Annotated in this window: 114 protein-coding genes and 2 tRNA genes (1 of these 116 only partly in view); 50 read left to right on the top strand and 66 right to left on the bottom strand. The window is 58.9% G+C overall.

Annotated elements, in window-relative coordinates; genetic code table 11:
- Both AC5SEO_RS20390 and AC5SEO_RS20385 read right to left on the bottom strand, forming a co-directional pair.
- On the bottom strand, positions 1-1,459 hold the 5' portion of the coding sequence (locus tag AC5SEO_RS20390) for a monovalent cation:proton antiporter-2 (CPA2) family protein (protein ID WP_003515571.1). The gene continues 353 nt to the left of window position 1, outside the view; 1,459 of the gene's 1,812 nt are visible here — the first part of the coding sequence; the start codon lies at positions 1,457-1,459; its stop codon lies off the left edge, out of view.
- Positions 1,460-1,681: 222 nt separating this feature from the next.
- Positions 1,682-2,050 (bottom strand): gamma-butyrobetaine hydroxylase family protein, encoded by a 369-nt coding sequence (locus AC5SEO_RS20385; protein WP_003515573.1) that lies wholly within the window; start codon positions 2,048-2,050, stop codon positions 1,682-1,684.
- Positions 2,051-2,135: 85 nt separating this feature from the next.
- Between AC5SEO_RS20385 and moaA the strand changes: the two genes are divergently transcribed.
- The 5 genes from moaA to mobB all read left to right on the top strand — a co-directional run bounded on the left by moaA (position 2,136) and on the right by mobB (position 6,691).
- Positions 2,136-3,233, top strand: coding sequence for a GTP 3',8-cyclase MoaA (gene moaA / locus AC5SEO_RS20380; RefSeq protein WP_162736195.1), 1,098 nt, complete (start codon positions 2,136-2,138; stop codon positions 3,231-3,233).
- 153 nt (positions 3,234-3,386) lie between these two features.
- Complete coding sequence (locus AC5SEO_RS20375) at positions 3,387-4,355, top strand: DMT family transporter (protein WP_113291773.1); 969 nt, start codon at positions 3,387-3,389, stop codon at positions 4,353-4,355.
- Position 4,356: 1 nt separating this feature from the next.
- Positions 4,357-5,556, top strand: coding sequence for a multidrug effflux MFS transporter (locus AC5SEO_RS20370; RefSeq protein WP_113291774.1), 1,200 nt, complete (start codon positions 4,357-4,359; stop codon positions 5,554-5,556).
- Positions 5,553-6,179: a molybdenum cofactor guanylyltransferase MobA gene (gene mobA, locus AC5SEO_RS20365; RefSeq protein ID WP_113291775.1), complete on the top strand. Its 627-nt coding sequence runs from the start codon at positions 5,553-5,555 to the stop codon at positions 6,177-6,179. Before AC5SEO_RS20370 ends, mobA begins: the two co-directional genes overlap by 4 nt.
- Entirely contained in the window at positions 6,176-6,691 is a 516-nt protein-coding gene (gene mobB / locus AC5SEO_RS20360) for a molybdopterin-guanine dinucleotide biosynthesis protein B (protein ID WP_113291776.1), read from the top strand. Before mobA ends, mobB begins: the two co-directional genes overlap by 4 nt.
- 190 nt (positions 6,692-6,881) lie before the next feature.
- Here the strand turns inward: mobB and AC5SEO_RS20355 are convergent, their stop codons facing one another.
- From AC5SEO_RS20355 to AC5SEO_RS20295, 13 genes are all read right to left on the bottom strand, one after another.
- The gene (locus AC5SEO_RS20355; protein WP_019566161.1) at positions 6,882-8,447 is read right to left on the bottom strand and encodes a LysM peptidoglycan-binding domain-containing M23 family metallopeptidase; all 1,566 of its coding nucleotides are present in this window, start codon (positions 8,445-8,447) and stop codon (positions 6,882-6,884) included.
- A gap of 345 nt (positions 8,448-8,792) precedes the next feature.
- A complete protein-coding gene (locus AC5SEO_RS20350; RefSeq protein WP_029658770.1) occupies positions 8,793-9,434 on the bottom strand; it encodes a protein-L-isoaspartate(D-aspartate) O-methyltransferase in 642 nt (213 codons plus the stop codon).
- Positions 9,435-9,442: 8 nt separating this feature from the next.
- Positions 9,443-10,213 carry a 5'/3'-nucleotidase SurE gene (surE, locus tag AC5SEO_RS20345; protein WP_003515592.1) on the bottom strand — a complete coding sequence of 257 codons (771 nt, stop codon included), beginning with the start codon at positions 10,211-10,213 and terminating at the stop codon, positions 9,443-9,445.
- Positions 10,214-10,369: 156 nt separating this feature from the next.
- Positions 10,370-11,653, bottom strand: a complete 1,284-nt coding sequence (gene serS / locus AC5SEO_RS20340) for a serine--tRNA ligase (RefSeq protein ID WP_003515594.1) — start codon at positions 11,651-11,653, stop codon at positions 10,370-10,372.
- Between the two features lie 104 nt (positions 11,654-11,757).
- On the bottom strand, positions 11,758-12,561 hold the full coding sequence (tatC, locus tag AC5SEO_RS20335; protein ID WP_003515595.1) for a twin-arginine translocase subunit TatC: 804 nt from the start codon (positions 12,559-12,561) through the stop codon (positions 11,758-11,760).
- Positions 12,558-13,277 carry a Sec-independent protein translocase protein TatB gene (gene tatB, locus AC5SEO_RS20330; RefSeq protein WP_038491224.1) on the bottom strand — a complete coding sequence of 240 codons (720 nt, stop codon included), beginning with the start codon at positions 13,275-13,277 and terminating at the stop codon, positions 12,558-12,560. The genes tatC and tatB overlap by 4 nt, the downstream gene beginning before the upstream one ends.
- Positions 13,278-13,331: 54 nt before the next feature.
- Positions 13,332-13,538 carry a twin-arginine translocase TatA/TatE family subunit gene (locus AC5SEO_RS20325; protein WP_003515599.1) on the bottom strand — a complete coding sequence of 69 codons (207 nt, stop codon included), beginning with the start codon at positions 13,536-13,538 and terminating at the stop codon, positions 13,332-13,334.
- 130 nt (positions 13,539-13,668) lie between these two features.
- Positions 13,669-14,415 (bottom strand): SMC-Scp complex subunit ScpB, encoded by a 747-nt coding sequence (gene scpB, locus AC5SEO_RS20320; protein WP_019566157.1) that lies wholly within the window; start codon positions 14,413-14,415, stop codon positions 13,669-13,671.
- The gene (locus tag AC5SEO_RS20315; protein WP_025593638.1) at positions 14,405-15,253 is read right to left on the bottom strand and encodes a segregation and condensation protein A; all 849 of its coding nucleotides are present in this window, start codon (positions 15,251-15,253) and stop codon (positions 14,405-14,407) included. Before AC5SEO_RS20315 ends, scpB begins: the two co-directional genes overlap by 11 nt.
- A gap of 58 nt (positions 15,254-15,311) precedes the next feature.
- Positions 15,312-16,328, bottom strand: a complete 1,017-nt coding sequence (gene nagZ, locus AC5SEO_RS20310; RefSeq protein WP_003515605.1) for a beta-N-acetylhexosaminidase — start codon at positions 16,326-16,328, stop codon at positions 15,312-15,314.
- A gap of 242 nt (positions 16,329-16,570) precedes the next feature.
- The gene (locus AC5SEO_RS20305) at positions 16,571-19,579 is read right to left on the bottom strand and encodes an SPOR domain-containing protein (RefSeq protein ID WP_174068391.1); all 3,009 of its coding nucleotides are present in this window, start codon (positions 19,577-19,579) and stop codon (positions 16,571-16,573) included.
- 66 nt (positions 19,580-19,645) lie between these two features.
- Positions 19,646-21,403 (bottom strand): arginine--tRNA ligase, encoded by a 1,758-nt coding sequence (gene argS / locus AC5SEO_RS20300; protein WP_174068392.1) that lies wholly within the window; start codon positions 21,401-21,403, stop codon positions 19,646-19,648.
- A 76-nt stretch (positions 21,404-21,479) separates the two neighbouring features.
- Positions 21,480-22,697, bottom strand: coding sequence for a deoxyguanosinetriphosphate triphosphohydrolase (locus AC5SEO_RS20295; RefSeq protein ID WP_174068393.1), 1,218 nt, complete (start codon positions 22,695-22,697; stop codon positions 21,480-21,482).
- Positions 22,698-22,926: 229 nt separating this feature from the next.
- Here AC5SEO_RS20295 and erpA point away from each other — a divergent pair, with 229 nt between their 5' ends.
- Positions 22,927-23,259 (top strand): iron-sulfur cluster insertion protein ErpA, encoded by a 333-nt coding sequence (gene erpA / locus AC5SEO_RS20290; RefSeq protein WP_003515615.1) that lies wholly within the window; start codon positions 22,927-22,929, stop codon positions 23,257-23,259.
- A gap of 219 nt (positions 23,260-23,478) precedes the next feature.
- Positions 23,479-24,276, top strand: a complete 798-nt coding sequence (xth, locus tag AC5SEO_RS20285) for an exodeoxyribonuclease III (protein WP_097172086.1) — start codon at positions 23,479-23,481, stop codon at positions 24,274-24,276.
- A gap of 129 nt (positions 24,277-24,405) precedes the next feature.
- On the opposite strand, the gene exoR is transcribed toward xth, so the two are convergent.
- From exoR to AC5SEO_RS20245, 8 genes are all read right to left on the bottom strand, one after another.
- Complete coding sequence (gene exoR, locus AC5SEO_RS20280) at positions 24,406-25,200, bottom strand: exopolysaccharide production regulator ExoR (RefSeq protein ID WP_003515620.1); 795 nt, start codon at positions 25,198-25,200, stop codon at positions 24,406-24,408.
- Positions 25,187-25,495: a hypothetical protein gene (locus AC5SEO_RS20275; protein ID WP_233283652.1), complete on the bottom strand. Its 309-nt coding sequence runs from the start codon at positions 25,493-25,495 to the stop codon at positions 25,187-25,189. Before AC5SEO_RS20275 ends, exoR begins: the two co-directional genes overlap by 14 nt.
- 269 nt (positions 25,496-25,764) lie before the next feature.
- Positions 25,765-27,054 (bottom strand): outer membrane protein transport protein, encoded by a 1,290-nt coding sequence (locus tag AC5SEO_RS20270; protein ID WP_003515621.1) that lies wholly within the window; start codon positions 27,052-27,054, stop codon positions 25,765-25,767.
- A gap of 449 nt (positions 27,055-27,503) precedes the next feature.
- Entirely contained in the window at positions 27,504-30,347 is a 2,844-nt protein-coding gene (locus AC5SEO_RS20265; protein ID WP_174049524.1) for a valine--tRNA ligase, read from the bottom strand.
- A 194-nt stretch (positions 30,348-30,541) separates the two neighbouring features.
- On the bottom strand, positions 30,542-31,501 hold the full coding sequence (gene popZ / locus AC5SEO_RS20260) for a cell division protein PopZ (RefSeq protein ID WP_013636287.1): 960 nt from the start codon (positions 31,499-31,501) through the stop codon (positions 30,542-30,544).
- A 355-nt stretch (positions 31,502-31,856) separates the two neighbouring features.
- A complete protein-coding gene (locus tag AC5SEO_RS20255) occupies positions 31,857-32,528 on the bottom strand; it encodes a protein-L-isoaspartate O-methyltransferase family protein (protein ID WP_495364010.1) in 672 nt (223 codons plus the stop codon).
- 245 nt (positions 32,529-32,773) lie between these two features.
- Positions 32,774-32,847: transfer RNA gene (locus AC5SEO_RS20250), tRNA-Cys, on the bottom strand.
- A 240-nt stretch (positions 32,848-33,087) separates the two neighbouring features.
- Positions 33,088-33,240: a DUF3309 family protein gene (locus AC5SEO_RS20245; RefSeq protein ID WP_003515628.1), complete on the bottom strand. Its 153-nt coding sequence runs from the start codon at positions 33,238-33,240 to the stop codon at positions 33,088-33,090.
- A gap of 697 nt (positions 33,241-33,937) precedes the next feature.
- Here AC5SEO_RS20245 and AC5SEO_RS20240 point away from each other — a divergent pair.
- A complete protein-coding gene (locus AC5SEO_RS20240; RefSeq protein WP_025593647.1) occupies positions 33,938-34,219 on the top strand; it encodes a hypothetical protein in 282 nt (93 codons plus the stop codon).
- An 83-nt stretch (positions 34,220-34,302) separates the two neighbouring features.
- Entirely contained in the window at positions 34,303-34,548 is a 246-nt protein-coding gene (locus tag AC5SEO_RS20235; RefSeq protein WP_174068394.1) for a DUF982 domain-containing protein, read from the top strand.
- A 525-nt stretch (positions 34,549-35,073) separates the two neighbouring features.
- Here the strand turns inward: AC5SEO_RS20235 and wrbA are convergent.
- Positions 35,074-35,673, bottom strand: a complete 600-nt coding sequence (gene wrbA / locus AC5SEO_RS20230; protein ID WP_174068395.1) for an NAD(P)H:quinone oxidoreductase type IV — start codon at positions 35,671-35,673, stop codon at positions 35,074-35,076.
- Between the two features lie 277 nt (positions 35,674-35,950).
- Between wrbA and AC5SEO_RS20225 the strand changes: the two genes are divergently transcribed.
- From AC5SEO_RS20225 to AC5SEO_RS20205, 5 genes are all read left to right on the top strand, one after another.
- Entirely contained in the window at positions 35,951-36,742 is a 792-nt protein-coding gene (locus AC5SEO_RS20225) for a competence/damage-inducible protein A (protein ID WP_065659320.1), read from the top strand.
- Positions 36,743-36,829: 87 nt separating this feature from the next.
- Positions 36,830-37,675, top strand: coding sequence for a universal stress protein (locus AC5SEO_RS20220; RefSeq protein ID WP_003515639.1), 846 nt, complete (start codon positions 36,830-36,832; stop codon positions 37,673-37,675).
- A gap of 113 nt (positions 37,676-37,788) precedes the next feature.
- Positions 37,789-38,286, top strand: coding sequence for a xanthine phosphoribosyltransferase (gpt, locus tag AC5SEO_RS20215; protein WP_003515641.1), 498 nt, complete (start codon positions 37,789-37,791; stop codon positions 38,284-38,286).
- Between the two features lie 676 nt (positions 38,287-38,962).
- Positions 38,963-42,781 (top strand): vitamin B12-dependent ribonucleotide reductase, encoded by a 3,819-nt coding sequence (locus AC5SEO_RS20210; RefSeq protein ID WP_174068396.1) that lies wholly within the window; start codon positions 38,963-38,965, stop codon positions 42,779-42,781.
- A gap of 213 nt (positions 42,782-42,994) precedes the next feature.
- Positions 42,995-43,372 (top strand): PH domain-containing protein, encoded by a 378-nt coding sequence (locus AC5SEO_RS20205; protein WP_065687293.1) that lies wholly within the window; start codon positions 42,995-42,997, stop codon positions 43,370-43,372.
- Between the two features lie 44 nt (positions 43,373-43,416).
- Here the strand turns inward: AC5SEO_RS20205 and AC5SEO_RS20200 are convergent, their stop codons facing one another.
- Positions 43,417-44,742, bottom strand: coding sequence for an Nramp family divalent metal transporter (locus tag AC5SEO_RS20200; protein WP_174068397.1), 1,326 nt, complete (start codon positions 44,740-44,742; stop codon positions 43,417-43,419).
- A 397-nt stretch (positions 44,743-45,139) separates the two neighbouring features.
- Between AC5SEO_RS20200 and AC5SEO_RS20195 the strand changes: the two genes are divergently transcribed.
- Positions 45,140-45,364, top strand: a complete 225-nt coding sequence (locus tag AC5SEO_RS20195) for a hypothetical protein (protein ID WP_013636298.1) — start codon at positions 45,140-45,142, stop codon at positions 45,362-45,364.
- Positions 45,365-45,386: 22 nt separating this feature from the next.
- Here the strand turns inward: AC5SEO_RS20195 and AC5SEO_RS20190 are convergent, their stop codons facing one another.
- Positions 45,387-47,120, bottom strand: coding sequence for an ABC transporter ATP-binding protein (locus AC5SEO_RS20190; RefSeq protein WP_019566142.1), 1,734 nt, complete (start codon positions 47,118-47,120; stop codon positions 45,387-45,389).
- Between the two features lie 229 nt (positions 47,121-47,349).
- On the opposite strand from AC5SEO_RS20190, the gene AC5SEO_RS20185 reads away from it, so the two are divergent.
- On the top strand, positions 47,350-48,588 hold the full coding sequence (locus AC5SEO_RS20185) for an AI-2E family transporter (RefSeq protein ID WP_013636300.1): 1,239 nt from the start codon (positions 47,350-47,352) through the stop codon (positions 48,586-48,588).
- Positions 48,589-48,742: 154 nt separating this feature from the next.
- Here AC5SEO_RS20185 and AC5SEO_RS20180 read toward each other — a convergent pair whose 3' ends face one another.
- Positions 48,743-49,198 (bottom strand): GNAT family N-acetyltransferase, encoded by a 456-nt coding sequence (locus tag AC5SEO_RS20180; protein WP_065659315.1) that lies wholly within the window; start codon positions 49,196-49,198, stop codon positions 48,743-48,745.
- Positions 49,199-49,305: 107 nt separating this feature from the next.
- Between AC5SEO_RS20180 and AC5SEO_RS20175 the strand changes: the two genes are divergently transcribed.
- Positions 49,306-49,740: a hypothetical protein gene (locus AC5SEO_RS20175; protein WP_174068398.1), complete on the top strand. Its 435-nt coding sequence runs from the start codon at positions 49,306-49,308 to the stop codon at positions 49,738-49,740.
- A gap of 3 nt (positions 49,741-49,743) precedes the next feature.
- Here the strand turns inward: AC5SEO_RS20175 and AC5SEO_RS20170 are convergent, their stop codons facing one another.
- The 3 genes from AC5SEO_RS20170 to AC5SEO_RS20160 form a co-directional block, all read right to left on the bottom strand.
- A complete protein-coding gene (locus tag AC5SEO_RS20170) occupies positions 49,744-50,898 on the bottom strand; it encodes a DUF2336 domain-containing protein (protein ID WP_115063056.1) in 1,155 nt (384 codons plus the stop codon).
- 109 nt (positions 50,899-51,007) lie between these two features.
- Positions 51,008-51,619, bottom strand: coding sequence for a flavin reductase family protein (locus tag AC5SEO_RS20165; protein WP_025593667.1), 612 nt, complete (start codon positions 51,617-51,619; stop codon positions 51,008-51,010).
- A complete protein-coding gene (locus tag AC5SEO_RS20160) occupies positions 51,619-52,200 on the bottom strand; it encodes a nitroreductase family protein (RefSeq protein ID WP_174068399.1) in 582 nt (193 codons plus the stop codon). The genes AC5SEO_RS20165 and AC5SEO_RS20160 overlap by 1 nt, the downstream gene beginning before the upstream one ends.
- Before the next feature lie 110 nt (positions 52,201-52,310).
- Between AC5SEO_RS20160 and AC5SEO_RS20155 the strand changes: the two genes are divergently transcribed.
- Positions 52,311-53,291 (top strand): RgsD C-terminal domain-containing protein, encoded by a 981-nt coding sequence (locus AC5SEO_RS20155; protein WP_003515664.1) that lies wholly within the window; start codon positions 52,311-52,313, stop codon positions 53,289-53,291.
- 57 nt (positions 53,292-53,348) lie between these two features.
- On the opposite strand, the gene thrS is transcribed toward AC5SEO_RS20155, so the two are convergent.
- The 4 genes from thrS to AC5SEO_RS20135 all read right to left on the bottom strand — a co-directional run bounded on the left by thrS (position 53,349) and on the right by AC5SEO_RS20135 (position 56,811).
- Complete coding sequence (gene thrS, locus AC5SEO_RS20150) at positions 53,349-55,352, bottom strand: threonine--tRNA ligase (RefSeq protein ID WP_065659311.1); 2,004 nt, start codon at positions 55,350-55,352, stop codon at positions 53,349-53,351.
- 131 nt (positions 55,353-55,483) lie between these two features.
- On the bottom strand, positions 55,484-56,005 hold the full coding sequence (locus AC5SEO_RS20145; RefSeq protein WP_112674260.1) for a DUF1697 domain-containing protein: 522 nt from the start codon (positions 56,003-56,005) through the stop codon (positions 55,484-55,486).
- On the bottom strand, positions 56,002-56,361 hold the full coding sequence (yidD, locus tag AC5SEO_RS20140; RefSeq protein ID WP_111799539.1) for a membrane protein insertion efficiency factor YidD: 360 nt from the start codon (positions 56,359-56,361) through the stop codon (positions 56,002-56,004). Before yidD ends, AC5SEO_RS20145 begins: the two co-directional genes overlap by 4 nt.
- Positions 56,362-56,364: 3 nt before the next feature.
- Entirely contained in the window at positions 56,365-56,811 is a 447-nt protein-coding gene (locus AC5SEO_RS20135; RefSeq protein WP_025593674.1) for an iron-sulfur cluster assembly scaffold protein, read from the bottom strand.
- 283 nt (positions 56,812-57,094) lie between these two features.
- Here AC5SEO_RS20135 and folE point away from each other — a divergent pair, with 283 nt between their 5' ends.
- The 3 genes from folE (at position 57,095) to AC5SEO_RS20120 (ending at position 59,226) form a co-directional block, all read left to right on the top strand.
- Entirely contained in the window at positions 57,095-57,721 is a 627-nt protein-coding gene (gene folE, locus AC5SEO_RS20130; protein ID WP_003515674.1) for a GTP cyclohydrolase I FolE, read from the top strand.
- Positions 57,722-57,748: 27 nt separating this feature from the next.
- Positions 57,749-58,201, top strand: coding sequence for a phosphoribosyl-AMP cyclohydrolase (hisI, locus tag AC5SEO_RS20125; protein ID WP_013636306.1), 453 nt, complete (start codon positions 57,749-57,751; stop codon positions 58,199-58,201).
- 98 nt (positions 58,202-58,299) lie between these two features.
- Positions 58,300-59,226, top strand: a complete 927-nt coding sequence (locus tag AC5SEO_RS20120; RefSeq protein WP_174068400.1) for a patatin-like phospholipase family protein — start codon at positions 58,300-58,302, stop codon at positions 59,224-59,226.
- Between the two features lie 136 nt (positions 59,227-59,362).
- On the opposite strand, the gene AC5SEO_RS20115 is transcribed toward AC5SEO_RS20120, so the two are convergent.
- Positions 59,363-59,797 carry a CBS domain-containing protein gene (locus AC5SEO_RS20115; RefSeq protein WP_174068401.1) on the bottom strand — a complete coding sequence of 145 codons (435 nt, stop codon included), beginning with the start codon at positions 59,795-59,797 and terminating at the stop codon, positions 59,363-59,365.
- Between the two features lie 154 nt (positions 59,798-59,951).
- The gene (locus AC5SEO_RS20110; RefSeq protein WP_013636308.1) at positions 59,952-60,725 is read right to left on the bottom strand and encodes a rhomboid family intramembrane serine protease; all 774 of its coding nucleotides are present in this window, start codon (positions 60,723-60,725) and stop codon (positions 59,952-59,954) included.
- A gap of 359 nt (positions 60,726-61,084) precedes the next feature.
- Between AC5SEO_RS20110 and AC5SEO_RS20105 the strand changes: the two genes are divergently transcribed.
- From AC5SEO_RS20105 to AC5SEO_RS20095, 3 genes are all read left to right on the top strand, one after another.
- A complete protein-coding gene (locus tag AC5SEO_RS20105; RefSeq protein ID WP_025593679.1) occupies positions 61,085-61,642 on the top strand; it encodes a PAS domain-containing protein in 558 nt (185 codons plus the stop codon).
- 183 nt (positions 61,643-61,825) lie between these two features.
- Positions 61,826-62,443: a PilZ domain-containing protein gene (locus tag AC5SEO_RS20100; RefSeq protein WP_097102862.1), complete on the top strand. Its 618-nt coding sequence runs from the start codon at positions 61,826-61,828 to the stop codon at positions 62,441-62,443.
- Between the two features lie 754 nt (positions 62,444-63,197).
- The gene (locus AC5SEO_RS20095) at positions 63,198-63,806 is read left to right on the top strand and encodes a transglutaminase-like cysteine peptidase (protein ID WP_019566128.1); all 609 of its coding nucleotides are present in this window, start codon (positions 63,198-63,200) and stop codon (positions 63,804-63,806) included.
- A gap of 94 nt (positions 63,807-63,900) precedes the next feature.
- Here AC5SEO_RS20095 and AC5SEO_RS20090 read toward each other — a convergent pair whose 3' ends face one another.
- Both AC5SEO_RS20090 and AC5SEO_RS20085 read right to left on the bottom strand, forming a co-directional pair.
- The gene (locus AC5SEO_RS20090; RefSeq protein ID WP_013636312.1) at positions 63,901-64,338 is read right to left on the bottom strand and encodes a DUF1489 family protein; all 438 of its coding nucleotides are present in this window, start codon (positions 64,336-64,338) and stop codon (positions 63,901-63,903) included.
- 65 nt (positions 64,339-64,403) lie between these two features.
- Positions 64,404-65,807, bottom strand: a complete 1,404-nt coding sequence (locus AC5SEO_RS20085; protein WP_013636313.1) for an L-serine ammonia-lyase — start codon at positions 65,805-65,807, stop codon at positions 64,404-64,406.
- Between AC5SEO_RS20085 and AC5SEO_RS20080 the strand changes: the two genes are divergently transcribed.
- Positions 65,806-66,072, top strand: coding sequence for a hypothetical protein (locus AC5SEO_RS20080; protein WP_019566127.1), 267 nt, complete (start codon positions 65,806-65,808; stop codon positions 66,070-66,072). The genes AC5SEO_RS20085 and AC5SEO_RS20080 overlap by 2 nt on opposite strands.
- 390 nt (positions 66,073-66,462) lie before the next feature.
- Positions 66,463-66,813 (top strand): hypothetical protein, encoded by a 351-nt coding sequence (locus AC5SEO_RS20075; protein ID WP_003515702.1) that lies wholly within the window; start codon positions 66,463-66,465, stop codon positions 66,811-66,813.
- A gap of 1 nt (position 66,814) precedes the next feature.
- On the opposite strand, the gene AC5SEO_RS20070 is transcribed toward AC5SEO_RS20075, so the two are convergent.
- Both AC5SEO_RS20070 and AC5SEO_RS20065 read right to left on the bottom strand, forming a co-directional pair.
- Positions 66,815-67,597 (bottom strand): phosphodiester glycosidase family protein, encoded by a 783-nt coding sequence (locus AC5SEO_RS20070; RefSeq protein ID WP_065687285.1) that lies wholly within the window; start codon positions 67,595-67,597, stop codon positions 66,815-66,817.
- Between the two features lie 134 nt (positions 67,598-67,731).
- The gene (locus tag AC5SEO_RS20065) at positions 67,732-67,893 is read right to left on the bottom strand and encodes an entericidin domain-containing protein (RefSeq protein WP_003515706.1); all 162 of its coding nucleotides are present in this window, start codon (positions 67,891-67,893) and stop codon (positions 67,732-67,734) included.
- Positions 67,894-68,085: 192 nt separating this feature from the next.
- Here AC5SEO_RS20065 and AC5SEO_RS20060 point away from each other — a divergent pair, with 192 nt between their 5' ends.
- Together AC5SEO_RS20060 and AC5SEO_RS20055 are read left to right on the top strand one after the other, a co-directional pair.
- Positions 68,086-68,862 (top strand): formyl transferase, encoded by a 777-nt coding sequence (locus AC5SEO_RS20060; RefSeq protein WP_065687284.1) that lies wholly within the window; start codon positions 68,086-68,088, stop codon positions 68,860-68,862.
- Positions 68,863-68,967: 105 nt separating this feature from the next.
- Complete coding sequence (locus tag AC5SEO_RS20055; RefSeq protein ID WP_174068402.1) at positions 68,968-69,888, top strand: methylenetetrahydrofolate reductase; 921 nt, start codon at positions 68,968-68,970, stop codon at positions 69,886-69,888.
- A 64-nt stretch (positions 69,889-69,952) separates the two neighbouring features.
- Here the strand turns inward: AC5SEO_RS20055 and AC5SEO_RS20050 are convergent, their stop codons facing one another.
- Entirely contained in the window at positions 69,953-70,891 is a 939-nt protein-coding gene (locus AC5SEO_RS20050) for a LysR family transcriptional regulator (RefSeq protein WP_003515711.1), read from the bottom strand.
- A gap of 239 nt (positions 70,892-71,130) precedes the next feature.
- On the opposite strand from AC5SEO_RS20050, the gene AC5SEO_RS20045 reads away from it, so the two are divergent.
- Both AC5SEO_RS20045 and AC5SEO_RS20040 read left to right on the top strand, forming a co-directional pair.
- Complete coding sequence (locus AC5SEO_RS20045; protein ID WP_025593690.1) at positions 71,131-71,349, top strand: DUF1127 domain-containing protein; 219 nt, start codon at positions 71,131-71,133, stop codon at positions 71,347-71,349.
- Positions 71,350-71,621: 272 nt separating this feature from the next.
- Positions 71,622-72,659 carry a GlxA family transcriptional regulator gene (locus AC5SEO_RS20040; protein ID WP_003515714.1) on the top strand — a complete coding sequence of 346 codons (1,038 nt, stop codon included), beginning with the start codon at positions 71,622-71,624 and terminating at the stop codon, positions 72,657-72,659.
- Between the two features lie 160 nt (positions 72,660-72,819).
- Here AC5SEO_RS20040 and AC5SEO_RS20035 read toward each other — a convergent pair whose 3' ends face one another.
- Entirely contained in the window at positions 72,820-74,295 is a 1,476-nt protein-coding gene (locus AC5SEO_RS20035; RefSeq protein ID WP_174068403.1) for an NAD(P)H-hydrate dehydratase, read from the bottom strand.
- 113 nt (positions 74,296-74,408) lie between these two features.
- Positions 74,409-74,564 carry a hypothetical protein gene (locus AC5SEO_RS20030; protein ID WP_003515718.1) on the bottom strand — a complete coding sequence of 52 codons (156 nt, stop codon included), beginning with the start codon at positions 74,562-74,564 and terminating at the stop codon, positions 74,409-74,411.
- An 89-nt stretch (positions 74,565-74,653) separates the two neighbouring features.
- Here AC5SEO_RS20030 and AC5SEO_RS20025 point away from each other — a divergent pair, with 89 nt between their 5' ends.
- From AC5SEO_RS20025 to hspQ, 4 genes are all read left to right on the top strand, one after another.
- Positions 74,654-74,992, top strand: a complete 339-nt coding sequence (locus AC5SEO_RS20025) for a P-II family nitrogen regulator (protein ID WP_003515720.1) — start codon at positions 74,654-74,656, stop codon at positions 74,990-74,992.
- Positions 74,993-75,066: 74 nt separating this feature from the next.
- Entirely contained in the window at positions 75,067-76,476 is a 1,410-nt protein-coding gene (glnA, locus tag AC5SEO_RS20020; protein WP_003515722.1) for a type I glutamate--ammonia ligase, read from the top strand.
- A gap of 98 nt (positions 76,477-76,574) precedes the next feature.
- A complete protein-coding gene (locus AC5SEO_RS20015; protein ID WP_075807527.1) occupies positions 76,575-77,498 on the top strand; it encodes a DMT family transporter in 924 nt (307 codons plus the stop codon).
- A gap of 89 nt (positions 77,499-77,587) precedes the next feature.
- Complete coding sequence (gene hspQ / locus AC5SEO_RS20010; RefSeq protein WP_003515726.1) at positions 77,588-77,917, top strand: heat shock protein HspQ; 330 nt, start codon at positions 77,588-77,590, stop codon at positions 77,915-77,917.
- A gap of 127 nt (positions 77,918-78,044) precedes the next feature.
- Here the strand turns inward: hspQ and AC5SEO_RS20005 are convergent, their stop codons facing one another.
- Positions 78,045-78,698: an invasion associated locus B family protein gene (locus AC5SEO_RS20005; RefSeq protein ID WP_013636323.1), complete on the bottom strand. Its 654-nt coding sequence runs from the start codon at positions 78,696-78,698 to the stop codon at positions 78,045-78,047.
- Between the two features lie 322 nt (positions 78,699-79,020).
- On the opposite strand from AC5SEO_RS20005, the gene AC5SEO_RS20000 reads away from it, so the two are divergent.
- From AC5SEO_RS20000 to AC5SEO_RS19990, 3 genes are read left to right on the top strand one after another with little or no spacing between them, the layout of a single operon-like run.
- Complete coding sequence (locus AC5SEO_RS20000) at positions 79,021-80,868, top strand: extracellular solute-binding protein (RefSeq protein WP_112497448.1); 1,848 nt, start codon at positions 79,021-79,023, stop codon at positions 80,866-80,868.
- Positions 80,869-80,908: 40 nt separating this feature from the next.
- On the top strand, positions 80,909-81,577 hold the full coding sequence (locus tag AC5SEO_RS19995) for a DsbA family oxidoreductase (RefSeq protein WP_003515731.1): 669 nt from the start codon (positions 80,909-80,911) through the stop codon (positions 81,575-81,577).
- Positions 81,578-81,628: 51 nt separating this feature from the next.
- Positions 81,629-82,561, top strand: coding sequence for a DMT family transporter (locus AC5SEO_RS19990; protein WP_003515734.1), 933 nt, complete (start codon positions 81,629-81,631; stop codon positions 82,559-82,561).
- A gap of 57 nt (positions 82,562-82,618) precedes the next feature.
- Here AC5SEO_RS19990 and AC5SEO_RS19985 read toward each other — a convergent pair whose 3' ends face one another.
- The 3 genes from AC5SEO_RS19985 to AC5SEO_RS19975 all read right to left on the bottom strand — a co-directional run bounded on the left by AC5SEO_RS19985 (position 82,619) and on the right by AC5SEO_RS19975 (position 87,145).
- A complete protein-coding gene (locus AC5SEO_RS19985) occupies positions 82,619-82,963 on the bottom strand; it encodes a hypothetical protein (RefSeq protein ID WP_013636325.1) in 345 nt (114 codons plus the stop codon).
- 369 nt (positions 82,964-83,332) lie between these two features.
- Positions 83,333-86,830, bottom strand: coding sequence for a transcription-repair coupling factor (gene mfd / locus AC5SEO_RS19980; protein WP_003515737.1), 3,498 nt, complete (start codon positions 86,828-86,830; stop codon positions 83,333-83,335).
- A 3-nt stretch (positions 86,831-86,833) separates the two neighbouring features.
- A complete protein-coding gene (locus AC5SEO_RS19975) occupies positions 86,834-87,145 on the bottom strand; it encodes an FAD assembly factor SdhE (protein WP_003515739.1) in 312 nt (103 codons plus the stop codon).
- A gap of 187 nt (positions 87,146-87,332) precedes the next feature.
- Between AC5SEO_RS19975 and recG the strand changes: the two genes are divergently transcribed.
- The 4 genes from recG to AC5SEO_RS19955 are packed head-to-tail and all read left to right on the top strand — an operon-like array spanning position 87,333 to position 90,415.
- Positions 87,333-89,438: an ATP-dependent DNA helicase RecG gene (gene recG / locus AC5SEO_RS19970; protein ID WP_174068404.1), complete on the top strand. Its 2,106-nt coding sequence runs from the start codon at positions 87,333-87,335 to the stop codon at positions 89,436-89,438.
- A 12-nt stretch (positions 89,439-89,450) separates the two neighbouring features.
- Positions 89,451-89,723: a hypothetical protein gene (locus AC5SEO_RS19965; RefSeq protein WP_003515743.1), complete on the top strand. Its 273-nt coding sequence runs from the start codon at positions 89,451-89,453 to the stop codon at positions 89,721-89,723.
- Between the two features lie 54 nt (positions 89,724-89,777).
- Positions 89,778-90,035: a type II toxin-antitoxin system Phd/YefM family antitoxin gene (locus tag AC5SEO_RS19960; protein ID WP_003515745.1), complete on the top strand. Its 258-nt coding sequence runs from the start codon at positions 89,778-89,780 to the stop codon at positions 90,033-90,035.
- Entirely contained in the window at positions 90,032-90,415 is a 384-nt protein-coding gene (locus AC5SEO_RS19955) for a type II toxin-antitoxin system VapC family toxin (RefSeq protein WP_112674246.1), read from the top strand. Before AC5SEO_RS19960 ends, AC5SEO_RS19955 begins: the two co-directional genes overlap by 4 nt.
- 3 nt (positions 90,416-90,418) lie before the next feature.
- Here the strand turns inward: AC5SEO_RS19955 and AC5SEO_RS19950 are convergent, their stop codons facing one another.
- The 10 genes from AC5SEO_RS19950 to pcsA form a co-directional block, all read right to left on the bottom strand.
- Positions 90,419-91,087 carry a DUF502 domain-containing protein gene (locus tag AC5SEO_RS19950; protein WP_003515749.1) on the bottom strand — a complete coding sequence of 223 codons (669 nt, stop codon included), beginning with the start codon at positions 91,085-91,087 and terminating at the stop codon, positions 90,419-90,421.
- A 13-nt stretch (positions 91,088-91,100) separates the two neighbouring features.
- A complete protein-coding gene (locus tag AC5SEO_RS19945; RefSeq protein WP_174068405.1) occupies positions 91,101-91,604 on the bottom strand; it encodes a GNAT family N-acetyltransferase in 504 nt (167 codons plus the stop codon).
- Positions 91,601-93,427, bottom strand: a complete 1,827-nt coding sequence (gene glmS, locus AC5SEO_RS19940) for a glutamine--fructose-6-phosphate transaminase (isomerizing) (RefSeq protein WP_003515753.1) — start codon at positions 93,425-93,427, stop codon at positions 91,601-91,603. The genes AC5SEO_RS19945 and glmS overlap by 4 nt, the downstream gene beginning before the upstream one ends.
- 202 nt (positions 93,428-93,629) lie before the next feature.
- The gene (gene glmU, locus AC5SEO_RS19935) at positions 93,630-94,991 is read right to left on the bottom strand and encodes a bifunctional UDP-N-acetylglucosamine diphosphorylase/glucosamine-1-phosphate N-acetyltransferase GlmU (protein ID WP_174068406.1); all 1,362 of its coding nucleotides are present in this window, start codon (positions 94,989-94,991) and stop codon (positions 93,630-93,632) included.
- 206 nt (positions 94,992-95,197) lie between these two features.
- Positions 95,198-95,935 (bottom strand): FadR/GntR family transcriptional regulator, encoded by a 738-nt coding sequence (locus AC5SEO_RS19930; protein ID WP_174068626.1) that lies wholly within the window; start codon positions 95,933-95,935, stop codon positions 95,198-95,200.
- A gap of 232 nt (positions 95,936-96,167) precedes the next feature.
- Positions 96,168-97,241, bottom strand: a complete 1,074-nt coding sequence (locus tag AC5SEO_RS19925) for a BMP family ABC transporter substrate-binding protein (RefSeq protein WP_003515759.1) — start codon at positions 97,239-97,241, stop codon at positions 96,168-96,170.
- Positions 97,242-97,278: 37 nt separating this feature from the next.
- Positions 97,279-98,199: an ABC transporter permease gene (locus AC5SEO_RS19920; RefSeq protein ID WP_019566110.1), complete on the bottom strand. Its 921-nt coding sequence runs from the start codon at positions 98,197-98,199 to the stop codon at positions 97,279-97,281.
- Entirely contained in the window at positions 98,199-99,290 is a 1,092-nt protein-coding gene (locus AC5SEO_RS19915; RefSeq protein WP_065687273.1) for an ABC transporter permease, read from the bottom strand. Before AC5SEO_RS19915 ends, AC5SEO_RS19920 begins: the two co-directional genes overlap by 1 nt.
- A complete protein-coding gene (locus AC5SEO_RS19910) occupies positions 99,280-100,836 on the bottom strand; it encodes an ABC transporter ATP-binding protein (protein WP_174068627.1) in 1,557 nt (518 codons plus the stop codon). Before AC5SEO_RS19910 ends, AC5SEO_RS19915 begins: the two co-directional genes overlap by 11 nt.
- Before the next feature lie 212 nt (positions 100,837-101,048).
- The gene (gene pcsA, locus AC5SEO_RS19905; protein ID WP_065661540.1) at positions 101,049-101,774 is read right to left on the bottom strand and encodes a phosphatidylcholine synthase; all 726 of its coding nucleotides are present in this window, start codon (positions 101,772-101,774) and stop codon (positions 101,049-101,051) included.
- A 209-nt stretch (positions 101,775-101,983) separates the two neighbouring features.
- Here pcsA and AC5SEO_RS19900 point away from each other — a divergent pair, with 209 nt between their 5' ends.
- Positions 101,984-103,192: a UbiH/UbiF family hydroxylase gene (locus AC5SEO_RS19900; RefSeq protein WP_111799526.1), complete on the top strand. Its 1,209-nt coding sequence runs from the start codon at positions 101,984-101,986 to the stop codon at positions 103,190-103,192.
- On the opposite strand, the gene AC5SEO_RS19895 is transcribed toward AC5SEO_RS19900, so the two are convergent.
- Both AC5SEO_RS19895 and AC5SEO_RS19890 read right to left on the bottom strand, forming a co-directional pair.
- Positions 103,176-104,114 carry an AEC family transporter gene (locus tag AC5SEO_RS19895; protein WP_013636340.1) on the bottom strand — a complete coding sequence of 313 codons (939 nt, stop codon included), beginning with the start codon at positions 104,112-104,114 and terminating at the stop codon, positions 103,176-103,178. The two genes, AC5SEO_RS19900 and AC5SEO_RS19895, sit on opposite strands and share 17 nt — an antisense overlap.
- Before the next feature lie 35 nt (positions 104,115-104,149).
- Positions 104,150-104,896 carry a cytochrome c biogenesis CcdA family protein gene (locus tag AC5SEO_RS19890; RefSeq protein WP_025593718.1) on the bottom strand — a complete coding sequence of 249 codons (747 nt, stop codon included), beginning with the start codon at positions 104,894-104,896 and terminating at the stop codon, positions 104,150-104,152.
- A 341-nt stretch (positions 104,897-105,237) separates the two neighbouring features.
- On the opposite strand from AC5SEO_RS19890, the gene AC5SEO_RS19885 reads away from it, so the two are divergent.
- Positions 105,238-105,313 (top strand) — tRNA-Lys (locus AC5SEO_RS19885).
- A gap of 481 nt (positions 105,314-105,794) precedes the next feature.
- Here the strand turns inward: AC5SEO_RS19885 and AC5SEO_RS19880 are convergent.
- From AC5SEO_RS19880 to AC5SEO_RS19860, 5 genes are all read right to left on the bottom strand, one after another.
- The gene (locus tag AC5SEO_RS19880; protein WP_495364009.1) at positions 105,795-106,262 is read right to left on the bottom strand and encodes a dATP/dGTP diphosphohydrolase domain-containing protein; all 468 of its coding nucleotides are present in this window, start codon (positions 106,260-106,262) and stop codon (positions 105,795-105,797) included.
- On the bottom strand, positions 106,259-106,477 hold the full coding sequence (locus AC5SEO_RS19875) for a hypothetical protein (protein ID WP_495364008.1): 219 nt from the start codon (positions 106,475-106,477) through the stop codon (positions 106,259-106,261). The genes AC5SEO_RS19880 and AC5SEO_RS19875 overlap by 4 nt, the downstream gene beginning before the upstream one ends.
- Positions 106,474-106,755 carry a hypothetical protein gene (locus AC5SEO_RS19870; protein ID WP_495364007.1) on the bottom strand — a complete coding sequence of 94 codons (282 nt, stop codon included), beginning with the start codon at positions 106,753-106,755 and terminating at the stop codon, positions 106,474-106,476. Before AC5SEO_RS19870 ends, AC5SEO_RS19875 begins: the two co-directional genes overlap by 4 nt.
- Before the next feature lie 190 nt (positions 106,756-106,945).
- Positions 106,946-107,620: a hypothetical protein gene (locus tag AC5SEO_RS19865; RefSeq protein ID WP_495364006.1), complete on the bottom strand. Its 675-nt coding sequence runs from the start codon at positions 107,618-107,620 to the stop codon at positions 106,946-106,948.
- Positions 107,620-108,048 carry a nucleoside triphosphate pyrophosphohydrolase family protein gene (locus tag AC5SEO_RS19860; protein ID WP_495364005.1) on the bottom strand — a complete coding sequence of 143 codons (429 nt, stop codon included), beginning with the start codon at positions 108,046-108,048 and terminating at the stop codon, positions 107,620-107,622. The genes AC5SEO_RS19865 and AC5SEO_RS19860 overlap by 1 nt, the downstream gene beginning before the upstream one ends.
- A gap of 462 nt (positions 108,049-108,510) precedes the next feature.
- On the opposite strand from AC5SEO_RS19860, the gene AC5SEO_RS19855 reads away from it, so the two are divergent.
- Positions 108,511-108,759 (top strand): hypothetical protein, encoded by a 249-nt coding sequence (locus tag AC5SEO_RS19855; protein WP_495364004.1) that lies wholly within the window; start codon positions 108,511-108,513, stop codon positions 108,757-108,759.
- Here the strand turns inward: AC5SEO_RS19855 and AC5SEO_RS19850 are convergent.
- The gene (locus AC5SEO_RS19850) at positions 108,756-110,051 is read right to left on the bottom strand and encodes a metallophosphoesterase family protein (protein ID WP_495364003.1); all 1,296 of its coding nucleotides are present in this window, start codon (positions 110,049-110,051) and stop codon (positions 108,756-108,758) included. The genes AC5SEO_RS19855 and AC5SEO_RS19850 overlap by 4 nt on opposite strands.
- A gap of 96 nt (positions 110,052-110,147) precedes the next feature.
- On the opposite strand from AC5SEO_RS19850, the gene AC5SEO_RS19845 reads away from it, so the two are divergent.
- The 6 genes from AC5SEO_RS19845 (at position 110,148) to AC5SEO_RS19820 (ending at position 112,587) form a co-directional block, all read left to right on the top strand.
- Entirely contained in the window at positions 110,148-110,387 is a 240-nt protein-coding gene (locus AC5SEO_RS19845; protein WP_025593734.1) for a hypothetical protein, read from the top strand.
- A gap of 30 nt (positions 110,388-110,417) precedes the next feature.
- A complete protein-coding gene (locus AC5SEO_RS19840) occupies positions 110,418-110,663 on the top strand; it encodes a dehydrogenase (RefSeq protein ID WP_495364002.1) in 246 nt (81 codons plus the stop codon).
- 10 nt (positions 110,664-110,673) lie between these two features.
- The gene (locus AC5SEO_RS19835) at positions 110,674-111,129 is read left to right on the top strand and encodes a hypothetical protein (protein WP_421476757.1); all 456 of its coding nucleotides are present in this window, start codon (positions 110,674-110,676) and stop codon (positions 111,127-111,129) included.
- A gap of 2 nt (positions 111,130-111,131) precedes the next feature.
- Entirely contained in the window at positions 111,132-111,794 is a 663-nt protein-coding gene (locus AC5SEO_RS19830) for an SOS response-associated peptidase (protein ID WP_495364001.1), read from the top strand.
- Between the two features lie 9 nt (positions 111,795-111,803).
- Positions 111,804-112,217 carry a hypothetical protein gene (locus AC5SEO_RS19825; protein WP_495364000.1) on the top strand — a complete coding sequence of 138 codons (414 nt, stop codon included), beginning with the start codon at positions 111,804-111,806 and terminating at the stop codon, positions 112,215-112,217.
- A gap of 154 nt (positions 112,218-112,371) precedes the next feature.
- A complete protein-coding gene (locus AC5SEO_RS19820) occupies positions 112,372-112,587 on the top strand; it encodes a hypothetical protein (RefSeq protein WP_013636118.1) in 216 nt (71 codons plus the stop codon).
- Positions 112,588-112,674: 87 nt separating this feature from the next.
- Here the strand turns inward: AC5SEO_RS19820 and AC5SEO_RS19815 are convergent.
- Positions 112,675-112,887 (bottom strand): hypothetical protein (locus tag AC5SEO_RS19815; RefSeq protein ID WP_495363999.1); only part of this gene is annotated, 213 nt, incomplete at its 5' end.

Here is a 112,887-nt window from a genome sequence, read left to right as displayed (position 1 = left end):
TCTCCGCGATCCGCACAGCGGCTTCCTTGTCATCGACGCAGATCAGCACCGCACGCGCGGTGCTTGCCCCGGCGGCATGCAGGATTTCCGCGCGTGAGCCGTCGCCATAATAGACCTTGAAACCGAATTCCGCGGCATCGCGCACAAAGTCGGCATCCTTGTCGATCAGCGACAGCGTGTAGCCACGCGCGAGAAGCGGCTGGCTGACAATCTGGCCGAAACGCCCGAAACCGATCAGCAGAATGCTGCCCTCGACATTTTCCGGCACATCGAGATCATCGGTCTTGGGAACGGCCGCCGGCACCAGCCGGTCGTGCAGAATGACCATCAGCGGCGTCAGCACCATCGAGATGATGATGGTCGCCGTCAGGATGGCGTTGGCTTCGCGGTCGAGGATGCCGGCGCTGACAGCGGCGGAATAGAGCACGAAGGCGAATTCGCCACCCTGAGCCATCAACACAGCCCGCTCCAGGCTTTCGCGCCTGGTGGTGCCGAGCGCCCGCGCCACGCCGTAGATCAGCAATGCCTTGAGCAGCATGTAACCTGCGACGCTGACGACCACGAGCTGCCAGTTCGATGCGATGACGGCAAGATCGATCGCCATGCCGACGCCAAGAAAGAATAGGCCGAGCAGAATGCCGCGAAACGGCTCGATATCCGCTTCCAGCTGATGGCGGAACGACGATTCGGACAGCAGCACACCAGCCAGAAACGCGCCCATCGCCATGGAAAGACCGCTGACCTGCATCAACAGCGCCGAACCGAGCACCACCAGCAGGGCCGCGGCCGTCATTACCTCGCGCGCACCGGACGCCGCCAGCAGGCGGAAGAACGGGTTGAGAAGATAACGCCCGGCCAGAATGAGCGCGCCGACGGCGGCGAGCGCGATGCCGACGGAAATCCAGCGCTCCGAGGGTGTGACGTGCTCGCCACCAGCACCGAGGAAGGCAACGAGCGCCAGAAGCGGCACGATGGCGAGATCCTCAAACAGCAGGATGGCGATGATGCGCTGGCCCTTGAGGCTGGACATGCTGTTGCGTTCCTGCAGCATCTGCATGACGATTGCCGTGGAAGTCAGCACGAAGCCGGTACCGGCGACAAATGACATGATGAGCGGAAAGCCGAGACTGACGCCAACCATCGTCAGACCCGCCATACAGACCAGCACCTGCAGCGCGCCAAGCCCGAAAATATCCTGCCGCATGGACCACAGCCGTGACGGCTGCATTTCAAGGCCGATGATGAACAGGAACATCACCACGCCGAGTTCGGCGATATGAAGGATCGCCTGCGAATCGGAGAAGAAACCGAAGCCATATGGCCCGATCACCAGGCCGGCGGCCAGATAACCCAGCACCGAACCGAGGCCTATGCGCTTGAAAATCGGCGCGGCCACCACGCCCGCCGCCAAAAGCACGACCACCTGGGCCAGATCATTTCCGTTCGCTTCGACCGCCACACATCACCCCGTTTAAATTGATAGAACGAGGGTGTTCCCTCCCTCACTTCCTAGCGCATCAGTATGAAAATCGAAAATGATTTTACAGAAGGACGATACGCAGATTCAACGGGTTATTTGTCCATAAGGCATGCGGGCTTCAGATGCCGCTGCTCTCCTCCCCTCATTTCTGTGCTTGTCACAGGAATGAGGGTGGGGAGTATCCGCAGGCCTTGCGCCCGCCTACCGGGATAGCGGTTCCCTGCTCAAGCCCTTTTCGGCGAGCTGTCGCTCATAATCGGCAAACGATGCGTCGCCGGTCTCTCCCAGTTCCTTCAGATATCTCCAGGTAAAGATGCCGCTGTCATGGCCGTCGTCGAAGACGATGCGCACGGCATAATTGCCCGTCGCCATCATGGAGCGGATCGTCACGTTGCGCTTGCCGGGAACAGTGACCTTCTGGCCCGGCCCGTGGCCCTGCACTTCCGCGGAGGGTGAAAGCACGCGCAGCATCTCGGCACCAAGGCGATAGACGCTTCCATCATCGAAGGAAACGGTCAGTTGCCGCCGGTCTTTCGACACAAGCAGTTCAGTCGGCCAGGCATCACTCATTTTTCACTTCCGCAAGCTCGTCTTATGCGTCAGAATTACGGACTTGCCTCGCGATAGGCAAGTCACTACATCACCTGTAAAGCACATGCCCGGCAATCTTGTGCCCGGCGCATCGCGCAGTGAGGACGGAGACGTGAACAGTTTCCCCGGATCGCTCGAAAGAGCGCAGTCCCTGACGGAAAACAATGCACCGATGGTGGACCCTTTCGGCCGGTCCATAACCTATCTGCGCGTTTCCGTGACAGACCGCTGCGATTTCCGCTGTACCTACTGCATGTCCGAACACATGACCTTCCTGCCGAAGAAGGACCTTCTGACGCTGGAGGAACTCGACCGGCTCTGTTCCGTCTTCATTCAACGGGGCGTGCGCAAGCTGAGGCTGACCGGCGGCGAGCCGCTGGTGCGCAAGAACATCATGATGCTGGTGAGGAACCTCGGCCGCCATATTGGCACCGGCGCGCTGGATGAGCTGACGCTGACCACCAACGGTTCGCAGCTTGCGAAATTCGCCGCCGAACTCGCCGATTGCGGCGTGCGGCGTATCAACGTCTCGCTCGATACGCTGGACCCGCAGAAATTCCGCGAGATCACCCGCTGGGGCGATATCGACCGTGTGATGGAAGGGCTGGATGCCGCACAGGCCGCCGGCATCAAGGTCAAGCTCAATGCCGTCGCGCTGAAGGACTTCAACGAGACTGAAATTCCCGAGCTGATGCGTTTCGCCCATGGTCGCGGTATGGACCTGACTGTCATCGAGACCATGCCGATGGGCGAGATCGAGGAAGATCGTACCGATCGCTACCTGCCGCTTTCCAGGCTGCGCGCCGATCTGGAACAAAGCTTCACGCTTGTTGACAACGACTACCAGACCGGCGGCCCTGCCCGCTACGTGACGGTGAAGGAAACCGGTGGCAGGCTCGGTTTCATCACACCCATGACCCATAATTTCTGCGAAAGCTGCAACCGCGTCCGCCTCACCTGCACCGGTACGCTCTATATGTGTCTCGGGCAGGACGATGCCGCCGACCTTCGCACGGCGCTGCGCGCTTCCGACAGCGACGCCTATCTCTCGGGCGCCATAGACGAGGCCATTCTGCGTAAGCCGAAAGGGCATGATTTCATCATTGACCGCACCCACAAGCGCCCCGCTGTCGCCCGCCATATGAGTGTGACCGGCGGCTGAACCTGTTTCTCGTCCACCCACCCATTTAAGCGGTTGAAATGCCGGCTTGGCCGTGTCAGGTCTCTTGGCATGGAGGAATGCGCGGTCCCGCCCGGCGGGCGACCCCTTAGAGGAATTTGGGGTTAGGCTGCGCATGGTCTGGGACAGTATGAAATGGCATTGACGGACAATACGCGCGGCGCCCTTCTGATGGCGCTCGCCATGGCAAGCTTTACGGCCAACGACGCCCTGACGAAATCCGTCACCCCCTACATCAATACCGGCCAGATCATGTTCGTGCGCGGCATCATGACGGTGGTGCTGATCTATATTGCCGCCCGGCACTTCGGCGCGCTCCGGCCGCTGAAAACCCTGATGCGCCCCATCATCATCCTGCGCTGTCTCTGCGAAGTGACAGCCGCCGTTCTCTATCTGACGGCGCTCGGACTCATAGAATTTTCCAACGCCTCGGCCATATTGCAGTCCCTGCCGCTGATCGTCACGCTGGGTGCCGCACTGTTCCTGCGCGAGCCCGTCGGCTGGCGGCGCTGGGCGGCGATCATCGTCGGCTTCATTGGGGTGCTCGTCATCATCCGGCCCGGCCCGGAAGGCTTTACCTCAGGCGCGCTGCTGGTCGTCGCCTCGCTGGCGGTCACCGCCGCGCGTGATCTTCTGACCCGCAAGATGTATGCGGATGTCCCCTCGCTTGCCATCACCTTCGTTACCGCCTCCGTCAACATGGCGGTGGGTGGCCTGCTGATCCAGCCCTTCGGCGGCTGGCAGCCCATGAACTTCATGATCCTGTCGCATCTGGCCGGTTCTGCCGTTCTGGTGCTGGTCGGTTACCAGGCAATCATTCTGGCAATGCGAACCGGTGAAATCTCCTTCGTCGCGCCATTCCGTTACACCAGCCTGCTCTGGGGTTTCATGATCGGCGTGTTCTTCTTCAACGAAAAGATCGACAGTTTCACGATCGTCGGCGCCGTGATCGTCATCGGCTCGGGCCTCTACACCTTCTACCGTGAAAGCCTGCGCAAGCGCTCGCAGATGGCCAAGCGCTCCGCCGCAACGCCCACTGCCGCGACCACCGTGCGGCCAGCGTCCGTAACGAAAGCTGCCTTTACGGAAAAAGCGGGAGAATGACATGAAAAACACCCGCTTTCTGGATCGCACCACCCCGCCCCACATCATCACGCTCGTCGTTATCGCCGGCGTCGCGGCGCTTTGCATGAACCTGTTCCTGCCCTCGCTTGCAGCGATGGCGCTCCATTTCGAGACCGATTACGCCGTGATGCAATTTGCCGTGTCCGGCTATCTTGCCGCCACCGCCTGCCTGCAACTCCTCATCGGCCCGCTATCCGATCTTTTCGGACGCCGGCCCGTCATGCTTGCCAGCATCGCGATGATGATCGTCGCCACGCTCGTCTGCATGCTGGCGCCAGATATCACCGTCTTCATGTTCGGGCGTGTGGCGCAGGCGGCCGTCGTTTCCGGCTTCGTGCTGGCGCGCGCCATCGTGCGCGACATGGTCCCTATGGAACAGGCCGCTTCGATGATCGGCTATGTGACCATGGGCATGTCGGTGGTGCCGATGGTCGGCCCCACGGTTGGCGGTCTGCTCAACGATATCTCCGGCTGGCAATCCAGCTTTGCGCTTCTTGCCCTGCTCGGGGTCGGCATTCTGGTGCTCGCCTGGTTTGATCTCGGCGAAACCAATCACAACAGATCGGCAAGCTTCTCGCAGCAGTTCCACGCCTGGCCGGAACTTCTGCGCTCGCCGCTCTTCTGGGGATATGCGCTGACCTCGACCTTCTCGTCGGGCATGTTCTTTTCGTTTCTAGGCGGCGCACCCTTCGTCGGCAGCGTGCTTTATGGCCTTGCCCCGGCCATGCTCGGCCTGCAATTCTTCTTCATGGCCAGCGGCTACATGCTCGGCAACTTCGTCTCCGGCCGTTATGCGAGCCAGATCGGCATCACCCGCATGATGCTGTCGGGCAATGTCGTCGCCATCGCCGGCATTGTCGCAGCCATAGCGCTGATCTTCACCGGGGCGGAAAGCCCCTATGCGTTTTTCGTGCCGCTTGCGCTCATTGGTGTCGGAAACGGTGTGACCCTGCCAAGTGCCAATGCAGGCATGGTCAGCGTCCAGCCGCATCTGGCAGGCTCCGCCTCCGGTCTCGGCGGCGCCATGACCATCGGCGGCGGCGCGGCACTTTCCGTGCTTGCCTCCTCGGTTCTGTCCAAAGAGGACGGAACCTGGCCGCTTCTTCTCGTGATGCTGGCGACCGGCCTTGTCGCCCTCCTCACTACCTATATCGTAAGGCTGCAGGAAAAGCGGCAATGACGGCGCGATTTGAAATACCCGGTCTTGTGCTTGCCGGTGGCCTGTCGCGACGGATGGGCACCAACAAGGCGACCGTGATGCTGGGCGACGAACCGCTGCTTTCCCATGTCGTGCGCCGCATCGCGCCACAGGTGTCGGATGTCACCATCAATGCCGCGAATGGCTGGGCCGAAAGCTATGGCCTGCCGTTGCTGCCTGACACCGTGAACGGCCATGCCGGGCCGCTAGCCGGAGTTCTCGCCGGCATGCGGCATTTCCAGAACCATCACGTCCGGAAAAGCCACTTCCTGACAGTGCCCGCCGACAGCCCGTTCTTTCCCGAAGATCTCGTCGACCGCCTCTGCGAACACATGGCCGAAGATGCAATCGTCATCGCCGCCTCCAGCGGCCAGTTGCACCCGGTTTTCGCGCTATGGCCCGTGGCGCTCGCGGACGATCTGGAGGAATGGCTGAAGAACGATGCAAACCGGCGCATCCGCGCCTATCTTGCACGACACGTCACGATCGGTATCGCCTTCCCGCCGCTGGAAACGGCCAAGGGCAGCCTCGATCCGTTCTTCAACATCAACACGCCGGATGAACTGGCGCTCGCTCGAAGCTATCTGGAGAGCATGGAACCATGATGAGCCAAAAGGTCTTCGGTATTGCCGGCTGGAAAAACTCGGGCAAGACCGGCCTTGCGGTCCGCATCGTCACCGAGCTGACGGCGCGCGGCTATCGGATCTCGACCATCAAGCATGCCCATCATGATTTCGATATCGACAAGGTCGGCGCCGACAGCTGGCGTCACCGTCAGGCGGGCGCGCACGAGGTCACCATCGTCTCCGGCACCCGCTTTGCCATCATGCATGAATTGCGCGGCGAAGCCGAACCGTCTTTCGAGGAAATCCTCGCCCGCCTCGCCCCTTGCGATCTCGTACTGATCGAGGGTTACAAATACGAGCCGGTGCCGAAGATCGAGGCGCGACGGCTGGAAGCTGCCAAGACCGAACCGCTTGCCGGAAGCGATCCGCACATCATCGCAATTGCCGCCGATCACGCGGTGACCGACACCACTCTTCCCGTCTTCGACCTCGACGATACCGCCACGATTGCGGACTTCATCGAGAAGACGGTTGGGTTGGTGAGGGCGTAACTGCCGTTTCGGCAACCTCCTCTCCTCCGTCATCCTCGGGCTTGACCCGAGGGCCCGCAAACCGACCGCACCATGGATCCTCGGGTCAAGCCCGAGGATGACGTCTGATGTTTGAGGACGCTTGGCCTACCCCCAAAAATGAAAAAGCCGGGCGTTCGGCCCGGCTTCATCATTCCTTGAGACGCAATACCTATTCAAGGAAACCGGAGGGGTTCACCGGCGTCGCATCCTTGCGAACTTCGAAGTGAACCTGAGGACGTTTGGCGCTGCCGGTCATGCCTGACGTGGCAATGGTCTGGCCGCGCTGAACCTTCTGGCCGCGCTGCACGTCAAGATTGGCGGCGTTGCCGTAAACGGTGACCTTACCGTCGTCATGACGGACGAGAACCGTATTGCCGAGCTGCTTAAGGCCATTGCCCGCATAGATGACCACACCATTTTCGGCGGCCTTGATTGGCGTGCCTTCCGGAACGGAGATGTTGATGCCATCGTTGCGGCTGCCTTCGACGTTGTCGCCGAAATTGTTGATGACGGCGCCACGAACCGGCCAGCGATATTTGCCGATGCCCGTGGATTCCGGAGCGAGCGAGGCCATATCGGACTTCTTCTCGATATCGCCGACGCTTGCCGTTGCGGCAGGAGCGGACGGTACGGTCGCAGCTGCGGCAGGAGCCTTGTAGGGTTCCGGCTTGGCGGATGCGGTTTCCACTGCCTTGGCCGCTTCCTTTGCGGGTACGGAGGCTGTCTTGATGGCGTCGGTCGAAGCACCCGGCATGGCGAGTGTCTGGCCGACACGGATGCTTTCGGTGGAAATGCCGTTCGCGGCCTTGAGGGCTGCAACCGAAACGCCGTTTTCACGGGCGATCTTTGCCAGGCTGTCGCCCGGCTGAACCTTGTAACCACCGGCTGGCGGCATAGGCTTGCCACCGGGAGGTGTGAGCTTGCCGTTTTCAGCCGAAACCTTGTCGCGGGCAACACTCTGCGAGGGCAGCACGGCTACCTTCTGGTCTGGACCGCGCAGCGGGTTCGGCTCGTCGCCGTTGCGGTTGAGCGCAATGTCACCAGCCGCAGCCTTGGCGGCATTGCGGACCTGACCGAATTTCGGAATAAGGATCGACTGGCCAGCCTGCGCGGACGCCGCGGTTTTCAGACCGTTGACCCGCAGCAGTTCCTTTTCGGGAACGCCGTAGCGGTTGGAGATCGTCGCGATGCTTTCACCCGGACGCAGCGTTACCGAAGAGGCGCCATCCGTATGCCATCCGTTCTTGTCGGAACGGACGGTTGCGGTGGTGAGATTGTCGGCGACGGGAGCGGCAGCCTGCTGTGCAGGTGCTGCGAGAGACGGAGCGGCTGGTCGTTGTGCGGACGGGAAAGGCTGGGCCATGGCTTCGTTGCGGGTCGACGGGTCGCGGCTTGCCACCGCCGGCGGAGCCGACAGCTCGGAGCGCTGCACCGGAGAGGCCGAAGCCGAACGGGCCGTCGAAGGCTGAACGCCACCGCCGTAACCGCCGGAAGACGGATAGGAGTTGGCCGCCATGTTCTGATTGGCGTAGCCGCCCTGGGGTGCCGCAGAGGCATAACCACCGTTCATGTCGCCTTGCGGGACCGGGGCCTGCCCATAAGCACCGCCGCCCTGGCGGGCTGGAATTGACGCTGTCGTCATCCGATCCGGTCCACTGGAAAAGAGGCCGCTGAACCGCGTTGCATCCGAGCTACAGCCCGTTGCGACGCTTGCCAGCAATGCCGCTGCGAACATTTTTGCGACTGATTTTCCGATTTTAGACGAATGTCTCATACGCATAACTCGATCTACACTGACGCCAACCCGCCGCATCGAGGTCGATCCGGCACAAATTTCACTTCTTGCAAGGCCCATTTCCCGATCCCGGGAAAACCATGCGTCGATGTTTATGATTAAAGCGCGTTAGTGTTACCACGCCGTTAAAACGTTAAGCCGCTCGGCGCTTTTTTGACACTTCGATAACCATGACGAAAACGGCATGCGTCATGTCTGAACAATATTATTATGGAAAATCAGTTGGTTGTGATGATTTAGAACATTCTAAGACGAAAATTAATCGCCTTCGATATTTTCATTTTGTCACAAATGCCGGGCAATATGGCTGCCAAGCGGCAGATAGGGCGTCTCGAACAGCTCTTCCTTCTCGAAGCGGCTGCCGGTCTTGGAGAAGCGCGTCATCACGCAGCGCCCGTCTTCCAGAATGATCGGCGCGATCATCATGCCGCCGGAGACGATCTGCTCGGCGAAAAAGCGGGGCATGGTGGTAAAGGCGGCGGTGGCGACGATTCGGTCGAAGGTGCCCTCGCCCACCAGACCGTTGCTACCATCCGCCTGGCGGATGACGACATTGCGGATGGAAAGATCGTCCAGACAGTTCTGCGCCTGCTGCACCAGTGTCTTGTATCGCTCCAGCGAAAAGACCCGCTCCACCCGGCGCGCGATGATCGCCGTCATGAAACCGCTGCCGGTGCCGATTTCCAGCACGCGCTGGCCCGGCTTCAATTGCAGGCGAGCCAGGATTTTCACCGCCATGTCAGCGCCTTCCATGAAGGCGCCGCAGTCGATCGGGATTGTACGGCTGGAATAGGCATCAGCGGCGAATTGCGGCGGCACGAATCTGGAGCGCGGCGTCTGTTCCACCGCCGTCAAAAGGTCGAGATCGGAAATCCCCTCGCCCCGCAAGCGGAGAACGAGAGCGGCAAAACCTTCCTTTTCAACCATTGCGGATTTCAATCGGCGACTCCGAATCCAAGTGCTTGCGCAACCCGATCCTTGACCGTGTAATCCGTAAGGTCAAGCTTTAGCGGCGTGACCGAAATCTTGCCGTGCTTCAAAGCGTGGATATCCGTGCCCTCGCGGAAGGTGCCGAGGCGTTCGCCAAAGCGCAGCCAGTAATAAGGAAGACCACGGCCATCCTGGCGTTCTTCTACCGTCAGGCCGAAATCGAGCTTGCCCTGCCCGGTGACGGATACACCCTGCACATCATCAGGTGCACAATTGGGGAAATTGAGATTGAGGAAGGTGCCATCAGGCAATTCCACATTCATCAGCTTGCGCAGCAGATCCGGCGCATGGGTCTCGGTCACCTCCCACGGCACGACGCGGCCTTCGGAATGGCTGAAAGCCTGGCTGAGTGCGAAGGAGCGTACCCCTTGCAGCGTACCTTCAATGGCGCCGGCAATCGTGCCGGAATAGGTGACATCGTCAGCCATATTGGCACCGGCATTGACACCTGAGAGTACGAGATCGGGCTTTTCCGGCAGAACTTCACGGATGCCCATGATGACGCAATCGGTCGGCGTACCGCGCAGCGCGAAATGCTTGTCGGAAACCTTGCGCAGCCGCAGCGGCTCGGAGAGAGTAAGGGAGTGAGCAAGACCGCTCTGGTCGGTCTCGGGCGCCACGATCCAGACGTCATCGGACAGCGTGCGGGCGATACGTTCCAGCACCGCCAGCCCTTCGGCATGGATACCGTCGTCATTGGTCAGCAAAATCCGCATGTTTCTCTCTCCGCTTTTCATATCTTCCGGGACGGAGCATCCTCCCCACCGGCAGTGAGGTGTGCAGTTCTCTCAACGTCATCCTCGGGCCTGTCCCGAGGATGACGTCGGCGTAATTGGAAGATTCTCCCTCCAATAGCGCGACGCTGCGCTCCCTCAGACCGCCTTCTCGATCCGTGTCAGACCGCCCATATAGGGCAGCAGCACGTCTGGAATTGTGACGGAACCATCGTCATTCAGGTAATTTTCGAGAACCGCGATCAGGCAGCGGCCGACGGCGGTGCCGGAGCCGTTCAGCGTGTGCACGAACTTCGTCGCCTTGTCGTCCTTGCCGCGATAACGCGCATTCATGCGCCGCGCCTGGAAATCGCCGCAGACGGAGCAGGACGAAATTTCGCGGTAGGTGTTCTGGCCGGGCAACCACACTTCCAGATCGTAGGTCTTGCGCGCGCTGAAACCCATATCGCCGGTGCACAGCGTCATGGTGCGGAAATGCAGGCCAAGACGCTTCAGCACTTCTTCGGCGCAGGCCGTCATGCGCTCATGCTCGGCAACAGCACTTTCCGCGTCGGTGATGGAGACGAGTTCGCATTTCCAGAACTGGTGCTGGCGCAGCATGCCGCGTGTGTCACGGCCGGCAGAGCCAGCTTCCGAACGGAAGGACGGCGTAAGTGCCGTGAAGCGTAGCGGCAGCTTTTCCTGCTCGAGAATTTCGCCGGAGACCAGGTTGGTCAGCGTCACTTCCGCCGTCGGGATCAACCAGCGGCCATCAGTGGTCTTGAACAGATCCTCGGAAAACTTCGGCAATTGCCCGGTGCCGAACATCGCCTCATCACGCACCATCAGCGGCGAAGAGACTTCCGTGTAGCCATGTTCCGAGGTGTGCAGGTCGATCATGAACTGGCCGAGCGCCCGTTCCAGACGCGCCAGCTGGCTGGTCAGCACGGTGAAGCGCGAGCCGGAAAGCTTGGCAGCCCGCTCGAAATCCATGTAGCCGAGCGCTTCGCCAATCTCGAAGTGCTCCTTTGCTTCATGGTTCCAGCCTGGCTTCTGGCCGACCACGCGGGTCACCACATTGTCGTGTTCGTCCTTGCCGTCAGGAACATCGTCGAAAGGTATATTTGGCAGGCGCGACAGGGCGTCGTTAAGCTCGGCGGTGACCTGGCGGTCCTCCTCCTCGGCGCGCGGCATGTTCTCCTTGATGTCGGCGACTTCCGCTTTCAGCTTTTCCGCCAGCTCCATGTTCTTCTGCGCCATGGCGGCGCCGATGTCCTTGGAAGCGGCATTGCGACGCGACTGCATGTCCTGCAGGGACTGGATGACGGACCGGCGCTTTTCGTCGAGAGCGATCAGGCTGCTTGCGGCAGGCTCTGCGCCGCGCCGTGCAAGTGCTGCATCAAAGGCTTCGGGGTTTTCGCGTATCCATTTAATGTCGTGCATCGTCGTTCCAGACTATTGTTGGTCGCTCGCGTTTTATCAGCAAAACGCCGGGCGAAAGGCCCGGCGCGAGGAGATTTGATGAGCAGGAAGACCGTGGCGAAGCGTCAGGTCTCTTCCAGCTCCGTGCTTTTGGATTCCGCAGCACGTTTCCTCTCCACGAGTCGAGCCATGTAGATGGAAATCTCGTAGAGAATGATCGCAGGTAGCGCAAGACCGATCTGGGACATGGGGTCTGGCGGCGTCAGCACGGCCGCAACCACGAAGGCCATGACAATGGCGAACTTGCGCTTTTCCCGCAGCCAGTCGCTGGTCAGAATCCCGACCCGCGCCAGAAGCGTGGTGACGACAGGCAGCTGGAATACCAGGCCGAAGGACAAAACCAGCGTCATGATGAGGCTGAGATATTCCGACACCTTCGGCATCAGGGAAATCGCCACCTCACCATCTACTGGCAATTGCTGCATGGCGAGGAAGAACCACATGACCATGGGCGTGAAGAAGAAATAGACGAGCGCCGCGCCGATGAGGAAAAGGATCGGCGACGCGATCAGGAACGGCAGGAAGGCCGCGCGCTCGTTCTTGTAGAGGCCCGGCGCCACGAATTTATAGAGCTGCGAGGCAATCACCGGAAAGGAGATCACCATGGCTCCGAACATGGCAACCTTGATCTGCGTGAAGAAGAATTCCTGGGGCGCCGTATAGATCAGCGATGATTTCGCCACATCCAGCCCCGCCCAGATGACCGCCCACTTATAGGGAATGACGAGCAGGTTGAAGAGATGCTTGGCAACGGCGAAACAGGCGATGAAGGCGACGAAGAACGCGCCGAGCGACCAGATCAGCCGCGTGCGCAACTCCATGAGATGTTCGATAAGCGGCTGCGGCTTGTCCTCGATGTCCCCGCTCATGCTTCATCCTTTTTGGGCTTTGCAGCCTTGGTTCTTGCCGGTTTGGCATCCGCAACGGCAACCGCCTTCTCCGCTGCCGCTTTCCTGACAGCAACCTTTTTGGCGACAGCCTTCACGGTCGGCTTCAAGACAGCAGCTTCCTCAACAGGCGCTGCGGCAGGCTTGCTGCGGGTGGTGCGCTTCGGCTTGGCGGCAACCGCTTCGGCTTCAACGGTCGCAACAGATTTCGCACGCGTACGCTTCGGCTTTTCTTCCGCAGCAGCAACCGCAGTAACCGGCCCAGATGCAGAAGGCGTGGGAACCACCGCAGGCGCCACATCCGGAAGCTTCATCTCGGGCTCCGGCACGCTGACAAGAGGAGCCACCGGCTCACTTGTTGCAGGTGCTGCTGTCGACGACATCGCATCGGGAGCGGCTGTCGCCTTCTGGAGATCGGACTTGATTTCGTTGCCGAGCTGGCGAAGCGGGTTCATAGCATCGCGCAGCGAGTTGGTCGGGTTGAGATTGCGCACATCGGAGATCGTCTGCCGCACATCGTCCATGTCTGCCTCTTTCAAGGCCTCGTCGAACTGCGTGCGGAAATCCCCCGCCATCTTGCGAAGGCCGGCCATCGTCTTACCGAAGGCACGGATCATGGGCGGCAAGTCCTTGGGACCGACGACCACGATCAAAACGACCGCGATCACCAGAAGCTCGCTCCAACCGATATCAAACATCAAAACGCTCCCGAGACCCTAGCGCCAGTCTCAAAACAAGCAGGTTCAAGCCGCTTACTTGATCTCGTCAGCCTTGTGGTCAACAGTCTTCGCGTTGACATCGGCTGGCGGCGGAGTCTGATCTTCGTCAGCCATGCCCTTCTTGAAGCTCTTGATGCCCTTGGCGACATCGCCCATCAGTTCCGGGATCTTTCCGCGTCCGAAGAGAACGAGAACGATCACCAGCACGATCAGCCAATGCCACACACTAAAAGAACCCATAACTGAAACTCCTGAATTTCGCTTTCAGACGATGTAAGACGTTTGAAAGGCTTTTTCAAACAACAAATCGTTGCTTCAACAGGCTGTGGGCATAAAGTTTTCGTGCCTTGTCATTCGCATGAAGACGATATCAATCGTCGCCATCGCCGCCACCAGGTGCAAGCAGGCCCAACTCTTCCAGATCGAGCTGCGTGATCGGGTCTTCGTCTTCGCGCAATTCGTCGCTCATCATCGGCAAAGGCACGCCGAAATTGGAAGGAATACGGCCCGAAAGCAGGCCCGCACCCTTCAGTTCCTCAAGGCCCGGCAAGTCCCGCAATTCCTCAAGGCCGAAATGGTCGAGAAACTCCACCGTGGTGCCGATCGTCACCGGCCTGCCCGGCGTGCGCCTGCGGCCCCTGAAACGCACCCAACCCGCTTCCATCAGCACATCGAGGGTACCGCGTGAGGTTTGCACGCCACGGATTTCCTCGATTTCGGCGCGTGTCACCGGTTGATGATACGCCACAATCGCCAGAACCTCCAGCGCCGCACGCGAAAGCTTCTTAGGTTCCTTTTCCTCAGAATGGACGACGAAGGAGAGATCGCCGGCCGTGCGGAACGCCCATTGCCCGCCCACCTGCACCAGATTGACACCCCGCTCGCCATAAGCGGCCTTCAGCCCGTGGAGTATGGCAACGACATCCATGCCGCGCGGCAGCCGCTCGGCAATGAAGGCAACTGAAACCGGTTCGGCCGAGGCAAAGACCAGCGCCTCGGCAATGCGCTCGGCTTCCTTCAGCTGACGCTCGGAAAATACCGCGGGCTCGGCCCCAACCACATCCGCCGCCCCATCTGCCACGATGGCGGCTTCGCCGGTCTCGTCGTCATGCGTCATTATCAGTCCTTTCCGCATTCGGCGCGCGGTCATCTCGCTCGCTCCTGCGCATATAGATGGGCTGGAACGCGCCCTCCTGCCGGATTTGCAGCGATCCCTCGCGCACCAGCTCCAGCGAGGCGGCGAAAGCGCTGGCGATTGCCGTCACGCGCATCGCGGGGTCAGGCACATATTGCAGCAGATATTGGTCGAGCACCGTCCACTCGCCGACATCCCCGAGTAGACTGTTCAGGAGTTCCCGGGCTTCCACAAGCGACCAGACCTGCCGCTTTTCAATTGTGACCTGGGTGATGGCCTGCCTTTGCCGCAGATTGGCATACGCACTCAGGAGATCGTAGAGGTTCGCCTCGTAAGCCGAGCGGTTGATATGCGGAATATGCTCCGGCGCGCCACGGGCGAAGATATCGCGGCCAAGCTGGGCGCGGTTGACGAGGCGTTCAGCCGCCTCCCGCATCGCCTCCAGACGTTTCAGCCGAAAGGCCAGCGTCGCGGCCATTTCTTCGCCGGAGGGGCCGTCATCCTTCGCCTGCTGCGGAATGAGAAGCTTGGACTTGAGGAAGGCAAGCCAGGCCGCCATCACCAGATAGTCGGCAGCAAGCTCGATGCGCACGCGGCGGGCTGTTTCCACGAATTGCAGATATTGCTCGGCAAGCGCCAGGACCGAAATGCGCGACAGATCGACCTTCTGCGTGCGGGCAAGGTGTAGCAACAGATCGAGCGGGCCTTCGAAACCCGCGACATCGATCACCAGCCCGGCCTCGCCCGTCAGCCGCTCCGGCGTCACATCCTGCCAGAGCTTGTCCATAGGCGTTGAAGTACGAGACTTGTCTGCTGCCATTGTTCCATCCGCCGGGCGTCCGGCCTGTCGTCCCGAGTACCGGGCCGCCGCCCGATTGTCAGGAAACGGCCCACATGGCGTTGAATTCGGCTCTCAGTTCAGCTTCGTCGGAGGCATCAGTGGCGGGAAAACCCGCTTCCACGGCCCGCACCCGCTCCAGCGAACGGCCGGAAAGAACGGGAACCTCCTTCACGACCTCAAGCATTTCACCCATCACGCCGTTGCAATGCAAGACTATATCGCAGCCACCCGCAACAATATTCGCGGCACGCTGGCCAAGCGTGCCCTTCAGCGCATTCATGGAACTGTCGTCGGACATCAACAGACCGTCAAAGCCGATTCGCCCACGAATGATCTCCTCGATCACCTTTGGCGAGGTCGTTGCCGGACGCTCCCGATCGACGGCGTTGAACACCAGATGCGCGCTCATCGCCATCAATTCACGGTTCAGCGCGCGGAATGGCACAAAATCATGGGCGTCCAGCTCGTCCAGCGGCACATCGACAACAGGCAATTCATGGTGCGAATCCACCATGCCGCGACCGTGGCCCGGCATGTGTTTCATGACAGGCAACATGCCGCCCGCCTTGAGACCGTCAGCCGCCGCCTGCCCCATCTCCGCCACCATGGTCGGGCTGTAGCCATAGGCCCGGTTGCCAATGACGTTGCTGGCGCCTTCCACAGGCACGTCGAGCACCGGCAGGCAATCGATATTGATGCCGAATTTCATGAGATCGAAGGCATGCAGACGCGACATCAACCACGCCGCGCGCAGGCCTTCCTCCCGGTCACGCTCGTATATCTCGCCAAGAATGCGGGCATTCGGATAGGCTTGCAAAAGCGGCGGCTTGATGCGCTGAACGCGCCCGCCTTCCTGATCGATCAGAACCGGGGCATCCGGCCGCGCGACGGCATCGCGCATTGAGGCGACGAGATCGGTAATCTGTTGCGCATCACCGATATTGCGCCCGAACAGGATGAAACCCCAGGGCCGCTCATTGCGGTAAAGGGCAATCTCGTCAGCGGAAAGCGTAAGCCCGCCGCATCCGAGGATCATAGCTTTGCAATCGGTCATGATGTCACGCTCACAGAATGGGGAAATGGCCTTATACCGCAAGGCGTCGGGGATAAGTCGACAACCCCTCCGCCGTCATGCTCGGGCCTTTCCCGAGCATCTGCAACCGACCGGTTGGCGAAACGTTGGCAGATCCTCGGCACGGGGCCGAGGATGACGTCGAATGTGAGGAAAGCCTTTCCCCACTGCGAGGGCTGCCTTAGACGGCAGCCCCAATCTTCACTCAACCGGATCAGCCGCTATCAGCGCGCCACCAGGCAGCTGCCGCCAGCTGCGCGGAACTTTTCGCACAGCGCCACGGCTTCGTTCTTGTCGCCTGCCGGGATGCGGACTCGGTAGAACGTGCCCTTGCCGGCGATCTCAGCGGCCTTGATGTCGACGCCCCGACCAGAAATGACCGAACCGAACTTGGCCGACATGTTATGGTAGGACTTCTGTGCCTCCGCCTGGCTCGGCAGGGACGCGATCTGGATGTAATAACCACCCGAAGACGGCGCGCTCGTTGCTGCAGGCATGGCGGCGGCTGTCTGCTGCTGTGCAGCCTGCGGCTGGGCCGGAGCAGTTGCAGCAGGACGGACGTTGCCCTGATTGGTCACCGTTGCCACCACATTGGAAGGCTGTGCGGACGGACGCGCCGAAGGAACGGGCGCAGCCGACTGCGAGGCCGGTGTGGAGGACGCGGCTGGCGTATTGGCCTGCGGGTGTTCAGGCGCAACCGGAACACGCGAAGCGGCGATGACGGCGGGAGCGCCCTCACCCGGCTTGGCTGCCTGCGGTGCAGCAAGCTCCGCGACCTTGTCTGCCTTCGGTGGCTGGGCAGCAGGCGCATCGACTTCCTGTGCAACCAGCGTACCATCAGGCTTGACGATCATGGTGCGGACCTTGCGCGGCGAAACGCCCGTCGCACCGGCACCTTCGTTCTGGCTGGCCTTTTCTTCCGGCGAAAGCAGGCGCGGATCTTCAGTCTCGCCAACCGGCGTGCCGGTGGCTTCCATGTCCGCGTCGTTTTCACCTTCCAGCGGCAGCTGTTCGGGTATCAGCGTACGCTGGACCACATCGACAGGCTTTTCGTTGCTGGAGATCAGCGCCGGTTGCTTCGGATCGGCAGCGCTACCACCGGCCACGCGGTCGTAAACCGCCTTGTCCTGGTTGGGCACGACGCGGCCACCCGGATTTTCCGGCACCACCTTCATCGGGTCGTTATCGGCGGAAATGATGACCGGCGCGCCATTGGAGCCCGCACCGGACGAACCGTCCGACATCAGCGCGTAAACACCACCACCAACAAGCACCAGACCGATTGCTGCGGCAACCGGCATGATCCAGCGGCGACCGCCGCGTTCTTCTTCTTCGCGATAGGCCGGCTGATGGTCGACGTAGGTATTCTCGGTATCGCGCGGCGCATTGCCGCGCGAGGCAGCAGCCTCCTGCATGGAGCGGCGGAAATCTTCTTCCAGCGCCCGCTCAAATTCGTCGACCTCCTCCGGACCCTGCGCCTGAGGACGCGCCTGCGGGGCAGCAGCCCGGTTTTCCGCATGTTTGTGACGGTCAAGACCACCGGCAACCGCCGGGGCAAACAGCGTTGCGAGCTCGGTGTCGATATCGAGGTCTTCTTCGTGACGACGGGCGACAGGCTTGGGTTCGAAAACGCCGACCGGCAATTCCGGCACGTCCATCTCGGTAATATTTTCCGGATGTTCTTCCGTCTCACCGATCTGCGAGGGATCGAAAGGCAGGCTTTCCAGCGTTTGTGGTGCAACCGGCTGCGGTGCGGCTGCAACCGGACGCGGCTGAACCGGAGGGGCGGCCACCGGAATTGCAGCAACCGGGGCCGGGCGCGGCTGAGGTGCTGGCTGTTCCCGCACCGGCTGCGGCGCGGCGGCAGCAACCGCTACCGGAGCGACCGGCTGCTGGCGAACGGGCTGCGGCACAGGCGCAGGTGCGACTTCCGCTGCAGCGATTTCGGACAGGTCGAGGTCAAGATCGAGATCATCAAGCGCAAGCTCGAAATCATCGTCGTTGAAACCTGCGAAATCCCCAAGGTCCGGCTCCTGAACGGGCGGCGCTGTTACGGCCGGGGCTGCCTTTACAGGGGCTGCGGCAACCGGTGCCGTGGCAACCAAAGGCGGCTCCACTCTTGCAGCCGGAACGATAGGCGCAGCCTGTGCGATGGGGGCATCCTGAACGACAGGCTCTTCGCCGCGTCCGGGAATGGAATATTTCGCAACGCCGTAGATCAGCTCGTCCATCGGCGAAAGATTTGTTTCAACCGGCTTTTCTGCAACCGAAGGCGCAAAGGTCGGTGCGGTTTCTTCCGCCTGAACGAAGACGGGCTCAGGCGCCGGAACTGGTTCGGCCTGTGGCTCGATCCGGGCTGCAGGCAGCGCTTCGGCCCTCGGCTCGATCCGCTTGGGATCACCTGCCGCAACATCGCGGCGCGCGCCGAAATTGGCAAGAGGCAGACGCAGGCTGGAAAATTCCAGCGAAGAACGGCCACCATGCGAAGGCGGACGCACGGAAATCGGCGCCGGCGCTTCGGCGACGGCGATCTCTACCTCATCCGCAAGATCGAAAGCCTGCGGCTCAGGCGCATGGCTCTGATCGGAATGCGCAATATTGCTCGAAACATCGGCCGGAAGCTCAGGCATAGCGTGCCAGGTGCTTTGAGCCGGCTCGACAGCCTGCGGCTCTTCCCATGCAGCCTGCTGGTAAACCACCGGCTCGGCAGGGCGCGACTGGCGCGAATGCACATCGAAAACCTCGGCAACCGCACCGGCATCATCACGGAAATCCGCGCGGATGTCCTGCGTCGACGTCTCGACGTAATTGTGAATGTAGGCCTGATCGGCCTCGGGAAGTGGCTCCTGGCTCACTTCGGGTGCGGGGCTTGCCTCGAACACGGGTTCGTCCGCTGGCGCAAGCTCAGGCTCGCGCCGGGCGAAAACCGATTCGACGCGCTGCATGAAGTCGCTGGGGTGGATGCCCGCACGCACATCGTTTGCCGGGTCAAGAACGACCGGATCGGCATGCGGCGCATCGTAAACCTCGAACTCTCGAAGCAGCTCGTCTTCGAGATTGAATTCGGGTTCGCGGCGGGTTGCCGCAGAGCCGGCGCGTGGCGCAGCTTCGGAACCCGCATGCGAAGGACGCTCATCGAAACCGACGATACGCGCCAGTTCTGCCAGAGGATCGTTGTCAGCGAACCCTTCAGACCGGGCGTCCCGGTTATACGCGACATTTTTTTCGACCATTACGTGTTCCACCATCTACGCATTGCAGCTCTTGCCAGCGTATTGTGAGCAAATAATGGTGATATGTTATCGCATCTCGTCAGGCGCGTCCGCTCCTAAAAGCGTAAGACCAGACTTCAAAACATTCGCGACAGCATTCACCAGCCCGAGTCTGGCAATGCTCAATTCTCGGTTTTTATCGTTAATAAAACGTAATTCCTGATGGTCTTTACCTTTGTTCCAGTGTCCATGGAAGGAACTGGCGAGATCGTAGAGGTAAAAAGCAAGCCTGTGCGGCTCGTGCGCAAGGGCTGCGGATTCGATCAGGCGCGGGTACTCAGCAAGCTTTGCAACCAGCTGCAACTCGTTGATATCGCTAATCAAAGCAACGGAAGACGACATGTCGTCCTGCGAGAGCGCAAGACCCGGAAACGCTTCCTGCGCCTGGCGGAAGATGGACATGCAACGGGCATGCGCATATTGCACGTAAAAGACCGGATTATCCTTCGATTGTTCGGTCACTTTCGCAAAATCGAAGTCCAGCGGCTCGGAATTCTTCCGATAGAGCATCATGAATCGCACGGGATCGCGACCTACTTCGTCCACCACATCGCGCAGCGTGACGAAATCGCCTGAGCGTTTCGACATCTTCACCGGCTCGCCATCGCGATACAGCTTCACGAGCTGGCACAGAAGAACCGTCAGCTTCGACTTGCCTTCCGAGACGGCGCGCGCAACCGCTTCAAGCCGCTTCACATAGCCGCCGTGGTCGGCGCCGAGCACATAGATCATCTCGGAAAAACCGCGATCGAACTTGTTCTTGAAATAGGCAACGTCGGCGGCAAAATAGGTGTAGGAACCGTCCGACTTCATCAGCGCGCGGTCCATGTCGTCGCCCACCTCGGTGGAACGGAACAGCGTCTGCTCGCGGTCTTCCCAGTCTTCCGGCAACTCGCCCTTCGGCGGCGGCAGGGTGCCCTTGTAGACGTGGCCCTTGAAGGTGAGATTGTTGATGGCCGACAGAATGGGTCCGCCATTGCCCTCATGCAGCGTGCGCTCCGAGAAGAACACGTCGTGCTTGACGTTCAGCGTCTCCAGATCCTCACGGATCATCACCATCATTGCGGCGATCGCCTTGTCCTTGACGATAGGTAGCCACTTTTCCTCGGGCATGGCGCGCAGCTTGATGCCATATTCATCCGCCAGCGCCTGGCCGACTGGAACGAGATAGTCACCGGGGTAGAAGCCCGACGGAATGGCGCCGATATCTTCGCCAAGCGCCTCGCGGTAACGCAGGAAGACCGAACGCGCGAGCACGTCGATCTGCGAGCCGGCGTCGTTGATGTAATATTCCTTGGTCACGCCATAACCGGCGAAGGCGAGCAGGTTCGCCAGCGTGTCACCCACGACAGCACCACGGCAATGGCCGACATGCATAGGACCGGTGGGGTTGGCGGAGACATATTCGACGTTGATCTTCCGGCCCGTGCCGATCTTCGAGCGGCCGAAATCGATGCCCTGCCCGATCATGTCGGCAAGAAGACGCTGCCAGTAACCGACAGAGACCTTGAGATTGATGAAGCCGGGACCGGCGACGTTGACGCTATCGACATCGCCATCGGCCTGAAGTGCTGGCACGATGAGTTCGGCCAGCGCCCGGGGATTGGTGCCGAGCGGCTTCGCCAACACCATAGCGGCATTGGTTGCGACATCGCCATGGCTCAGATCGCGCGGGGATTCGACCGTAATTCGACTGAAATCGACCTTTTCGCGGTTCTCTTTCACGAGATCGAGAGTCTCGAGCGCGTTTTTGATCCTGGTATCGAAATCGGCAAAAATGTTCATCGTTCCAACCTGCGCGAAGGGCTTCTGTTCATGTCCGGCCATCATAACCGGGTTGGCTTCGCGATCGCCCGCTGCCCTATCGCAAATCGGGGGTGTGGTCAAACAGCCGCTGGTGGGCGCGCAGTGCATAACTGTCGGTCATACCAGCCAGATAATCCCCCACATGGCGGGCTTTTGCGGCCTTGCTCATACCGGAAATGCTGTCCACCCAGTAGTGACTCTGCATCTCTGCCGGCACTTCCATATAACGGTGGAAAAGGTCGGTAACGATCTGCGTAGCGCCGGCGCGGATGCGCATGATTTCCGGATGCCGGTAGATATGGGCAAACAGCAGTTTCTTGATCTGCCTGTCGGTTTCAGCCATTTCCGGCGAGAAAGTCGCGACGGTAAAATCGGCGGCGCGGATATCGGCCGCACTCTTCGGTTTCAGCCGGGAAAGATTCTGCTGCGCGACCCCGATTACATCCTCGACCATATGGGTGATCTGGCGGCGCATGATTTCATTGGCGAAGCGTTCCTTGTCGAGTACGGGATATTTCGCACGTACCTCAGCCATCAGCTTGCTGAGGAAAGGCACCTCTTCCAGCATCTCGAAGCTCAGATAACCGGCACGCAGGCCGTCATCGATATCATGGGTATTATAGGCGATGTCGTCGGCAATAGCCGCCATCTGTGCCTCAAGACTGGCATAACTGCCGATTTCCAGATCCTGCAGCTCGCAATATTCGAGGATGGGCAGCGGAACCGGGCCCTTCACGCCCTCGCCCTCGGCATTGACCAGCGGGCCATTGTGCTTCACCAGCCCCTCCAGCGTCTCCCATGTCAGGTTGATGCCGTCATATTCGGCGTAGCGGCGCTCCAGCTTGGTGACGATGCGCAGCGACTGCGCGTTGTGATCGAAGCCGCCATAGGGCAACAACACCGCATCCAGCGCATCCTCACCAGTATGGCCGAACGGCGTGTGGCCGAAATCATGCACCAGAGCCACGCCCTCGGCCAGATCCTCGTCCAGCTTCAGAGCACGTGCGAGTGCGCGGGCAATCTGCGCAACCTCAATCGTGTGGGTGAGCCGGGTGCGGTAATGGTCGCCGTCAGGGCTGATGAAAACCTGCGTCTTGTGTTTAAGCCGGCGAAAGGCAGTGGTGTGGACGATGCGGTCCCGGTCGCGCTGGAACTCCGAGCGCGTCAGGCTCGCCTCCTCGGCAAAAAGACGCCCGCGCGTGGTCCATGGATCAGAGGCGAAAACCGCCCTCTCGCCACTTCCGAAACCCAATGCGCGCTGGTCTATAATCATTCATTCACCTGTACTGTTCTCTGGCCGGGACTTCCTTTGACCCGAAGCCCATGGCCTTTGACCATTGACCTTTTCATCCACCCTTCATACCTATCGCAAAGGTCGGCGCAAAGCATCATCGCTGCAAAGGCCGTTGCGGACATCGCTATAGACCGTTTATTTGACTGGTTTATAATGGTGGCGACAAATCTATTGCTCTCCGGTTCTTGACCCCGGCACGAGGAACGACATGGAAAACAGCGACATTACACTTTCGGAAGCCGCAGCGAAGCGAATCGCCCAGATCGTCGCAGCGGATGCGGGCAAGCAGGCTCTGCGCGTTTCGGTGGAAGGCGGCGGCTGCTCGGGCTTCTCCTACAAGTTCGATCTGGCGGAAGACCCCGCCGATGACGACATCGTGATTGCGCGTGGCGACGCCAAGGTGCTGATCGACAGCCTGTCGGTTGTCTATATGGCCGGCTCTGAAATCGACTTCGTCGACAATCTGCTCGGCCAGTCCTTCCAGATCAAGAACCCGAACGCGGTCGCAAGCTGCGGCTGCGGCACCAGCTTTTCTATTTGATGGTGATATCAAGCGCCAAGCTTGAGATCATTCACGCCTTTCTCTCCGCCCTCGTTCCTGCGCTCGTCACAGGAATGAGGGTTTGGGGAGCTGCGGTGCATCCATAGCTGTTGATCTACCCTGCCCCGGCTATCCACCACATCCTCACCCGCCGTTTCCAAAAACGGTGGTAATCGCTTTTGCATCGGGTAAAAGTAACCTCACAAAAGGGAAACTCCGATGAAGATTGCCACCTGGAACATCAACGGCGTCAAGGCGCGTATCGAAAACCTCTGCCAGTGGTTGAAGGATTCATCGCCCGACATCGTTTGCCTTCAGGAAATCAAGTCGGTTGACGAAGGCTTTCCCCGCCTTGAGCTGGAAGCGCTCGGCTATCACGTCGAGACCCATGGCCAGAAGGGCTTCAACGGCGTCGCCCTTCTGTCGAAGATGAAGCCCGACGAGATCAATCGCGGCCTGCCGGGCGACGATGCCGATGAACAGGCGCGCTTCATCGAGGGCGTGTTCTCCGTTGATGGCGGTGCGATCCGGGTCTGCTCGCTCTACCTGCCGAACGGCAATCCGCCTGACGATCCGGTCAAATATCCCTACAAGCTCGCATGGATGGAGCGGCTGCGCCGCTTTGCCGAAGATCGGCTTGCGCTTGAGGAGCCGCTTATTCTGGCGGGTGACTACAACGTTATCCCCGAACCCTTCGATTGCCACGATCCGCGGGTCTGGGCGGGCGATGCGCTGTTCCTGCCCAAGACGCGCTCGGCATTCCGCAGGCTGGAAAATCTCGGCTTTACCGATGCCGCACGCGCGACGACGGATGAACCCGGACTTTATTCCTTCTGGGATTATCAGGCTGGCGCATGGCCTAAAAATAACGGCATCCGCATCGATCACCTGATGCTGTCGGCGGAAGCGGCCGACAGGCTGCAATCGGTCAGCATCGAAAAACATGTGCGGGCCTGGGAAAAACCGTCCGACCACGTACCGGTCTGCGGTTATTTCAATTTCACGCCGATCAATTGAACGGCGCTCGCCGGGCGAGTTAGAGAATTTCCGGTAAAAGTGCTCCGAAACGACGAATTAGAGCACGGCAAACGATTCCGTTTAAACAGGACGTGCTCTAAGTCGCCTCAGCCACAATAGACATAATTGTCAGTTCGGATCGTCGATCTGCATGTTCTGCGCCAGCGCGATAGCCGCGCGGCGATCGTTTTCACCCGCGAGCGAAAAAGCCTGTTCCTGAAGGGTCTGGATCCAGGTGCAATCCACCGCCGTGCACTTGTCGAGCGCGGCCGTCATGAAGGCGAGTCCCTGCGTCGTCTGGCCTTCCTGGAAAAGCAGATTACCGAAAATCGACATGGCGCCGGCATGGCCGTGCTTGCGTGCCTGATTGAGCCACTTCTTGGCCTGCTGCACATCCGCCCGGCCGCCCTCACCCGCAAGGATCATTTCCGCCAGACGGAACTGGGCCTCAGCCACGCCAAAGGTGGAAGCCACCTGAAAATAGAGCTGGCGGGCCTGCGACAGGTCCATCTTTACCGGAGTGCCGGGAATGCCGTGGCGGTAATAATCGGCAAGAGAAAGCAGCGCGTTGACGAAGAAGCCGGTATCCTCGGAGCCCGGCTCGACGCCCTGGCTGGCAATTTCGCTGTAAATCTTGAAGGCTTCGAAGTCGTTCTTGGCAACTCCATCGCCGAAGGCATACATATTGGCAAGCGCCCAGCGCGAGCCGGTATGGCCCTTTTCGGCCGCATAGCGATAGGCCTCGACGGCTTCGTCCTTGTTACCGTTCTTGTAGGCCTTGAAGCCGAACTTGAACAGGTCGAAGGGCCCGGATTCCTTGGTAACGCCTGCGTTGATGTCAAAAGCCAGCACCGGCATTGCGAGCGACGCAAGCAAAAGGCTCATGATGAGCGGCTTTAGAACATGTGCTTCACATTTCAGCATTTAGGCGAACTTCTCTCACTCTTCCCGGCATATAGCCAATACTTGCGGAATACTGCAAAGCTGAACCCCGCCGGGTCGCGATTTTTCGAACACACTGCGTCTTTCCGGCAGCACTTTCCAGCGCACTGCCGGTGGTCATATGCGGTAATTGCTCCAAATTTTCAGTGAGACAGATATAGGCATAATTTCCGGCAATATAACGGCGTTTGACCGCCTGCCGGTCAGCGCCAAACAAGAAACCCGGATCAAATTCCCGTATTACTTGCTTAAACCCTGAATCCAAACCCGTTTTCACTCTTCGCAACTCCGCAGGCCCACATCAAACGCCTGCATGTTCTTCCATCCCCGCGTCCATAAACAGAAGCCAAGCACCTCGTTTGTGGCGGGAAATGGACAGATATGCCCACATTCCAACGCGGCACCACGCTTGCAGAAAAGTGTTGCCAAATCGTCACAAAACTTTCGGGCTAGAAATTTTTATCGAGCAGGAATCATAGTCGGGAATGAAAAAAGGTCCGGTTGGTAAACCGGACCTTTCTTTTCGTTCAGGTGTGGCGAATGGTGTCAGAACTTGACCTTGACGCCCGTAGAGATCGCAGCCACGAGATCGTTGCCGAAGTCGTAGCCCGCCTCATTGCCGCAGGTGAAGCCCGCACCGCAAGGTCCACCGTTGATGGATGAGCTACCGGAGGTCAGGAGGCCGAGAGCACCGGCAACCTTGAACTCGATATTCTTGTTCGGCGAGTAGACGATCTGCGTGCCCAGCGTCCAGGTGTCGGTCTGGGTGCCGATAACCGTCGATGTACCGCGATCCCAGGTCAGACTTACAGCACCGCTCCACTGCTCGTTGAACTTGTGACCAACGCCGCCGGAGATCGTCCAGCCATCACGATAAAACAGGTCTAGCGTGTTCAGCGTGTCAGCGCCGCTCGGAACGCAGGGGGACGTCCCTACCGCGCAGAAAGGAATGACCTGAATCTGGCTCCAGTCAGTCCACTTCACCGAACCGAAAGCCAGCCAGTCCGGAGCTATGCCGGATTGCACCTTGAGTTCGATGCTGTCTGGCATCGAAACGGAGCCATATATCGGCACCAGCTTGCCGCCGTATTTCGCCAGCGTCGGAGAGATGGACGGCGGCGTCTGCGGAACTCCTCTGACGTCGGCGAAACCGGTCAGGTCATGATCGACGGCGCTGTTATAAACAAGGCTCGCCCGGAAGGCGACCTCGGGGATTTCGTAGGCAACGCCGGCGCGCCAACCCCAACCGTCACCTTCCATCTCAAGTTTGCCGACGCCGCTGAAGCTGGACCAGGCCGGATTGAGGCCAAGAACAGCTGGGCCAAGAACCTGACGGTATTTATAACCGCTGATCTCCTGGTAAAAGCCGCCGCCAATAATCGAGAAGTCGCCCTTGCCAAGATCAAACTTCACACGGCAGGTGGTGGCGTAATTGTGCGACTTTACCTTGGTTTCGATATTGTAGCTCGATCCCTGCCAGATGCCCGGATTGAGGTGCGCGCCCCAAGGCTGCGAATAATCGAACATGCAGTCGCCGAAATCGCCGATTGCCGCCTTGGCGCCGATGCGGGTCGACCAGAAGTTTTCAGAGTCATCTGCGCTCCTTGACCAAGTCGCAGGCAGCGGACCGCTCTTCAGCGGATTGTCACGCGCATTCTCAACCTTGCGCTGTGGCGCAACGAATGTAGCGGAACTGTCGAGAACATAGTCGGACGGGTCGAACAGCAGGTCGATATTGTAGCCACCGCGCTCGAGGCCGCCCGCCAGTGAAGGCGTGACCGCCGCGATGCTGGCTACGAAACATACTGCGCCGCGAAAAAATGCAGTTTTTGCCATCTCTCTCCCCAATCAAGGCAATGTGATCATTGAGAGAGTGAAATGCTTTGCGGCAAATGACAATCTGCCGTGGCGCGGCGCGGTTGCCACCGGATGGCCATTTTTTTACGTAAGTTTTTGATGTTTGGCATCTTACATAATCATTTTAGGCTATTATTCTAATCCAATTAGAAAAAACGACACAAAACGAAACAAACTCCCAATCCGCACCGGAAATGTCGCCAAATAACCACAGTTGGACGTTTCCGAAGAAAATCGCTTATCAGGCCGTTTTTATTGATCTTTTTCGTCTTCCCGCGCGGTTTTGTGCGCCTCGCGGCAGAAATAATCGCGCTGTCACGCAGTGCATGATTCGCCATTGCAACGCAGCAATGAATTGAGCCGGCCCTTACAGAACGCAAAACGCCCCGTTTTCACGGGGCGTTTTGATTTTACACGCAACTGGAACCTTATCCTGCTTCGCTGACCCGCTGCAGGGCGGTTCGAAGACTTGTCAGCTGAACTTCCAGTTCCGCCTTACGCTCGCGCTCGGCGGCCACAACCTCCGGATCGGCATTGGCCACGAATTTTTCGTTCGACAGCTTCTTGTCGATACGTTCCATCTCCGCGTCCACCTTGCCGATCGCCTTTTCGAGACGGGCCTTTTCGGCCGCGAGATCGACCAGGTTGCCGAGCGGCAGGCAGACGGTGGCCTCACCGATGATGATCTGCGCGGAACCTTTTGGCGCCACATCGGCACCACGGATTTCATCGGCACGCGCCAGGCGCCGGATGGCGGCGGCATGGCGGTCCAGCCGCGCTTCTGTCGAGGTATTGGCACCGACCACCACCAGCGATGCGGTGGCGCCCGGCGGCACGTTCATCTCGGCACGCGTCGAGCGGATGCCCGAAACCAGATCGATCAGCCAGTTGATTTCCGCAGCCGCAGCATCGTCGCGGAATTCCGGAGACGGCCAGTCGGTAAGGCAGAGAAGATCAGCCCGCTCCTCGCCCTCGCCCGCCGTATGCGCCCACAGCTCTTCCGTCATGAAAGGCATGAAGGGATGCAGGAGCTTGTAGATCTCATCCAGAACATAGGCCGCGCAGGCCTGCGATTCCGCCTTTGCCGCCTCATCCTCGCCACCGAACACGGGCTTGAGCAGTTCCAGGTACCAGTCGCAGAACTGGTTCCAGACGAAACGGTAGAGGATGCCGGATGCATCGTTGAACCGGAAGTTCTCAAGAGCCGCCGTCACATCGCGCGCGGTGTTGGCAAGCTCGGTCAGGATCCACCGGTTGATCGTCAGCGATGCAGTTTCGGCCAGGAAATGCGGATCGCGCTTTACACCGTTCATTTCGGCAAAACGCGTGGCGTTCCAGAGCTTCGTGCCGAAGTTGCGATAACCGGCGATACGTGCCGGATCGAGTTTCACATCACGACCCTGCGCCGCCATGATGGCGAGCGTGAAGCGCAGCGCATCCGCACCGTATTCGTCGATCAGTTCCAGGGGATCGATGACGTTGCCCTTGGACTTGGACATCTTCTGGCCGTTCTTGTCGCGAACGAGCGCATGGATGTAGACGGTGCTGAACGGCTCGACCGGATTGCCGGCGTCGTCCTTCATGAAATGCAGACCCATCTGCATCATGCGGACGACCCAGAACGGGATGATGTCGAAACCGGTGACAAGCACATTGGTCGGATAATAGCGCGCCAGTTCCGGTGTCTTTTCCGGCCAGCCGAGCGTCGAGAACGGCCACAGCGCCGATGAGAACCAAGTATCGAGAACGTCTTCGTCACGGGTCAGGATCTCACCCGGCTTGAAGTTTTCAAGCTTCTCCTCGACCCAGGCCTTCCACGGACCTTCATGGGCGATATAATGCTGGATAGCGGCCTGAAGCGCCTCTTCCTCGGTCTTTTCAACGAAGACCTGCCCGTCAGGGCCGTACCATGCCGGAATCTGGTGTCCCCACCACAATTGCCGCGAGATACACCAGGGCTGGATATTCTCCATCCACTGAAAATAGGTGTTTTCCCAGTTCTTAGGCACGAAATTGGTGCGGCCTTCGCGAACCGAGGCAATGGCCGGCTGAGCCAGCGTCTTGTTGTCCACCCACCACTGGTCGGTGAGGCGCGGCTCGATCGGCACGCCGCCACGGTCGCCATGCGGCACGACGTGCTTGTGCGGCTCGATCTTGTCGAGCAGGCCGGCTTCCTCGAAGATTTCGACGATGACCTTGCGGGCGAAGAAACGATCCTGTCCTTCCAGGCGGTCCCATGCGCCGTGCAGCGCCGCCGGATGATTGAGGCCCTCGAGGAAATCCTCGTTCTCCTTGATGGAGATCGTGCCATCGATATTCATGACGTTGATGGCGCGCAGACCGCAACGCTTGCCGACCTCGAAATCGTTGAAGTCGTGCGCAGGCGTGATCTTCACGGCGCCAGTTCCGGCCGTCGGATCGGCGTAGTCATCGGCAACGATCGGGATCTTGCGGCCAACGATCGGCAGGATGACATGCTTGCCAATGATGCCCTTGTAGCGCTCGTCTTCCGGGTTCACCGCAACACCGGTATCGCCGAGCATGGTTTCTGGCCGCGTGGTAGCAACAACGATGTAATCGCGCGTTTCGAACTCGGTGGGCTTGCCCTCCTCGTCAAATGCGATCGGGTGCTGATAGGTCACACCCTTTTCCAGCGGATAACGGAAGTGCCAAAGGTTGCCCTTCACTTCCAGCTGTTCGACTTCCATGTCGGAAATCGCGGTCTGCAGCTTCGGGTCCCAGTTGACGAGGCGCTTGTCCTTGTAGATCAGGTTCTGCTTGTAAAGGGTGACGAACACCTCGAGAACGGCCTCGGACAGACCCTCATCCATGGTGAAGCGCTCACGCGACCAGTCGCACGACGCACCGAGGCGCTTCAGCTGGTTGAAGATCAAACCGCCGGATTCGGCTTTCCATTCCCAGACCTTGTCCACGAAGGCCTCACGGCCCATTTCGCGGCGGCCCGGAAGCTGCTGTTCCATCAGCTTGCGCTCGACGACCATCTGCGTGGCGATGCCCGCATGGTCCATGCCCGGCTGCCACAACACGTCCTTGCCGCGCATGCGCTCGAAGCGGACCAATATGTCCTGAAGCGTGTTGTTGAGCGCATGGCCCATATGCAGGGAGCCGGTGACATTCGGCGGCGGGATGACGATTGTGAAGGTTTCCGCGCCCGGTTTAGCGTTGGCGCCGGCACGAAAAGCGTTCGCCTCGTCCCAGGCTTTGGCGATTTTCGGTTCGACGGATGCGGAATCGTAGGTCTTTTCGAGCATTTCCTGACCTGAATTTTAGAGTTCTTGTGTGGATTTTTTTAAATAAGGATGGATGGTCGAGAGTCAACAGAAACCGACCCGTCAGCGACTATGACCCCATAGCGCCTTCATCTTCAACAAAAAAGCCGCCCCGGTGCCGGAGCGGCCTCTGTTTCATTATCTCGCGCATGTTACAAGATGCGGACGAACAGAGCCTAGCGGCGCGAGCCGCGCGCCACACGTTCGATTTCCTCACGCACGAGACGCTCCACCAGGGTCGGCAGATTGTCTTCCAGCCAGTCCTGCAGCATCGGACGCAGCATTTCGGCGGCCATATCCTCGATTGAGCGTCGTTCGACGCCATCGAAAATTTCCGCAAGTTCGCTGAAGGAACGGGCGATCTGCGCACCGGCAGCCTCGGAAATGAGGTTGAGCGACAAACCGCCCTCTTCCTTGGGTTCGGCCAGATCGAATGACGGCATCTCGACAGCAGGTTCCTGCACCGAAATCTCGAAATGATCCTGGGCTACAGGCGTTTCGATGGCGCCACGCAGCGTCAGCTGGTCGAAGCGGTTCTCGAAAGCTGCGCTCTCGACAGCGGCAGCAGCAGCACGATCCTCGGCGGCAAAAGCTGCCGGCTGTTCACTGGTGCTCGCGGCAGCGGCCGCCAACAGCGGCCGCACATCCGTCGGGCGCTGCGGCGCAGGGCGTTCAACCTGTTGCGCAGCCGAAGGCTGCGGTACGCTGGAGGAATGAGCGGCCGGGGCTGCCTGCGCGGGCTCACGCTGCGCCTGGGCGGCAAATGCCTGCGGCCCCATGGCAGCGTTGCGGTCGGCGGCAGCGCGAACGCGGGCGGCAACATCGGCAAGCGACATGCTTTTCTCGGCCGAGATTTCCTGCTGTTCTGGCGTCTGCTTTTCGGAGGCCGCAGAAAAATCCTGCACCGGCCTTGCGCCAAATGCCTGGTTTGCGGCGGGGGGAACGCGCGCCGGCGGGCTGATGGCCTCCGTCACGAAGGACGCTTCGCCTGCGCCATCGTCTTCGTCGTCATAGACAGGCGGCAACTGCCCGGAAAACGCACCGGTAGGCCCGGTCTCGTTGCTTTCGATGATCCGGCGTATGGACGCCAAAATCTCTTCCATGGACGGTTCACGCGCTACGCTTGGCTGAGCCATATCAATCCCCGGTTTCCACTCTCTAGACCGCCTTGCGTCCATACGGACGCCCAAAGGACGCTCCAAAATTTTAAATCTGCACACCGTTCCTGTCGAAAATCGCTTCCGGTTTTCGGGCCGATGGCCTGAAAAGGGGTAGAAATACGCACACCCCGAATCACCCTTAGTCTAGGGCAGCATAGTCAGGAACTAAATCACTGATTCGACAAGTTTCGCCGTGATGCACAGCTTTGTGAGAATGGTCTTTTGGGGCAATTGGGTGGGCGAAGCGGGTCTGCCGGTGCGGCACCCGCAAAAACAAACGCCGGGGCGGAAAGTCCACCCCGGCGTCCAGAACAATGATCGCTTTTAAAGATCAGAAAACGAATTCGGCCGCCTTGGCAAAACCGGGTAGAGGCTTGATCGACGCGTTGAAAGAGGTTGCAGCCGAGGTGCTGTTGCCATCGCGACGGTAAACGGTTGCCTTGGCAGCGTTACCGTATCCGACAACGACAACCAGACGTCCGCCATCGCGCAGCTGGTCGGTCAGTGCCGCCGGCACTTCCTCGACAGAGCCGTTGATGAAAATCAGGTCATAGGGTGCTTCGCCCGCATAACCCTTTTCGAGATCGCCGGTGACAACAGCAACATTGTCATATCCGAGCGAGGCCAGCGTCTCAGTCGCCTCAGCCGCCAGCGTTTCGTCGTATTCGAGCGAAACCACCGAACCGGCGAGCTGGGACAGGATGGCCGCGGTATAACCGGCGCCGCCACCGACTTCCAGCACCACGTCTTCCTTGGTCACCGCCGCAAGCTGCAAAAGCTTCGCCAGCGGCGAGGCCTTCATGACGTAACGGGCCGGGCGACCATCCCGGGCGGGACAGATCTGCAGATCCTCGTCCACATAGGCAATCTGCCGCACACCCGCCGGCACGAAAGCTTCGCGCGGCACGCTCAAAAACGCCTTCAGCACAGAATGCGACGTCACGTCGGTCGTGCGCAACTGGCTGTCGACCATATTGGCGCGTGCGGTTTCGAAATCCATCATATCGTTATCGCCTCAATTTCGCGGATGCCGGTCGGGAAGCCTCGGCCCCAAAAGCTCAAAACGGCACGGGTCTCCCCTCGCCTTTAAACAATCTCATAATTGCCCAAGCCTGCGCTTTCAAGCGCGGTGAGCCCTAAGTGCTGGAAAAAGAGAAATGGCCGGGATTTTTTAGAACGGCAAGAGCAGCCGATGACCGCAAGGTTAGCCAAAGGTTCGAAAAAACAGGTTCTATTCGGTGAAGTTTTTGGAGGCCTCGCCCGGAATTGAACCGGGGTACAAGGATTTGCAGTCCTCTGCGTCACCACTCCGCCACGAGGCCTCACACGCTCATGAATTCGGGCGATGGCGGGCATTTAGAACGAATCCATTATGCGCGCAAGAGGGTTCGTTCCGAATGTGCTGTTTTTTCCGATCCGATGGACAAAGGGCAATAGTCCAGGTCCTAAGCCCTTCGGATTCCGACATTTTTTGTATCTCACTCATATTCCAGAAGAAACGATGCCCGCAGCCGGCGCTTTGCGCGGGTGCGGGCAGTTGCTGCATCTTCAATGCGGATCGATCAGATGCGACCCAGCAGAACAAGAACGAGGACGATGACCAGAACCAGTCCGAGGCCACCCGAGGGACCATAACCGTAATTGTGGTAACCCCAGCTTGGCAAAGCACCGATCAAGAAAAGAATGATGAGGATAACGAGAATGGTGCCGATCATGTTTAGCCCTCCATGAATAATAGGTATGCGCTGTATTTAATGACCAAACATGCAAAAAGTTCCGTTTCCTCCATCCGCTTATGGCGTGGGCCGAGAATGCATCTCCAGCCGATTCAACGGGTTAAACGGCATTTGCGGACAACGCGGCGGGTCGTGCGCGCGCACGGCGGCTGCGATTGGCTACGCACCACGCTCCGGCCCCTTGGTCATCGACCAAGGTAGCGATTTATTCGAGGTAATTTCTCGGTCTATGTATATCGCGTACCGTTCGTCATACTAAATCAAGTCACCCGTTCCCTGAAACTGGCGGGGGACTGGGAGACCTGGTATCACTGGCAGTGCGCCAGGTCTCACCTGTTTCCTTCTTCTCCGGCGATCTTCCCGCGCACGCAAACCGTTCCCCAAACAGGCACACGGACATTTTACCTGCGGCGCTGCACGCCACGCTTGCCTTGCCTCTTTCTCTCCGGTTAGACCCCGGATCGGGAGGGAGAAATGAGAATCATATGTCCGGTTTTGCGAACCTTATCCCGCTTTTCATCTTCGGCCTGCTCGTCTACGCTTTCTTCCGCTGGGTCGCGCGCGACACTCAAAATCCGAGACGCAAGTAGCAGGTGCGAATAGCTCTGCCCTTTATCACTCGCGGGGAACCGTTGCGCCTCCATATCGTTTTCGCAGACGCACTTCGGAGGACAGGATGAAAACGCTCGTATCATTGGCCGCAATCGCGCTTACGCTTGCGGGCTGCGCGACCTCAGGCCCGGCCGCTTATGTCGAACCGATCCCCGGCAGCATCACCTATAAGGGCCAGCCGCGCACCAAGCTGACGAAATCGCCGATCGGCAGTACCTTCAGCCACGAGTTCCGCATCGACGGCAGCACGAGGGCGGTGGAAACCTATCGCATTGCGCCCGATCGCTCGCTCGAACTCATAGACCGCCGCATCATTCGCGATTGGCTGTTCGGACGCGACGACTGACCGCACCGCAAGCCAACCGAAACCAATTGCGCATCCTGCCCGCTTGGTTTAGAGCCGGGCACGATAACCAACACGGATGAGCGATGAACACGCGCTGGCAAAAACCCGTCCTGATCGCGTTCGAAACGCGGGGCGACTATACGAGCATCGAGACCACGCAGGCGGCGTCTTGGGCCATGATCGAGGATTGGCCGATAGAGGACGGCGATGCGTTGGACGCGGCGTTGCTGGTCTGCGCCGCCGTCGATGCCGGCAGGAAAAAGCCGGAGGATGCGCGCAAGGCCTTCATCGCCGCCGCAATCGAGGCTGGCCTCGACATCAAGGCCTGACGGCATCAAGGCCTGACGGCATCAAGACCCGTGGTCGAGAATTAAAATGGCGTCCTGAGGCGAAACAAGTCAGGACAACAGGTTTAAAGGGTAAAAACAGATGGAAGCTTCTGGAAACATGAAAAAAGCCCTGTTCATATTTCTTCTCTCCTGCCTCGCCATCGGCCTTCTCGGTCACCTCGTGGTCGCCTTCGTCGTTACCGGCTGAAGCACCGATGTCCACTCCGTATCATGGCGGAGCGGCAGGGCATTAAAATTTCCTAAATTTCATTCTGCTGTTATGGAACCGCGATAAATCTTTTCCGTTCTCTCTTCGATCAACAAGGAGGATTGAAATGCGTGACGGATTGAATGGTTTTCTCGAAATTTCCATGCTCGGCGTCGTGATTGCAAGCTGCCTTTTCATGGTCAACCTGCCGATCTGACCCGCCTTAAAAATCATTGCCTGCGGTACCGGCAACGTTAGATGCCGGGGTAAGAAAATGCGGCCTTTCGGGCCGCATTTCTTTTTCCAGCAATGTAGGCTCAAGCAGAAAGCTTGGCGGCCAGCTTGGCGACATGTGCGCCCTGATAGCGTGCGGCTTCCAGTTCGATAGGAGAAGGCTGACGCGAGCCGTCGCCATCGGTGATGGTGGAGGCGCCATAAGGCGAGCCGCCCTTGATTTCATCGACGCCCATCTGGCCCTGGAAAGCATAGGGCAGACCGACAACGGCCATGCCGTGGTGCAGGAAGGTGGGGAGGAAACCAAGGATGGTCGATTCCTGACCGCCGTGCTGCGTGGCCGACGAGGTGAAGGCCGAGCCGACCTTGCCGACAAGCTTGCCGCCGAACCACAGACCGCCGGTCTGGTCCCAGAAATTGCGCATCTGTGAGGCAACCGTGCCGAAGCGGGTGCCGGCGCCGACGATGATGGCATCGTATTCTGCCAGTTCGTCAACAGTCGCGATGGGGGCAGCCTGATCGAGCTTGAAGTGTGAGGATTTGGCGACTTCCTCAGGAACCAGTTCCGGAACGCGCTTGACGACAACTTCCGCGCCGGCAGACTTCACGCCTTCGGCAACGGCATATGCCATCGTCTCGATATGGCCGTAAGATGAATAATAAAGCACCAGAACTTTTGTCATTTTCTTTGTATCCTTAGGGTTAATCGTCTCAGGCGTACCAGCCAGAAGCCTTTTTAAGAACGCGATGATCATTAGTGGTGACCCGTTACAAGCATGTGATGCAAAGGTAGCCCAGAGGCCGGTCCCACACCAGCGGTGCATCCGCATACGCACTGTTCGCAATCAGTGAACGAAACGCCGGAACGTCAACCTTTCATAGATAGACATTTTTTCAAAACCGCTTTGCATTCACCGGGCGGCGGACTAACGTCGGACAAAACAGCTGACGAGTACCCCCATGTCCAATCCCTCACCCACCCCATCCGTCGTGACCGCCGCCATGCTCGCCATCGGCGACGAATTGCTGTCGGGACGCACCAAGGACAAGAATATCGGGCACCTCGCGGATGTGCTCACCATGTCCGGAATAGACCTGAAGGAAGTGCGCATCGTCGCCGACGAGGAGCACGCAATCGTCGAAGCGCTGAATGCGCTGCGCGCCCGCTATGATTATGTCTTCACCTCCGGCGGCATCGGCCCGACCCATGACGACATCACCGCTGATGCGGTATCCGTGGCTTTCGGCCTGCCCTGCGAGCACGATCCCGAGGCTTTGCGGATATTGGGTGACATGTACCGTGTGCGCGAGATGGAATTCACCGAAGCGCGCAAGCGCATGGCACGCATGCCAAGGGGGGCAAGCCACATCGCCAATCCCGTCTCGGTCGCCCCCGGCTTCGTCATCGGCAACGTCCACGTCATGGCCGGCGTTCCGCAGGTGTTTCAGGCCATGCTGGACAATGTCATGCCAACGCTGCGCACCGGCGCGAAAGTCATGTCGCAGTCGGTGCGCTCTCCCTATGGCGAAGGTGACATCGGCACGCCGCTGACCGCAATCCAGAAAGCGCACCCGGAAACCAGCATCGGCTCCTACCCGAAATATGACGGACAACGCTTTTCGACGGAGATCGTCGTGCGCGCCCGTGATGCCACCGTCCTGAAAGCGGCGGCGGATGCAGTGGCGACGATGATCGAAACCATTGGTCAGGAAAAAACACTGTCGGCCAGCAAGGGCGATGCAACCGCCTGAGACGGAAGCGGATTGACCAAAATCAAGGTGGCACCCGGCAAAGGCAGCCACTCTCCCAAAAACGACGCGTCACCGAGGAGCTAAAAAATGGGTTACAAAACGATACTGGCAGTGATCGACAATGTGGAGAACACGCAAAAGCTCGGCGATTTCGTGGTAAGTCTTGCCAACCAGTTTTCCTCGCATGTGATTGGCCTGCACATGGAAACGCTGGCCGCCGTTCCGCTCGTCGCGCCGATGGAAATTCCCGACCCCGCTACCGTTCAGGTGCTTCAGGACGTGGCGCACAAGGAAACCACGGATGTTGGAAACCTCTTCGAACACACGCTGTCTGCCAATGGCATCTCGCATGAGTGGCGCAGCTTTGTAACCTCGGTGGGTTACGCCTCGTCATCGGCAATCGATAGCGCGCGCTGCGCCGATCTCATCGTCGCCCGCCAGAGCAACTCCTCCGCACTCTCCGACAGCCGCTCGGATATAGACGGCTTTCTCCATGAAAGCGGCCGCCCTGTTCTTCTCGTTCCGCATGTGCTGACGGTTGCCAAACCGGTCAAGCGTGTACTGATCGCCTGGAACGGCTCCCGCGAGGCAACACGCGCCACCTTCGATGCCCTGCCCTTCCTGATTGCAGCCGAGAGCGTCGAGATCTTCTCCGTCGATCAGGCCGAGAGCGAAACGCAATCGTCTGGACTTGCCGGAACCGAACTGGCCGCAACCCTCGCCCGCCACGGCGTCAACGTCACGGTAACCTCGCAGGAAAAAATCGCCGGCATCTCGCCGCAGGCGGCTATCGAAAACCGGCTGTCAGACCACAGCATCGACCTTCTGGTCATGGGCGCCTACGGCCATTCCCGCTGGTGGGAATTGCTGTTCGGCGGCGTGACGCGCACGCTGCTCGATTCCATGACGGCGATGACGCTTTTGTCGCGTTAAACACCGGTAGCCGTGGATGAAGCCGCAAGAGCCTGCGCGCAATGCTTGCCTTTTTGCAGGTCTTGCGGCTATTAGCCAAAGCCATCGACAATTTTGACCAGATGGTAGACGACATGTCCCTTCCCGATAAAGCCTTTCCCGTAACCTGGGATCAGTTTCACCGCGACGCCCGCGCGCTTGCGTGGCGTCTTGCCGGCCTTGGCCGGGAGTTCCGGGCGATCGTCTGTATCACCCGCGGCGGTCTCGTGCCGGCAGCGATCATTTCCCGCGAGCTGAACATCCGCCTGATCGATACGGTCTGCATCGCCACCCGCCACGATTACGTCAACCAGGGCGACACGGTTCTCCTGAAGGGCGTGGCGCCGGAGCTGATGTCCGACGGCGGCGAAGGCGTGCTCGTCGTTGACGATCTGACCGACACCGGCAAGACCGCACTGGAAGTGCGCGAAATGTTGCCGAAGGCGCATTTTGCCTGCGTTTACGCCAAGCCGAAGGGCGTGCCGACCATCGACACCTTCGTCACCGAGGTCAGCCAGGACACCTGGATTTATTTCCCCTGGGACATGGGCTTCACCTATCAGGAACCGATCGCCAAGGGATCGCGCGGCTGATCGCCTGTCGCAACCCAAAACCATGCCTGAAAAGCCGTCCCTTCGGGGCGGTTTTTTGTGTGGAAGTGCTTTTTTGGTAACGGCAAAAAAACACGGAAAAACCGCAGTGTCGCCTTTATGCCGCACCCCGGAAATGCGGGGTTTTCGCTTTCCGCTGCGGAAACCAGCCTCGCGCAAGCTTCAAAGTCTCACGCCAAGTCACTGATTTTTTTGAACGCTTTTGCTATCCCCGTTTTCCACAGGCACTGCACACAATATCTTGTGGTTAAAAAACGGTTTCAATCTATGGCTTGACGAATCTATGCCGCAGGAGGAAAGTGACAGTTATGTTGCGGCGGCAACGGACCGGAAAGTAACGAGGCCGGTTCCTTTCAATCTCAGTTCGCAAGTCCAGAAGGGGCGTCCCGACCATCAGGGGGCGGTTCGCCGGTGGATTTTGCGTGCCTTGCGGATACCGCCAAAAACATGACGCGGGGACTGGCGGCAGGAAGCTGTTGATACTATATTTAGTACTCACATGACTCTTGCAGCCGAATAAGCCACGAGATACAGGGATCACATCCAAGGATGAACATCCCTTACAGATCGGCAAAAACCGGCTGCGCGCATAGTTCGCACGGCTGGAACGAATTTTTGCGCCCTTTGCCGGGCGCCCAATGGACGAGGACACGAAACCATGCGCATCGAACGCCGCTTCACGAAGCCCGGCCAATCGTCTTATGCGGAAATCGAATTCCGCAAGGCCGTCAGTGAAATCAAGAACCCGGACGGTTCCATCGTGTTCCGTCTGGCGGATATCGACGTTCCCGCGCAGTTCAGCCAGGTCGCGACCGACGTTCTGGCGCAGAAATACTTCCGCAAGGCCGGCGTGCCGAAGGTGCTTAAGAAGGTTGAGGAAAACGATGTTCCTTCCTTCCTGTGGCGTTCGGTTGCCGATGAGAAGGCGATGAAAGACCTCCCCGAGGGTGAGCGTTATGGCTCCGAAACCGATGCGCGTCAGGTTTTCGACCGCCTGGCCGGCACCTGGACCTACTGGGGCTGGAAGGGCAAATATTTCTCCACCGAGGAAGACGCACTCGCCTTCCGCGACGAGCTTGCCTATATGCTGGCGACCCAGCGTGTAGCCCCCAACAGCCCGCAGTGGTTCAACACCGGCCTGCACTGGGCCTATGGCATCGACGGCCCGGGCCAGGGCCACTTCTACGTCGACCCCTTCACCGGCAAGCTGACCAAGTCCAAGTCCTCTTACGAACATCCGCAGCCGCATGCCTGCTTCATCCAGTCTGTCGAAGACGATCTGGTCAACGAAGGCGGCATCATGGACCTGTGGGTGCGTGAAGCGCGCCTGTTCAAATACGGTTCCGGTACCGGCTCCAACTTCTCCTACCTGCGCGGCGAAGGCGAAAAGCTTTCCGGCGGAGGCAAGTCCTCCGGCCTGATGAGCTTCCTCAAGATCGGCGACCGCGCAGCCGGCGCAATCAAGTCCGGCGGCACCACCCGCCGTGCGGCCAAGATGGTCGTTGTTGATGCCGACCATCCCGATATCGAAGCCTATATCGACTGGAAGGTGAACGAGGAGCAGAAGGTTGCCGCTCTCGTCACCGGTTCCAAGATCGTTGCCAAGCACCTCAAGGCAATCATGAAGGCCTGCGTCAATTGCGAGGCAGATAACGGCGATTGCTTCGACCCGGCCAAGAACCCTGCCCTGAAGCGCGAAATCCGCGCTGCCAAGAAGGACATGGTGCCGGAAAACTACGTCAAGCGCGTCATCCAGTTCGCGCAGCAGGGTTACAAGGACATCCAGTTCAAGACCTACGACACGGATTGGGATTCCGAAGCCTACCTCACGGTTTCAGGCCAGAATTCCAACAACTCCGTATCGCTGAAGGATGACTTCCTGCGCGCTGTTGAAAACGACGGTGACTGGAACCTGACCGCCCGCAAGGACGGCAAGGTCATGAAGACGCTTAAGGCCCGCGACCTCTGGGAAAAGATCTCCCACGCCGCCTGGGCATCGGCCGACCCCGGCCTGCACTTCAACACCACCATGAACGACTGGCACACCTCGCCGGCCGAAGGCTCGATCCGTGCTTCCAACCCGTGCTCGGAATATATGTTCCTCGACGACACGGCCTGCAACCTTGCTTCGCTGAACCTGCTTCAGTTCAAGGATCAGGCAACGAAGCGCATCGACATCGCCGACTACGAGCATGCGGTTCGCCTGTGGACCGTCGTTCTCGAAGTCTCGGTCATGATGGCGCAGTTCCCTTCGCGCCAGATTGCCGAACGCTCCTACGAATACCGCACGCTCGGCCTCGGCTACGCCAATATCGGCGGCCTGCTGATGTCCTCGGGCATTCCCTATGACAGCGACGAAGGCCGCGCCATCGCCGGTGCGTTGACCGCCATCATGACCGGCGTTTCCTATGCCACCTCGGCTGAAATGGCTGGCGAGCTTGGCCCCTTCCCGGGCTTTGCGCCGAACCGCGACAACATGCTGCGCGTCATCCGCAACCACCGCCGCGCCGCCCATGGCCTTTCCTACGGTTATGAAGGCCTGTCGGTGAACCCGGTTGCCCTCATCCATTCCGATTGCACGGATCAGGACCTTGTCGCCCACGCTACCGCCGCCTGGGACAAGGCGCTGGAGCTTGGCGAAAAGCACGGCTACCGCAACGCCCAGACCACCGTTATCGCGCCGACAGGTACGATCGGTCTCGTGATGGATTGCGACACGACCGGCATCGAGCCGGACTTCGCGCTGGTGAAATTCAAGAAGCTCGCCGGCGGCGGCTACTTCAAGATCATCAACCGCGCCGTGCCGGAATCCCTGCGTTCGCTCGGTTATTCGGAAAGCCAGATCGCCGAAATCGAAGCCTATGCCGTTGGCCACGGCAATCTCAACCAGGCACCTGCCATCAATCCCTCGTCGCTGAAGGCCAAGGGCTTCACCGATGAGAAGATCGAAGCCGTCAACGGCGCACTGAAAAGCGCCTTCGACATCAAGTTCGTCTTCAACCAGTGGACGCTGGGCGCCGATTTCCTCAAGGGCACGCTCAAGGTTTCCGACGAGCAGTTGTCCGACATGAGCTTCAACCTGCTGGAGCACCTTGGCTTCAGCAAAAAGGACATCGAAGCGGCCAACGTGCACGTCTGCGGTGCGATGACACTGGAAGGCGCACCGTTCCTCAAGAACGAGCACTTGGCCGTATTCGATTGCGCCAACCCCTGCGGCAAGATCGGCAAGCGTTATCTCTCGGTCGAATCGCATATCCGCATGATGGCGGCAGCACAGCCGTTCATTTCGGGTGCGATCTCCAAGACGATCAACATGCCGAATGATGCAACCGTGGAAGATTGCGGCGCAGCCTACATGCTGTCCTGGAAGCTGGCGCTCAAGGCCAACGCCCTTTACCGCGATGGCTCCAAGCTTTCCCAGCCGCTCAACGCTTCGCTGGTGGAAGATGAGGACGACGAAGACTTCGTTGAAGAACTGATCCAGCAGCCGCTCGCCCAGCAGGCCGTGACGATCACCGAAAAGATCGTCGAGCGCGTCATCGAGCGGGTATCGCGCGAGCGTGAAAAACTGCCGAACCGCCGTCAGGGTTACACCCAGAAGGCAACGGTCGGCGGTCACAAGGTCTATCTGCGTACCGGCGAATTCGGTGACGGCCGCATCGGCGAAATCTTCATCGACATGCACAAGGAAGGCGCTGCCTTCCGTGCGATGATGAACAACTTCGCCATCGCCATTTCGCTTGGCCTGCAATATGGCGTGCCGCTGGAAGAATATGTGGAGGCCTTCACCTTCACCAAGTTCGAGCCGGCCGGCATGGTGCAGGGCAACGACGCGATCAAGAACGCCACATCGATCCTCGACTACGTGTTCCGCGAACTCGCCGTCTCCTATCTCGGCCGCCACGACCTCGCTCATGTCGATACGTCTGACTTCTCCAATACCGCACTCGGCAAGGGTATCCAGGAAGGCAAGACCAATCTGCTCTCCACCGGCTGGACACGCGGTTACAAGCCGACGCTGGTTTCCAACAACGAAGGCGAACGTGCTGCTTCCGAACCCAAGGGCTCGGCAACGGCAGCCCCCGCCCGCGCCTCGGCCAACGTCACTTCCTTTGCAGGCTCAGCCGCCCGCAAGCTGGAACCGACAGTCGCGATCTCCACCTCGGAAATCGTCTCCTTCAAGCGCGATTATGAAGAACGCGCCAAGGAGCTGGCGGAAGAGATTGCCGAAGAGGTAATCGACGACGTGGTCCAGGAAGCCAAGCAGACCGCCACCGCCCTCTTCTCCGACAAGGCCGCCGCCGACGCGGCATCGGCCAAGGCGGAAGCCAAGAAGAAGGAAAACGAACGCCGCATGCGCTCGATCGCGCAAGGCTATACCGGCAACATGTGCTCGGAATGCCAGAACTTCACGATGGTGCGCAACGGCACCTGCGAGAAGTGCGATACTTGCGGTGCGACGAGCGGTTGCAGCTGAGCCAACGGCTTTGATAGCATAAAATCTAACTTTTCCAGGCGCTTAGGCGCCTGGAAATTGATGACGAGAACAAAAAGTGAATATCGCAGTATTCATTTGGTGGCATGCCCGTCGATCCTTCTTCAGACATGTCCAACTCGGCAAACGATGCTTTGTTATTGAACCCAACTTCCGACGTATTGGTTATCGCGAGATATTAGAGGTAGAACGCAAGTGGGTTTATTCGATGGAATTTTGGGTCATGGTACAACCGTGGACCCGAGAGAACTTGAAAAACGTCTAAGCGGTGTCCTTATTGACGGTGAGCAACCACAACTCGCTTTCAAGCTAATTCGCGATTTTTTCGTTTTCACTCAGCATCGTGTCATACTTGTCGATATCCAAGGTATTACGGGCAGCAAAGTCGACTATATGTCCATTCCGTACAAAGCTGTCACTCGCTTCTCCGTCGAGACAGCAGGAACATTCGACTTGGATGCGGAACTTAAAATCTGGGTATCTGGTTCGAGCCAGCCGATTACAAAGACCCTCAAGAAGGGAACAGATGTTCGAGGTATTCAGCGAGCGCTTGCAACAGGTATACTTCGATAGTCTAAGCTCAGGCCGCACTTCGAAAAGGCGCGGCCTGACGCGCCTTACCCCACAAAATCAAACAGCAGCTTCACATTCAGCGCCGCAATTACCACTGCGATAAGCCATGCAAACGCAGAGAGCCATCGCGGGGCGCACAGTTCGCCCATCTTGGCGCGGTCGGCGGTGAACATAACCAGCGGGAAGACGGCGAAGGAAAGTTGCAGGCTTAAGACCACCTGCGTCAGGATCAGCAGTTGAGACGTGCCGCTTTCGCCGAAGGCGATGGTGACGCCGGCGGCGGGGATGATGGCGATGCCTCGGGTGATGAGGCGGCGCAGCCACGGGGCAAGCCGCATCTTGAGGAAGCCCTCCATCACGATCTGACCCGCAAGCGTTGCGGTAACGGTGGAGTTGATGCCACAGCACAAAAGCGCCACCCCGAACAGCGTCGGCGCAATCGCAAGGCCGAGCAGCGGCGCGAGCAAACTATGCGCTTCACCCAGTTCGGCAACATTCGTCTGACCCGTTTTGTTGAAGGTCGCCGCTGCGAGGATGAGGATCGCGGCATTGATGACGAGAGCAAACGTCAGGGCGATGGTTGAATCGAGTGTCGCGAATTTGAGCGCCTCGCGTTTTTCGGCCAGCGTCTCGCCGATGGCGCGCGTCTGCACGATCCCTGAATGCAGATAGAGATTATGCGGCATCACCGTCGCGCCTAGAATGCCAAGCGCCAGATAGAGCATCTCGGGGTTGGTGACGATCTCCGTCGTCGGCGCAAAACCACGAATCACCTGGCTCCAGTCGGGATCCGCCATCGCCAGCTGAATGGCGAAACACACCGCGATGACGCCGAGAAGCGTGATGACAAGCGCCTCCACCCAGCGGAAGCCAAGCCTTTGCAGATAAAGGATCAGGAACACGTCAAGCGCCGTGATGAGGACGCCGAGTTCGAGCGGAATGCCGAAAATCAGGTTGAGACCGATCGCCGTGCCGATGACCTCGGCGATATCAGTCGCGATGATTGCGATTTCGGCCAGCAGCCAGAGCACCATCGCCACCGGTTTCGGATAGGCATCGCGACAGGCCTGAGCCAGATCGCGCCCGGAAGCAATCGCCAGACGGGCACAGAGCGCCTGTAGAACGACGGCCATGATGTTCGATATCAGCGCCACCGTCAGCAGCGTGTAGCCAAACTTGGAACCGCCGGCGAGCGACGTTGCCCAGTTGCCGGGGTCCATGTAACCGACCGCGACGAGATATCCGGGTCCGAAGAACGCCATCGCCCGGCGAAACGTACCGGCATTCGGGCTTATCTTGATCGAGCTGTGAACGTCGGACAGCGAGAGATCGTCGCCATTCCGCCGCCATCCAAAGACAGGCTTGTCCATCTTGCGAACTTTCAAATGGAAATTGAATTAATGCAATTGCAAATCATTCGCATAAAAGGATGTGGACTGGCAAGCGGAGTTTCGAAGCTGTGTGCCGGCGCGAGAGGCCGCAGTAACATTCGGCCTGAACGCAAGCACCGGCGCAACGCTTCATGGATTTAATGAATGAGACCCCTCCTCCGTCATTCCAGCCTTAAGCCGGAAGCCAGCCAGCCAAAGTCTCTGGGCTGAAAAGACTCTTCTCCGCCGCGTAGTAGCCAGTGAACAACGGGGACCCACGGCCAATCCTACCGCGAAACCTCACGGCGTTGTCATCGCCTCCGCCCCGCCATTGCGGAACAGCCGCGTGCATGCCCGCGTTTGTCTGTCACGAAGCAAAGATAGTCCGGGGAAGTTCATGCGAGACGGCAATAAATTCAGCGTGGCGAACCAGCCTTACCGGTGGCCGAAATATATCATGGCGCAGCGAAGGCCGCGCGACTGGCTGATGACCATCAGCGGCGTGGTGCTGCTGGTCATCGTCGCCGCCGCTGTCGCCATGGGTTATCTCGTCACCAGCCATCCCGGCAAGCCCGAGCCGAATACCGGCATCATCGAGGAAAACGCAGCGGAGAACGCCTGATATGCGGCGCAAGATGCGCCGCTTAACTCAGACCCTGAAGATGCCCGCTGAACTGCGCCTCATGCAGGCGGCTATAATGGCCTTTGGCGGCCAGAAGCTCGGCATGAGCGCCCGTTTCCGCAATACCCGTCTGGTCCACCACAACGATGCGTGACGCATCGCGGATCGTTGCCAGCCGGTGGGCGATGACGAGCGTTGTGCGGCCCTTGGCAAGCTCCGTCAGCGATTGCTGGATGGCCCGCTCGGTTTCGGTATCCAGCGCCGAGGTCGCCTCGTCGAGAATAAGGATAGGCGGGTTCTTGAGGAACATGCGGGCAATGGCAAGGCGCTGTTTCTGACCACCGGAAAGTTTCACGCCACGCTCACCGATGACGGTGTCGAGCCCCATCGGCATCGCTTCGATGACGCCGTCGAGCCGGGCACGCCGCGCCGCATCCATGATTTCGACATCGGAAGCGCCGAGCCGGCCATATTCGATATTCTCGCGGATCGTGCCGCCAAACAGGAACACATCCTGCTGCACGATTCCGATCTGGTTGCGCAGCGAGGCAAGCTTCATCTTGCGGATATCGATGCCGTCAATGGTGATCGAACCGCTGGTGACATCATAAAAGCGCGGCAGCAGAGAGCAAAGCGTCGTTTTGCCGGCCCCCGAAGGCCCGACGAAGGCCACCGTCTCGCCCGCATTGATCTTCAGGTCGATATTGTCGAGAACCTGCTTGCCCTCGGCATAACCGAAACCGACATGGCGATATTCAATGGCGCCGGAAAGCGCCGGTGCCTCGATCGCATCCGGTGCGTCGGTGATATCCGGCGCCGTGTCCAGAAGCTCGGTAAAGCGGCGGAAACCGGCAATGCCCTTCGGATAGGTCTCGATGACCGAGTTGATCTTCTCCACCGGGCGGAAAAACACGCCGACCAGAAGCAGGAAGCCAACGAAGCCGCCTTCCGTCAGGCCGCCATGCAGCACGAACCAGGCGCCGCAGATCATCACGATCATCTGCGTCAGCCGCATGCTCATGTAGCTGAGCGAAGTGCTGGCCGCCATGATCTTGTAGGCATCCAGCTTCGTGCGGCGGTATTTCTGGTTGTCCTTCTCAAACAGCGCGCGTTCGTGGTCCTCATTGGCAAAGGCCTGCACCACCCGCATGCCACCGACATTTTCCTCGATACGGGCGTTGAAATCGCCTACCCGACCGTAGAGCGCGCGAAAGTTCTGCGTCATTCGGCCACCGTAACGGCTCGTCACCCAGGCGGTGACAGGCACGACGGCGGCGGTGACGAGCGCCAGCGGCACATTGACCGACAGCATCAGCAGGAATGCGCCAATGAAGGTCATGATGGCGATGAACAGATCCTCGGGGCCGTGATGGGCCACCTCACCGATCTCTTCCAGGTCCTTCGTCAGCCGGCCAACCAGATGACCGGTCTTCTGGTTGTCGAAATAGCGGAAGGAGAGCTTCTGCAGGTGGTCGAAAGCCAGCCGCCGCATGTCGGTCTCGATATTGATGCCGAGCATATGTCCCCAGTAGGTGACTGTCGCCATCAGACCCGTATTCAGGACATAGATGACGAGCAGCCCGACCGATGCGGCGAGGATGATGCCCCATTCGCCACCCGGCAGCAGCACGTCCACGAAGGCTTTCACCGCCATCGGAAAACCGAGCTCAAGCACGCCCGACAGCACCGCGCAGGAAAAATCGAGAATGAACAGACCGCGATAGGGACGGTAATAGGCGAAGAAACGGCGCAGCATGGCGTGACCTGAAGAGCGGGCGCGGCAAGCGGAGGCCGCAATAAAAACGGAGTTCAATTGTCATATTTCAATGCGCGCGCCAAGACCGATGTTCTATTTTTACCAAAATCGTTCAATAGGCTGAGCGATAAACACACAACGGTAATGTGATACGGCTATATTGCACTTATATGTATTGGTGTGACAGAGTGAATGCACCCTTCGGGGAGAATGCGAGAAAGAGCCTGCCGTGAGTAATATTGACAGCCGTAAGCCCAGTGGCGAACCGAGATGGCTTGGTCCTGCAAGCCCGACGCGGATCGCCCTGATCCCGCCAATATCGGCTGCGCGCTGGCTGCTGGTTCTCGTCGCCCTTGCGGGCATCTACTTCTTCCACGGCTTTCTCGTTCCGGTTCTGGCCGCCCTTGTCATCGGCTTCGCCAGCTGGCCGGTCTATACGCGGCTTCTGCGGCAGGTGGGCGGCAACACCACGCTCGGCGCCTCCATCGCCATCATCCTCATCCTCACCTTCCTCGTGGTGCCGATTTTCATCGCCGCTTCCTATACGGCCAGCGAAATCCGCGAATGGTTCGGCTGGGCGGTGCATGTCAACAAGGTGGGCGCACCCGTGCCAGACTGGATCGCGGCGCTGCCCGGCGTAGGCTCCTGGCTCGGCGAGCAATGGGTGAAATATATTGGCACACCGGGTGCGATCGGCGAAGTGATCCAGCTCGTCAGCGGTGCCAATATCGGCAATATCTACCGGGCAATCCTCGCCGCGGGCAACGGCGCGTTCCACCTCGTGCTGACCCTGCTGTTCATGTTGATCGCGCTGTTCTTTGTCTATCGCAACGGTGCCGGCTTCTCCCATCAGGTCGATCTTGTGGGGGAACGCATACTGCCGACGCGGTGGGAGCGCATTTCCCGCGTCGTGCCAGCCACCATCAGCTCCACCGTCACCGGCATGACATTGATCGCCATCGGCGAAGGCATAATCCTCGGCATCGCCTACTGGATTGCCGGCGTCCCCTCGCCCGTCACACTCGGCGTGCTCACCGGTGTCATGGCGCTCATCCCGGGCGGCGCGCCGCTCTCTTTCACTCTCGTATCGATCTATCTGGTCGCCAGCGGCTCTCCCGCTTATGGCCTGGGGCTATTCATCTGGGGTTCGGTCGAGCTTTTCATCGTCGACAAGACCATCCGTCCGAAACTCGTCGGCGGCCCGATCAAGCTGCCTTTCCTGCCGACCTTTTTCGGCCTCGTCGGCGGCGTCAAGACCATGGGCTTCCTCGGCCTCTTCATCGGCCCGGTGCTGATGGCGCTGCTGGTGGCAATCTGGCGGGAATGGGTGCGAGAGGTGGAAATCTCCACTGGCGCCACCGTCGACGTTCCGCCGACCCCTACAGCTGAAAATGACCCGCTCGACGACATCGTTGCGCGTGAAGAGGATAGCAACGAAACGACGGCGTTCCGAAAAGCGGCGTCTTAAACCTCGTCTTCGTCATGCTCGGGCCTGTCCCTGGCATCTGCAACCCAACGATGTTACCAGACGTCGGCAGATCCCCGGCACGAGGCCGAGGATGACATCGCCAAGGGCGGCATCGAGTGTTCTGCAAAGCACGCCGATAGCGCCCGCCTCGCCTTTAAAGCGTCTTCTCCATGAACAGGCTGAGCGGGTCCGGCTTATAGGGCGCAAACGCCTCAATCTCGACAAACCCCGCCTTGCGGTAAAGACCGATCGCCTCCGGCTGGCTGATGCCGGTTTCAAGCCGGATGGCGGCAAGCCCAAGCTCGACGCCGCGCGCAATGAGCGTATCCATGATCAGCTTGCCGATCCGCAATCCCCTCGCCTCCGGATCGACGAACATGCGCTTGACCTCCGCCGTACCGTCACCCGCCTCCACCAGCGCGCCGCAGCCAACGACACGGCCACCATGCCGCGCCACGAAAAAGGAGACATTGTCCTTTTCCAGCTGGCCGATATCGACCAGATGATTGCTTTCGGCGGGATAAAGCGATGCCATATAGACGTTAGACAGATCGATAAGGCGCAGAACCGCTTCCTGCCGGGGTGTTTCAAGCTTGATTTCGGGGGCCAATGCGATGCCTGCTTTCTCTCAAAAAAATGCGTATTTCGTCGTAATGTCACTGCAATCGAGATAGATGAGTTTTTAGAGCATAATTCCCGACAGAGGCAACACACACCATGAAAACAGCCCTCGTTCTCATGACCTTCCTAGGCTGTGACGACACCGCCACCGATTGCCATTACCTCGCCACCTCGCAGCAGCGCTGGACGAGCATCGAACTATGCGACGCCGTGTCGGAGGAAGAGCTGGAACGTTTCGCAAATGCGTCCTACCCGGTCGTGGTGGCCGTGTGCCAGACACCGGGCGAGCAGACGCCCCAGACTGCGGGCAACGCGCCCGCAACGCAGCCTCCCGCCGCCACGGCCCCGGCCGGAACAGAGGAGCCACCGGCACAGGTCACGCAAAAGGAAGAAGAGAGCCTGACAAAACAGGCGATCAGCCGCGTCAGCCGCATCCTGCCTTCCACTGAAGGCGTGAAGCACCTGCTCGGAACGCCGGTCAGAATGGTGGAAAACAGCTATTCGTGGATTGCCAAGCGGTTCGAGAAGTAAGCCTCAGGCCGCCTCGACCGTCAGCGCTTCCGCATAGTGCCGCGCTTTCTGCCGTTCCTCTGCAATGGTCAGTTTACGCACGGCGTGCAAGAGTTCGAAAAGCGTTTCGGAACCATCGACGTTGCGGAAATGCGCAAGCAGTTCGGCCGATACAGAGGCTGCGGCCTGCGACAGATGCGATCGGGCGGCGCGGCGCCACATCAGCGTCGCCTCAATGAAGACGTCAACGACATCGCCCAAAAGACCGACGGACTGGAACAGCGCCTTCAGCGCGTGCGGCCGTCCGGTCGCCAGAATGGCGCGCACCTTGCGGTCGTCGAGACCTGAGAGATTGACCATCGCCGCCGTGAAAAACTCCAGCCTGCCCGAACAGACGGCATGGATGAGAAGCGCCGGTGTCAGTTCCAGCCTTTGCCGCAGATGCTCCACCAGCGCCGGCAACTCCGGCGACGCAACATTGGCGGCGATGAGGATGGTGGCGGAATCTTCCGCTTCGCGGAAAATACTGTCGGCGCGGTTGCGCGCGATCAGGGCATGAACCAGCGCCGAACCTGCCAGGGCCTCGCTGACGCGCGCCATCAGAAGATGGCGGGTATCGGCGGGCAGCACCTCTCGGCACAGCAGCAGGTCGCGAATGTCGGCGTTGCAGCCATGCCGCTCGGCAATGCGGCGCAGCGAAAACGGTGTGATGAAGGCGTCGTCGTTTTCTAGAAGGATCATCGTTTCCGGCAGATCACCGACTTCGGCAAGTGCTGCGCAGACACCGCGCGGCAGGCCCCGCCTTGCCGCAATGAAGGCGCGTGTTAGGCTTTCACCGCGCCCGGCGAGATCGACCAGATCGGCCTCGCCAAGAACCGGCGAGCGGGCAATCACGGTGCAGGCAATCTCCGGCTGGTCTTCGGCAAGCGAAACGAGAATGGCGCGCGGCGCATCGGGATCATCCGCCAGCGCCTCGGCAAGTGCCAGCCGCACGCGCGGAGATGGGTCGTCAAGAAGATAGGTCATCGCCATATAGGCGGCGTCACGGTTCTCCCGCGCCATGTCTGAATGCAGATAGGCACGGCCAAGCGCATTGGCGGCCTTCGCCCGCTCGGTCGATCCAGCCTTTTCAGACCAGCGAAGAAATGCCTGTACGATCACCTGAGCCTCGAAACACATTCGCAACAATGGACGACGGCATCATTGCCGCCGCCATGTATAAAACTCTAGGCGCAAATAGTTTACGTTTGGTTCACCATAAAATTTAACAGTTGCCGGCGAAGAAGTTCTACGGCGCAGTAGACGGACGCTTCAACTGAAACACGTCGCTGCCGCCGTCGCAGTAGTCCATGTAACCCATACGGGCCACCGGACGTGCCAGTCCCATATCGATGCGACCATCACGAATGATCGCATCGTCGATGTGAATAGCCATGACCTGCCCGATCACCATCCAGGAATCCGCCGGCGTGCCGTCGATGTCCTTCAGCTGGATGATCTCGGTCACGCGACATTCCAGAACGGCCAGCGCCTCCCCCACGAAAGGCGCATCCACCACCCGCCCGTCAACGGCAGTCAGACCGGCAAGCCGGAACTCGTCGACATCATAGTTCACCGGCGCAGAAGACGCGTTCATCCGGTCGACGAGGTGGCGGCTGACGAGGTTGGCAGTGAAGACACCGGTCTCCTCGACATTGCGAAGGCTGTCCTTGCGCCCGCTGGAGGAAAACATCACCAGCTTCGGCCGGTCCGAAATCGCGTTGAAAAACGAATAGGGCGACAGGTTGAAAGAGCCGTCCCGGCCTTTAGAGCCAATCCAGCCGATCGGCCGGGGCGCGACGATAGCCTTGAACGGATCATGCGGCAGGCCGTGCTGGTTGGTGTCGGTGGTGTAGAACATCAGACGTCCCCAACCCAGGTTACCACATCCGCAAGCTCCGGCCGTGGCCGCTCCACAAGCGGGAATGTCGTCGAGCCGATATGGATATATCCGGCGACCTTCTCGTCTGCGGCAATCTCCAGTTCCGACAGGAAGGCCGGGTCGAAGGCAAGCCATTCCGTCAGCCAGTTCGCCGCATAACCATTGGCGTTGGCGGCGAAGATGAGATTGAGGCACACTGCACCGGCGGACATGATCTGTTCCCATTCCGGAATCTTGAAATGCGGCTTGGCGGTGCTGATGACGGCGATGACGACGGGAGCGCGCGTGAAGCGGGTGCGCTCCGCGTCCTGCTGCTGCAGGTCCAGTTCCGGGTTCTTCTCAAGCGCGATCCGGAGCGCTTCTTCCCCGAGACGCACGCGGTCTTCGCCGCGATAAACGATGAAGCGCCATGGCGCCAGTTTGCCATGGTCAGGCACGCGCACGGCAAGGCGCAGGATTTCCTCGATTTCCGCTTTCGATGGACCCGGCTCAGCAAGTTGCAGGGCGGGGGTGGAGCGGCGAACCTTGAGATAGTCGAGGAGCTTGATGTCACTTGTCATGATCAAAATTCTTCCATTGTGCTGTCATCGCGAAATTATGGGCCTTGAAATAGCCACGGCATTGGTTTTGAAGTGATGCGGGAAAATCAAGAAGTCAATCGGTATCGAAAATGTCGGCAATCAAAATCGCGGCACGTCTGGCCATTGCGTTCGCCGCGATCGGCGTTTTATCACAGGCAGCCTTTTCGCAAGACGCTTTCAAGGACTTCAAGCAGCTTGGCGGCACGCCTAAAATGCCGAAACTCAATGCTTTCACCGCTCCTACCGCCCCGAATGCCCCCGCAAGCACCGCCCGTGATATCGACATGGAAGCGAAACTGACGAGTGAAGGCGAAGCGGTGAAGGAAGGCCTTTCCTGGCGCGTCTTCAGCCCAATTCCGGGCGCTGACGGCAAGTTGCCGATGCTGGCAAGCTCCGAGGGTGGTTCGGCGCAGTTCCATCTGGTACCCGGCGAATATTTCGTCAACGTTGCCTTCGGGCGCGCGGGTGTTACCAAGAAACTCAATGTTCCGAGCTCCGGTAATGTCCAGAAACAGGTGCTGATTCTCGATGCTGGCGGTTTCGTTCTGAATGCGATCGCGGGTTCCGACAAACAGATCTCCGCTAACCAGCTCAAATTTTCCGTCTACTCCTCCGACGCCCGACCGGATGGCGAACGCGGCCTTGTCATGGCCGACATCAAGCCCAACACCGTCGTTCGCCTCAATGCAGGCACCTATCATGTCGTTTCCGAATACGGCAACGTCAATGCGGTGGTGCGCGCCGATATTCAGGTGGAGGCAGGCAAGCTGACCGAAGCGACCCTGCAGCATCAGGCGGCACAGATCACGCTCAAGCTCGTCTCCGAACAGGGCGGCGAAGCCATTGCCGATACGGCCTGGTCGGTGCTGAACGGCGGCGGCGACGTTGTGAACGAAAGCGTCAGCGCGTTTTCGACCATGGTTCTGGCGGAAGGCGAATATACCGCCATGGCCCGAAACAAGGACAAGGTCTACCAGCGCAACTTCAAGGTCACGTCCGGCCGGGACGCCGATGTGGAAGTGCTGATGAAGGATCAGGCGCCGGAAGACATGACCGGCGATTTCGAATAGGCGTCAATACCCTCAGCCAGTAACGAAAACGGCCCCCGAAGGGGCCGTTGTCTTTTGTCAGGCAACCTGCTTCTTCGCCGCAAGCTTGCGCTTCACATCCGGCGGCGTCGCCTCTTCCACGAGGCTTGTAATCGCGTCTTCGAGCGACATCGGCGTCTGGTTCTGGGAACCGAGACGGCGGATGTTGACAGTGCGCTCTTCCGCTTCCTTGCGTCCGCAGACGATGATGACCGGCACCTTGGTCACCGAGTGCTCGCGGACCTTGTAGTTGATCTTCTCGTTGCGGAAGTCGGTTTCGACAGCCATGCCCGCCTCGCGCAGTGCTTCGGCAACCTCGCGGCCATAATCGTCCGCATCCGAGGTGATCGTCGCGACCACGACCTGAAGCGGCGCGAACCACAATGGCATGTGACCGGCAAAGTTCTCGATCAGGATACCAAGGAAGCGCTCCATCGAGCCGCAGATGGCGCGATGGATCATCACCGGCTGCGTCTTTTCGGAGTTCTGATCGATATAGAAGGCGCCGAAACGTTCCGGCAGGTTGAAGTCCACCTGAGTCGTGCCGCACTGCCATTCACGACCGATGGCATCCTTCAGCGTATATTCGAACTTTGGCCCGTAGAAAGCGCCCTCGCCCGGCAGAATGCCGGTCTTGATGCGGCCGCCGGACTGTTCCTCGATGGTCTTCAGAACCTCCATCATGACGCTTTCGGCACGGTCCCAGAGATCGTCGGAACCGACGCGCTTTTCCGGACGGGTCGAAAGCTTGACGACGATCTCGCTGAAACCGAAATCCTCATAGACCGAGAGGATCAGGTCGTTGATGCGCAGGCATTCGGCCGCCATCTGCTCTTCCGTGCAGAAGACATGCGCATCGTCCTGCGTGAAGCCGCGAACGCGCATCAGGCCATGCAGTGCACCTGAAGCCTCGTAGCGATGGACGTTGCCAAATTCAGCAAGGCGAACGGGCATTTCGCGGTAAGACTTCAAGCCATGCTTGAAGATCTGCACGTGGCCGGGGCAGTTCATCGGCTTCAAGGCAAAGACGCGCTGGTCCGCATCCTCGTCATCGGGATGGGTAAAGGCATGGGCGGATTTCACCGCGAACATGTTTTCCTGATACCAGCCCCAGTGACCGGAGGTTTCCCACAACGACTTGTCCAGCACCTGCGGCGCGTTGACTTCCTGATAGGTATTGGCAAGCCGACGGCGCATATAGGCCGTCAGCGTCTGGAACATGCGCCAGCCCTTGCCGTGCCAGAAGACCACGCCCGGACCTTCTTCCTGGAAATGGAACAGGTCCATTTCCCGGCCAAGACGGCGGTGGTCGCGCTTTTCGGCTTCGGCCAGAATGTGCAGGTAATTGTCCAGCTCTTCCTGGGTCGCCCAGGCGGTGCCGTAGATGCGCGACAGCATCGCATTGTTGCTGTCACCACGCCAATAGGCGCCGGCCACTTTCATCAGCTTGAAGGCCGTACCGACCTGACCCGTGGACGCCATATGCGGGCCGCGGCAAAGATCGAACCAGTCGCCCTGATAATAGATCTTCAGGTCCTGACCTTCGGGAATGGCATCGACCAGCTCGACCTTGTAGTTTTCGCCCTTTGCGGCAAACACTTCCTTGGCCTTCTCGCGCGACCAGACTTCGCGGGTAAACGGCTTGTTGCGCTGAATGATCTCCTTCATCCGCTTTTCGATCTTCGGCAGATCTTCCGGCGTAAAAGGTTCGTTCTTGGCAAAGTCGTAATAGAAGCCGTTCTCGATGACAGGGCCGATCGTCACCTGCGTGCCGGGCCACAACTCCTGCACGGCCTCGGCCATGACGTGGGCGGCATCGTGACGTATGAGTTCCAGCGCGCGGCTGTCTTCACGCGTGACGATTTCTATCTTGCCATCGGTGATTGCCTCGGACAAATCGCGCACGGTGCCATCAAGCGCAATGGCGACAGCCTTCTTCGCAAGCGATTTGGAGATGGATTCGGCGACCTCGCGGCCGGTCGTGCCGGCGGGATAGCTGCGTACGGAACCATCGGGAAATGTAAGGGAAACGGTTTGTGACATCGTCGAATGCTCCTGATCCAGTCCCGCCAACGAATGCGGGTGGTGTTGGAATAAAAAGAACGCCCTCTTTCGCAGATGGGCAGGCAGGCTGATAAAGAATTTTCCCGTTCCAGTCAAAGGTGAACGGCGGCTCAGCGAAGCATTTCGGCAATTCCATTGACGGTGTTGGCGTTGCGGGTCGTGCCGATGCCGAGCTTCTTCGTGGTCAGCGCAGAGAGAAGCCGGCTTTCGCTTGGCTTGCCGCAAAAGTCGATCCACAGGTCACCGCCGACAATGGCGATCTTTTCCTTCTGGCGGTACTTCTCCAAGAGTCCAAGATAATCCCCGGCAAGAGGCTTGCGCATCACCCTTACGCAGACATCCGGTGGATTGCCATCCGGAAACGGGTTTGTGGCAGTCAGGGCAAGCCAATCAGGCGCTGAGCGAACGAGAATATCGACGTGTTTGCCGAACCGTTTTTCAAAGGCGCGCTCCAGCGCATCCTCGATTTCGCAGACAGGCGCCTCCGGTGCACGGAAGACCAGATTTCCGGTCGCGACCAGCGTCCTGCATTCCTGAAAGCCCAGCTCCTGCACCATTTCACGCAGATCGGCCATGATGAGCCGCTTGCCCGCCCCGAGCACGATGCTGTGCAAAAGAGCGACATAGGTCATCGATGCAGCATCCAGTATCGCCAGGGCGTCCACCAGTGCTTGTCAGCGCCCAGTGTTTCCGGCACTGGGTCCAGCCCGCTGGTGCCGCCCGGACCGCAACGCGCGACGCGAAACAGCGTCATCCACCCGCCCGGCCAAAGTCCGTGGCGGGCGATCGCCTCATAGCCATATTCGGAACAGGTGGGAATGTGGCGGCAGGAATTGCCGACGAAACCCGACAAAGTCAGCTGATAAAGCCGAATGAAGCCAACGCCGAAAAGACGGCCTGGGGTCTTCGCAAACACTCCCCCCCAGTTGCGGGATCGCCCGACCTTATCCCCCGTCTTCTGATGTCCGCAGTCCGGTTCACCGCACATCGCCTAACCCGCAGCGTTCAGAACCGGCCGGGCTTCGATCTGGTCGAGAGCATCGACCACCGCTTCGAAGGTCAGCATGGTCGAGGCGTGGCGTGCCTTGAAATCCCGGACGGGTGAAAGCACCCGCATATCCTCGAAACGGCCCGTTGGCCCCTCGCCGCCCTGTTTCAGCATGGCAAGCATGTCTTCCCGCGCCTGCCGGATCTCACCGCTGGAAGCGCCGACGACATGATGCGCCATGATCGAGGCGGATGCCTGGCCGAGCGCGCACGCGCGAACCTCATGTGAAAAAGCCGTGACGATGCCGCCTTCCACCTTCAGATAGACCTTGAGTTTGGAGCCGCACAGCCGCGAGTGTTTTTCAGCGCTGGCATCGGCATCATCAAGCACACCGGTCAGCGGAATATTTCCGGCAAATTCCAGAATTCGGTTGTTGTAGATATCGTCCATCATCAGGTATCCGGCGTTCAAGAATGCCCAAAAACGGGACAGGATATTTTTTTCAAACACAGCGTTTGTCGCAGTGGAGCTTTCCTGCCCTTCATTCCCATTATATGCTAACGAGCTTTCTGGACATCAAGCCGATATGAAATTAACGGCTCCGATACCGAAATATCAGCATCGGCCTTGCCAAAATGCTGTAAAACAACCAGATAGCAGCAACGGTGGACGAAGTCCCCGCTACGAAAAACAAAGTTCAGGTGCGGCCTTGACCCGCATCGGGAGAGACGGAATGGATGCGATCGTGAAGAATTTCCCCGGCGCTGGCGCAAAACCCGATGTGGCAGAGGCTCGCCCAAGCCAGACGGAAGCGGAAGAAGCAGTGCGCGTTCTTCTGCGCTGGGCAGGAGAAAATCCCGCCCGCGAAGGACTCCTGGACACGCCGAAGCGCGTTGCCAAGGCCTATCGCGAACTCTTCGCCGGTTATGAGCTGAACGTCCAGGACGTTCTCGGCACGACCTTCGAGGAAGTTGGCGGTTATGACGATGTGGTGCTGGTGCGCGACATCCCCTTCTTCTCCCATTGCGAACACCACATGGTTCCGATCGTCGGCAAGGCGCATGTCGCCTATCTTCCGGCCGGGCGCGTGCTCGGCCTGTCGAAGATCGCCCGCGTCGTCGAAATCTTTGGCCGCCGCCTGCAGACGCAGGAAAACATGACCGCGCAGATCGCAAGATCCATCGAGGAAACTCTGAAGCCGCGCGGCGTGGCCGTCATGATCGACGCCGAACATATGTGCATGTCCATGCGCGGCGTAAACAAGCAGGGGTCCACGACCCTCACCACCAGCTTCACCGGCACCTTCAAGAACGACCCGGCGGAGCAGGTGCGCTTCATGACCATGGTGCGGAACCGCTAACGGTTCCGCTTTTTCCCCGGGGTAGCAATGTCCATTTCGTTTCCGTCCGCGCCTGCGGACAAGGAAGTGCTTGAAAATTCAGGTCTCTTCTCACCGAAATTCGATGCCCACGGCCTTGTCACCGCCGTGGTCACCGATGCGCGTGATGGTGAATTGCTGATGGTCGCCCATATGAATGCGCAAGCCCTGTCGCTGACGCTGGAAACGGGCATCGCCCACTATTACAGCCGCTCGCGCGACAAGATCTGGAAAAAGGGCGAAACCTCCGGCAACCTGCAGACGGTGAAGGAATTCCGCACCGATTGCGATCAGGACGCCGTGTGGCTGAAGGTCTCCGTCGCCGGTCATGACGCAACCTGCCATACCGGCCGCCGCTCCTGCTTCTACCGCACGGTCGAGTTGGCCGATGGCAATGCCGTCACCAGAATCACCGACGATACCCGCCATTTCGACCCGGCGACTACCTATTCTGGCACGTGAACGGCCACCTTCCATCCGCCGCACCAATTTGCTACCAATAATTCAGGATTCGGGGAGGAACAGACCGGGTCCTGGGAGCAGGCAGGGAGTGTACGGTCATGTTGGGCTGGGGAAGCAATCGTCACAATGCTCTTGCGGCTGGCAACACCGAAACAATCGTCAACGAGATCGTTGATACGCGCCGGATTGCGCTTGCGCTCGGCGGTGGTGCTGCGCGCGGCTGGGCCCATATCGGCGTCCTGAGGGCACTAGACGAGGCCGGGGTGAAGATCGGCATGATTGCCGGAACCTCGATAGGCGCGCTGGTCGGCGGTTGTTATCTCGCCGGAAAGCTCGACGAGCTGGAGGAATTTGCCCGTTCGTTGACGATGCGGCGCATTGCCGGCCTGCTCGATCTGACGATCGGCGGCGGCGGTCTCTTCGGCGGCATGCGGCTGACCAAGCGCATGCAGGAGCATCTCGAAGGCTTGCGCGTCGAAAACCTCGAGCACCCTTTCATCGCCGTCGCCACGGAATTGCGCACCGGCCACGAGGTCTGGATTCACCAGGGCGACCTCGTCACCGCACTGCGCTCATCCTATGCGTTGCCCGGCATTTTCGAGCCCGTGCAATGCAACGGCCGCACCCTGATCGACGGCGCTCTCGTCAACCCCGTTCCGGTTTCGGTCTGCAGGGCCTATGAGCAGGCGCTCGTCGTCGCCGTCAATCTCAATTACGATCTGTTCGGCCGCTCTGCCGTGGTCAAACACTCCTCTTCGCCCCGTAATGGCGCAGCACCTTCCCTGGAAGGTCCGCCGCGCCCCGGCCTGCCGGGCGTTATGGTGCAGGCCTTCAATATCATTCAGGACCGGATTTCGCGCTCGCGCCTGGCGGGCGACCCGCCCGACCTCATGCTGCATCCCCGTATCAACGATATCGGCCTCTCGGAATTCCATCGCGCCAGCGAAGCCATCGACAGGGGATACGAGGAAACACGCGCCCGCGTTCCCGAGCTGGAGCGCATGCAGCAGGCGTTCCGACGCTAACTTACACTACAAATATTCGTGCTGAGCATTCCAGCTTGCGGTAGCCGCAGCCTCCTAGGCCGTCATTCCTGCGCGTATCACAGGGATGACGGAGTCTTTTCGAAATGACTATTGCGGACGCGCCGGAAACGAAACCTCATCCGGCGATATAGGCCTTGATATGTTCGGCTTCCGCCTCGATCTCGCCGATCCGCGCCTTTACCACGTCACCGATGGAGATGATGCCGGCAAGACGACCGTCGTCCTCAACCGGAATATGGCGGAACCGCCCTCCGGTCATGATTTCCATCAATTCGTCGGTGGTGGAATTGTGATGACAGCGGATGACGTTCTTCGTCATGGCCACCGAAACGGATTGCAGAAGGGAGGCAGTGCCCTCGCCTGCCACGACCTTCACCAGATCGCGTTCCGTGAAAATACCGAGAACGACGCCGTCGGCATCGGTCACGACGAGTGCACCGATCTTGTGCGCATTCAGCGTTGCTGCCGCCTCGCCGATGCTTACGCTCGGTCCCACAGTCACGACATTCCGGCCCTTGCGGTCGAGAAGATCTTTTACGAATGTTGCCATGCCTTCCTCCTCCTGTCAGCAATCTGCAACGCGGCGAAGTCTCTCCGCGGTTGCAAATCATGGAACATGGTGCGCTGAGGCCTATGCGAATGCAATCCCGGATGGGACCTGCACAAGCAAATTTGCGCCACGGCCGACAAGGAGCGTGATCGCCCTAAAGCGGGTGTTCCACACTTCCACTGGAAAGGTTCCCGCGGATCGGGCGATCAAACAGGCCGAAGAACAGGAAGCCGAGCAGAAAGCCGAAGACATGCGCATCCCACGCGACTTCACCGCCGACATCGCCAAACAGCGGCACGCCGACCGCGATCAGGACATTGCCGAAAAGCCACATCAGCGTGAAGATCAGCACGGTCCTGTTCGAAAGCGCCGCGACAATGCTCTGCCTCGGCATCAGATGGCCGAAAGAGGCGCTGTAGCCGCCGCGCGACGGGAAAGCGAAACGGCATGCGGCTCCCATCAGGGCCGAAACGACACCAGATGCTCCGATCAGAACCGTCACATCGCCCCAGTTCAGCGCCGCGTGGCCAAAAGCTGAAACGGCGGCGGATATGCACCATAACAGTACGAAGCGAAGCGTTCCGATCCGGCGCAGAACCGGTGCGCCAAAGGCCATCAACCACAATCCGTTAAAAAGAATATGCTCGATGCCGCCGTGCAGAAAAGAATATGTCACCGGCGTCCAGAGCCATTCCAGCCCCTGCTGGGATAATGGCACCGCGTAACGCAGCGGAATGAAGCCGAAGGTGAAGATGAACCAGCCGTTGCCATCCTCCGAAAGAAGATAGGCCGGAACCACAAAGGCCAAGAGCAGCGCCGCCAATATGCCGACCAGAAGCGGCGGCAGGTTGAAGACGGGATTATGTGCGTCCTCTTTCAGTTCCTGACTTTCCGAAACCGGCGGCTGTTCGCCGTCGCCGTTGGACATGATTCCATCCCTGTTTTTGTGGAAATTTGCGTCCCCCGAGCAATATAGGAAGCCCGGGCGAAAAAAAAGCCGTCCTGCCTTTCGGGCCACGACGCAAAAACCGCAATCGGTTCAAGCGCCTGTACCCAGGGGCAGTCCGGCCTGCGCGCCCGCCGTAAAGTTACGGGCGAAAGCATCAATTGTGCTGACTGGGAGCATGTCCCCGACATGGCCGCAGCGATGCCACGACCTTGGTCGTTACGCAATCTCAACCATTTGTTAACCTTAACAAAATCGGTTGGCATGAAATTCGCTACACTACAAGTAACAGACGTTCGGATGGACATGATGTCCCAAAAACGAACATGGAGAACGATGCTATGAAAAGCATGGCCGGACTGGAGATATATGCCTATTGGGACACGCTGCGCGGCAATAAACCTGCGCCCCGCCGAGAAGACTTCGATCCCGCAAAGCTGAAACATCATCTCGGCGACCTCTTCATCCTCGTGGACAAGGGAGAAAGAACGCCATTCTTCCGCCTTGCAGGCACACACCTGTGCGACCTGTTCGGCCGGGAATTGCGCGACAGCCCGTTCTCGGATCTGTGGCCGGCGGCAAGTGCCACCTTCCCCTGCCGTGTCGCACGCGGCATCCTGCAACATCAATTGCCCGTGGTGTTCGATATCGAAGCGGAGGACGACCATGGCGCGGCGCCGCTTGCTTTCGAAATGCTGCTCTTGCCGCTAAGTTCGGATAATGACACAGCCCCGAGATTGCTCGGAGCGCTGCTGCCGGAGCGGCCCCGTCACGAATTCGCAGCACCGATCAGTTGCCTCGTCATGAAAAGCAGCCGCCTGCTACGCATGGATATCGCGCCGACAACGTATTCTACAAATGCGCGAACCGCTGTCATGCCGCATGCGGTAACCCGCTGACTGCCGCATCCCACCCCGCATGGTGAGGGTGGATCGCGTATGATCGCGCCGGAATTTCGTACGAAATACGTCAAAGCTGTAACGATTTTGACGATTGCAAAAATTGTAAGGGTTAAACAATACAGTCTGTTAACCCGGGCGGCGTAGAGATTTGTCATCATCACTGGTTACAATTGCGCTGCCATGTTCTCATCACGTTCGGTCAACACTGCCCAAACCCTGCGTCCGGTTGAAGAGGTTCACTTCGACGATCCCGTCCGTGTGTCCTTCACCGGCCGCCTCATGTTACCCGATCACCAGGAATATGATTGCACCGCAACCGAGATGACCGCCGAAAGAGCGCTGTTCGCCTGCTCGGGCATTGCGCGCAACGGTGATCGCGTCATCGCCTATCTCCAGCATATCGGCCGCATCGAAGGAACGGTTACGGCGCTTACCGCGTCAGGCTTCGTCATTGCCATCAATGCGCCCGAACGCAAGCGGGAAAAGCTGGCCGCCCAGCTCGCATGGATCGCCAAGCGCCAGCTGCTTGGCCTGCCGGAAGACCGCCGCCACGACCGCCTGACACCACGCAATACCCGGGCACATCTGATGCTGGAAGATGGCGTGCTTCTCGCCTGCCGGCTGATCGACCTTTCCTTGTCGGGCGCAGCCATCGAGATCGAAAACCGGCCTCCACTCGGCACCAGGGTCCAGCTTGGCAAGAACATGAGCGGCAAGATCGTACGCCACTTCATGGAAGGCGTTGCGGTAGAATTCGACCGGGTCCAGTCGCCCGACGCCCTGATCGAATTTCTCTAGGTCATTTCTCGTAATACCGTGGAGCGGTATGTCCGTGCGGCAAGTGCGGCATTCGCCAGATCTTGTCACGGCTATCGCTTTCCGGCGCTCCGGCCGTGAGCCGGAATACAGCCAGCCCAGGTCTCTTGGCCGAAAAAGCTTTTCCCGCGACACAGGCGCACATCGATCCGATTCCGGCTCAAGGCCGGAATGATGGGAGCACACTGCTTTCGTCTACAAAAATGCCGCTCGTGCATTTGCGCTGACAGTTTAAAATACTGCTTTCCCGCACTTTGGATTCCGCTGAAGCTGACTTCCGTGCTATCCGGTCAGAGTGCCCGGCGCGCTCCATTTCGCGTTAGTTCTCGCGCAAAACCGCACTGGAAAATCCCGCTCCAGGCATTTTTTCCAAGAAAAAAACAGTTTTCTTGAAGTTTTTTCGCTGGCTTTTTGCCCTGTCCCGACTTGAAACACCAATCCCAAAACGGGAAATCCGCGTCTTCGATACGCTCCGCGGCCTGACTACCCATCATCGCAAAAATATCTCTGTGCCGAAAATCGCTTTCAATACAGGGGCCTAAATGGCTACCAAAAACCTAAGGTCGAGATGCGTAAAATTGTAATAAAATTTGCTTCAAACACGCGTAAAAACTAACTCGAATACAGTTCAAAACAAGCGCTAATTTGCTGAAATATAAGCTCAAATTGACACGCGCATCTTTCCGCGGGGTCAAAATATACATGCGAGTGTCTCCTCAACACGGGGAGACAAGCAATGAACAAAAACAACCGTTTCGGTTTCTTTCTGATCGCATTCATCGTCAGCGCCATCGCCCATCAGGCCAGCGCTTCGCCATCCGCCGCCATGCGCGTGATCGGCAAGGCCAACCCGCCGATCGGCCACTACGAGTTCTGCCAGACCTATCAGAGCGAATGCCAGCCGACATCGCTGGATAACGGCCCGATGAAACTGACCGAAGAGCGCTGGAAGACGATGCTCGACGTCAACTATACCGCCAACACCACGATCACGCCGATGACCGACATGGAAATCTACGGCGTCGAAGAGCGCTGGGCCTACCCCACCACGGTCGGCGATTGCGAAGATTTTGTGCTTCTGAAGCGCAAAATGCTAATGAACAAGGGCTTCTCCGCCAACAACCTGCTGATCACGGTTGTTCTGCAGCCGAATGGCGAAGGCCATGCAGTTCTGACCGTTCGCACCGATCGCGGTGATTTCGTCCTCGACAACATGCGCAACAAGGTCATGAACTGGTCGGAGACCGAATATACCTACCTGAAGCGTCAGGACACCGCCAATCCCGGACGCTGGGTGAAAATACAGGATGGCCGCGCCACCACTGCGGTTGGCGGCATCAACTGAAGCCATCCAAACCCACGCAAATACCGTCTCCCCAAATGAAAAAGCCGGCTCCGCAAGGAAGCCGGCTTTTTCATTTCAATCACATCATTGACGATCAGAGAAGGCCTAGTTCGGCCAGTTCCCGCTTGAGGTCGGAGGGCATCTCCTCGCCGCCGAAATCACCGCCGCCGAGATCGCGTGGGGCCTCGTTGTCCTTGAGGTAGCGCCAGCCCTGAAACGGCCGCTTCGGCGCAGGCGACGTCTCGATCACCTCGGGGCCGAGAATGAGATCGCAGCGGGTAATGCCGTCGTCGCCCTTGAAGGAACGTATGTCGAGAAGTTTCTGCCGTGCCTGCACCTGGCCCTTGATGACCCAATAGAGCGAACCGCCTTCCAGCAATTCGTCAAGCCGTTTCGGGATCATCCGCGTGGTGTGGACGCTGTGCGGCTCAAGGCCAGCGGCGATCGCGGTCAGCGAGCGATGCGCAACCCAGTCTCTCAAATCCTGGAGTGAATCCGCGCCGACGCAAAGTTTTATAAGATGTAGAGGCATATGCTTATCAATGCCTTTTTGCGGCGGGCGTCAAGCATGTGGACCATGCCTGACGCCCTGCCCGCTCAGCATTCCACAACGTTGACGGCAAGACCGCCGGTGGAAGTTTCCTTGTACTTGTCGCTCATGTCGTTGCCGGTCTGGCGCATGGTTTCGATACAGGCATCGAGCGGCACGAAATGCTGGCCGTCACCCTTCAGCGCCAGGGAAGCCGCCGTTACCGCCTTCACCGCACCCAGCGCGTTGCGCTCGATGCAGGGCACCTGCACCAGACCGGCGATCGGGTCGCAGGTCATGCCGAGGTGATGCTCGAGCGCGATTTCGGCGGCATTCTCCACCTGTTCTGGCGAACCGCCCATGACGGCGGCAAGGCCTGCGGCCGCCATCGCGGCAGCGGACCCAACCTCGCCCTGACAGCCGACCTCGGCACCTGAAATAGATGCATTATGCTTGATGATGCCGCCGATTGCGGCCGCCGTCAGCAGGAAATCGCGAACATCGTCAACGGTCGCATCCTCGTGGAAATGCCGGAAATACCGGACCGTGGCCGGAACGACGCCCGCAGCACCGTTGGTCGGCGCTGTCACCACGCGCCCGCCCGCAGCATTTTCCTCGTTCACGGCCATGGCATAGACGCTCAGCCAGTCATTCGCCATGACAGGATTGAGCCGGTTGCTGCGCCATTCCTCATTCAGCTTCTCGTAGATGGAGCGGGCACGGCGGCGCACCTTCAGGCCACCGGGCATGATGCCGTCCACCTTCAGCCCGCGCTCGATGCAGCCGTTCATCGCCTCCCATATCTGGTCGAGGCGCTCGTTCAGCTCGTCGCGGGAGATTACCGTTTCTTCGTTTGCGCGCTTCATCTGGGCGATGGTGCGGCCGGAGCGGCCCGCCATCTCAAGCATTTCCCGCGCCGTGGCGAAAGGATAAGGCACACGCGGACCATTATCGATGGTCTTGCCGCGCTGCTTGATCGCTTCCAGTTCCGTATCGGTCACGACGAAACCGCCGCCGACGGAATAATAGATGCGCTTGAGAAGCAGCCTGCCCTGATTGTCGAAGGCGGAAAAGGTCATGCCGTTGGCATGGCCGGGCAGCGGGTTCTTCTTGTCGAAGACCAGATCCTCGGCTGGGTTGAACTCATAGGAGGGGTGGCCGGGTGGCGACACGGTGCCCGCCTTTTCAACCTTTTCGATGATCGGGTCCATGGCGTCGGGGTCGACGAGATCCGGCCGCTCGCCCGTCAGGCCGAGAATGACCGCACGGCCGGTGCCGTGGCCAATGCCGGTAAAGGCAAGCGAACCGTGCAGGCTGACCTTCAGGCGCGACACGGAAGCACCCGCCGGACGCGGCCATTCATCACCGAGGATAAGCGCAAGAAAGCGGTTAGCCGCCGTCATCGGCCCCATCGTATGCGAGCTGGAAGGACCGATACCGATCTTGAAGACGTCGAAGACCGAAAGAAACATGAGGCTTACCTTGAATAAGAATGGATTCCACCGCCATCATATCCAAAGCCGCGACGGATCGCCACAAAAGAGCGGCACCGGCTTTTGCAGCTGCGACATACAGGCCGCAGAAACGAAAACAGCACGGTTTCCAGAGGAAACCGCGCCGTTTCAAAACCCGTCATTCATGAGAAGTGCTTATGGGCTGCCAAAAATGTACGTCAATGCGAGAAATGCGGCAAAGCCTGCAAGCGCGCGCAAGGTGACGGCCCAACAGGATTTCTGAGCGGTTTCTTCCATGATTACTCCAGCTATTCACTCTCCGGGCGATCTTCAAGACCGGGCCCGTTGGGGGAAGCATTTATTAAAATCCGGCGCAGAACGCAAATGCAAAAAGCGGCTAAATGAAGGCGTTTTTGACGGGCTGCCATTCGTCAGTTGCATAGGTGTGTGAAAAAACAAGGCTTTAGATCGACGCTTTCGGGTTACCCCTTTTTGCCGTTCGCCTCAATTTGAACCAAAGTGTAACTGGTTTATGAAGGTTTCGCACAAACACCTGTTGAAGCCAGCGGCAATCGGCATTCCAGAGTTGAATTTCAGTGTCCGGACTGTTGTGCCTTGAAACCCTTTCGGCTGTGCCTTATCGACAGAAAACGGCAACGGGATTCGGCATTACATGCAGCAGGCATCATCTTTTCCGGACCGCGAGACGGTCGCATCGAAACTTGCCTCGCTTGCAAGCGAGGACAAGGCGTGGGTGCTGCTTTTGATGGAAAACGTGTTGCAGGATGAAAACCTGCTGGCCGGCCTCAATCTCTATCTCGATCAACAGGCCAATGCCCGCTTCCTCAACAGTCTGAAACTGGAGACATCAGGCGAATGGCTGGGCTGTAACGCCCCTGCCCGCCTGCAGATACGCATCACCGAAGCGGCCAAGGCCAGCCAGCATCCTGCCTATCTGGCCTTCCGCAAGGGACTGACGGCGTCGGCAGGCCTCGAAAAAGCCTACCCCAAGGCGCCGATCTGACTTAGTCAGGCACCCTGTCGACGACAGCGATAATCGGCCCCATGGCAAACAGGGAATCGCGCCTTTTCATCGCGGGAATGTCGACACTGGAAATCGTCCCGTCGAGATACAGCGCGTTTGGCGCATCCAGCACATCCCTGAACAACGTCGCGAAGTCATAAAAACGCACGGTGTTTTCCGAAATCGCGAAATGCACCATGCCATCGCGCGACACGCCGACGCCGTTGCGGCGTTTCAGGCTGTCGCTATCGGGCAGAAATCGCGGATGCAGCTTTCCATCGATCACCATCATCGGGCCGGACTGGGTGGCAAAATCCGGCTTCAAGCCGGCAGAGACATAGGCCTGCGTTTCCAGAACGCCCGCCATTGCACCCTTCAGATAAAACACGCCATTCGGCAGAAGATGGAAATTGCCCCACCCGCCGCCGGTAATAATCGGCGAACGTTCGACGCCGTTTTCGACAAAAAGGCCAACGGGAGAATAGTCGGAATGATACATGCCGCCATTCATGGCGAAGACGCTGAACATGTGCTGCCGCCACAGGGCGGAGGAGAGATCGGAGAAGGAGCGATATCCCTCACCCGAGACATGATCGCGGTCGTAAATCCGGATCATGCTTTTCGCAGGATCGAAACTGCAGACGATGTAACGTCCGCCCGCATGCTCCGTGGTTTTGCAGAAATCCGCCTGTCCGCCCGCCTTAGCCGAAAACGGCAAAAGCAATGGCAGCAGCAAGCTAATCAGTCTTTTCGTCACCAGTCTTTTCGTCACCAGTCTTTTCATCAGCGCCCGCTCATGCCCTCTCGCCCCATCTTAGTACGGCGCGATTCTTACACATGAACTGTGACGGTGAAATCAGGTCAAAGAAAAGGCGTCCCCTTCATTCAGGGAGACGCCAGACCTTGGAGGGGAGAGACTTAGCGACGCGCGGCGCGGTCTACGCTACGACCTGCGTCCTGCGTGGCGTCCACTGCATTTGCCGTATCCCGGCCAACGCCGCGAATGGTATTACCGCAGGAACTCAAGGTCACGACGGTCAACAAAGCCACGAAAACTGTCGAAAGAATACGTGTGATCATTTGAAATAACTCCCCTATGACTTGCCGTCCAAAGGCAAGCGCCGATGTGATATGCGTCACAATAACGTGAGCATTGGAAATCGGTTCCACCGGCGTTTGAAAAAATCCCGTCGGTGAAAATTAACATGGTTTTGAACTTCGCGAGGGAAACTCGGGCGCAGGGATCATGATCGGGAAAATCGTGTGGGTGACATGACTGAGATAAACAATCGGCTACTGGTGATGACGGCGGGGGGGCTGAACCCCAATGTCATGATCAATGCGCTGGCCGCCCGGTTTCCGGATATCCATGTCATCGTGGAGCAGGCGGAAAGCAAATCGGCCATTCTGAAAAGACGGGCGCGGCGGCTTGGCTGGATGACAGCCGCAGGCCAGATGGCGACGATGATCGCCTCCCGGCTCGGCAAACGCTTCACTGTTCGGCGCACCAATGAGATCATTGCCGAACATGGCCTCTCTGCCGATCTCGGCCAGGCAGTTCCTGTTACACACGTCGCCTCCCTGAACGACGAAGAGTGCCACAAGGCCATCAACACCTTGCAACCGGCGGCGATCTTCACCATTTCCTGCCGCCTTCTGACACCGGCAACCCTTCAAGCTCTGCGCTGCCCGGTCATCAATTTCCACGCCGGCATCAATCCCGCCTATCGCGGCCAGATGGGCGGTTATTGGGCGCTGGTGGAAAAGGACCGGGGTAATTTCGGCGCAACCGTGCATCTGGTCGACAAGGGCGTGGATACCGGCGCAACCCTTTACGAAAAGCGGCTGAAGCCCTCGCCTTCCGATACCATAGCTACCTACCCCCTGCTTCTGACCGCCGCCTCGGTCGATATTGCGGTCAGCGCTATCGAGGACGCCCTTTCCGGCAGCCTTGCGCCGCAACCGCCCTTGCCTGGCAAATCGGTGCTGCGGTTTCCGCCGACGATCTGGACATGGCTGTGGAACGGCCTCACCAAACGTGTCTGGTGAGAACAACCAGCCATTGCCGCTAGCCAAACAGATGAAATCAAGCTTCGTCGCAGATGCAGGGCTGTCTTGCCGCAACAGGCAAAGACGTGGGCAAAAAACCGGTGCATGATAAGGAAAAGGACCAAATTCAAATTGCACGATATCTCGACCTCTCCCGCCATTGCCGCCTCCATTGAAGCCTCACCCGCACAGGTGCTCGGCCCGGCAAGTCTTGCCGGTATCTTTCCACAGGGCGTGCGTGTTTATCTGACAGACACCGGACAGGCCTCGCAGGACAGGCTGGTCGACGCTGCAAAACATCTTCGCGATCTCGGCTACACACCAGTGCCGCATCTCGCGGCAAGGCGCATATCGTTTCGCGTGCAATTCGAGGAGCAGGTGAAGCGGCTGGCAGGCGAAGCGGGTGTGTCGGATGTGCTGGTAGTCGGCGGTGGCGTCGCCACGCCGGCTGGTCCCTTCACATCCAGCATGGATATGCTGTCGACCGGCATCTTCGATCGCTGTGGGATCAATCAGATTGCAATCGCCGGCCATCCCGAAGGCAGCCCCGATTTCAGCGATGAGACGGCGACGGCCGCCTTGAAGTTGAAGTATGATTTTGCCGAAAGAAGCGATGCAGCAATGCGCATCGTCACCCAGTTCGGCTTCGACCCCGCGCGCTTCATCGCTTGGGCGGAAGGACTTGCCGCCTCCGGCATCGACTTGCCGGTGCATATCGGCGTCTCCGGTCCGGCCAGGATCACGACGCTGCTGAAATATGCAGCACTCTGCGGCGTCGGCAATTCCATCGCCTATCTGAAAAAGAACGCGCTCTCCCTGACGACGTTGGCCAAGGGGCATTCACCGGAAAGCGTGGTCGGCCCTATCGAACGGCACTGGCAGGCAAATCCGGCAGGACCGATCCGGCAAATCCACGTCTTCCCCTTTGGTGGGCTACAGAATTCGGCAGACTGGCTGGCCGGTCGTGGAAGCTGGCAAATCGGCGATGCGGACTTTTCTGCAAAGCGGGGCACGGTAGCGATCTAGGCCCACCTTTGCCTATGGCGCGACGGACGCTCGCCGTCGCGCATTCCCGTTATAAAGATCTACCTCAGGCCGCCTTGGCGACCTCGACAAAGGCGTTGCGGATGCTTTCCGCGACCGCAAGGATGGGGCGCGAGGGTCTTTCGCCCGTGATCAGGCGAATATCGAAATAACCAAGTTCCGGCAGGCCTTCCTTGTCGCTCAGAATGACCATGTCGTTCTGCACATAGGAGCGCGGCAGGGGTGCGATGGCGAGATCGGCGGCAATTGCTGCGCGCTGCGCCATGGTATGGCCGCTGAGATAGGCCACGCGGAAATTGCGACCCCGCTTTTCAAGCGAGTTGATCGCTTCCGAACGCCAGATGCAGCCCTCTTCCCAGATCGATATAGGCAGCGGATCGCGCAGATAGGCCGTACCGCATTTTGCCCCGGCCCAGACGAGACGTTCGCGCATCAGCACCTCGCCCGTATCCCGCAGCGGATGCGACGCACAGTTGACCAGCGCCAGATCCAGCCGCCGTTCATCCATGCGCTTGTAGAGATTGGAACTGGAATCGATCGTGACATCGATCATGATGCCGGGGAAAACCTCGGCAAAACGCTTGAGGATACCCGGGAGCAAACCGCGCTCGCCAATATCTTCCGGCGCACCGAGCCTGACGACGCCAGACAGTTCAGGCATGACGAAACGCGACACGGCCTCGTTAGACAGCGCGATCATGCGGCGCGCATAGGTAAGAAGCGTTTCGCCATGCGCCGTCAAAGTAACCGAGCGGGCATCGCGCAGGAACAACGTCGTCTTCAGCTGTTCCTCCAGCTTCTTTATCTGCATGGAAACGGCGGACGGCGTTCTGAACACCACCTCTGCAGCGGTGGAGAAGTTCCCGGTCTCGGCAATCGCGACGAAGGTTCTCAGAATGTCGTTATCCAGCAGCGGCAGCGGTTGGCGGAAAGTTACGGTCATGGCACGAACCTTCAAATATTTTGATTTATAGATGGATATCATTTCGTTTGATTGAATGTCAACACAGGCGCACCATCCGGGACATCGAATGACAGGGCAACTAACGCCTTGTCGGAATGAAGCGCTGGCCCATCACGGAATGACAGGAATTCCGGCAGGCGGCGAACGCGAGTCATTCCTAAAACTGATGAATGACATAAAATTCATTCTCTTGTTTGATGAGATATGTAAGCGCATACCGAAGTCGTAAACAGGATCGTGGTTCACGAAAGGATCAAGACATGGCCATGATACATTATCACCCCGCAGCGAGCCGTTCATCGCAACGCCCCTCGACCGGCAGCTGGCTCCAGCGCCTGTCCGGCCAGATTTCCGCTCTCCATACGTCATGGAAGCGCGCAAGAATGCTCCGCGCGCTGGAAGGTTTGCCGCCTGAAACATTGAAGGACATTGGATGGCCGACAACCGACAGCAACCGCATCAGGGTCGTCCGCAAATGATGCGCAACCCCATGGCTCGCAACCGTCCCAGGACTTGCGAGCCATCCCCGTCAATCCCGAGACGCGCCGGCAGAGGCGTAAAATGACCTGCCTGTTTTACATGCGACACGACGCCCTTTAAAAAGGCTTGTCGCAAATTTTGCATATTTCAAAAGCTATTTTTTGACAGCCCGGATTTCACGGCGTATTTTTCGTTAAAGATGTCGGAAACAGGACATCCAGAAGACCGATTCCAAGGGAGGAATTGCGTATTCGCAACGGAGCACGGGCAAATGAGCAGGAACTCCCAGAAGAAACGCTCAATCGTCTTTTTTCTCATTCCGCAATTTACCATGCTGCCGTTCGCCGCAGCGGTTGAAACGCTTCGCATCGCCAATCGCATGCTGGGGTATCAGGCTTACGAATGGCGCCTCGCCTCGCTCGACGGCCAGAAGGTCATGTCATCAAGCGGCATCTGTCTTGAGGTCGACACCTGTCTTGCCGATGAGCGACGATATGTCAGCGGCGAAAACCGCGTTGAAATGGCGATCATCTGTTCGGGCATCGATGTCGACCAGCACATCAACAAATCCGTCAATGCCTGGCTGCGTGAAGCCTATAATCGCGGCATCGCCATCGGCAGCCTCTGTACCGCCGCGCATATCCTCGCGCAGGCCGGTCTCTTAAATGGCAAACGCTGTGCGATCCACTGGGAGAACCTGCCTGGTTTTTCCGAGGCCTTCCCGCAGGTGGAAGTCTATGCCGATCTCTTCGAGGTCGACAGCAACATCTATACCTGCGCCGGCGGCACCGCATCGCTCGATATGATGCTGAGCCTGATCGGTCAGGATTTCGGCGAAAATCTTGTCAACCGCGTCTGCGAGCAGCAATTGACGGACCGGGTGCGCAGCCCCAACGACCGCCAGCGCCTGCCGCTGCGTGCGCGCCTCGGCGTTCAGAATAGCAAGGTCCTGTCGATCATCGAATTGATGGAAGGCAATCTGTCCGAGCCGCTGTCGCTGCTCGACATCGCCGATGCGGCCGATCTGTCGCGCCGACAGGTGGAGCGTCTCTTCCGGCAGGAAATGGGCCGCTCACCCGCCCGCTACTATCTTGAAATTCGCCTGGACCGCGCCCGCCACCTGCTGGTGCAATCGGCCATGCCGGTGGTCGAGGTTGCCGTTGCCTGCGGTTTCGTCTCCGCTTCGCATTTCTCCAAGTGTTATCGCGAAATCTACAATCGCACGCCGCAACAGGAACGGGCGGAACGCAAGCTGCTGATCAGCGCTTCGCGGATGGCAACCGCGAGCCAGGGCAAAGCCGCGCACTGACGCGGCTTTAAACCTCTAGGGCGAAAAAGCCCTCGCCTCAGGGATGAAAACCTCCCCCCGTCATGCCGGACTAGATCCTGCATACAGCCACGACGCGTCTGCGCAGCGAAAGGTATCTCCTGCGATCAAGTCCGGTGACGGCGTGGACACCAACTCAAGGTCACGCAAAAGGCCGCACCGCGTGGGCGAGATCTTCTGCCGTCATACCTGCACCCGCCCTGCTGCCCGCCACGCCATGCAGCCAGACACCGGCAGCGGCGGCCTCAAAGGCAGGCGTTCCCTTGGCAAGCAATGCGCCGATGATGCCAGCCAGCACATCGCCTGACCCCGCCGTCGCAAGGCTCGACGGCGCATTGGTATTGACCAGCGCGCGGCCGTCCGGCGCGGCGATGACCGTATCCGCACCCTTGTAGACCAGCACTGCGCCGCTGCGCGCCGATGCGGTCTGCGCCTTCTCGATCTTGCTCAGTGACGTGTCAGCGGCGAGATCGGGAAAGAGCCGAGCAAACTCGCCCTCATGCGGCGTCAATACGAATTTCCCCGCGCCTGAAATCACCCGGTCGAAGAGGGTTTCCGGGCAGTCCTTGAAAGCGGTGATCGCGTCGGCATCCAGCACCACCACCTTGTCCCCGAGCAGGGACACGAATTGCCGCGCCTTTTCGAGATCGCCGAAACCGGGACCGAGGACGAAAGCGCCGTGGCGTTTGTCGTCCAGCCAGTGGCGCAGATCGTCCGCATCATCCAGACCGGAGCTCATCACCGCCGTCAATGTCACCGAAAGCACGTCGAGCGCCTGCTTCGGCGCGGCGATGGTGACGATGCCCGCCCCCGCCTTCAGCGCCGCGATTGCCGTCATGCGGCTTGCTCCCGTCGCATGTGGCGGTCCGGAAAAGACGGTCAGATGCCCACGGCGGAATTTATGCGTTTCCATTTCGGAGGGGGGCAAGGCGTCGCGCCAGACAAGTGGATCGTTTTCCGCAACCGATCCCGCATGAGCGGCGAGAATACGAGAGGGGATACCGATATCGAACACCTCAAGCGTCCCGCACAGTTCCCGCCCCGGCATCAACAGATGGCCGGGTTTTCGCGCCATGAAGGTTACGGTCCGCTCCGCCTTGAACGATGCGCCCAGAGGCACGCCCCTCCTGCCGCAAAGACCAGACGGCAGATCGACGGCGAGAACCGGCACGGCTGCCTGCGTCACCGCATCGATCACGCGCCGAAGCTCCGACGGAATCTCGCGGGACAATCCGGCACCGAACACCGCGTCAATCACCACGTCTCCAGCCATGGGCACATAGTCGCCAAGCGGCAGGGCTGTGACGCCGCTGCCCTCGAAAGCCGTGCGGGCATCGCCTTTCATGGCCGTAACGTGGCCAAGATGATGAACCGCAACTGTCGCCCCGCTTTGCACAAGCGAGCGTGCCGCAACGTAACCATCACCGCCATTATTGCCGCCTCCGCAGAGCACGACGAAACGCAGCACGTCCGGATAGTAGCGAAGGGCCGAAGCAGCGACCGCCTGCCCTGCCCGCTCCATAAGATCGTATAGGGGAATACCGGATTGGCCTGAGGCCGCATCGATGCGGGCCATCACAGCAGGGTCGATAAGAGAGAGATTCAATAGGGATTTCATGGAGCGATCATCCCTTCAAAACGCCGGAAAGGCAATCGATACAAAAATAAGCAAATGGCTGCGGCGAAATAATAATCAAATGCATAAAATATAAACAAATCAACAAAACGCCGTCAGTGCATCCCGAAATATTCAACATAACTAAAATAAGGAAAACCGACAGAATTGATGACGGATTTTTCGGGTTTTGGCGAGAAATTGGCTGGAAAACCACAAAAAGCGAATGCATTTTGTGCCAGAAAGCCGGGCAAGCGAAGTTTTTTCTTCAAGCCCGCTTCCGATCTGGCACAATACGTGCATTCTTGTGGCAGAGCGGGAATAACCTGCTTTAACGGGAGAAGCGGAGAGATATTTTCTCATGAAAAAGATCGAAGCGATCATTAAGCCTTTCAAGCTCGATGAAGTGAAGGAAGCCCTTCAGGAAGTCGGACTTCAGGGAATCACGGTCACGGAAGCAAAAGGCTTTGGTCGTCAGAAGGGCCACACGGAACTCTACCGCGGAGCAGAGTACGTTGTGGACTTTTTGCCGAAAGTGAAAGTCGAAGTCGTACTGGCGGACGAAAATGCGGAAGCCGTCATTGAGGCTATCCGCAATGCGGCACAGACCGGACGTATCGGCGACGGAAAGATTTTCGTTTCCAACGTCGAGGAAGTCATCCGAATCCGTACCGGTGAAACAGGCGTGGACGCCATATAATCGGAACCAGGTCCTGAGCCGGGGAGGCTCAGGTTTTTCACCTCGTCACCACCACACTCAAGGAAAACGTTTAAATGACGACCGCAAACGATATCTTGAAGCAGATCAAGGATAACGACATCAAGTTCGTGGACCTGCGCTTTACCGACCCCAAGGGCAAGCTGCAGCATGTCACCATGGATGTTGTCTGCGTAGACGAAGACATGTTCGCCGATGGCGTCATGTTCGACGGCTCCTCGATCGCCGGCTGGAAGGCCATCAACGAATCCGACATGGTGCTGATGCCCGATCCGGCAACTGCCCATACCGATCCGTTCTTCGCCCAGTCGACCCTCGTCATCCTTTGCGACATTCTCGACCCGGTTTCCGGCGAAGCCTATAACCGCGACCCGCGCGGCACCGCCAAGAAGGCCGAAGCCTACCTCAAGGCCTCCGGTATCGGCGACACCATCTTCGTTGGCCCCGAGCCAGAATTCTTCGTCTTCGACGACGTGAAGTACAAGGCAGACCCTTACAACACCGGCTTCAAGCTGGACTCGTCGGAACTGCCGTCCAACGACGACACGGATTACGAAACCGGCAACCTTGGCCACCGTCCACGCGTCAAGGGCGGTTACTTCCCGGTTCCGCCGATCGACAGCCTGCAGGACATGCGTTCCGAAATGCTGACGGTTCTCGCTGAAATGGGCGTCGTCGTCGAAAAGCACCACCACGAAGTCGCCTCCGCGCAGCACGAGCTGGGCGTGAAGTTCGACACCATGGTATCCAGCGCCGACAAGATGCAGATCTACAAGTACGTCGTGCACCAGGTCGCCAATGCCTATGGCAAGACGGCAACCTTCATGCCGAAGCCGATCTTCGGCGACAACGGCTCGGGCATGCACGTGCACCAGTCGATCTGGAAGGGCGGCAAGCCGACCTTTGCTGGCGACGAATATGCCGGCCTGTCTGAAAACTGCCTGTACTACATCGGCGGCATCATCAAGCATGCCAAGGCCATCAACGCCTTTACCAACCCCACCACCAACTCCTACAAGCGTCTGGTGCCGGGTTATGAAGCTCCGGTTCTGCTGGCCTATTCCGCCCGCAACCGCTCCGCATCGTGCCGCATTCCCTTCGGCTCCAACCCGAAGGCAAAGCGCGTCGAAGTCCGCTTCCCGGACCCGACCCAGAACCCCTATCTCGGTTTTGCAGCCATGCTGATGGCCGGCCTCGACGGCATCAAGAACAAGATCCATCCCGGCAAGCCAATGGACAAGGACCTTTACGACCTTCCTGCCAAGGAACTGAAAAAGATCCCGACCGTCTGCGGCTCGCTGCGCGAAGCGCTGGAAAGCCTCGACAAGGATCGCAAGTTCCTCACCGCCGGCGGCGTGTTCGACGACGACCAGATCGACTCGTTCATCGAGCTGAAAATGCAGGAAGTCATGCGCTTCGAAATGACCCCGCATCCGGTCGAATTCGACATGTACTACTCTGCCTGACCGGCATTTGGGACGCCTTTTGAGGCGTCCCTTCCCGCTCGGCGGTTTTCCCCTGGAAAGCCGCCGTTTTCTTTTGATGCCCAGCCATGTCGCGAACAATGTCGATCAAGCCAGCCTCTCAGCAAACGCGCCTCACGGACTGGCTCATCTTTCTGGCGGTACCGTTCTTTTTCTCCAGCAACATCATTTTCGGCCGCGGCGTCATCGGAGAGGTCTCGCCCTTCATTGCCGCCTTCATTCGCTGGATCGGATCGAGCCTCATCATCGCTCCGTTCATGATCGCCGACTGGCGGAACTGCCTCGCCTTCGTGCGCCAGAAAACGCTGCTCTGGCTCGTTCTTGGCATTCTCGGCATGGGCGTCTGCGGTGGCGTAGTCTATTGGGGCCTCACAATGACGACGGCTGCCAACGGTACGTTGATCTATACGACTTCGTCGCTATTCATCATCCTGTTCCAGCGCATCTTTCAGGGCCGCCCGATCCGCAGGCTCGAAGTGGCGGGCATGATCATCGCTTTTGCGGGCGTGGCGGCAATCGTGCTCAAGGGCGATATGTCCGCTCTCTGGCAGATGAAATTCAACATTGGCGATTTTGCCATTCTGACGGCAGCGATTGCGTTTGCGGTCTATTCGCTACTATTGCGCGATCCCGCGGCGCGGCAGATGGCCTCGTTCAGCCTTTTCGGCCTCATCGCCTTCTCCGGCGCGCTGGTCCTGCTCCCGCCGGCAGCGGTCGAACTGGCGCATGGTGGCTTGCTGCCGGCCACGGCCATCGCCTGGGCCAAGATCGGCGGCATCATCCTGTTCGCCTCACTGCTTGCCTTTTATTGCTTCACCCATACGGTCCGCGTTTTCGGCCCCGCCACGGCAGGCATCACGCTTTACATGATGCCACCCGTCTCGATTGTCATGGCCACGCTTTTCCTTGGTGAAACGTTTGAAACATATCACGCCATCGGCATCGTGCTGGTTACCGGCGGCGTCGTCATCGCCACCGCACCGATCGGCCGCAGGGTCGCTTAAGAGCATCACGGGAAAAAGGGCCGGATACCGCTAGCCCTTGATATTTCCCATTCCGCACCCAACTATTAGTGGGAAAGGAAGTTCATACCATGAAACAAAGAGACGCAAAATTTACGCTTGGCGAGATCGTGCGCCACAAGGTGTTTCCGTTCCGCGGTGTGGTGATTGACGTGGATCCGGAATATGCCAATACGGAAGAGTGGTGGAACGCCATCCCCGCCGATATTCGCCCGGAGCGCGACCAGCCCTTCTACCATCTTCTGGCGGAAAACGATGAGACGGAATATGTCGCTTACGTTTCCGAACAGAACCTCGTCCACGATGAAAACGAGGCGCCGCTCCGCAACCGCAATATCGAGCGGATGTTCGACAAGGCGCCCAACGGCGAGTGGCGGCCGAAGATGTCGCTGGCGCATTAGCGCACGCCCGATTTGACAACAGTCATAAGGGCGCTGTGCGCTTTTACTGAAGACACGTCGGATCAAAACCGCGCATAAAAAAACCGGCCTGAAAACAGGCCGGTTTCTTCGTGTTCTCGTAAAGAGATCAGGGCTTCGGCGCGCCCTTTGCGGCGTCCTGAGCAGCTTCCAGCTTCTTGCGAGCCTCTTCGGCCTTTTTCTGCATGCCTTCCTGAAGGCTGCGCTGGCTTTCTGCGAGCTGCGACTGGGTGATAGCCGCACCGTCATAAGCGCCGGTAAAGCCGGTAAGCGCGATCTTGATGGGGTTCGGCGCGCGGCGGAAGTTTATCGAGGTGAAGACGATCTCGTTGCCCTTCTTCAGCGACGCAATCATGGCGTCCGTCAGCGGAACTTCGGCCGTGCACTTGTCGGGAAGGCAAACAGCGTAATCGAGCTTCTGACCCTTGCCACCGTCGATCTGCATCATCACACCCGGGGGAATGAGACGCGCGGTCGGAACGGAAACCTGGAGCAGCTTGCGGTTGACCTTGCCCTCGACAGTGATGAGGCCGACGGCAGTGATCATCTGGCCGTTCTGGGCAAGAACCACGTTCTGCACGACGCAGACATCGTTGTCTTCCTGCTTGGAGCAGGTCTTGAACCAGCCGAGCGGCGGAGCGCCAGCGCCCTGATTGGCGGGAGCATCCTGTGCCTGCGAGATGGCCGGAGCGGAAACCGCGCCCAGGGAAAGAACGAGAGCGGACAGAGCTGTCCGGGTGAATGTGTTTGCCTTTTGCATCATAAGAGTTCCGTCTCCTGAATGTCTGCCAGAACAGAACCGCGGGTCCTGCTCGCCGATGGCGGTATCCTTCTGCCCGTTCAACTGTCGTTTAAATGAGGCAAATGCGTGACCCGTCTCTTCCGGCCACCCTGTTACATGCCGTTCGCGGCGATATCCAGCACTTCTTTAACTTTTTCTTGAGGCAACCCAAGATTTCCCGCCCTCGCATGGGTCCAGCCATGGGCTTGTGCTACATATTCGCCAGAATCATAACAAAAAACCAATCATGACGATAACCGACCACGACGACAAAACGGACCGACAGTTGAGACAGGATAGTGACATGCGCAAGCTTGCGGCCCTCATCCCCGCATTGTTTCTTTGGGGAACGGCCCTGCTTTCTCCGGAAATTGCCGTAGCGCAGCCGCTTCACGGCATTTCCATGCACGGCACGCCGGAACTTCCCGCCGACTTCCGGCACTTCCCTTATGTCAATCCGGACGTGAAAAAAGGTGGTCGCATATCATACGGTGTCGTCGGCACCTTCGACAGCCTCAACCCCTTTGTTCTCAAGGGAATGCGCACCACGGCGCGCGGCGTCTGGGACCCTGAATTCGGCAATCTCCTCTACGAGCCGCTGATGCAGCGCTCGAGCGACGAGCCTTTCAGCCTTTACGGCCTGCTTGCGGAAACCGTGGAGTGGGACGAGGAACGCACCTTCACCCAGTTCAACATCAATCCCAAGGCCAAGTGGTCGGATGGCGAGCCGGTGACGCCTGACGATGTTATCTTCACATTCAATCTCCTGAAGGAAAAAGGCCGTCCGCCGTTCAACAGCCGCCTCGACGGCGTGGCGAAGCTGGAAAAGATCGGCGAACACGGCGTCCGCTTCACCTTCAACGACAGGGCGAACCGCGAAACGCCGCTCATTCTCGCCTCTTCCACCCCGATTTTGCCGAAACACGCGATCGATCCGGAAAAATTCGAGCAGGCGGGCCTCGGCGCTGTTGTCGGGTCGGGTCCATACCGAATCAAGACATTGCGGCCGGGTGAACGAATCATCTGGGAGCGAAACCCGGACTATTGGGGCAAGGATATCCCGAGCAAAGTCGGCTTCGAGAATTACGACGAGATCAGCATCACCTATTTCCTTCAGGTCACCACCATGTTCGAGGCCTTCAAGAAAGGCGATATCGACATCTATCCCGAAGGCGACGCCATCAACGGCACCTCCGATACGTCCCATTGGGGCCAGGCCTACAACTTCCCCGCCGTTCATCGCGGCGATATCGTCAAGGATGTGTTCCAGCCACGTCTGCCATCGGGCATGTTCGGCCTTGTCTTCAATACCCGCCGCGCGGTCTTTGCTGACGAAAAGGTGCGCGAGGGCCTGTCCTATGCGCTCGATTTCGAGTGGATGAACAAGAACATTCTCGGCGGCGCCTTCAAGCGTACGCAAAGCTACTGGCAGAACTCCGCGCTCGGTGCCTATGGCAATGCCGCAGATGAGCGCGAACTTGCGCTGCTTGGCGATGCGGCCAAGAGCATGCCGCCGGAACTTCTGGCGGGAACCTATGCCATGCCCACCACCGACGGGACCGGCGCGGACCGCAAGGTCCTGAAGCTCGCCGTCGATAAGCTGAAAGAGGCCGGATACAGCATCAAGAACGGCAGGATGTCCGATGCCAATGGCCGCCAGCTCGCATTCGAAATCATGACGCAGAACCCGGCGCAGGAACGCATAGCGCTTGCCTATCAACGTTCGCTGAACCTGATCGGCGTCGCCATGGGCATCCGCTCCGTTGACGATGGCCAATATCAGGCACGCTCCAACAGCTTCGATTACGACATGATCATCCGGTCCCTGCCCTCATCCCTCTCGCCCGGCGCCGAGCAGCTCAATCGCTGGAGTTCATTGTCGCGGGATGCGCTGGGCAGCTTCAACTATGCGGGTGCGGCCAGCCCCGACATCGACCGCATGATCGAGGCCCTGTTGCAGGCCCGATCCACGGAGGATTTTCAGGCGGCAGTGCGTGGTTATGATCGTCTTCTCGTCGCCGGACACTATGTCATTCCGCTCTACTACATCGGCGCACAATGGATAGCGCGCTGGAAATATATCGACCGCCCGGATATGACCCCGATATCAGGCAATCAGAAACAGACCTGGTGGGATGCGCGGGCGCAATAACCCGCCCCCTTCCCGGTCCAAGACAACGGAAGATGAAGCCATGGAACGCATCGTTATCGACGTCGTATCGGATATGGTCTGCCCCTGGTGCTATCTGGGCAAGGCAAGGCTCGATCTTGCCATTGCCGAGGTGCAGGACGAAATCAGCGTCGACGTGAACTGGCGACCTTACCGGCTCAACCCGGATTACCCGCCTGAAGGCGTTGACCAGAAGGCCGCGCTTGAGGAAAAGCTCGGCAAGGAGCGTCTCGAGCAGGCCCATGCCTCGCTGGTTGAACTCGGCAAACAGGTCGGCATCCACTACGATTTCGATGCAATCAAGATTGGCCCGAACACGCTCGACGCACATCGCCTGTCGCTCTGGGCCCATGCTGAAGGCCGTGACGTTCAGGAGAGGATCGTCACCGCTTTGTTCAAGGCGAATTTCGAGGAAGGCCGCAATATCGGCGATCACGCCGTGCTGACCGATATCGCCGAAAAGGCGGGCATGGACGCCAAGGTGGTAACACGGCTTCTGGCGTCGGATGCAGACAAGGACACGGTGATTGCCGAAATTGACGCGGCGCAGCAAATGGGTGTTTCCGGCGTACCGTTCTTTATCGTTGACCAGAAATACGCCATCAGCGGTGCACAAACGCCTGATGTATTGATTGCTGCACTGCGGGATATTGCAAAAATCAAGGCGGACGAGCATAAGTCGATGAACTGACGGTCGAACACCGGCAGCTTGCCGTAATCGATAAACTGTTGGTGTTTTCCCGTGTCCGACCAGACCCTGAAAGGCATTCTGCTTGCCTTTGCCGCCTTCGCTGCCTACGCCTGGAGCGACGCGAGCGTTAAACTCATAGAAGGCCAGATTTCGCCGATCGAATCGGCCTTCTTCGGCGCCCTGTTCGGCCTCATCGCCCTGCCATTCATCCGCAAGCGCAATGATCGCTGGGTGGATGTGGTGAAGACGACCAACCGGCCTTTATGGATCATCCGATTTTTTGCCGCCGGTACGGGTGCCGTCGGCAGCGTCACCGCTTTCACCCATCTTTCCATGGCCGAAGCCTTCGCGCTGATCTTCCTTCTTCCTTCTTTCGTCACCATCATGTCGGTGGTGTTTTTGAAGGAACAGGTGGGCATCCGCCGCTGGTCTGCGGTCATCATCGGTTTCCTCGGGGTGCTGGTCATCCTGCGGCCGGGTTTCCGTGAACTCGGCATCGGCCATATCGGCGCCATCATCGGTGGCTTCAGCGGCGCACTCAGCATCGTCATCTTCCGCGCCATGGGCCCATCGGAAAAGAACGTCTCGCTGTATGGGGCCGGCGTACTGGGCTGTCTTACCATTAGCGGCATCGCCATGGTGCCGACCTTCATCATGCCGGGCGGCGAACAATGGTTGCTGCTGGCGGGATACGGCCTGCTCGGCGCGCTTGGCAACGTGCTTGTCATGTATGCTGCCCAATATGCGCCCGCCGCCATGATCGGCCCAACGCAATACAGCCAGATGCTCTGGGCCATCCTGTTCGGTTACCTGATCTTCGGCGACCGCATTGATGGCTGGATGTTGATGGGCATCGCCCTGATCGTCGGCTCCGGCCTGCTGACGCTGATCCGCGAGAAGCAGCGAAAAGTGCCGCTTCCCGCCTCCATCGCCGCGACTGACCAGAATGTGGCCGTCGGGATCACGCCGGAAGACGAGCGCTAAAGTCGAAAATGCATGAGAACCAGCGACGCATGTTTGCGTCGCTGGCATGGCATTCGATCAATCACAAACCCTGACCCGATACATGTCGCCCCAGGCGTTCTGTCGCCAGGCCACGTGGCAGCGAGGATAAACCGGCTGGTAAACAACAGGCGGTCCATAAGCTGGCGCGGCGTAGACGGGTGGACCATAGGCCGGTGCATAATAGGCGGGGCCATAAGCGTAACCGGGATGCCTTGCCCCGGCGATGAGCGCTCCGCCAATGATCGTTCCTGCGATCCCGGCGGCAAGGCCGCGGCCGAAATTATTGCGCGCTTCCGCCTGACTGGTGGTGGCAATTGTGGTGCCCGCAATTGTCAAAGCAACCAGACCAGCGGTGGCAAACCTGTTGATGTTGGTCCACATCGTCCTGCTCCTTCAAGACCCGGCGGCTTTACGATCCGCCGCACCGGGTATGAAGGAAAGATTACGCCCGCGAAGACTACCGATATATGTCCGTCTCGTTACATCGCGGTAATTTTCGCTGAAGGCAGTGAGTGGAGTTTCGAGGGATTGGCTAATGGAAATGAGCCGAAGATGGGTGGTTTACCTCCCTCTGCCCTGCCGGGCATCTCCCCGACGGGTGGGGAGATCGATATGCGGCAAGGTTTTGCCTGTATCAACGTTAGAGAATGAAGTGGTGACATCGCGTCTTGCCGATCTCCCTCCTTGTGGGGGAGATGCCCGGCAGGGCAGAGGGGGTAAGCCACACCCACCGCCCCCCAAGGCTTAAATCTACGACCGAGCCAGCTCCGCCAATTGCGTCATGACCATCGCCGCACCCGCCAGCCGTTTTTCCGGCGTCGGCAGATCGCGGTTCAGGAACAGGCTGTGGTCCGGGCGGATTTTCGCCATCGAGCCCTGCTTGCCGATGTAACCGACAAGCGCTGCCGGATTGGGGAATTCCTTGTTGCGGAACTGCACAACCACGCCTTTCGGCCCGGCATCCACCTTCTCGACATTGGCCGTGCGGCAGAGCGACTTGATGTAGACGATCTTGAGCAGATGCTGCACTTCCTTCGGCAATGGGCCGAAACGGTCGATCATTTCTGCGCCGAAACCGTCGATCTCGCCTATATCCGCAAGCTCGCCGAGACGGCGGTAGAGACCCATGCGCAGATGCAGATCCGGCACGTAGTCTTCCGGGATCATCACCGAGGTGCCGACCGAGATTTGCGGCGACCAGCCGCTGTCGCGCACCTCTTCGTCACCCTTCACTTCGGCCACGGCCTCTTCCAGCATCTGCTGGTAAAGCTCGAAACCGACTTCCTTGATGTGGCCGGACTGTTCTTCGCCAAGCAGATTGCCCGCGCCGCGAATATCGAGATCGTGGCTGGCAAGCTGGAAACCGGCGCCGAGTGTGTCGAGCGATTGCAGCACTTTCAGCCGCCGCTCCGCCATCGTCGTCAACACCTTGTTGACCGGCAGGGTGAACAGCGCGAAGGCGCGGACCTTGGAACGACCGACACGGCCACGCAGCTGGTAAAGCTGGGCGAGACCGAACATGTCGGCACGGTGCACGATCAGCGTATTGGCGGTCGGCACGTCGAGGCCGGATTCGACGATGGTGGTCGAAAGCAGCACATCGTATTTGCCGTCATAGAAGGCGTTCATGATGTCTTCGAGTTCACCCGCCGCCATCTGGCCATGCGCCACCGCCACTTTCAGTTCCGGCACATCCGACTGCAGGAATGCATGGATGTCAGCGAGATCGGCAAGGCGCGGGCAGACATAGAAGCTCTGGCCACCGCGATAATGCTCGCGCATCAGCGTTTCACGGATTACCAGCGGATCGAAGGGCGAAATGAAGGTGCGAACCGCCATGCGGTCCACCGGCGGCGTGGTGATGAGCGACAGCTCGCGCACGCCGGTCATGGCCAGCTGCAAGGTGCGCGGAATGGGCGTCGCCGACAGCGTCAGCACATGCACGTCGCTTTTCAGCTCCTTCAGCCGCTCCTTGTGCTTCACACCGAAATGCTGCTCCTCATCGATGATCAGCAGGCCGAGATTGGCGAAGCTGATGCCCGCACCGAGCAGCGCATGGGTGCCGACGACAATGTCGGTCTTTCCATCAGCCACTTCTTTCTTGGTGAGCGCAAGCTCCTTCGAACCCACAAGGCGCGAGGCCTGCTGCACCCGGATCGGCAGACCGCGAAACCGTTCGGAAAAGGTACGGAAATGCTGTCGCGCCAGAAGCGTGGTCGGCACCACCACCGCCACCTGAACGCCATTCATGGCGGCAAGGAAGGCGGCGCGCAAGGCCACTTCGGTCTTGCCGAAACCGACATCGCCGCAGATCAGGCGATCCATCGGCCGCCCGGCACCGAGATCGTCGCGAACAGCGTCGATGGCGTTCAGCTGGTCCTCGGTCTCGTCATAGGGGAAACGGGCGGCAAACTCGTCGTAAAGCCCGTCCGGTGCGATAAGCGCCGGCGCGTGGCGCACCAGACGCGCGGCTGCAATGCGGATAAGCTCGTCGGCCATATCGAGCAGGCGCTTCTTGAGCTTGGCCTTGCGCATCTGCCATGCGCCGCCACCGAGCTTGTCGAGTGTGGCTTCCGCGGCATCAGAACCATAACGCGAGAGAAGATCGATGTTTTCGACCGGTAAGAACAGCTTGGCGTCGTCGGCATAATGCAGTTCCAGACAGGCGCGCGGCGCGCCCGCTGCCTCGATGGTCTGCAAACCGACGAAGCGACCGATGCCGTGTTCGGCGTGAACCACGAGCGAGCCTTCGTCCAGCCCCGCCACTTCCGCGATGAAATCCGCGCCGCGCTTGCGGCGCTTGGAACGGCGCACCATGCGGTCGCCAAGAATATCCTGCTCGCCGATGATTGCGAGCGTTCCGGTCTCAAACCCGGCTTCGAGGCTCAGCACCGCCGAAGCCGCCTCACCCTTGCCGAGTTTCTCCACCTCTTTCAGCGATGTCACCGGCTTGATCTTTTCAAGCCCGTGTTCGTTCAAGACCTGCAACAGCCGGTCGAGCGAACCTTCCGACCAGCCGGTGATCAAAACCTTCCAGCCCTTGGCCCGGCGCTCGGCAATGTGCTTTACCGCCAGATCGAAAACATTGACCCGCTCTTCGCTGTCGCCTTCCGTCGGTGGACGTGCCCAGCGCGGACCAACATGGGCATCAAGCGTCGCGACCGGGCGACCTTCGCTATCGTGTTCGTTGAAGGGCGTCAGCCGCACCGCATTGACGCTTGCAAGCGCCGCCTCGAAGCTCTTGCCGTCGAGATAGATTTGCCCAGGCGATACCGGCTTGTAAGGCGCGCCCTGCGTCGAGCCCTTGGTCTCGCCGGAAGCCCGCCGCGCGTCGTAATAATCGAGGACCAGCTTGGAGCGTTCCTTCGCCGCCTCCCGCGCCGTATGGTCGGTGACGATACGGAAACCGCTGAGATAATCGAAGGCGGTTTCCAGCTCTTCGTAAAACAGAGGCAGCCAGTGCTCCATGCCGGCATAACGGCGACCTTCGGAGACGGCCTGATAAAGCGCATCGTCGCGCGTCGCCGCACCGAATAGCGACAGGTAATTCTTTCGGAACCGGCCGATCGTATCCGGCGTCAGCGTCACTTCGCTCATCGGATTGAGATCAAGCGAGCGCGCCTGTGCGATGGTGCGCTGGCTGGCCGGATCGAAGGTGCGGATGCTTTCCAGCGTATCGCCGAAGAAATCGAGCCGCACCGGCTCTTCGGTGCCCGGCACGAAGACATCGAGAATGCCGCCGCGCACGGCGAATTCACCCACTTCACGCACCGTCGCCACCCGGTCGAAACCGTTGCGCTCCAGCCGCGCGGCGATGTCCTCCATGCGGATCTGGTTGCCGGGCTTGGCCGAAAAGCCCAGGCTCTCGATAACGTCGCGCGGCGCCATCTTCTGCAGCATGGCGTTGACGGTGACGAGAACGATGGCCGGATGCGGTTTCTTGGCGTGATTGATGAGGCCGGCAAGTGCCGCGAGCCGGCGCGCCGAGGTGTCAGCACTCGGTGACACGCGATCATAAGGCAGACAATCCCAGGCCGGCAGCGTCAACACCGGAATATCCGGCGCGACAAAACCAAGAATCTGTTCGAGATCGGCGACCCGCTGGCCGTCCGACATCACGTAAGCCACCGATGTTCCCGCCCGCGCCATATCGGCGAGCAGCAGGGCTTCCATGCCGGAGGGCACGTTTCCGATGGTCAGCGGCGTATCGGCCGACGCCACCAGCTTTGCATCGAATCCGGCTATCATGTTTCAGGCCTTCAGGGTTTCGGCTGTGACGAGATCGAAATCGGGACGGTAAGAGGCGATCTTCTCGAACAACGGGGTCTGGAATTTTTCCGGCACCGGCAGGGCACCCGTCACCATCTTGACGAGGTCGTTATCCTCTTCCGCCATGATGATTTCCAGCTCGTCGAGCTGATCGTCGGAAAGCCCGGCAATATTGTCTTCCGCAAATTGCCCGAGCACCAGATCCATCTCGCGAATGCCCCGGTGCCAGCAGCGGTAAAGTATCCGCCTGCGCCTCGGATCGAGGTCGGCGCTCGTGCGCACCAGTCCAGTCATCGCATTCACCTTTCGGTTGGCTATTCAACAGGATGTTGATTGCGCCCTCCTATAGAACAGGAGGCGAACGCTTGGAACCGGTTTTTATCGAAATAATGCCACGGCGGCTAAAATCTGCCGGTGATAAACAGCCTTTGTCGGGCGCCACGTCTTGCATAACGCGTCCCCTTCCCCGATTTTGCTGAGCATGCGTCCCGCCATTCTCGATCCGCTATTTGCTTCCGTCTCCACCCTTGCCGGTGTGGGGCCGAAGCTTGCCGACCTTCTGGCCAAACTGCTGAGCCGGGAAAATGCCAACGACACCCGCGTGATCGATCTTCTGTTCCACGCGCCATCAAACGTCATCGACCGGCGCAACCGCCCGGGCATCGCGCTTGCCGCTCCCGGCGCCATTGTCACCATTCAGGGACGTGTCGACCGGCATCAGCCAGCTCCACCAGGCAATCGTTCCGCGCCCTACCGTGTTTTCCTGCATGACGAGACCGGGGAACTGGCGCTCACCTTCTTCCGCGCCAAGGGAGACTGGCTTTCCAAGGCCTTGCCCGTCGATGAAGAGGTTCTCGTCAGCGGCAAGGTGGACTGGTTCAACGGCCGCGCCTCCATGGTGCATCCGGATTTCATGGTGAAACTCTCCGAGGCCGAGAACCTGCCGCTGGTCGAAGCCGTTTATCCGATGACAGCCGGGCTGTCTCCGAAGGTGCTGCGGCGGGCAATTGAAGGCGGACTTTCGAAACTGCCGGTCTTTCCCGAATGGATCGACGAAACGCTGAAGACCCGGCAGGGGTTCGGCGACGTGGCATCGAGCTTCCGTGAGTTGCACGACCCACGCGACAGCGCCGATATAGAGCCACAGGCCCCGGCGCGCCGACGGCTTGCCTATGACGAATTCCTCGCCGGACAATTATCGCTGGCGCTGGTGCGGCAAAGACTGCGCAAGGTCGCGGGCCAGCCGATCCGCGCCAAGGGGGACATTGCTGCAAAAATCCTGTCGCAACTACCCTTCTCCCTGACGCCGAGCCAGAATGCCTCGGTGAAAGATATCCTGACCGATATGGCCAGCGAGGACCGTATGTTGCGGCTGTTGCAGGGCGATGTCGGCGCGGGCAAGACGCTGGTGGCGCTGATGGCTATGGCAACCGCCGTCGAGGCCGGAGGACAGGCGGTGTTGATGGCCCCGACCGAAATTCTTGCCCGGCAGCATTTCGCCACCATCTCCAAACTCGCCGATGCCGCGGGCATCACGGTTGAGGTGCTGACCGGCCGCACCAAGGGCAAGGAGCGTCGCGAGATCGAAGAACGCGTGGCCTCCGGTGAGGCACAGATCGTCATCGGCACCCACGCGCTGTTCCAGGACAGCGTGAGTTACGAGAACCTCGTGCTGGCCGTGGTGGATGAGCAGCACCGTTTCGGCGTACACCAGCGCCTGCGTCTCACCGCCAAGGGCATCACGCCGCATATGCTTGTTATGACCGCCACGCCCATTCCGCGCACGCTGGTGCTGGCCGCCTTCGGCGACATGGATGTATCAAAACTCACCGAAAAACCGGCTGGCCGAAAACCCATCCAGACCGTGACAATCCCCACAGAGCGCATCGGCGACATCGTCGAGCGGCTGCGCGCCGCGCTGAAGGAGGGCAAGAAGGCCTACTGGATCTGCCCGCTGGTGGAGGAGACGGAAGAGTCCGACCTGATGTCGGCGGAAGAACGACATGCGGTTCTCTCGCAGATGCTCGGTGTCAATATCGGTCTCATCCATGGGCGCATGAGCGGCCCGGAGAAGGACGCCGCCATGCTGGCTTTCAAGAACGGCGAAACCCGGCTGCTGGTGGCAACGACAGTGGTGGAAGTGGGTGTCGACGTTCCGGACGCCACGATCATGGTCATCGAACATGCCGAACGTTTCGGCCTGGCCCAGCTTCACCAGCTGCGTGGCCGGGTTGGACGCGGTGACGAGGCCTCCACCTGCATCCTGCTCTACAAGGGGCCGCTCAGCGAAAACGGCCGCGCCCGACTTTCCATCCTGCGCGACAGCGAGGACGGCTTCCTGATTGCGGAAGAGGATTTGAAGCTGCGCGGCGAAGGCGAACTCCTCGGCACCCGCCAGTCCGGCACCCCGGGCTTCCGCATCGCCAGCCTCGAAGCCCATGCCGATCTCCTGGAAATCGCCCGCAAGGACGCCGCCTATGTCATCGAGCGCGACCCCGAACTGACCGGCCCGCGCGGCGAAAGCCTGCGCACCCTGCTCTATCTGCACCGCCGCGACGAAGCTATCCGCTTCCTGCACGCCGGCTGAAAGTGAACCGCCATGAACATGATCGACCCACGCCGCCCACCGCCCGCCTTCAGAAAGGGCTACGCGCTCTGCTCGCCGCAAAACATCCTGCAACCCGACACCTTCGCCAAAAGCCAGAAGAAAGCGATCGGCAAGGCCTTCAAAAAGCCCGGCCGCAAGAAGGCATGGACAGAGGCACTGGAACAGGGCTGGAGCGTGCGGCTGGTCTATATGCGGCTTTTCGTCCCCGTGTTCCATGCGACCACGACGGGAACAGAGGTGGATGATCTCGATGACGAGGATTGATTTGGTCCATTCAATAGACTAATCTAAAGCGAGATTTAACGCTTAAGGATAGCCATGCAGATATCCGTAACTGATGCAAAAGGCCAACTGACAGAATTGGTACGACGCGCCGAGGCCGGGGACGAAATCATTCTCACCCGGCATGGTCATGCAGCAGTGCGGCTGGTTCCAGTGGTTGTTGTGGCGGATAAAAAATCCCGCAGGGCCGTGCTTGATAAAGTGCGCGCGGCCGTCGCGACCAAGAGCGACGATGGCCCGGATGCCGCGCATAGTCAGGATTTCCTTTACGACGAGCACGGCCTTCCAAAATGATGGTCATCGATACATCTGCTCTGCTTGCAATCCTGCTTGATGAACCCACAGCAGATGCATGTGCCATGGCTCTCGATACGGATGAACCATTGCTGATATCCGCCGGTACGCTTGCCGAAGCTGTTATCGTAGCGCAAAGACGTGGCCGCAGCCGGGAACTCGAGATGCTGATCGAAGGGCTGAGCGTCGAAATCAAACCCGTTACTGCTAAATCAATCCGTGGCATTTCGGAAGCCTATCGCGTCTGGGGAAAGGGTATTCACCCCGCCGGGCTGAATTTCGGAGATTGTTTTGCCTATGAGCTGGCAAAAGCTGAAGGCTGCCCTTTGCTTTATGTCGGCAACGACTTTTCGCAAACAGATATCAGCGGCCTCCTGTAACGCTCAAACCGGCGCAATCATTTTCGGCGGCGTGAAATCCGGAGCCACCAGTCCACCTGAAATCAGCAGTTTCGCCGCGTCTTCCGGTGTCATGTCCAGCATCACGATCTTGTCCTTCGGCACGAACAGCAGGAAACCCGCCGTCGGCACCGGAGTCGGTGGCAGGAAGACGGCAACCATCTCCTGGCCCATCTCGTTGAAGCGATGGGCAAGCTCTCCCTTGACCTCCGAGGATACGAATACCATCGCCCAGGTGCCGGGTGACGGAAACTCGATCAGGCCGACCTTCTTGAAAGAGTTCGAATGCTCTTTCAGGACGGATTCGAACAGCTGCTTGATGCTCTTGTAGATCGGCCGCACCAGCGGCATGCGGTTGAGAACGGATTCGCCGACGCCGACGATCCATTTGCCAATGAGGTTGTTGCCGAGAAAGCCGATGAGCGTGATGCCGATGACGGCGATCAGCAGGCCGAAGCCGGGGATCGCCACATCGAAATATTGCTCGGGATCGTAACGGGCGGGAATATATGGCTTAACCCAGCTATCCGCCCATTGCAGGAAGCTCCATACCAGCCACATGGTGATGGTGACGGGCGCTAGGATGAGGACGCCCGTGAGGAAGCTGTTGCGCAGACGGGCTGCGAATGAAATTTTGACTGGAATATCGGTCATTTACCGTTCGGAATTAAGCGTTGTCGCTATCGAAACCCGGATGAAAACCGACAATGCCGGATGGAGTTCCGCCATGCAAGCGAAGAACTGTGAAATATTCGTCAGGAATCCCCTTGCCGCTCAGGCCCTCAACATGGCGAAAACCGAAGCGGCCGTAATAGTCCGGATCGCCAGCGACAACTGCGCCAGAAGCACTCAGACGGTCCAACGCGGCAAGCCCTTCCCGAACCAGCCCTGAGCCAACACCCTGCCTTTGCCGGTCCGGCGCCACCGATAAGGGCGCAAGACAGAACCAGCCGGTCTCGCCGCCCGACAGTGTTACCGGTGAAAAACCGATATGGCCGATGATGCCTTCGCTGTCCTCGGCAACCATAGAAACAGTCAGCGCACCGGCCTTGCGAAGCCGTTCGATGATCACATGTTCTGTCTTGTCGCTGTAGTCGACGTTACGGAAGGCATCTTCCGTAACGCGAGTAATCGCCTCTTCATCACCTTGCCGCTCCGGCCGGATGATCATTCCACCGTCACCGATTTCGCCAGATTGCGTGGCTGGTCCACATCCGTGCCCATGAAGACGGCGGTGTGATAGGCCAGCAGCTGGATCGGCAGCGAGAAGACCATCGGCGCGATCAGCTCGTCGACATTGGGCAACGTGATCGTCGCCATGGTGTCGAGCTTGGACGCAGCGGCGCCCTTCTCGTCGGTGATGAAGATGATGCGGCCGCCGCGCGCGGCCACTTCCTGCATGTTCGAAACGGTCTTTTCAAAGAAGCGGTCATGCGGCGCGATGACGATGACAGGCATGTTCTCGTCGATCAGTGCGATTGGCCCATGCTTCAGCTCGCCGGCTGCATATCCTTCGGCGTGGATATAGGAAATTTCCTTGAGCTTCAGTGCGCCTTCCAGCGCCAGCGGGAAGCTGGTGCCGCGGCCGAGATAAAGTACATCCTTGAAGCGCGACAGATCGCGCGAGAGCGCCTCGATCTGCGGCTGGATGAGGTTCAGCACCTTGCTCATGATGCGCGGCATCTCGATAAGCTGCTGCACCAGCTCCTTTTCCTCGCCCGGCTTAAGCGTACCGCGCGCCTTGCCCGCGGCAACCGCGAGCGAAGCGAGCACGGCAAGCTGGCAGGTGAAGGCCTTGGTGGAGGCCACGCCGATTTCCGGGCCGGCGAGGATCGGAAAGATCGCATCCGATTCGCGCGCCATGGTCGATTCGCGTGTATTGACCACCGCGCCGATCTTCAGTCCCTCTTGCTGGCAGTAACGCAAGGCCGCCAGCGTATCGGCGGTTTCGCCCGATTGCGAAATGAACAGCGCGGCCTGCGTGGGAACGAGCGGGATCTCGCGGTAACGGAATTCCGATGCGACATCGATTTCCACCGGCAGGCGCGCGTAACGTTCGAACCAGTATTTGCCGATCAGGCCGGAAAGATAGGCCGTGCCGCAGGCAGAAATGGCAAGGCCGGAAAGCCTGGCGAAATCGATCGCCTTATCGGCATCCTTCACGGTTTTGGAGGCGAAATCCACATAGTGGCTGAGCGCATGGGAAATGACTTCCGGCTGCTCATAGATTTCCTTTTCCATGAAATGGCGGTGGTTGCCCTTGTCGACCACGAAAGCCGTCGCCTGCGAAATCTGGCGCTCGCGTTTCACCGGCTTGCCGGAGAAATCGATGATTTCCGCACCGTCACGGGTCACGATGGCGCAGTCGCCATCGACCAGATAGGTGATCTCATTGGTGAAAGGCGAAAGCGCGATCGCGTCGGACCCCAGGAACATCTCGCCCCTGCCGTAACCGACGGCAAGCGGCGGGCCGGAGCGCGCCGAAAGCAGCGTATTGGGATCGTCCTGAAACATCACCACCAACGCATAGGCACCGGTCACGTGGTTCAGCATCTTCAGCATCGCCTCGCGATGGCCAAGCCCTTCGCGGGTGTATTTTGCCAGAAGCTGCGCCACCACTTCGGTGTCGGTCTGGGTGGTGAAGGTTGCACCCTCGGCGCTCAGTTCCTCGCGCAATTCGGAGAAGTTTTCGATGATGCCGTTATGAACGACGGCAACGCCTTCGACGAAATGCGGGTGGGCGTTGGTTTCGTTCGGCACGCCGTGCGTCGCCCAGCGCGTATGCGCGATGCCGACGACACCTGGCAGCGGCTTTTCAGAGACCAGCTTTTCCAGATTGAACAGCTTGCCTTCTGCCCGGCGACGGTCCATCGCGCCATTGTCGATGGTGGCGACACCCGCCGAATCGTAACCGCGATATTCGAGGCGCTTCAGCGCATCGACAAGCCGTTCAGCAACGGGCTGCGTTCCGACAATTCCGACAATTCCGCACATATATTTCTCCAGACGGCGATCTCTTCACCGAAACTTCCAGAGTATTTCCGCCTTCCCTGAATGCGAAAATACACCACCTTTTTGTTCTGACGCATTTCCGGACGTAAAACCGCTGCGCACCTTTACTGGAAATGCTTTAACCGTTTCTCTGAAATCGGCAATTATCCCGCCGGTCACTTTCAGTATCGCTCGGTAACGTCATCTAAGAGGATTTTTTCTTCGCTTCCTTCAGCGCTTTCGCCCGCTCGCGCAAGGCGACCGCCCTGCCCGGTTTCACCTCCTGGCGCGCGCGCCCGAAAGCCAGCGCATCGGCAGGCACGTCATCGGTAATCACGCTGCCGGAGGCGATATAGGCCCGCTCTCCAATGGAGACGGGAGCAACCAGCGACGAATTCGAGCCGATGAAGCTGTTGGCTCCGATCCGCGTTTCGGACTTGTTGTAACCGTCATAATTGCAGGTGATGGCACCCGCACCGATATTGCTGCCTGCACCCACGAAAGCATCGCCGATATAGGTCAAATGGTTGACCTTTGCGCCCTCGCCGATCTCGGCCTTCTTGACCTCACAGAAATTGCCGACCTTGGCATTGGCATGCAGGTTTGCACCCGGACGCAACCGCGCAAAGGGACCGACAACCGCACCCTGGGCCAGATAGGCCCCTTCCAGATGCGAAAATGCATGAATGATCGCACCCGGCTCGATCGTCACGCCGGGACCGAAAACGACGTTGGGTTCGATCAGGACATCCTGACCGATCTTCGTATCAAAGGAAAGGAATACTGTCTCAGGCGCGATCATCGAAACGCCGTCGACCATCAATTCGTGACGGCGGCGCTCCTGCCAGAGCCTCTCGATGAAGGCGAGTTCGGCGCGGTTGTTGCAGCCGGTCAATTCCTTTTCCGGTGCATCGATGGCGATGGCGCGGCGGCCGAGAGAACGGGCGATCTCGACGATGTCAGTCAGATAATATTCGCCCTTCACATTGCTGTTGCCGATCCGATCCAGCAGATCCAGCGCATTGCGGCCATTGATGGCCATCAATCCGCTGTTGCACCAGGTGACCTTGCGCTCCTCGTCGGTAGCGTCCTTTTCCTCGCGGATCGCGACCAGCTCGCCATTCTCGACCAGAAGCCGCCCGTAACCCGTGGGACGGTCAGTATGGAACCCGATAACGGCGACATCGGCACCGTCGGCAATCGCCTCGCGCGCCCTGTCGAGCGTGGCTGAGGTGATGAGCGGCACATCGCCATAAGCGACGATGACATCGTCAAAACCGCGTTCGATCGCCTCGCGTGCGGCAAGAACCGCATGACCGGTGCCCTTGCGTTCCTTTTGCAGGAAAGCCTCGACCTGCAGGCCCTTGAGACTTGCCGCAGCAGCGACATTGTTGGCATCGCGCCCGACCACCAGCGCCACCGCGCCGACGCCCGCTCCAGCAACAGCCTCCACCACATGCCCGATCATCGGGCGTCCAGCGACCGGATGAAGCACCTTGGACTTCGAAGACTTCATGCGCGTGCTGTCGCCCGCTGCGAGAATAACGGCTAGAGAGCTGCGCTCCATAAGACCTCCAACACCCCGTCACCGGCCACAGGCGGCCCGGACAGGGGCAATGTTTGACTTTACGCCGGCCGGCACTGCGGACGGGCGTATGGGTGATTTCTTTCCGGCACTGCTATAACGGCGCCCCACTTAAGAAACCATGCAAATCTCCACCAAATTTCCACGCCGATTTTCATCAAACGTGATCAGCGGCAGGCTGACATGATCTATGAGCGGGAGTTACGGGCCGTGAATTCGAGTATCTGCTGACGGCCGTTTTCAATCAGCCTTTCCATCTCGCGCCGGGCTGCCCCCTCATCGCGCAGGCGAAACGCTTCAACGAGTCGCAGGTGAGAGGCAGACACGTCGGAAATCTCGTTGGGATCGGCTTCCGGGTTGCTCATCCGGAAAATGCCCGCCAGCGCCGCCTTTATCAGCGAACCGACGGTGCGCATGAACGGGTTCCCGGACATTTCGGTGATGAGGACGTGGAAATTCATATCCGCAAGCGCGCGCTTTTCCTTGGAATAAGCCGTGTTGCCCATCTCGTTGGCGTAAGCGACAAGCCTTGCGATATCGGCGTCTTTTGCCCTGGCGGCAGCAAGACCCGCGCCATAGGGTTCGAACGCCTGGCGGATATCGTAGAGATGCAGCAGGAATTCCTCGCTGACACCAGCCTCGAAGTGCCAGAGCAGCACCTCGCTGTCGAACATGTTCCAGCTTTCGCGCTCCGTCACACGGGTACCGATGCGCGCCTTGGGGGAGATCATTCCCTTGGCGGTGAGCGTCTTCATCGCCTCGCGAAGCACCGTTCGAGAGACTTTCAGCCGCTCCATCAGCTCGGCATCGCCCGGCAGGATGTCACCCGTCTTGAAAACTCCGGACACGATATCGAGACCGAGCTTGTGAACGACCTGAGCATGATTTGTCCGCAACTTTCGAAAACCGATCGCCGCATCGAGCATTCCGCGCTGCAAATTCCATGTCCTTCCGTTCGGTTGAAGATGTAAAAATCGCGCCTGACTTGTGTAATCCAGGAAAGCAGCCCGATTTTCAACGCAGAATACAGTGAAAAACATCAACGCGCGTGAAAAGCAAAGCCAAACTTCGTTCGAACAATAAAACACATCAAAATAACAAAGACCGCGCATGAATTGCATGCGCGGTCCCGTTAGCAGCTAGTACCTGCGTGTCACGTTATTGCGGCAGCTTGTCGTCCACGCCGGCAACGTAGAAGTTGAGGCCGAGCAGAACGCCGTCTTCAGCCTTCTCACCCGCCTTCAGCCATTCCGAACCGTCCTGCTTCTTCACCGGACCGGTAAAGGGGTGCAACTCGCCCGACTTGATCTTGGCTTCGGTTTCCTCAGCCATCTTCTTCACGTCATCAGGCATGTTGGTGTAGGGCGCCATGGTCAGGATGCCGTCCTTCAGGCCGTCCCAGATGGATTCGGACTTCCACGTGCCGTCAAGCAGGGCCTGCGTGCGCTTGATGTAATAAGCGCCCCAGGTATCCTTGATCGCGGTCAGCTGTGTCTCCGGACCGGCCTTGATCATATCGGAAGCCTGACCGAAGGCCTTGATGCCGCGCTCGGCTGCAACCTGCATCGGAGCAGTCGTATCGGTGTGTTGCGTCAGGATATCGACGCCCTGGTCGATAAGCGCCTTGGCGGCATCGGCTTCCTTGCCGGGGTCAAACCAGGTGTTGGCCCAGACGACCTTGACCTTGAACTCAGGATTGACGGACTGCGCGCCAAGAACGAAAGCGTCGATGCCCATCACCACTTCCGGGATCGGGAAGGAAGCGATGTAGCCGGCAACACCCTTCTTCGACATCTTTGCGGCGATCTGGCCCTGAATGTAGCGGCCTTCATAGAAACGCGAATTGTAGGTCGCGACGTTTTCGGCGGTCTTGAAGCCGGTGGCGTGCTCGAACTTCACCTTGGGGAACTTCTGGGCAACCTTAACGGTCGCATCCATGAAGCCGAAGGAAGTGGTGAAGACCAGCTCACAGCCGGAACGTGCCATGCGCTCGATGGCGCGTTCGGCATCCGGGCCTTCCGGAACGCTTTCGAGGAACGGCGTTTCGATCTTGTCGCCGAAATGCTTCTGCAGCTCTTCGCGACCGATTTCATGCGCCTGCGTCCAGCCGCCATCGGTGCGGCTGCCGACATAGATGAAGCAGACCTTCTTTGCGTCGGCGGCCTCAGCCGAAGAAACGACGCCTCCAAGAGCCGCTATGGAAGCAGCAAGTGCGATGACCAGTTTTTTCATTTTTACCCCTGTTTGGTTTGGAGACTGGAAGTTTTTCTCACCGGTCCGGCACGAAGGATTTGCCCAGTGATGCCGGCGTGTTGATCAAGGTCGTGCGGCGATTATGCGAGATGATGACCAGCACGACAATAGTTGCGATATAGGGCAGCGCCGAAAGCAGTTGCGACGGCACGCCAATGCCGAATGCCTGGGCGTGCAACTGCCCGATGGTGACAGCGCCGAACAGATAACCGCCCGCGAGCACACGCCATGGACGCCAGGACGCGAAGACGACGAGCGCCAGTGCGATCCAGCCGCGCCCGGCCGACATGTTTTCCACCCATTGCGGCGTATAGACCAGCGAAAGCTGCGCGCCGGCAAGCCCCGCGCACGCACCGCCGAACATGACAGCCAGATAGCGTGTGCGGATGACGTTGATGCCAAGCGCATGGGCAGAACCGTGATTGTCGCCGATGGCGCGGATCTTGAGACCCGTGCGGCTCTTGAACAGAAACCAGCTTATGCCGGCAACGAGCGCGATGGACATGTAGAAGATCAGGTCTTGCCGGAACAGCAAGGGGCCGATGAAGGGTATCTCCGACAGCACCGGAAAAACGATGGGCTGCAGCTTGACGCCCGGCAGGCCAACGAAGCTTTCGCCCAGCATGCCGGAAACGCCAAGACCGAGAATGGTCAGCGCAAGGCCAGTCGCCACCTGGTTGGTAACGAGCGTCAGCGTCAGGAAACCGAAGAGCAGCGAGAAAACCGCGCCCGACGCGATACCGGCCAGAATGCCGAGATAGGGCGAACCGGTCATATGCGCGGCAGCGAAAGCGCAGACCGCACCCATGATCATCATGCCCTCGACGCCGAGATTGAGGACGCCGGAGCGTTCCGCCACCAGCTCGCCCGAGGCGGCAAGGACGAGCGGTGTGGCGGCAGTGATGACCGTGAGAAGGATGGCCTGAAGCATATCCATCATGCCGCTCCTTGGCTGTTATGCGCCTTGCCGGTGAAGACGATCCTGATGCGGTAAAAGATCAACGTATCGCAGGAGAGTACGAAGAATAGCATCAGCCCCTGAAACACACGCGTCACCTTGTCAGACACACCGATGGAAAGCTGCGCCGCCTCACCACCCAGATAGGTCAGTGCAAGCACCAGCCCGGAGAGGATGATACCGAGCGGATTGAGGCGGCCGAGAAAGGCGACGATGATGGCGGTGAAGCCGTAACCCGGAGAAATGCTGGGTTGAAGATGGCCGATGGAGCCGGAGGCTTCCGAAATGCCCGCAAGCCCGGCAAGCGCGCCGGAAAGCAGCATCGAAAACCAGACCATGCGGCTCGATGAGAAACCGGCAAAACGCCCTGCCCGCGCCGATTGGCCGAGAACCGTGACCTCGAAGCCTTTCAGCATGTAACGCATCATGAACCACAGCGCGATGGCCGCCACGATGGCAAACACGAAACCCCAATGCGCCCGGCCCGATGCCAGCATTTCCGGCAGCACTGCGCTCTCGTTGAAGGGTTTCGTCTGCGGGAAGTTATAGCCGCCCGGATCGCGCCAGATGCCGCGCGTCAGCCAGTCGAGAAAAAGCTGCGCGACATAGACCAGCATCAGGCTGACGAGGATTTCGTTGGTGTTGAACTTCGTCTTCAACAGCGCCGGAATACCGGCATAGAGTGCGCCACCGATGGCGCCCATAACCAGCATCAACGGCAGGATGAGTGGCGAATGCCAATCCGGATAAAGCACCGGCAGGATGGAACCGGTGATCGCGCCGATAGTGAATTGTCCTTCCGCGCCGATGTTCCAGTTGTTGGAGCGATAACAGATAGACAGGCCAACCGCGATCAGGATCAGCGGTGCGGCCTTGATCGCCAGCTCATGCAGCGACCAGACCTCCAGCAGAGGCTCGATGAAAAAGGCGTAAAGCGCATCGAGCGGATTTTTGCCGAGTATGGCGAACATGATGGCGCCGACAAGCAGCGTCAGCACCAGTGCCAGAAGCGGCGAGAGAAGGGTAAATAGCTTCGAGATCCCTGCCCGTTTTTCAAGCTCAATGCGCATGCTGGGCGGCTCCTGACTGTGTGTGGACGCCGCCCATCAGCAGGCCGATCTTTTCAAGCGTCATGTCTTCCACCGGATAGGCCTGCGAAAGCTGCCCATCGGAAATGACCGCGATATTGGTGGCGACCTCGAAGATTTCATCGAGGTCCTGGCTGATGACGATGACGGCAGAGCCGGCTTTGGCGAGATCGACAAGCGCCTGCCGGATACGGCTCGCCGCCCCCGCATCCACACCCCATGTCGGCTGGTTGACAACAAGTACGGCCGGTTGACGATCGAGTTCGCGCCCGACGATGAATTTTTGCAGATTGCCACCCGACAGCGATCCCGCCAGCGGATCTGCCCCGCTTTTGCGCACATCCATGGTTTCCGATATGCGCCGCGCCGCCGCCCTGATAGCTGAACCCCTGACGATGCGCAGAAAACCGCCCGTCAGAAATGCCTTGCGGTCGGAGCGCGCCCGCGCCAGCAGAAGATTGTCGGAAAGGCTCATGCCGGGAACGGCGGCATGGCCGTGGCGCTCCTCGGGTACGAAACCGGCGCCCATCAGCCGCCGGCCATTGATGCCGATGCGGCCGACCGGCTTGCCGCGGAGATGGATCGCATCATTATTATAGACGGGATATTCGCCCGAAAGCGCATCGAACAACTCGCCCTGCCCGTTTCCGGCAACCCCGGCAATCGCCAGCACTTCGCCGGCGCGCACAGTCATGGAAACCGCTTTCAACGCCACGGCAAAGGGCGTGCGTGGCGCAACGGAAAGCCCCATGACTTCGATCTGCGGTTGACCGAGGGCATCGCCCGTCGGTCGCGAAACGCTTGCGACATCGCTGCCTACCATCATGCGCGCCAGAGATGCCGGTGTTTCCTTGCGCGGATCGCAGGCGCCCGTAACCTTGCCATGGCGCAGAACGGTGGCGCGGTCGCAGATACGCTGCACCTCTTCCAGCCGGTGGCTGATATAAAGCACCGAACGGCCTTCGGCCTTCAGCTTCGCCAGCGTCTCGAACAGCTTGTCCGCCTCCTGCGGTGTCAAAACCGAGGTCGGCTCGTCGAGAATGATAAGGCGCGGGTTCTGCAACAGGGCGCGCACGATCTCGATACGCTGGCGCTCGCCAACCGAAAGATCGGCGACATGCGCATTGGGATCGAGAGGCAGGCCATAGGCGCGCGAAAGCTGTTCCGCTTCCTTGGCGATTTCCTTCAATGAAATTTTCGGGTCCAGCGACAGGGCGATGTTTTCAGCAACCGTCAACGCCTCAAACAGGGAGAAATGCTGGAACACCATGCCGATGCCGAGCCTGCGTGCCTCGCTTGGCGAACCTATGGAAACCGGCTGACCCTGCCAGACGATATCACCCTCGCTCGGCGAGAGCACGCCGAACAGCATCTTGACGAGCGTGGACTTGCCCGCGCCGTTTTCACCCAGAAGCGCGTGGATTTCGCCCGGCGCTATATCGAGGTCGATGCCGTTGCATGCGGCGAAATTGCCGAACAGCTTGGTCAGCTTGCGAACGGACAGGAGAGGCACGGCCTCCGGCGCCATAGTTCCAGTCACGAATTCCCTCTCTACACCGGCTACCCATGCTTTCTTCGAAGCATTTCAGCAACCGTGGTCATTGTTCCCAATCAGGCTACAACACGTATGCAATGCTGCGCGATCATGATTTATTGATAACTGTTTTGCTGCTGCGCACAACTGAAAAAGACGTTGCTTAAATGCAATTTGCACAAGCAATAAACGGCTTTACGCTTTTCTTATTTCGCGCCGAGCGCGGGGAAAAACTGCAATATTCCGCCGATGCAATAGAGATAAAGCCCGCTCGCTACAAAGCCGATCACCGCCCAGGTCGGCGTTTCGAAATGCATCAGCAACGCATAACCGCCAAGCGCGCACCAGACGAACACGATTGCCAGATTAAGCGGCCGCAATCGCTTCACGCGCACCGGATGCAGGAAATTGATCGGCAGGAATGTCAGGAACACCGAGATGGTAACGACCGTCATGGCTGTTGTGGCGCTGGCATCCATGACGAACAGCGTGAACACCACCATGTTCCACACCACCGGAAAGCCGGAGAAAAAATATTCGTCCGTCTTCATGCCCATGTCGGCGTAATAGATGGCGCTCGACACCACGATCATGCCAGCCGCCACGAAGGACAGCGGCTCGCCGATCATGCCGCTCTGGTAAAGCGCAAAGGCGGGCAAGAGCACATAGGTGACATAGTCGATGATATTGTCGAGCGTATCGCCCGACCAGTTGGGCAGAACTTCCTTCACCCGAACCTTGCGGGCGATCGGCCCGTCAATGCCATCCACCAGCAGCGCAAGCCCCAGCCACCAGAACATGTCGACAAAGCGGTGTTCGGAAGCGGCGACGACGCCAAGAAAAGCCAGAAACGACCCGGATGCCGTCAAAATATGAACGGAAAAGGCGCGGATTTCCGCGTAGGGAACACGCTTGTAGTTGAAAATTTTCATGGTCAGCGTCTGCGCCCCGCTTTTCATCCGCCCTGTTCATTCCGGTATGCGGCCATTCACCACGCTTTGCAACCGGCTGATCTGGCTTATCCTAGGACTAATATAGCGGTACAACCAACGAATGTTTACGCCGGGATGTTCCGGGGTCAAAGTGGATTTACCCGCGCAAAGCCTTTATGATGCCTTGGAAATAACAACGGATCAGGACCATGAGACACTTCGATATCGCCATCACTGGTGCGGGACTTGCGGGCCAGATTGCGGCCATAGCGCTTGCGCGGGCGGGCCGCCACGTGGCGCTTGTTGCGCCCCCCAACGAAAAGAAGGATCGGCGCACGACCGCGCTGATGGACCAGTCGATCCGCTTCATGGACCGCCTTGGCCTCTGGTCGCGCATAGCCCCTGCCGCAGCCCGTCTTTCCACCATGCAGATCATTGACGGCACCGACCGCCTGCTGCGCGCGCCCACCGTGCAGTTCCGCTCCTCTGAAATCGGGCTGGATGCATTCGGCTGGAATATTCCCAATGAGGCGCTGCTTGGCGTGCTTAGCGAAGCGGTCGAACAGGAACACAATATTACCCGCTTCGAAACCACCGCCGAGACGATTGATATCGGCAACGACCGTGTATCGGTAACACTTGGCGATGGTGAAGCGCTCTCCGCAGATTTTCTGATCGGCGCGGATGGCAGGAAGTCGATGGTGCGGGATGCAGCCGCAATTGGCGTCAAATCCTGGTCCTATCCGCAGACGGCCATCGTTTTGAACTTCAGCCATAGCCGGCCGCACGGCAATGTCTCGACAGAATTCCATACGCCCACGGGACCTTTCACGCAGGTTCCCCTGCCCGGCGACCGCTCCAGCCTCGTCTGGGTTGTCACTCCAGCGCAAGCGGAAGAGCTGACGACACTGCCGCTTGAAGCGCTCAGCCTCAGGGTGGAGGAGCGCATGCAATCCATGCTCGGCGCCGTTACGGTGGAAGACAGCGTGCAGGCATGGCCACTGTCTTCCATGACCGCGCATCGCTTCGGCAAGGGCCGCGTCGCCCTGATCGGCGAGGCTGCACATGGTTTCCCGCCCATCGGCGCACAGGGTCTGAACCTCAGCCTGCGCGACATCATCGCCCTTACCGACCTGCTCGGCGCCGTCTCCGACCGCCCGATTGCGGCGGATGCCGGCAGTAGCTTCGACCGCAAGCGGCGGGCGGATGTCTACACCCGCACCCTCAGCGTCGATCTCCTCAACCGGTCGCTGCTTTCCGATCTACTGCCGGTGCAGATGGCGCGTGCGGCTGGTCTGCATGTGCTATCCGGCATCGGCACGCTCAGAAGCATGGTCATGCGCGAAGGCATCGAGCCGGGGCGCGGGCTGAAGGCCCTGCCCTCGCTGCTGTTCGGCAGCTTCAAAAAGGCTGGATGAAATAAACCACGCCCGTCAGCGTGAAGACCGAAAGCACCGTCGAGATCAGGATCGTCGCCGACGCCCTCTCCTGCCAGACGTGATATTGCTGGCCGATGACGAAGACATTCGTCGCGGTCGGCAAGCCCGCAAGCAGCACGGCGGAATAGATCCATACCGGTTCGAACCGCCCGAGCGACGAGAGCACAAGATAAGCGGCAAGCGGATGCAGGATAAGCTTTGCCGGGACGATATAGCTGATTTCGACCGGCACCCGCTTCATTGGCCGCAGCGCCAGCGTGACACCCATGGCGAACAGAGCGCATGGTGCTGCCGATTGCGCCAGATAGTCCACCAGCCGCTGCACCGCCTCCGGCGGCTGCCATGACAGCGAAGCGGCCAGAAAACCGGCGATTACCGACACGATGAACGGGTGAGTAATGACCTTGCGCGCCACATCCAGCGCAAGCCTTGCTGCAGAGCGCTTGTCACCGCCCGCAACCGCCATCATCGCCGGTGCGACGATGAAATGGGCGGCGTTTTCGAGACAGACGATCAGCGCGACGGGCACTGCCGCTTTTTCACCGAGCGCCAGAAGCGCGAGCCCCGGACCCATATAGCCAATATTGCCGTAGCTTGCCGCGAAACTCTGGATCGTCGTTTCGGCGAGATTGTTCTTTCTCACGAACCGGCCGATCAGGAACACAGCCAAGAAAATGCCGTAGGTGCAGGCAAGACTGGCGGCAACGAAATCCATGCGCGTCAGTTCTTCCACCGGCGTTTTCGACACCAGCTTGAAAAACAGCGCCGGAAGCGCCGCATAGATGATGAAGGTGTTCAGCCAGCCCATCGCCTCGACCGGCTGTTTCGTTATGCGCGCCGTGCCGTAGCCGATGAAGATCAGGCCGAAAAACGGCAAAAGCAATCCGACGATATCGGCCACAGTCTTTCCCCCGCGTATGAAATACGCGGGGAGGCTTAGCCGATTTTCATCAGGATCGGAAAGGTCTCCTGGAACCAGATCGCCACATTGGTGATGAAACCGGTCATGAAAGCGAGGCCGGTGAGCACCAGCAACACACCCATCAGCTTTTCCACAAGACCGAGATGGCGGCGGAAACGGACGAGGAAACGCATGAAGGAACCGGAAAAGGCTGCAGCAATCCAGAATGGCACCGCAAGGCCAAGCGAATAGACCGCAAGCAGCATCGCGCCATCTCCAACCGTGTCACGCGAGGCGGCAACGCCGAGGATCGCGCCGAGGACAGGACCGATGCAGGGCGTCCAGCCGAAGGCAAAGGCGAGGCCCATGACATAGGCGCCGGAAAGCGTGGCCGGTTTGCCCGCCCCCTGAAACCGCGCCTCACGCGAAAACAGGCCAATGCGGAAAACACCGAGAAAGTTAAGGCCCATCAGGATGATGATGAAACCGCCAATCTTGGCGAGAATATCGAGGTTCTGGCGCAACAGCGTGCCGATCGTCGAAGCACCGGCACCCAGCGCCACGAAGACCGTGGCAAAACCGAGCGTGAAGAAGAAAGCCGAAAACAGCACGGCCCTGCGGATTTCAGGCCGCGGCGCGGTATTCTCCGTCCTGAACTGCTCCACCGAAACACCGGCCATATAGCAGAGGTAAGGCGGCACCAACGGCAGGACGCAGGGCGACAGAAATGAAAGGGCACCGGCCAGAAGCGCGCTGAACAGGGAAATATCGGCAATCGACAAGAAAGAACTCCGCATTGACGCATGTCTCCCAAAAGCGGGAATCGGTTTTGGGATAACGTCACGCGCAAAAAGATCAGCAAGGCACGTCGCGATTCCCGAGATTCGCCGCGTTTCACGCTCTCATTTTGGCGCATGCCATTGTCGCAAAACGATTTCACCGGTTTGCCAGACATGTCTGAAGCCGCTTTTATCCCCAGCCGCCCCCTCTCTCCAATCACCTTTTCGGGGGTGCGACAAAAAAAACCGGATTGATTGTAGAAAGCGCTTTTTTTGGGTTGACCGAACGGATCGCTCTACCTATGTTCCGCGCACTTCCGAAGGGCATCCCAGCCCCGACACGGGAGAGCGTAGCTCAGCCGGTAGAGCAACTGACTTTTAATCAGTAGGTCCAGGGTTCGAATCCCTGCGCTCTCACCATCTAACCACCTGAAATCATTGTCAAAACCGGCACATTAGCGAGCGCTTGCGTACATCGCAGTTTGCGTAGTTTGCTGCCAGTTTGCAAAAGTCGTTCTGCGGACGTTCTCGTGGTGCAACTTTTTGTTGATTTACCTCTTGCGCGAAGCGATGCCGACAACCATCTGTGTCGCAAAGAGAGATCAGTCGCGTGCTTGAGGGAGCCCCCTAGACTGAAAAGCAGGTCCTGTAACAAGGGATCTGTGAATAAACGGGAAAACCCTAGCATTGGTCAAAGTGCGTCAGGCGACTCTTTAAGGCCAGGCACACAACGATATGGAGGGGCGCTATGAACGCAGTCCTACTTATCGAGGCCAACCAGTCGGAGAAGACTTTTCGATTGGCTGTAGCTGTGAAAATCAGCTGGCCTTCGTTTATGAATTTCTTCGGTTGGTAAGCAAAGAAACCCTTGTATGGCGAAAACCATACAAGGGTTTTCTTTTTATGCCGCTACCTTTAAGCGCTCAACAGCCTGACTCGCCGAAGCACACTTAGGCCGGTCATCGATCATAGTTCCCGCCGCTTTTGCGTCCAGCAGGATGCCCATGCAGGCCCTCACATGCGCCAAGTGAGAGGCGCCACTCTCTGGATCGACATCTTCCCCTGAGAACCATTGCAGCAAATGGCGAATCGCCGCGCTGTAATACGTGGTGGCGTCGATCGGATCATCCTGCCAATTGAATGCTCCGTATTTCGCAGCGCCGAAAGCCATCACGACGCTTTCCTCGATGATTGCCACCGGTGGCACGAATTGCGCCGACGGCTTCTTCACTCCGAAGGCGCGCTTCGGATTTGATGATGGCAGCTTGCCGATAGCTTCGGCCAGTGGCGCGAGCTCTGCGAGTACTTCGGCATTATCATTCGCCGGCGCGGCTGTGAGGCAGCCGCTGTCTTTGGATGTGATTGTCATGGCTTCTGCTCCAAGTACGCAGATGACAAAACCTGCTGAAGGAAAACGTTGATAGACATGGACATGTCTATCTCTTTATCGTCGAGAAGTGATGCAGCCGAGAGGCCAGCAATCCTTTCATACGGCGCTTTCATCTTGTCGTTTATTTTCGCCCAATCATGTCCGTCTGATCTCGCGATAGCAGCCGCAAACTTCTCATGCATTCCTTTGCTCATACCGTCTCCTCAATATTTTTCTTGTTCTCCACCGAACGCTTCACAACCGGCCTGAACCGCCGCGCCGCAAAGGGTGGATCCTCTTCGCCGAATTGCGGGCAGATGCCGCGGTTCACTCCTGCCAGCCTGATGCCCGCATAGTCGCCACCGAGGTATGTGCGGCACATGCCTACCCACGTTGCGCGGTAAACCTCCCCGGCACGAATGCCGAGGTATTGCTCTGGAAGGGTGGTGTCGTCGATGCAGACGACTTCGTCGCTGGGTTTAATCTTATTCAAGAGACGGCCTCCTCGCGCGTCATCTCACCAAGGTAGCTCACTGCGATTGGGCAAGCGTCGGCGCCTCCCACCGCAGCTTTCCGCGCTTCTCGAATCCGACCCTCGTTCACGTATTTTTCGGGCCACCCAATAGTGACGCGCGCAAACGTTCCATTCGCTGCCGCGTAGCTGAACATGAAATAATGGAGCTTCATCGCGCCCTCCCCGCCATCAACGCGTCAAACGTTTCCAGGAACTCGACCTCAGCCTCCTCCGGCGACCAGTACCGCAGCTTCACGCCAAGCGGCTTATCGTGGCGGGCGTGCCAAGGCATCTGGCGCAGATTGACTAGCTCGTCGGCGATGATGCGGTTGTCGGCGTCATGCACCTCGCGTGGCAACTCTTTCGACAGGCCGAACCGAGCCGCGATCGCCAGCCAATTGTCCTGCTCGATCGCCCTGTAGTTCGTCAGGTAAGGCTTAAGCGGGCGCGGAATATCCACACAGTAAGCCTCTGGCGCATCGTGCAAAAGGCCAGCCAAAGCGACCTCTGGCGCGTGTGTCGCCGCGAGGTGACGCGCAATCAGGACGGAATGCTCTGCCACGCTATAAAACTTGATGCAGTGCCCTGCGTAGCGGCATTGCAGGCCGAGCGAATGCGCAATGTCCTCGATGTACACTTCGTGCGGTCTCGGAGACATCGGCCAATATTTGCGGCCGGTGAAAGTCTGCATGAAATCGCCGGCGCGGGGTGGCACGTTGTCATTAGCAGGCACGTACTTGTCGAGAGGGCCGAAGGTGGTGGTGGCGAGTTCGGAGTTATACTGTTTCTGCGCAAACGGTATAACTAGCTCTGCCGGCACGGCTTGTTCTCTTCGCATGAACATCAAAACGCCTTTCCACCAGTCTTAAGCCGGTTTTCAATCTTGTGGTCAGGACGGTTGGCATTGAATGCCATCTTCTCAACGATCGCGCCGCCAAGGTCATAGCCAAGGAATGCAGCCAGATCCCCGATCCGGATTATTGCGTCGGCAAGCTCCACTTCAGCCATGGGCCGGTGCGGCAGCTTGTCATCCATCAGCACCTTGCCAGGCTTCGACTTGCGATAGCCTTCCATCGCTTCGCTGATCTCGCTGTGGATCAGGCAGAGCATTTCAGGCACGTTGCGGTCCAGCGCCTTGCCGGTGATGAGGTCGGTGTACCAGCCTGCTCTACGGCTTGCTGCGTGGCAGTCGGCGGCTAATAGGTTGATGGCTGCGGCGTGGTGGAATTCCACCTCCGCAGCAAGTTTCAACGTCACGACGTTGTTGGCCATTCTAGTCTCCTCAGTGGTGTGGTGGTTGACCGCCAGTTGGTGGCTGGCGGATCGGCTGGGGATTGCTGGGGAAGGCGCTGTATAAATGCTCTAGAAACCCCAATTTCCCGGTTGTTTCGGTGGTTATTCCCCGTTTGCAATTGACGCGCCGCCCGTAGGGTGTGCTTATTGCCATTGTGGTGCCAGCGAATCTTTCACTGGAGCACCACATGAAAAACTTCTTGAAAATCAAACACGGTCAGACCGAAGGCGAGGCCGGCGGAACTCTAGCCGTTGTTCTCCTAGCCGTGATGTTCTTGGCGGCTATATTCACACCGATCATCGCGTGGGCGGTTAGGTGAGTTCGACTGTCTTGCCGCTACAGCTTGAACTAGTGAAAATGCCATCGTTTCTCCTTAGTGGGGTGGTGGTATCTAGGATCAGAATTGGTTCAGTTTTCGTCAGAACGTCGGGGATAGCGCGATGAAGATCACACAATCAAAGTTCAACGGTTCGCTCGCCGAGATCGTCGTGGAAGCTGAACCTGGCCGCTCAGGCCTCATCGTTCAGTTCGAAGCATCCGGTCCTTTACAAAACGACGCACAAACCGACCCCGTTGTCCTTGCAACTGACCTATCCATCGAGGAAATTAGCAAACAGTGCAAAATCTCCGACGCAGAAGCTCGAGCGATGGTAGTCACATATTTGCTCAAGGACGGCTTGGTGGCCTAAGCCGCCGCCCTCACCGGCTCATTGTCATTTGCAGCATCCATCATCGCCACGCGAACGCGCGAAACCTCTCCGTATTCATTGTGGTAGCTGATCGACTGCATCGACCGGCCAGAAAGGAAACCCGAGCCAAAGTGCCATGCATCCTGCGGCGTCGGTGTTTGGTGCGATTCGGAAATGACCCCGCCACCCTCAGAAGCGAACTTGCTAGAGTGGTGGATATGGAAGCCATGAACGAATCTGTGGCGAGTTGCACCCCAGTCCTCGGCGCGACGGTGCGCCATGATACTCGCCATGTCCTTGAGCTTGACCGTGTGGCCATGCGTGGCGCCAATCATCACCTTGCCGAAACGGAACCAGAAGAACAGCGACGGATCGACGTCGACGGTTACGCGCGGCTCGTTGCGATACCAGGCGAGCAAGAAGTAGGCGACCGCAACAGAAGCGTGCTCATCGTGATTGCCGGGAAGAATGCGCACAGTCACGTGCCCATGTTGGCGAAGGTTAGCATCGATCGCACGCACAACTAGACGGCACGCCGTCATCAACACCTTCTGGTAACGCCCGTCGACCTGAAGAACGTTGCCAGACCGCGCCGTCTTGTTCTCGTTATTATCCGAGTGGAGCAGGTCTCCGCCGCCCAAAACAATGGCATTGGCAGAAGGTGGTGTGCGCGCAATGAGGTCTTCGATCGCCGAGCCAATAACGCTCTCCGCAATCTTCAGATCCCAGTTGGTATCGGTCTCGCGATGCCATGAGAATAGTCCAATATGCCAGTCTGCAAGCGGTGTCAGCGTCAGCAGATCATCGTAGACCTGCGCGGGCGCAGCGATCGGCTCGGCAGGGGCAACGTCATTGAATGCTTCTTTCAGGATAGCAGCGATATCAACCGGGGAATGCTCCACCGCCGTCTTCTGCCACTGCTGAATAACGCGACCCTCAGCATCGACGAGGGCCGACACGCCTTTGACCACATGGCCATTGGGAACGGCAAATTTTTCACCGCGCTCCGGAGCCTGCTGGATGAAAGTGCCGCTCGGCGTGTTGCTGATGCGGCTGATGCGGAATCCCGGTAACACCGGTTCTGTGCCAAGCAGGCCAGCCTCGGCGGCACGCTTGACGCTTTCAGCAAGAGCAGATTTTCCGATACCAAGGGCAGCAGCGGCTTTGATAAGCGTGCCGTACTCTCGGTAGGCGTCGGCTCTTCGGCGTAGTTCTTCGGTGGGTAGTGGCATGTAGTCCCCTCGATGTGGTGTTGCTTTTGGTGAAAGCAGGCTGGTGAGGCCGATATTCACGCTATACCCTTTTTACAAATTTGTCAAGATTTACGGAACGTACTTGACTCCTCTCTAAAATGAGAACATTTGTAGAACAAACGAGGAGTACGCGAGATGGCCGATGAAGAAAAAATCATTGTAGTGCAGTTTAAAAAAGGCCGCGCAGGCATTGTGCCTGGCGAAATGCGACCCGCCTCAAACGCGGCATCCGCGGAAAAAATGGCCGGCGCAATGGCATCGCGCCACATCGGCGTGGCGGCGTACGCTGTCACCGTAGATGATGAAAGTGGCGCTATGGCAAACCCGCGTCTGCTGGTTTCACATGGGCAGATTTCGGACTTGATGCCAGACTGATTTACCGGCGCGGGGGCGCGCGCCTTTTTCATGACAAGGGAAGTTTTTGCGGCTCTGAAAAAGGAGAATGAGGACGTGCGCGCAGAATTACAAAGGCCGAAAGCAGACCCAATTGACCACATCATCGCATGGCACGATGGCGACAGCCGCGCAGCTATTGAGACGCTTATGGAGGACATTCTGCATCTGAGGATGCAGTTGGCTTTGGCGACGGCTGCGATGGGCCGTGGCTTCACTAGGGGATGGATGCCGGAAGCAGATCGAGATGCCAATTGAGGGAGCTTATGTGCTGTCCGAATACGGCGGCGAGCCGGTGGGCGTGTTGTGCGAGGATTGCGAGCTTCTGAAGTTCATCTGCTCGGGAGAGCTTATGATCGAATATGGCGACCACTCAATGCCATCCCTGCTCAACAAGATAGCGAAAGACATAATCAAATGTCCCCGTCCCTTCGAAGGATTTTCAGATCGATGCAGACTTAGATACCACGCCCGCGCACGCAGCCTCATCGAAACATTGAAACAAGCGCCGCCGACGGCCGTTAAGGTCAAGGAAATACGGAACTGGGAGATTGTCGTTGCCAAGTGCAACTACTGCGGTCACGTTTCGAATATCCAGCATTGGCAACTGAACCGCGTGGCTAAAACCGATACCACCGTCGACGATATTGCCAAGCGGCTAAAGTGCAAAAGGTGCAACACCAAGGGTGACGTCAAAATCACCATAGCCAAGATGCCGAGGTGAGCATGTGTAATCTATACCGTGTGAAGACCAATCAGGAATCTATCCGCGACATCGTGGGCACCATGCAGGAGCGGCTTAATCTGGAGCCAGACGTTGAGGTCTATCCAGATCGGCCGGCGCCAGTGGTGCGCAACGGTGAAACCGGCCGGGAGTTGGTCGGCCTGACGTGGGGCATGCCCTCGCCGCAGTTCGTCACGCAAGGCAAGCCTGACACCGGCGTGACCAACATCCGCAACGTCACTTCACCGCACTGGCGGCGCTGGCTTCGACCAGAGAACCGCTGCGTGGTTCCGTGGACGACCTTTTGCGAATGGGAAGATACCAAACCCCGGAAGACAAAGCGCTGGTTTGCGATCAACGAGGAAACACCCCTCGCCTTCTTCGCCGGCATCTGGACGGACTGGCATGGCGTTCGGGGATCGATGAAGAACCCGCGCGGTGGAGAACACCAGCTTTTTGCGTTCCTGACGACCGACCCGAACAGCGTCGTCAAGCCCATCCACCCGAAGGCCATGCCGGTAATTCTGACAAACAAAGATGAAATTGAGACATGGCTGACAGCGCCATGGGAAGAAGCGAAAGCGCTTCAGCGACCATTGCCTGACGACGGCCTCGTGCTGCTGCCAGTTGAGGAAGAAAGGCCGCAACAGGATCTATTTGGATAGGAGGCAAACATGCGCATTCGTCCATACCTGCTTGAAAAACATGGCGTATACGCAAAATTCCCGATGAATGAAGGCGACTTCGTGGGCGCAACGAAAGCCAGCCACGACGCCCTTGATCCGCGCATCCTCGATGAAGTCGACCGTGATTCTGATCTCACAGCCTTCACCGGTTACGTTGCCACAGAACTACTCGCTGACGATGACGACATACCGACCGGCGCAAAGACGGAGATCTTGTTCAGCCAGCGCAAGGGGATCGCTGCCATCCTATACGACCACCCTGACATTTCAGACGCATTCATCGAATGGGTCTTTTGTTCCTCCGCTGAGGATGCGTTGGACAAATGGAAAAAGAAAGTTCGCTGGCCGTTGATTGAAACGTCTAACGGGCCCATAGACATCACTGGAAACACCATCATATGAGCGACCAATCCAAAAACAGCGACGGCATTCACGAGAATCACTATTGCGAGCATCCTGGCTGCAAGAAATGGGGCGGCTTCGGATATTCTCGATCGAAGGCCGAGAAATCCACCTGGCATTGCTGGGCGCATTATCCGCATAAGGAGCCACTACAATGATAACCCGCATTTCCCGCCAGAAGAACGCGGAACAACGGTTGGCAATGGCCCTTCGCCAGTTAAACGATGCCATCAAAGAAGTTCACAAGACCGGCCTCGACGTCGATATCAGCACCCTGACGATGCATACATCTCGTGGCCCAATGACGCAGGTAAATCTAAAGACGTTCAGAGCTGAAGGTGCGCCGCCGGTGCTGCGTGTGGTGGAATAACTAATTTTTTCGGAACCGATTTTCTCGTCGCGAGTTTTTAAGGCCGGACGGAACCTTTCCCCATCCGCCCATTGCTCCTAGTGCCCTTTAGTTGGCACGATTAGAACCCTCCCCGCCGGAGGGTTTCTTTTTAGGTGCGCTCGAATATCGCCCATCGTTCTGACGGGCATGAAGCTGCGGAACAATATCAAGTGACTGATCGTTGATATCGACATTCTCTGAACGCATGCCGGGAATTTCGCTATTGAACTGCCCCCCATTTCGACCGGACAGTCGGCATAAGCAGAAAGGCTCAAGCAC

This window comes from Agrobacterium sp. K11, assembly GCF_059429395.1.
The sequence above is the reverse complement of the archived record's forward strand: the minus strand, read 5'-3'. Positions and strand labels throughout refer to the sequence as shown.

Bases quoted from the DNA above. Each gene is read 5' to 3' on its own strand.
- AC5SEO_RS20385 (WP_003515573.1), bottom strand. From the start codon at position 2,050: ATGAGTGATGCCTGGCCGACTGAACTGCTTGTGTCGAAAGACCGGCGG.
- moaA (WP_162736195.1), top strand. From the start codon at position 2,136: ATGCCCGGCAATCTTGTGCCCGGCGCATCGCGCAGTGAGGACGGAGAC.
- AC5SEO_RS20375 (WP_113291773.1), top strand. From the start codon at position 3,387: ATGGCATTGACGGACAATACGCGCGGCGCCCTTCTGATGGCGCTCGCC.
- AC5SEO_RS20370 (WP_113291774.1), top strand. From the start codon at position 4,357: ATGAAAAACACCCGCTTTCTGGATCGCACCACCCCGCCCCACATCATC.
- mobA (WP_113291775.1), top strand. From the start codon at position 5,553: ATGACGGCGCGATTTGAAATACCCGGTCTTGTGCTTGCCGGTGGCCTG.
- mobB (WP_113291776.1), top strand. From the start codon at position 6,176: ATGATGAGCCAAAAGGTCTTCGGTATTGCCGGCTGGAAAAACTCGGGC.
- AC5SEO_RS20355 (WP_019566161.1), bottom strand. From the start codon at position 8,447: ATGTTCGCAGCGGCATTGCTGGCAAGCGTCGCAACGGGCTGTAGCTCG.
- AC5SEO_RS20350 (WP_029658770.1), bottom strand. From the start codon at position 9,434: ATGGTTGAAAAGGAAGGTTTTGCCGCTCTCGTTCTCCGCTTGCGGGGC.
- surE (WP_003515592.1), bottom strand. From the start codon at position 10,213: ATGCGGATTTTGCTGACCAATGACGACGGTATCCATGCCGAAGGGCTG.
- serS (WP_003515594.1), bottom strand. From the start codon at position 11,653: ATGCACGACATTAAATGGATACGCGAAAACCCCGAAGCCTTTGATGCA.
- tatC (WP_003515595.1), bottom strand. From the start codon at position 12,561: ATGAGCGGGGACATCGAGGACAAGCCGCAGCCGCTTATCGAACATCTC.
- tatB (WP_038491224.1), bottom strand. From the start codon at position 13,277: ATGTTTGATATCGGTTGGAGCGAGCTTCTGGTGATCGCGGTCGTTTTG.
- AC5SEO_RS20325 (WP_003515599.1), bottom strand. From the start codon at position 13,538: ATGGGTTCTTTTAGTGTGTGGCATTGGCTGATCGTGCTGGTGATCGTT.
- scpB (WP_019566157.1), bottom strand. From the start codon at position 14,415: ATGACGCATGACGACGAGACCGGCGAAGCCGCCATCGTGGCAGATGGG.
- AC5SEO_RS20315 (WP_025593638.1), bottom strand. From the start codon at position 15,253: ATGGCAGCAGACAAGTCTCGTACTTCAACGCCTATGGACAAGCTCTGG.
- nagZ (WP_003515605.1), bottom strand. From the start codon at position 16,328: ATGACCGATTGCAAAGCTATGATCCTCGGATGCGGCGGGCTTACGCTT.
- AC5SEO_RS20305 (WP_174068391.1), bottom strand. From the start codon at position 19,579: ATGGTCGAAAAAAATGTCGCGTATAACCGGGACGCCCGGTCTGAAGGG.
- argS (WP_174068392.1), bottom strand. From the start codon at position 21,403: ATGAACATTTTTGCCGATTTCGATACCAGGATCAAAAACGCGCTCGAG.
- AC5SEO_RS20295 (WP_174068393.1), bottom strand. From the start codon at position 22,697: ATGATTATAGACCAGCGCGCATTGGGTTTCGGAAGTGGCGAGAGGGCG.
- erpA (WP_003515615.1), top strand. From the start codon at position 22,927: ATGGAAAACAGCGACATTACACTTTCGGAAGCCGCAGCGAAGCGAATC.
- xth (WP_097172086.1), top strand. From the start codon at position 23,479: ATGAAGATTGCCACCTGGAACATCAACGGCGTCAAGGCGCGTATCGAA.
- exoR (WP_003515620.1), bottom strand. From the start codon at position 25,200: ATGCTGAAATGTGAAGCACATGTTCTAAAGCCGCTCATCATGAGCCTT.
- AC5SEO_RS20270 (WP_003515621.1), bottom strand. From the start codon at position 27,054: ATGGCAAAAACTGCATTTTTTCGCGGCGCAGTATGTTTCGTAGCCAGC.
- AC5SEO_RS20265 (WP_174049524.1), bottom strand. From the start codon at position 30,347: ATGCTCGAAAAGACCTACGATTCCGCATCCGTCGAACCGAAAATCGCC.
- popZ (WP_013636287.1), bottom strand. From the start codon at position 31,501: ATGGCTCAGCCAAGCGTAGCGCGTGAACCGTCCATGGAAGAGATTTTG.
- AC5SEO_RS20255 (WP_495364010.1), bottom strand. From the start codon at position 32,528: ATGATGGATTTCGAAACCGCACGCGCCAATATGGTCGACAGCCAGTTG.
- AC5SEO_RS20245 (WP_003515628.1), bottom strand. From the start codon at position 33,240: ATGATCGGCACCATTCTCGTTATCCTCATCATTCTTTTCTTGATCGGT.
- AC5SEO_RS20240 (WP_025593647.1), top strand. From the start codon at position 33,938: ATGAAAACGCTCGTATCATTGGCCGCAATCGCGCTTACGCTTGCGGGC.
- AC5SEO_RS20235 (WP_174068394.1), top strand. From the start codon at position 34,303: ATGAACACGCGCTGGCAAAAACCCGTCCTGATCGCGTTCGAAACGCGG.
- wrbA (WP_174068395.1), bottom strand. From the start codon at position 35,673: ATGACAAAAGTTCTGGTGCTTTATTATTCATCTTACGGCCATATCGAG.
- AC5SEO_RS20225 (WP_065659320.1), top strand. From the start codon at position 35,951: ATGTCCAATCCCTCACCCACCCCATCCGTCGTGACCGCCGCCATGCTC.
- AC5SEO_RS20220 (WP_003515639.1), top strand. From the start codon at position 36,830: ATGGGTTACAAAACGATACTGGCAGTGATCGACAATGTGGAGAACACG.
- gpt (WP_003515641.1), top strand. From the start codon at position 37,789: ATGTCCCTTCCCGATAAAGCCTTTCCCGTAACCTGGGATCAGTTTCAC.
- AC5SEO_RS20210 (WP_174068396.1), top strand. From the start codon at position 38,963: ATGCGCATCGAACGCCGCTTCACGAAGCCCGGCCAATCGTCTTATGCG.
- AC5SEO_RS20200 (WP_174068397.1), bottom strand. From the start codon at position 44,742: ATGGACAAGCCTGTCTTTGGATGGCGGCGGAATGGCGACGATCTCTCG.
- AC5SEO_RS20195 (WP_013636298.1), top strand. From the start codon at position 45,140: ATGCGAGACGGCAATAAATTCAGCGTGGCGAACCAGCCTTACCGGTGG.
- AC5SEO_RS20190 (WP_019566142.1), bottom strand. From the start codon at position 47,120: ATGCTGCGCCGTTTCTTCGCCTATTACCGTCCCTATCGCGGTCTGTTC.
- AC5SEO_RS20175 (WP_174068398.1), top strand. From the start codon at position 49,306: ATGAAAACAGCCCTCGTTCTCATGACCTTCCTAGGCTGTGACGACACC.
- AC5SEO_RS20170 (WP_115063056.1), bottom strand. From the start codon at position 50,898: ATGTGTTTCGAGGCTCAGGTGATCGTACAGGCATTTCTTCGCTGGTCT.
- AC5SEO_RS20165 (WP_025593667.1), bottom strand. From the start codon at position 51,619: ATGTTCTACACCACCGACACCAACCAGCACGGCCTGCCGCATGATCCG.
- AC5SEO_RS20160 (WP_174068399.1), bottom strand. From the start codon at position 52,200: ATGACAAGTGACATCAAGCTCCTCGACTATCTCAAGGTTCGCCGCTCC.
- AC5SEO_RS20155 (WP_003515664.1), top strand. From the start codon at position 52,311: ATGTCGGCAATCAAAATCGCGGCACGTCTGGCCATTGCGTTCGCCGCG.
- thrS (WP_065659311.1), bottom strand. From the start codon at position 55,352: ATGTCACAAACCGTTTCCCTTACATTTCCCGATGGTTCCGTACGCAGC.
- AC5SEO_RS20145 (WP_112674260.1), bottom strand. From the start codon at position 56,005: ATGACCTATGTCGCTCTTTTGCACAGCATCGTGCTCGGGGCGGGCAAG.
- yidD (WP_111799539.1), bottom strand. From the start codon at position 56,361: ATGTGCGGTGAACCGGACTGCGGACATCAGAAGACGGGGGATAAGGTC.
- AC5SEO_RS20135 (WP_025593674.1), bottom strand. From the start codon at position 56,811: ATGGACGATATCTACAACAACCGAATTCTGGAATTTGCCGGAAATATT.
- folE (WP_003515674.1), top strand. From the start codon at position 57,095: ATGGATGCGATCGTGAAGAATTTCCCCGGCGCTGGCGCAAAACCCGAT.
- hisI (WP_013636306.1), top strand. From the start codon at position 57,749: ATGTCCATTTCGTTTCCGTCCGCGCCTGCGGACAAGGAAGTGCTTGAA.
- AC5SEO_RS20120 (WP_174068400.1), top strand. From the start codon at position 58,300: ATGTTGGGCTGGGGAAGCAATCGTCACAATGCTCTTGCGGCTGGCAAC.
- AC5SEO_RS20115 (WP_174068401.1), bottom strand. From the start codon at position 59,797: ATGGCAACATTCGTAAAAGATCTTCTCGACCGCAAGGGCCGGAATGTC.
- AC5SEO_RS20110 (WP_013636308.1), bottom strand. From the start codon at position 60,725: ATGTCCAACGGCGACGGCGAACAGCCGCCGGTTTCGGAAAGTCAGGAA.
- AC5SEO_RS20105 (WP_025593679.1), top strand. From the start codon at position 61,085: ATGAAAAGCATGGCCGGACTGGAGATATATGCCTATTGGGACACGCTG.
- AC5SEO_RS20100 (WP_097102862.1), top strand. From the start codon at position 61,826: ATGTTCTCATCACGTTCGGTCAACACTGCCCAAACCCTGCGTCCGGTT.
- AC5SEO_RS20095 (WP_019566128.1), top strand. From the start codon at position 63,198: ATGAACAAAAACAACCGTTTCGGTTTCTTTCTGATCGCATTCATCGTC.
- AC5SEO_RS20090 (WP_013636312.1), bottom strand. From the start codon at position 64,338: ATGCCTCTACATCTTATAAAACTTTGCGTCGGCGCGGATTCACTCCAG.
- AC5SEO_RS20080 (WP_019566127.1), top strand. From the start codon at position 65,806: ATGAGGCTTACCTTGAATAAGAATGGATTCCACCGCCATCATATCCAA.
- AC5SEO_RS20085 (WP_013636313.1), bottom strand. From the start codon at position 65,807: ATGTTTCTTTCGGTCTTCGACGTCTTCAAGATCGGTATCGGTCCTTCC.
- AC5SEO_RS20075 (WP_003515702.1), top strand. From the start codon at position 66,463: ATGCAGCAGGCATCATCTTTTCCGGACCGCGAGACGGTCGCATCGAAA.
- AC5SEO_RS20070 (WP_065687285.1), bottom strand. From the start codon at position 67,597: ATGAAAAGACTGGTGACGAAAAGACTGGTGACGAAAAGACTGATTAGC.
- AC5SEO_RS20065 (WP_003515706.1), bottom strand. From the start codon at position 67,893: ATGATCACACGTATTCTTTCGACAGTTTTCGTGGCTTTGTTGACCGTC.
- AC5SEO_RS20060 (WP_065687284.1), top strand. From the start codon at position 68,086: ATGACTGAGATAAACAATCGGCTACTGGTGATGACGGCGGGGGGGCTG.
- AC5SEO_RS20055 (WP_174068402.1), top strand. From the start codon at position 68,968: ATGATAAGGAAAAGGACCAAATTCAAATTGCACGATATCTCGACCTCT.
- AC5SEO_RS20050 (WP_003515711.1), bottom strand. From the start codon at position 70,891: ATGATATCCATCTATAAATCAAAATATTTGAAGGTTCGTGCCATGACC.
- AC5SEO_RS20045 (WP_025593690.1), top strand. From the start codon at position 71,131: ATGGCCATGATACATTATCACCCCGCAGCGAGCCGTTCATCGCAACGC.
- AC5SEO_RS20040 (WP_003515714.1), top strand. From the start codon at position 71,622: ATGAGCAGGAACTCCCAGAAGAAACGCTCAATCGTCTTTTTTCTCATT.
- AC5SEO_RS20035 (WP_174068403.1), bottom strand. From the start codon at position 74,295: ATGAAATCCCTATTGAATCTCTCTCTTATCGACCCTGCTGTGATGGCC.
- AC5SEO_RS20025 (WP_003515720.1), top strand. From the start codon at position 74,654: ATGAAAAAGATCGAAGCGATCATTAAGCCTTTCAAGCTCGATGAAGTG.
- glnA (WP_003515722.1), top strand. From the start codon at position 75,067: ATGACGACCGCAAACGATATCTTGAAGCAGATCAAGGATAACGACATC.
- AC5SEO_RS20015 (WP_075807527.1), top strand. From the start codon at position 76,575: ATGTCGATCAAGCCAGCCTCTCAGCAAACGCGCCTCACGGACTGGCTC.
- hspQ (WP_003515726.1), top strand. From the start codon at position 77,588: ATGAAACAAAGAGACGCAAAATTTACGCTTGGCGAGATCGTGCGCCAC.
- AC5SEO_RS20005 (WP_013636323.1), bottom strand. From the start codon at position 78,698: ATGATGCAAAAGGCAAACACATTCACCCGGACAGCTCTGTCCGCTCTC.
- AC5SEO_RS20000 (WP_112497448.1), top strand. From the start codon at position 79,021: ATGCGCAAGCTTGCGGCCCTCATCCCCGCATTGTTTCTTTGGGGAACG.
- AC5SEO_RS19995 (WP_003515731.1), top strand. From the start codon at position 80,909: ATGGAACGCATCGTTATCGACGTCGTATCGGATATGGTCTGCCCCTGG.
- AC5SEO_RS19985 (WP_013636325.1), bottom strand. From the start codon at position 82,963: ATGTGGACCAACATCAACAGGTTTGCCACCGCTGGTCTGGTTGCTTTG.
- mfd (WP_003515737.1), bottom strand. From the start codon at position 86,830: ATGATAGCCGGATTCGATGCAAAGCTGGTGGCGTCGGCCGATACGCCG.
- AC5SEO_RS19975 (WP_003515739.1), bottom strand. From the start codon at position 87,145: ATGACTGGACTGGTGCGCACGAGCGCCGACCTCGATCCGAGGCGCAGG.
- recG (WP_174068404.1), top strand. From the start codon at position 87,333: ATGCGTCCCGCCATTCTCGATCCGCTATTTGCTTCCGTCTCCACCCTT.
- AC5SEO_RS19965 (WP_003515743.1), top strand. From the start codon at position 89,451: ATGAACATGATCGACCCACGCCGCCCACCGCCCGCCTTCAGAAAGGGC.
- AC5SEO_RS19960 (WP_003515745.1), top strand. From the start codon at position 89,778: ATGCAGATATCCGTAACTGATGCAAAAGGCCAACTGACAGAATTGGTA.
- AC5SEO_RS19955 (WP_112674246.1), top strand. From the start codon at position 90,032: ATGATGGTCATCGATACATCTGCTCTGCTTGCAATCCTGCTTGATGAA.
- AC5SEO_RS19950 (WP_003515749.1), bottom strand. From the start codon at position 91,087: ATGACCGATATTCCAGTCAAAATTTCATTCGCAGCCCGTCTGCGCAAC.
- AC5SEO_RS19945 (WP_174068405.1), bottom strand. From the start codon at position 91,604: ATGATCATCCGGCCGGAGCGGCAAGGTGATGAAGAGGCGATTACTCGC.
- glmS (WP_003515753.1), bottom strand. From the start codon at position 93,427: ATGTGCGGAATTGTCGGAATTGTCGGAACGCAGCCCGTTGCTGAACGG.
- glmU (WP_174068406.1), bottom strand. From the start codon at position 94,991: ATGGAGCGCAGCTCTCTAGCCGTTATTCTCGCAGCGGGCGACAGCACG.
- AC5SEO_RS19930 (WP_174068626.1), bottom strand. From the start codon at position 95,935: ATGCTCGATGCGGCGATCGGTTTTCGAAAGTTGCGGACAAATCATGCT.
- AC5SEO_RS19925 (WP_003515759.1), bottom strand. From the start codon at position 97,241: ATGAAAAAACTGGTCATCGCACTTGCTGCTTCCATAGCGGCTCTTGGA.
- AC5SEO_RS19920 (WP_019566110.1), bottom strand. From the start codon at position 98,199: ATGGATATGCTTCAGGCCATCCTTCTCACGGTCATCACTGCCGCCACA.
- AC5SEO_RS19915 (WP_065687273.1), bottom strand. From the start codon at position 99,290: ATGCGCATTGAGCTTGAAAAACGGGCAGGGATCTCGAAGCTATTTACC.
- AC5SEO_RS19910 (WP_174068627.1), bottom strand. From the start codon at position 100,836: ATGGCGCCGGAGGCCGTGCCTCTCCTGTCCGTTCGCAAGCTGACCAAG.
- pcsA (WP_065661540.1), bottom strand. From the start codon at position 101,774: ATGAAAATTTTCAACTACAAGCGTGTTCCCTACGCGGAAATCCGCGCC.
- AC5SEO_RS19900 (WP_111799526.1), top strand. From the start codon at position 101,984: ATGAGACACTTCGATATCGCCATCACTGGTGCGGGACTTGCGGGCCAG.
- AC5SEO_RS19880 (WP_495364009.1), bottom strand. From the start codon at position 106,262: ATGACAATCACATCCAAAGACAGCGGCTGCCTCACAGCCGCGCCGGCG.
- AC5SEO_RS19875 (WP_495364008.1), bottom strand. From the start codon at position 106,477: ATGAGCAAAGGAATGCATGAGAAGTTTGCGGCTGCTATCGCGAGATCA.
- AC5SEO_RS19865 (WP_495364006.1), bottom strand. From the start codon at position 107,620: ATGTTCATGCGAAGAGAACAAGCCGTGCCGGCAGAGCTAGTTATACCG.
- AC5SEO_RS19860 (WP_495364005.1), bottom strand. From the start codon at position 108,048: ATGGCCAACAACGTCGTGACGTTGAAACTTGCTGCGGAGGTGGAATTC.
- AC5SEO_RS19855 (WP_495364004.1), top strand. From the start codon at position 108,511: ATGAAGATCACACAATCAAAGTTCAACGGTTCGCTCGCCGAGATCGTC.
- AC5SEO_RS19845 (WP_025593734.1), top strand. From the start codon at position 110,148: ATGGCCGATGAAGAAAAAATCATTGTAGTGCAGTTTAAAAAAGGCCGC.
- AC5SEO_RS19840 (WP_495364002.1), top strand. From the start codon at position 110,418: ATGACAAGGGAAGTTTTTGCGGCTCTGAAAAAGGAGAATGAGGACGTG.
- AC5SEO_RS19830 (WP_495364001.1), top strand. From the start codon at position 111,132: ATGTGTAATCTATACCGTGTGAAGACCAATCAGGAATCTATCCGCGAC.
- AC5SEO_RS19825 (WP_495364000.1), top strand. From the start codon at position 111,804: ATGCGCATTCGTCCATACCTGCTTGAAAAACATGGCGTATACGCAAAA.
- AC5SEO_RS19820 (WP_013636118.1), top strand. From the start codon at position 112,372: ATGATAACCCGCATTTCCCGCCAGAAGAACGCGGAACAACGGTTGGCA.